Annotated in this window: 114 protein-coding genes, 1 tRNA gene, 1 other RNA gene and 1 pseudogene (1 of these 117 running past the window's edge); 47 read left to right on the top strand and 70 right to left on the bottom strand. The window is 40.7% G+C overall.

What is annotated here, in order from left to right; all coding sequences use genetic code 11:
* The 36 genes from FUA25_RS06340 to FUA25_RS06170 form a co-directional block, all read right to left on the bottom strand.
* Positions 1-803, bottom strand: partial view of a GNAT family N-acetyltransferase gene (locus tag FUA25_RS06340; RefSeq protein ID WP_147756059.1) — the 5' portion only. 268 nt of this gene lie to the left of the window's left edge; 803 of the gene's 1,071 nt are visible here — the first part of the coding sequence; the start codon lies at positions 801-803; its stop codon lies beyond the left edge, outside the window.
* Positions 796-1,707, bottom strand: coding sequence for a DegT/DnrJ/EryC1/StrS family aminotransferase (locus FUA25_RS06335; protein ID WP_147756058.1), 912 nt, complete (start codon positions 1,705-1,707; stop codon positions 796-798). Before FUA25_RS06335 ends, FUA25_RS06340 begins: the two co-directional genes overlap by 8 nt.
* Positions 1,670-2,458, bottom strand: coding sequence for a GNAT family N-acetyltransferase (locus tag FUA25_RS06330; protein ID WP_147756057.1), 789 nt, complete (start codon positions 2,456-2,458; stop codon positions 1,670-1,672). Before FUA25_RS06330 ends, FUA25_RS06335 begins: the two co-directional genes overlap by 38 nt.
* Entirely contained in the window at positions 2,436-3,053 is a 618-nt protein-coding gene (locus FUA25_RS06325) for a sugar transferase (RefSeq protein WP_147756056.1), read from the bottom strand. Before FUA25_RS06325 ends, FUA25_RS06330 begins: the two co-directional genes overlap by 23 nt.
* Entirely contained in the window at positions 3,046-4,254 is a 1,209-nt protein-coding gene (locus tag FUA25_RS06320) for a glycosyltransferase family 4 protein (protein ID WP_147756055.1), read from the bottom strand. Before FUA25_RS06320 ends, FUA25_RS06325 begins: the two co-directional genes overlap by 8 nt.
* Positions 4,255-4,262: 8 nt before the next feature.
* Positions 4,263-5,456 (bottom strand): non-hydrolyzing UDP-N-acetylglucosamine 2-epimerase, encoded by a 1,194-nt coding sequence (gene wecB, locus FUA25_RS06315; RefSeq protein ID WP_147756054.1) that lies wholly within the window; start codon positions 5,454-5,456, stop codon positions 4,263-4,265.
* A 19-nt stretch (positions 5,457-5,475) separates the two neighbouring features.
* The gene (locus FUA25_RS06310) at positions 5,476-5,808 is read right to left on the bottom strand and encodes a four helix bundle protein (protein WP_147756053.1); all 333 of its coding nucleotides are present in this window, start codon (positions 5,806-5,808) and stop codon (positions 5,476-5,478) included.
* 79 nt (positions 5,809-5,887) lie between these two features.
* On the bottom strand, positions 5,888-7,006 hold the full coding sequence (locus FUA25_RS06305; RefSeq protein WP_147756052.1) for an NAD-dependent epimerase/dehydratase family protein: 1,119 nt from the start codon (positions 7,004-7,006) through the stop codon (positions 5,888-5,890).
* Positions 7,007-7,302: 296 nt separating this feature from the next.
* The gene (locus tag FUA25_RS06300) at positions 7,303-8,337 is read right to left on the bottom strand and encodes a polysaccharide biosynthesis protein (RefSeq protein ID WP_147756051.1); all 1,035 of its coding nucleotides are present in this window, start codon (positions 8,335-8,337) and stop codon (positions 7,303-7,305) included.
* Entirely contained in the window at positions 8,328-9,473 is a 1,146-nt protein-coding gene (locus FUA25_RS06295; RefSeq protein WP_147756050.1) for a glycosyltransferase family 4 protein, read from the bottom strand. The genes FUA25_RS06300 and FUA25_RS06295 overlap by 10 nt, the downstream gene beginning before the upstream one ends.
* Positions 9,474-9,509: 36 nt before the next feature.
* Positions 9,510-10,733, bottom strand: a complete 1,224-nt coding sequence (locus tag FUA25_RS06290) for a hypothetical protein (protein WP_147756049.1) — start codon at positions 10,731-10,733, stop codon at positions 9,510-9,512.
* Complete coding sequence (locus FUA25_RS06285; RefSeq protein ID WP_147756048.1) at positions 10,726-11,520, bottom strand: glycosyltransferase family 2 protein; 795 nt, start codon at positions 11,518-11,520, stop codon at positions 10,726-10,728. Before FUA25_RS06285 ends, FUA25_RS06290 begins: the two co-directional genes overlap by 8 nt.
* A 5-nt stretch (positions 11,521-11,525) precedes the next feature.
* A complete protein-coding gene (locus FUA25_RS06280) occupies positions 11,526-12,482 on the bottom strand; it encodes an NAD-dependent epimerase/dehydratase family protein (protein WP_185146667.1) in 957 nt (318 codons plus the stop codon).
* Complete coding sequence (locus tag FUA25_RS06275) at positions 12,482-12,925, bottom strand: dTDP-4-dehydrorhamnose 3,5-epimerase (RefSeq protein ID WP_147756046.1); 444 nt, start codon at positions 12,923-12,925, stop codon at positions 12,482-12,484. The genes FUA25_RS06280 and FUA25_RS06275 overlap by 1 nt, the downstream gene beginning before the upstream one ends.
* Positions 12,913-14,028, bottom strand: coding sequence for a CDP-glucose 4,6-dehydratase (gene rfbG / locus FUA25_RS06270; protein WP_228411660.1), 1,116 nt, complete (start codon positions 14,026-14,028; stop codon positions 12,913-12,915). The genes FUA25_RS06275 and rfbG overlap by 13 nt, the downstream gene beginning before the upstream one ends.
* Positions 14,013-14,810, bottom strand: coding sequence for a glucose-1-phosphate cytidylyltransferase (gene rfbF / locus FUA25_RS06265; protein WP_147756045.1), 798 nt, complete (start codon positions 14,808-14,810; stop codon positions 14,013-14,015). Before rfbF ends, rfbG begins: the two co-directional genes overlap by 16 nt.
* Before the next feature lie 173 nt (positions 14,811-14,983).
* Positions 14,984-16,165, bottom strand: coding sequence for a glycosyltransferase family 4 protein (locus tag FUA25_RS06260; RefSeq protein WP_147756044.1), 1,182 nt, complete (start codon positions 16,163-16,165; stop codon positions 14,984-14,986).
* Between the two features lie 5 nt (positions 16,166-16,170).
* Positions 16,171-17,697 (bottom strand): lipopolysaccharide biosynthesis protein, encoded by a 1,527-nt coding sequence (locus FUA25_RS06255; protein WP_147756043.1) that lies wholly within the window; start codon positions 17,695-17,697, stop codon positions 16,171-16,173.
* Positions 17,694-18,251, bottom strand: coding sequence for an acyltransferase (locus FUA25_RS06250; protein ID WP_185146666.1), 558 nt, complete (start codon positions 18,249-18,251; stop codon positions 17,694-17,696). The genes FUA25_RS06255 and FUA25_RS06250 overlap by 4 nt, the downstream gene beginning before the upstream one ends.
* 8 nt (positions 18,252-18,259) lie before the next feature.
* Positions 18,260-19,555 (bottom strand): hypothetical protein, encoded by a 1,296-nt coding sequence (locus FUA25_RS06245; protein ID WP_147756041.1) that lies wholly within the window; start codon positions 19,553-19,555, stop codon positions 18,260-18,262.
* A 7-nt stretch (positions 19,556-19,562) separates the two neighbouring features.
* A complete protein-coding gene (pseI, locus tag FUA25_RS06240) occupies positions 19,563-20,600 on the bottom strand; it encodes a pseudaminic acid synthase (protein ID WP_147756040.1) in 1,038 nt (345 codons plus the stop codon).
* 7 nt (positions 20,601-20,607) lie between these two features.
* A complete protein-coding gene (locus FUA25_RS06235; protein WP_147756039.1) occupies positions 20,608-21,318 on the bottom strand; it encodes a PIG-L deacetylase family protein in 711 nt (236 codons plus the stop codon).
* Entirely contained in the window at positions 21,296-21,979 is a 684-nt protein-coding gene (locus tag FUA25_RS06230; protein WP_228411659.1) for a methionyl-tRNA formyltransferase, read from the bottom strand. The genes FUA25_RS06235 and FUA25_RS06230 overlap by 23 nt, the downstream gene beginning before the upstream one ends.
* Positions 21,980-21,991: 12 nt before the next feature.
* The gene (locus tag FUA25_RS06225) at positions 21,992-22,435 is read right to left on the bottom strand and encodes a GNAT family N-acetyltransferase (protein ID WP_185146665.1); all 444 of its coding nucleotides are present in this window, start codon (positions 22,433-22,435) and stop codon (positions 21,992-21,994) included.
* Positions 22,428-22,988, bottom strand: coding sequence for a GNAT family N-acetyltransferase (locus FUA25_RS06220; protein ID WP_147756036.1), 561 nt, complete (start codon positions 22,986-22,988; stop codon positions 22,428-22,430). The genes FUA25_RS06225 and FUA25_RS06220 overlap by 8 nt, the downstream gene beginning before the upstream one ends.
* 2 nt (positions 22,989-22,990) lie before the next feature.
* Positions 22,991-24,301: an aminotransferase class III-fold pyridoxal phosphate-dependent enzyme gene (locus tag FUA25_RS13345; RefSeq protein WP_228411658.1), complete on the bottom strand. Its 1,311-nt coding sequence runs from the start codon at positions 24,299-24,301 to the stop codon at positions 22,991-22,993.
* A complete protein-coding gene (locus FUA25_RS13340) occupies positions 24,301-25,062 on the bottom strand; it encodes a cytidylyltransferase domain-containing protein (RefSeq protein ID WP_228411657.1) in 762 nt (253 codons plus the stop codon). The genes FUA25_RS13345 and FUA25_RS13340 overlap by 1 nt, the downstream gene beginning before the upstream one ends.
* Entirely contained in the window at positions 25,053-25,919 is an 867-nt protein-coding gene (locus tag FUA25_RS06210) for an aldo/keto reductase (protein WP_147756035.1), read from the bottom strand. The genes FUA25_RS13340 and FUA25_RS06210 overlap by 10 nt, the downstream gene beginning before the upstream one ends.
* Complete coding sequence (gene pseC / locus FUA25_RS06205; RefSeq protein WP_147756034.1) at positions 25,916-27,121, bottom strand: UDP-4-amino-4,6-dideoxy-N-acetyl-beta-L-altrosamine transaminase; 1,206 nt, start codon at positions 27,119-27,121, stop codon at positions 25,916-25,918. The genes FUA25_RS06210 and pseC overlap by 4 nt, the downstream gene beginning before the upstream one ends.
* 96 nt (positions 27,122-27,217) lie before the next feature.
* Positions 27,218-28,582: a nucleotide sugar dehydrogenase gene (locus FUA25_RS06200; protein ID WP_147756033.1), complete on the bottom strand. Its 1,365-nt coding sequence runs from the start codon at positions 28,580-28,582 to the stop codon at positions 27,218-27,220.
* A 29-nt stretch (positions 28,583-28,611) separates the two neighbouring features.
* Positions 28,612-30,957 carry a tyrosine-protein kinase gene (locus FUA25_RS06195; protein ID WP_147756032.1) on the bottom strand — a complete coding sequence of 782 codons (2,346 nt, stop codon included), beginning with the start codon at positions 30,955-30,957 and terminating at the stop codon, positions 28,612-28,614.
* A 5-nt stretch (positions 30,958-30,962) separates the two neighbouring features.
* Positions 30,963-31,763: a polysaccharide biosynthesis/export family protein gene (locus tag FUA25_RS06190; RefSeq protein ID WP_147756031.1), complete on the bottom strand. Its 801-nt coding sequence runs from the start codon at positions 31,761-31,763 to the stop codon at positions 30,963-30,965.
* A gap of 404 nt (positions 31,764-32,167) precedes the next feature.
* Positions 32,168-32,416 carry a hypothetical protein gene (locus FUA25_RS06185; protein ID WP_147756030.1) on the bottom strand — a complete coding sequence of 83 codons (249 nt, stop codon included), beginning with the start codon at positions 32,414-32,416 and terminating at the stop codon, positions 32,168-32,170.
* Between the two features lie 14 nt (positions 32,417-32,430).
* On the bottom strand, positions 32,431-34,473 hold the full coding sequence (locus FUA25_RS06180) for a GEVED domain-containing protein (protein ID WP_147756029.1): 2,043 nt from the start codon (positions 34,471-34,473) through the stop codon (positions 32,431-32,433).
* A gap of 643 nt (positions 34,474-35,116) precedes the next feature.
* The gene (locus tag FUA25_RS06175; RefSeq protein ID WP_147756028.1) at positions 35,117-35,365 is read right to left on the bottom strand and encodes a hypothetical protein; all 249 of its coding nucleotides are present in this window, start codon (positions 35,363-35,365) and stop codon (positions 35,117-35,119) included.
* 7 nt (positions 35,366-35,372) lie between these two features.
* On the bottom strand, positions 35,373-37,622 hold the full coding sequence (locus FUA25_RS06170) for a T9SS type A sorting domain-containing protein (RefSeq protein WP_147756027.1): 2,250 nt from the start codon (positions 37,620-37,622) through the stop codon (positions 35,373-35,375).
* A gap of 450 nt (positions 37,623-38,072) precedes the next feature.
* On the opposite strand from FUA25_RS06170, the gene FUA25_RS06165 reads away from it, so the two are divergent.
* Complete coding sequence (locus FUA25_RS06165; RefSeq protein WP_147756026.1) at positions 38,073-39,056, top strand: lipoate--protein ligase; 984 nt, start codon at positions 38,073-38,075, stop codon at positions 39,054-39,056.
* Positions 39,057-39,682: 626 nt separating this feature from the next.
* Here FUA25_RS06165 and FUA25_RS06160 read toward each other — a convergent pair.
* The 3 genes from FUA25_RS06160 to FUA25_RS13235 form a co-directional block, all read right to left on the bottom strand.
* A complete protein-coding gene (locus FUA25_RS06160; RefSeq protein ID WP_147756333.1) occupies positions 39,683-40,105 on the bottom strand; it encodes a regulatory protein RecX in 423 nt (140 codons plus the stop codon).
* 312 nt (positions 40,106-40,417) lie between these two features.
* Positions 40,418-41,686: a serine hydroxymethyltransferase gene (gene glyA, locus FUA25_RS06155; RefSeq protein WP_147756025.1), complete on the bottom strand. Its 1,269-nt coding sequence runs from the start codon at positions 41,684-41,686 to the stop codon at positions 40,418-40,420.
* Positions 41,687-41,775: 89 nt separating this feature from the next.
* Complete coding sequence (locus FUA25_RS13235; RefSeq protein ID WP_185146664.1) at positions 41,776-41,925, bottom strand: hypothetical protein; 150 nt, start codon at positions 41,923-41,925, stop codon at positions 41,776-41,778.
* A gap of 37 nt (positions 41,926-41,962) precedes the next feature.
* Here FUA25_RS13235 and FUA25_RS06150 point away from each other — a divergent pair, with 37 nt between their 5' ends.
* Positions 41,963-42,259 carry a hypothetical protein gene (locus FUA25_RS06150; protein WP_147756024.1) on the top strand — a complete coding sequence of 99 codons (297 nt, stop codon included), beginning with the start codon at positions 41,963-41,965 and terminating at the stop codon, positions 42,257-42,259.
* Positions 42,260-42,604: 345 nt separating this feature from the next.
* Positions 42,605-43,831: an outer membrane beta-barrel protein gene (locus FUA25_RS06145; protein ID WP_147756023.1), complete on the top strand. Its 1,227-nt coding sequence runs from the start codon at positions 42,605-42,607 to the stop codon at positions 43,829-43,831.
* 511 nt (positions 43,832-44,342) lie between these two features.
* Here FUA25_RS06145 and FUA25_RS06140 read toward each other — a convergent pair.
* The 4 genes from FUA25_RS06140 to FUA25_RS06125 all read right to left on the bottom strand — a co-directional run bounded on the left by FUA25_RS06140 (position 44,343) and on the right by FUA25_RS06125 (position 48,658).
* Positions 44,343-45,227, bottom strand: a complete 885-nt coding sequence (locus tag FUA25_RS06140; RefSeq protein WP_147756022.1) for a DUF72 domain-containing protein — start codon at positions 45,225-45,227, stop codon at positions 44,343-44,345.
* A 284-nt stretch (positions 45,228-45,511) separates the two neighbouring features.
* The gene (locus FUA25_RS06135) at positions 45,512-47,167 is read right to left on the bottom strand and encodes a ribonucleoside-diphosphate reductase subunit alpha (protein ID WP_147756021.1); all 1,656 of its coding nucleotides are present in this window, start codon (positions 47,165-47,167) and stop codon (positions 45,512-45,514) included.
* A gap of 98 nt (positions 47,168-47,265) precedes the next feature.
* Complete coding sequence (locus tag FUA25_RS06130) at positions 47,266-47,604, bottom strand: hypothetical protein (RefSeq protein ID WP_147756020.1); 339 nt, start codon at positions 47,602-47,604, stop codon at positions 47,266-47,268.
* A 79-nt stretch (positions 47,605-47,683) separates the two neighbouring features.
* Positions 47,684-48,658, bottom strand: coding sequence for a ribonucleotide-diphosphate reductase subunit beta (locus FUA25_RS06125; protein WP_147756019.1), 975 nt, complete (start codon positions 48,656-48,658; stop codon positions 47,684-47,686).
* Positions 48,659-49,072: 414 nt separating this feature from the next.
* Between FUA25_RS06125 and FUA25_RS06120 the strand changes: the two genes are divergently transcribed.
* From FUA25_RS06120 to FUA25_RS06100, 5 genes are all read left to right on the top strand, one after another.
* The gene (locus tag FUA25_RS06120) at positions 49,073-49,765 is read left to right on the top strand and encodes an ABC transporter ATP-binding protein (RefSeq protein ID WP_147756018.1); all 693 of its coding nucleotides are present in this window, start codon (positions 49,073-49,075) and stop codon (positions 49,763-49,765) included.
* Between the two features lie 11 nt (positions 49,766-49,776).
* The gene (locus FUA25_RS06115; RefSeq protein WP_147756017.1) at positions 49,777-51,006 is read left to right on the top strand and encodes an ABC transporter permease; all 1,230 of its coding nucleotides are present in this window, start codon (positions 49,777-49,779) and stop codon (positions 51,004-51,006) included.
* Positions 51,007-51,062: 56 nt separating this feature from the next.
* Positions 51,063-51,431: a four helix bundle protein gene (locus tag FUA25_RS06110; protein ID WP_147756016.1), complete on the top strand. Its 369-nt coding sequence runs from the start codon at positions 51,063-51,065 to the stop codon at positions 51,429-51,431.
* A 63-nt stretch (positions 51,432-51,494) separates the two neighbouring features.
* Positions 51,495-52,763, top strand: coding sequence for an ABC transporter permease (locus tag FUA25_RS06105; protein ID WP_147756015.1), 1,269 nt, complete (start codon positions 51,495-51,497; stop codon positions 52,761-52,763).
* A gap of 59 nt (positions 52,764-52,822) precedes the next feature.
* Positions 52,823-54,028: an efflux RND transporter periplasmic adaptor subunit gene (locus FUA25_RS06100; RefSeq protein WP_147756014.1), complete on the top strand. Its 1,206-nt coding sequence runs from the start codon at positions 52,823-52,825 to the stop codon at positions 54,026-54,028.
* Positions 54,029-54,102: 74 nt separating this feature from the next.
* Here FUA25_RS06100 and FUA25_RS06095 read toward each other — a convergent pair whose 3' ends face one another.
* The 5 genes from FUA25_RS06095 to FUA25_RS06075 form a co-directional block, all read right to left on the bottom strand.
* Positions 54,103-54,693, bottom strand: a complete 591-nt coding sequence (locus tag FUA25_RS06095) for a hypothetical protein (protein WP_147756013.1) — start codon at positions 54,691-54,693, stop codon at positions 54,103-54,105.
* Between the two features lie 57 nt (positions 54,694-54,750).
* Positions 54,751-55,398, bottom strand: coding sequence for an HD domain-containing protein (locus FUA25_RS06090; RefSeq protein ID WP_147756012.1), 648 nt, complete (start codon positions 55,396-55,398; stop codon positions 54,751-54,753).
* Positions 55,399-55,402: 4 nt separating this feature from the next.
* Positions 55,403-56,245, bottom strand: a complete 843-nt coding sequence (locus FUA25_RS06085; RefSeq protein WP_147756011.1) for an alpha/beta fold hydrolase — start codon at positions 56,243-56,245, stop codon at positions 55,403-55,405.
* A gap of 136 nt (positions 56,246-56,381) precedes the next feature.
* A complete protein-coding gene (locus FUA25_RS06080) occupies positions 56,382-57,023 on the bottom strand; it encodes a DUF4241 domain-containing protein (RefSeq protein ID WP_147756010.1) in 642 nt (213 codons plus the stop codon).
* A 14-nt stretch (positions 57,024-57,037) separates the two neighbouring features.
* Entirely contained in the window at positions 57,038-59,653 is a 2,616-nt protein-coding gene (locus FUA25_RS06075; protein ID WP_147756009.1) for a valine--tRNA ligase, read from the bottom strand.
* Between the two features lie 128 nt (positions 59,654-59,781).
* On the opposite strand from FUA25_RS06075, the gene FUA25_RS06070 reads away from it, so the two are divergent.
* Together FUA25_RS06070 and FUA25_RS06065 are read left to right on the top strand one after the other, a co-directional pair.
* Positions 59,782-60,267: a DUF1573 domain-containing protein gene (locus FUA25_RS06070; protein ID WP_147756008.1), complete on the top strand. Its 486-nt coding sequence runs from the start codon at positions 59,782-59,784 to the stop codon at positions 60,265-60,267.
* Between the two features lie 82 nt (positions 60,268-60,349).
* Positions 60,350-61,219, top strand: a complete 870-nt coding sequence (locus FUA25_RS06065) for a PPK2 family polyphosphate kinase (RefSeq protein ID WP_147756007.1) — start codon at positions 60,350-60,352, stop codon at positions 61,217-61,219.
* Between the two features lie 66 nt (positions 61,220-61,285).
* Here the strand turns inward: FUA25_RS06065 and FUA25_RS06060 are convergent, their stop codons facing one another.
* Positions 61,286-62,404: a T9SS type A sorting domain-containing protein gene (locus tag FUA25_RS06060; protein ID WP_147756006.1), complete on the bottom strand. Its 1,119-nt coding sequence runs from the start codon at positions 62,402-62,404 to the stop codon at positions 61,286-61,288.
* A gap of 30 nt (positions 62,405-62,434) precedes the next feature.
* Positions 62,435-62,761: RNase P RNA component class A (gene rnpB, locus FUA25_RS06055), an RNA gene on the bottom strand.
* Between the two features lie 113 nt (positions 62,762-62,874).
* Between rnpB and FUA25_RS06050 the strand changes: the two genes are divergently transcribed.
* Both FUA25_RS06050 and FUA25_RS06045 read left to right on the top strand, forming a co-directional pair.
* On the top strand, positions 62,875-63,369 hold the full coding sequence (locus tag FUA25_RS06050) for an RNA polymerase sigma factor (RefSeq protein ID WP_147756005.1): 495 nt from the start codon (positions 62,875-62,877) through the stop codon (positions 63,367-63,369).
* On the top strand, positions 63,362-64,033 hold the full coding sequence (locus FUA25_RS06045; RefSeq protein WP_147756004.1) for a beta-carotene 15,15'-monooxygenase: 672 nt from the start codon (positions 63,362-63,364) through the stop codon (positions 64,031-64,033). The genes FUA25_RS06050 and FUA25_RS06045 overlap by 8 nt, the downstream gene beginning before the upstream one ends.
* Positions 64,034-64,068: 35 nt before the next feature.
* Here the strand turns inward: FUA25_RS06045 and rpoN are convergent, their stop codons facing one another.
* The 7 genes and pseudogenes from rpoN to FUA25_RS06010 form a co-directional block, all read right to left on the bottom strand.
* Positions 64,069-65,547, bottom strand: coding sequence for an RNA polymerase factor sigma-54 (rpoN, locus tag FUA25_RS06040; RefSeq protein WP_147756003.1), 1,479 nt, complete (start codon positions 65,545-65,547; stop codon positions 64,069-64,071).
* A gap of 97 nt (positions 65,548-65,644) precedes the next feature.
* Positions 65,645-67,090, bottom strand: coding sequence for an asparagine--tRNA ligase (gene asnS, locus FUA25_RS06035; protein WP_147756002.1), 1,446 nt, complete (start codon positions 67,088-67,090; stop codon positions 65,645-65,647).
* Positions 67,091-67,312: 222 nt separating this feature from the next.
* A complete protein-coding gene (rimM, locus tag FUA25_RS06030) occupies positions 67,313-67,855 on the bottom strand; it encodes a ribosome maturation factor RimM (protein ID WP_147756001.1) in 543 nt (180 codons plus the stop codon).
* Positions 67,856-68,190: 335 nt separating this feature from the next.
* Positions 68,191-68,778: pseudogene (locus tag FUA25_RS06025) on the bottom strand (30S ribosomal protein S16); the annotation flags it as partial.
* A 126-nt stretch (positions 68,779-68,904) separates the two neighbouring features.
* Complete coding sequence (locus tag FUA25_RS06020) at positions 68,905-69,426, bottom strand: nitroreductase (RefSeq protein WP_147755999.1); 522 nt, start codon at positions 69,424-69,426, stop codon at positions 68,905-68,907.
* Between the two features lie 109 nt (positions 69,427-69,535).
* Positions 69,536-69,985 (bottom strand): GreA/GreB family elongation factor, encoded by a 450-nt coding sequence (locus FUA25_RS06015; RefSeq protein ID WP_147755998.1) that lies wholly within the window; start codon positions 69,983-69,985, stop codon positions 69,536-69,538.
* Positions 69,986-70,238: 253 nt separating this feature from the next.
* On the bottom strand, positions 70,239-70,757 hold the full coding sequence (locus FUA25_RS06010) for an SRPBCC family protein (protein ID WP_147755997.1): 519 nt from the start codon (positions 70,755-70,757) through the stop codon (positions 70,239-70,241).
* 98 nt (positions 70,758-70,855) lie between these two features.
* Between FUA25_RS06010 and FUA25_RS06005 the strand changes: the two genes are divergently transcribed.
* The gene (locus tag FUA25_RS06005; protein WP_147755996.1) at positions 70,856-72,871 is read left to right on the top strand and encodes a M3 family metallopeptidase; all 2,016 of its coding nucleotides are present in this window, start codon (positions 70,856-70,858) and stop codon (positions 72,869-72,871) included.
* A gap of 82 nt (positions 72,872-72,953) precedes the next feature.
* Here FUA25_RS06005 and FUA25_RS06000 read toward each other — a convergent pair whose 3' ends face one another.
* Positions 72,954-74,003, bottom strand: a complete 1,050-nt coding sequence (locus FUA25_RS06000) for a lysylphosphatidylglycerol synthase transmembrane domain-containing protein (RefSeq protein WP_147755995.1) — start codon at positions 74,001-74,003, stop codon at positions 72,954-72,956.
* 17 nt (positions 74,004-74,020) lie between these two features.
* Positions 74,021-74,371, bottom strand: a complete 351-nt coding sequence (panD, locus tag FUA25_RS05995; RefSeq protein WP_147755994.1) for an aspartate 1-decarboxylase — start codon at positions 74,369-74,371, stop codon at positions 74,021-74,023.
* A gap of 392 nt (positions 74,372-74,763) precedes the next feature.
* On the opposite strand from panD, the gene FUA25_RS05990 reads away from it, so the two are divergent.
* On the top strand, positions 74,764-75,054 hold the full coding sequence (locus FUA25_RS05990; RefSeq protein WP_147755993.1) for an HU family DNA-binding protein: 291 nt from the start codon (positions 74,764-74,766) through the stop codon (positions 75,052-75,054).
* 51 nt (positions 75,055-75,105) lie between these two features.
* Here FUA25_RS05990 and pdxH read toward each other — a convergent pair whose 3' ends face one another.
* The gene (pdxH, locus tag FUA25_RS05985; RefSeq protein ID WP_147755992.1) at positions 75,106-75,750 is read right to left on the bottom strand and encodes a pyridoxamine 5'-phosphate oxidase; all 645 of its coding nucleotides are present in this window, start codon (positions 75,748-75,750) and stop codon (positions 75,106-75,108) included.
* 51 nt (positions 75,751-75,801) lie between these two features.
* On the opposite strand from pdxH, the gene FUA25_RS05980 reads away from it, so the two are divergent.
* On the top strand, positions 75,802-76,350 hold the full coding sequence (locus FUA25_RS05980) for a YqgE/AlgH family protein (protein WP_147755991.1): 549 nt from the start codon (positions 75,802-75,804) through the stop codon (positions 76,348-76,350).
* A gap of 122 nt (positions 76,351-76,472) precedes the next feature.
* Here FUA25_RS05980 and FUA25_RS05975 read toward each other — a convergent pair whose 3' ends face one another.
* The 3 genes from FUA25_RS05975 to FUA25_RS05965 form a co-directional block, all read right to left on the bottom strand.
* Positions 76,473-77,270 (bottom strand): aminotransferase class IV, encoded by a 798-nt coding sequence (locus FUA25_RS05975; RefSeq protein WP_147755990.1) that lies wholly within the window; start codon positions 77,268-77,270, stop codon positions 76,473-76,475.
* Between the two features lie 71 nt (positions 77,271-77,341).
* Positions 77,342-77,728: an START-like domain-containing protein gene (locus FUA25_RS05970; RefSeq protein WP_147755989.1), complete on the bottom strand. Its 387-nt coding sequence runs from the start codon at positions 77,726-77,728 to the stop codon at positions 77,342-77,344.
* A 237-nt stretch (positions 77,729-77,965) separates the two neighbouring features.
* Positions 77,966-79,141, bottom strand: a complete 1,176-nt coding sequence (locus FUA25_RS05965; RefSeq protein ID WP_147755988.1) for an aspartate aminotransferase family protein — start codon at positions 79,139-79,141, stop codon at positions 77,966-77,968.
* A gap of 358 nt (positions 79,142-79,499) precedes the next feature.
* Between FUA25_RS05965 and FUA25_RS05960 the strand changes: the two genes are divergently transcribed.
* On the top strand, positions 79,500-80,048 hold the full coding sequence (locus FUA25_RS05960) for a hypothetical protein (RefSeq protein WP_147755987.1): 549 nt from the start codon (positions 79,500-79,502) through the stop codon (positions 80,046-80,048).
* A gap of 422 nt (positions 80,049-80,470) precedes the next feature.
* Here the strand turns inward: FUA25_RS05960 and FUA25_RS05955 are convergent.
* A tRNA-Ile gene (locus FUA25_RS05955) sits at positions 80,471-80,544 on the bottom strand.
* Between the two features lie 75 nt (positions 80,545-80,619).
* Complete coding sequence (mce, locus tag FUA25_RS05950) at positions 80,620-81,018, bottom strand: methylmalonyl-CoA epimerase (RefSeq protein ID WP_147756332.1); 399 nt, start codon at positions 81,016-81,018, stop codon at positions 80,620-80,622.
* Between the two features lie 95 nt (positions 81,019-81,113).
* Between mce and rbfA the strand changes: the two genes are divergently transcribed.
* The 7 genes from rbfA to FUA25_RS05915 all read left to right on the top strand — a co-directional run bounded on the left by rbfA (position 81,114) and on the right by FUA25_RS05915 (position 89,276).
* Positions 81,114-81,473, top strand: coding sequence for a 30S ribosome-binding factor RbfA (gene rbfA / locus FUA25_RS05945; protein ID WP_147756331.1), 360 nt, complete (start codon positions 81,114-81,116; stop codon positions 81,471-81,473).
* A gap of 15 nt (positions 81,474-81,488) precedes the next feature.
* Complete coding sequence (locus FUA25_RS05940; RefSeq protein WP_147755986.1) at positions 81,489-82,694, top strand: ABC transporter permease; 1,206 nt, start codon at positions 81,489-81,491, stop codon at positions 82,692-82,694.
* A gap of 54 nt (positions 82,695-82,748) precedes the next feature.
* Positions 82,749-84,596, top strand: coding sequence for an endonuclease (locus FUA25_RS05935; protein WP_147755985.1), 1,848 nt, complete (start codon positions 82,749-82,751; stop codon positions 84,594-84,596).
* A gap of 63 nt (positions 84,597-84,659) precedes the next feature.
* A complete protein-coding gene (locus FUA25_RS05930; protein WP_147756330.1) occupies positions 84,660-85,388 on the top strand; it encodes a shikimate dehydrogenase family protein in 729 nt (242 codons plus the stop codon).
* Positions 85,389-85,772: 384 nt separating this feature from the next.
* A complete protein-coding gene (locus FUA25_RS05925) occupies positions 85,773-87,590 on the top strand; it encodes a DUF349 domain-containing protein (RefSeq protein ID WP_410493469.1) in 1,818 nt (605 codons plus the stop codon).
* Positions 87,591-87,645: 55 nt separating this feature from the next.
* Complete coding sequence (gene ribD / locus FUA25_RS05920) at positions 87,646-88,698, top strand: bifunctional diaminohydroxyphosphoribosylaminopyrimidine deaminase/5-amino-6-(5-phosphoribosylamino)uracil reductase RibD (protein WP_147755983.1); 1,053 nt, start codon at positions 87,646-87,648, stop codon at positions 88,696-88,698.
* Entirely contained in the window at positions 88,674-89,276 is a 603-nt protein-coding gene (locus tag FUA25_RS05915; protein WP_147755982.1) for an IMPACT family protein, read from the top strand. The genes ribD and FUA25_RS05915 overlap by 25 nt, the downstream gene beginning before the upstream one ends.
* Before the next feature lie 36 nt (positions 89,277-89,312).
* On the opposite strand, the gene FUA25_RS05910 is transcribed toward FUA25_RS05915, so the two are convergent.
* Entirely contained in the window at positions 89,313-90,020 is a 708-nt protein-coding gene (locus FUA25_RS05910; RefSeq protein WP_147755981.1) for a zinc metallopeptidase, read from the bottom strand.
* Between the two features lie 109 nt (positions 90,021-90,129).
* Between FUA25_RS05910 and FUA25_RS05905 the strand changes: the two genes are divergently transcribed.
* The 24 genes from FUA25_RS05905 (at position 90,130) to FUA25_RS05790 (ending at position 112,823) form a co-directional block, all read left to right on the top strand.
* Entirely contained in the window at positions 90,130-91,254 is a 1,125-nt protein-coding gene (locus FUA25_RS05905; RefSeq protein WP_147755980.1) for a GTP cyclohydrolase, read from the top strand.
* On the top strand, positions 91,255-91,443 hold the full coding sequence (locus FUA25_RS05900; protein ID WP_147755979.1) for a hypothetical protein: 189 nt from the start codon (positions 91,255-91,257) through the stop codon (positions 91,441-91,443). It begins immediately after the preceding gene.
* A gap of 173 nt (positions 91,444-91,616) precedes the next feature.
* Positions 91,617-91,988 (top strand): NADH-quinone oxidoreductase subunit A, encoded by a 372-nt coding sequence (locus tag FUA25_RS05895; RefSeq protein WP_147755978.1) that lies wholly within the window; start codon positions 91,617-91,619, stop codon positions 91,986-91,988.
* Positions 91,989-92,044: 56 nt separating this feature from the next.
* Positions 92,045-92,602: an NADH-quinone oxidoreductase subunit B gene (locus FUA25_RS05890; RefSeq protein ID WP_147755977.1), complete on the top strand. Its 558-nt coding sequence runs from the start codon at positions 92,045-92,047 to the stop codon at positions 92,600-92,602.
* Positions 92,603-92,605: 3 nt separating this feature from the next.
* Positions 92,606-93,106: an NADH-quinone oxidoreductase subunit C gene (locus FUA25_RS05885; RefSeq protein ID WP_147755976.1), complete on the top strand. Its 501-nt coding sequence runs from the start codon at positions 92,606-92,608 to the stop codon at positions 93,104-93,106.
* Positions 93,107-93,145: 39 nt separating this feature from the next.
* Positions 93,146-94,369: an NADH dehydrogenase (quinone) subunit D gene (nuoD, locus tag FUA25_RS05880; RefSeq protein WP_147755975.1), complete on the top strand. Its 1,224-nt coding sequence runs from the start codon at positions 93,146-93,148 to the stop codon at positions 94,367-94,369.
* A 71-nt stretch (positions 94,370-94,440) separates the two neighbouring features.
* Complete coding sequence (nuoE, locus tag FUA25_RS05875) at positions 94,441-94,950, top strand: complex I 24 kDa subunit family protein (RefSeq protein ID WP_147755974.1); 510 nt, start codon at positions 94,441-94,443, stop codon at positions 94,948-94,950.
* A 12-nt stretch (positions 94,951-94,962) separates the two neighbouring features.
* Positions 94,963-96,327 (top strand): NADH-quinone oxidoreductase subunit NuoF, encoded by a 1,365-nt coding sequence (nuoF, locus tag FUA25_RS05870; RefSeq protein ID WP_147755973.1) that lies wholly within the window; start codon positions 94,963-94,965, stop codon positions 96,325-96,327.
* 54 nt (positions 96,328-96,381) lie between these two features.
* Entirely contained in the window at positions 96,382-97,149 is a 768-nt protein-coding gene (locus FUA25_RS05865; RefSeq protein ID WP_228411655.1) for a hypothetical protein, read from the top strand.
* A 34-nt stretch (positions 97,150-97,183) separates the two neighbouring features.
* The gene (locus tag FUA25_RS05860) at positions 97,184-98,176 is read left to right on the top strand and encodes a 2Fe-2S iron-sulfur cluster-binding protein (protein ID WP_147755971.1); all 993 of its coding nucleotides are present in this window, start codon (positions 97,184-97,186) and stop codon (positions 98,174-98,176) included.
* 74 nt (positions 98,177-98,250) lie between these two features.
* Positions 98,251-99,324, top strand: coding sequence for an NADH-quinone oxidoreductase subunit NuoH (nuoH, locus tag FUA25_RS05855; protein ID WP_147755970.1), 1,074 nt, complete (start codon positions 98,251-98,253; stop codon positions 99,322-99,324).
* 271 nt (positions 99,325-99,595) lie between these two features.
* Positions 99,596-100,150 carry a NuoI/complex I 23 kDa subunit family protein gene (locus FUA25_RS05850; RefSeq protein WP_147755969.1) on the top strand — a complete coding sequence of 185 codons (555 nt, stop codon included), beginning with the start codon at positions 99,596-99,598 and terminating at the stop codon, positions 100,148-100,150.
* On the top strand, positions 100,150-100,644 hold the full coding sequence (locus tag FUA25_RS05845) for an NADH-quinone oxidoreductase subunit J (protein WP_147755968.1): 495 nt from the start codon (positions 100,150-100,152) through the stop codon (positions 100,642-100,644). The genes FUA25_RS05850 and FUA25_RS05845 overlap by 1 nt, the downstream gene beginning before the upstream one ends.
* Positions 100,645-100,647: 3 nt before the next feature.
* Positions 100,648-100,977 (top strand): NADH-quinone oxidoreductase subunit NuoK, encoded by a 330-nt coding sequence (nuoK, locus tag FUA25_RS05840; protein ID WP_147755967.1) that lies wholly within the window; start codon positions 100,648-100,650, stop codon positions 100,975-100,977.
* A 6-nt stretch (positions 100,978-100,983) separates the two neighbouring features.
* Positions 100,984-102,879, top strand: coding sequence for an NADH-quinone oxidoreductase subunit L (nuoL, locus tag FUA25_RS05835; protein ID WP_147755966.1), 1,896 nt, complete (start codon positions 100,984-100,986; stop codon positions 102,877-102,879).
* A gap of 2 nt (positions 102,880-102,881) precedes the next feature.
* A complete protein-coding gene (locus tag FUA25_RS05830; RefSeq protein WP_147755965.1) occupies positions 102,882-104,375 on the top strand; it encodes a NuoM family protein in 1,494 nt (497 codons plus the stop codon).
* A 63-nt stretch (positions 104,376-104,438) separates the two neighbouring features.
* Complete coding sequence (locus FUA25_RS05825; protein ID WP_147755964.1) at positions 104,439-105,818, top strand: NADH-quinone oxidoreductase subunit N; 1,380 nt, start codon at positions 104,439-104,441, stop codon at positions 105,816-105,818.
* 122 nt (positions 105,819-105,940) lie between these two features.
* Positions 105,941-106,540, top strand: a complete 600-nt coding sequence (locus tag FUA25_RS05820; protein WP_147755963.1) for a TetR/AcrR family transcriptional regulator — start codon at positions 105,941-105,943, stop codon at positions 106,538-106,540.
* Positions 106,541-106,575: 35 nt separating this feature from the next.
* Positions 106,576-107,835: a TolC family protein gene (locus tag FUA25_RS05815; RefSeq protein ID WP_147755962.1), complete on the top strand. Its 1,260-nt coding sequence runs from the start codon at positions 106,576-106,578 to the stop codon at positions 107,833-107,835.
* Between the two features lie 23 nt (positions 107,836-107,858).
* The gene (locus FUA25_RS05810; RefSeq protein ID WP_147755961.1) at positions 107,859-108,860 is read left to right on the top strand and encodes an HlyD family secretion protein; all 1,002 of its coding nucleotides are present in this window, start codon (positions 107,859-107,861) and stop codon (positions 108,858-108,860) included.
* 41 nt (positions 108,861-108,901) lie between these two features.
* Positions 108,902-109,825, top strand: coding sequence for an ABC transporter ATP-binding protein (locus FUA25_RS05805; protein ID WP_147755960.1), 924 nt, complete (start codon positions 108,902-108,904; stop codon positions 109,823-109,825).
* A gap of 1 nt (position 109,826) precedes the next feature.
* Positions 109,827-110,579: an ABC transporter ATP-binding protein gene (locus FUA25_RS05800; RefSeq protein WP_147755959.1), complete on the top strand. Its 753-nt coding sequence runs from the start codon at positions 109,827-109,829 to the stop codon at positions 110,577-110,579.
* A 10-nt stretch (positions 110,580-110,589) separates the two neighbouring features.
* Entirely contained in the window at positions 110,590-111,690 is a 1,101-nt protein-coding gene (locus tag FUA25_RS05795) for an ABC transporter permease (RefSeq protein ID WP_147755958.1), read from the top strand.
* Between the two features lie 8 nt (positions 111,691-111,698).
* Positions 111,699-112,823, top strand: a complete 1,125-nt coding sequence (locus FUA25_RS05790) for an ABC transporter permease (RefSeq protein WP_147755957.1) — start codon at positions 111,699-111,701, stop codon at positions 112,821-112,823.
* 6 nt (positions 112,824-112,829) lie between these two features.
* Here the strand turns inward: FUA25_RS05790 and mazG are convergent, their stop codons facing one another.
* From mazG to ruvX, 4 genes are all read right to left on the bottom strand, one after another.
* Complete coding sequence (gene mazG, locus FUA25_RS05785) at positions 112,830-113,600, bottom strand: nucleoside triphosphate pyrophosphohydrolase (RefSeq protein WP_147755956.1); 771 nt, start codon at positions 113,598-113,600, stop codon at positions 112,830-112,832.
* Between the two features lie 83 nt (positions 113,601-113,683).
* Positions 113,684-114,247 (bottom strand): DUF5606 domain-containing protein, encoded by a 564-nt coding sequence (locus FUA25_RS05780; RefSeq protein ID WP_147755955.1) that lies wholly within the window; start codon positions 114,245-114,247, stop codon positions 113,684-113,686.
* Positions 114,248-114,308: 61 nt separating this feature from the next.
* Positions 114,309-114,881, bottom strand: a complete 573-nt coding sequence (gene def / locus FUA25_RS05775; protein ID WP_147755954.1) for a peptide deformylase — start codon at positions 114,879-114,881, stop codon at positions 114,309-114,311.
* Positions 114,878-115,294 (bottom strand): Holliday junction resolvase RuvX, encoded by a 417-nt coding sequence (ruvX, locus tag FUA25_RS05770; protein ID WP_147755953.1) that lies wholly within the window; start codon positions 115,292-115,294, stop codon positions 114,878-114,880. The genes def and ruvX overlap by 4 nt, the downstream gene beginning before the upstream one ends.
* Positions 115,295-115,343: the final 49 nt, after the last annotated feature.

Genomic DNA, 115,343 nt, shown 5'->3' with positions numbered 1-115,343 from the left:
AGAAAATCATTAGGCCGTTTATCAAAATAAGTATCCACTGTACCGCCCAAAAATGAATAAATAGCATCTACTGAAACCAAAAGCAGCTCGGAAGATACTGGAATGTCATCAAAATAAACCGTACATAAGGCTGCAAAATCAGTATTGTCTTTTATAAACAGTTTGAACTGATCTAGTGTATAGAAAAAGTGCTTTGCGGCATTAGTTCTCTGCATTGTATCAATATAGATCTTGTAAAATTCAGATATCCTTTCCTCTGAGATATCGTGATAAAAGACCTGGCTTGTAAGTCCCTCACGAATTGCTTTTTTAACATTCTTCCTTACTTTATGATCAAAAGCTGTCCACTGAAGGTTCTCATCTACGATTTTACCTTTAATATTAAGCATGGTAGGAAAAACGGTACCTGAGTATGATTTTTCATTTCCGGAAAGATTGAATCTTATGAATTCTGTAATGACCTTATTACTTTTGTACCAGCTATCAACTGCCGTCCAAAATTCTGTAAGGTCTGAATCAGATATCTGCTCTGAAATAAAAGGGCCTGTATAACCATAAGGCGTAGAAAAATCAAAATACTCTGTTGTCTCATCATCAATAACCACAGGTTTCAAATATCCGGGCATTATCATTTTATTCCCCGCCTTTGTTGTAAAGCTAAAGCAAATCAAATCCTGTAAACCATTGGAAAAGGTATTTATATAATCCATTAAAAAATAAGGCTCAGCACAGCGGAATTCAGTTAAAATCTCACGATATAACTGTGTTCTCTCCGAGGTGTTGAGCTGATGAATTTTAAGCATTTAATATTTTATTTAGTTCCTGAGCCATATTAATCAATTGTCCTTCAGAGACATCCTGATGTATCGGAAAATTAATAATTCGTTTAGACAAGTCAGCTGCTGCGCCGAATGGCGAATCGGTTAGCTGCGTAATCATTGTGTGATACAAACTTACCATCCCGTAACCTTTTTCGTTCATCTCATGGTAGAGTTTTGATCTGTCATAATTTTCAACAATTACAGGCAATGTCTGAGGGCATATTCCATCCTGCAATTCCTTATAAACCACATCAATTCCCTTAATATTCTTCAATAGATTGCATAGGATAATATAGTTTGATCGTCTTATTGAGTAGATTTTGTACAAATCATAACCCAAATCAAAAAAAGGATTGACAGAACGGTCAACATCTGAATCTGGAAAATTATTTACCATAACACCCCCGCTCTCAACAGGAAGCAACTTATGCAAAGAATAAAATGCGTATGAGCCCCTTCGGCCGCAGGATCCGCCTACTAAATCTGTTAACCACGCATGTGCGCAATCTTCCACAAACGCTATATTGTTTTCAGCCAGCCATTCGCAGATTTCATTATATTTTGAATCTGTAAAGCCAAAGTAGTGAACCAATAAAACGAGTTGATTTGTATCTTTGGAAACCTGTTCCTTCAAATGACTGAAATTGATCTCAAGACGCGCATCTAGCTCATAAAACGCGAACTCAAGACCGGATTCCTTTACAGAATCGAAAATACCACTGCCTTCGTTTGCCGACCACCCAATGTAGGAGGGCAATAAGATCTTACCGGCAGGATGGTTAACCTTGTACTGTGCAATGATTTTACTCCAGGCTGCGCGTGCCGAATCAGTATATTGCCATGCCCTTCTATATAATCCCCTGTTCTCCGCTTTTTTTGTTATCATAATTTATTTTTAATTCCATTCTGTTTATTCTGTCAATAAATACAAAATCAGGGTGAATTTCCTTCCCTATAAAATATACTTTATCCAGCTGCAGACTGATTCTGATATGGGGCAAACCTCTACTCAAACGGTCTGAATACGACCCCCTAACTATTGCATCATTTCCAATTGTTCCTATCCGAAAAGATTCACCACCAACATTCATATCTAAAAAATAAAAACCATACTGTTCCTGCACAACACGATATTGAGGATAATTTTGAAGGCATATAGAACCATCTGGGTCTGCTATCTTTTCAGGGTTTACCTCGTAAAAGGGGGTGGTATCCGTTTTAATAAAACCAAAACCGTAATACCAGTTCAGGGCTATTGTATTGCTTTCATAGACGTCCAATGCAATCGCTCCGAAACCTTGCTTTTCAAAAAGGTTTTTGGTGTATAGGAATAGTTTTTTACCGATGCCCTGGTTTTTATACTGAGTGTTGACCGCTATAATATTCAAAAAAGCGGTAGATGTGTTCTCAAAAATCTTATATTCTGCATATCCCGCCAATACATCACCTTCATACAGCACAAAATACCGATACATCGAATACGGGTTTTGTAATTCTGCAGCTATAAAATGCGCGATACCATCGCCTCTGTAAATAGAGGGAATTAAATAAAGCGGCTCAAAGGAATTTTTTACAATCGAAACCACCGTGCCGACCTCATCGGGCTTAAGGGTTTCAATCCTGCAACTTTCTTTCATCGTCTAAATTTTTCATGATGGATTCAGGATCTACCACAATATTTTTTGCTCCAACAACCTTTAATATTGTTTCGTACAATATGAGAAGATCCTGTTTAAAACTTAAATGCTCTACATACGAAACATCCAGTGCCAGCCGCGCATCCCATCGGACGGTGTTTCGTCCATTCACCTGAGCTAGTCCTGTAATTCCCGGTCTTACCGTATGACGAAGTCTCTCTCTTTCAGTATAGTACGGCAAATACCTCAACAGTAAAGGCCGGGGACCAATAATACTCATATCTCCTATTAATACATTAATCAGCTGAGGGATTTCATCCATAGAGGTCTTTCTCACAAATGTTCCAACTGTTGTCAGCCGTTTCGCATCAGGGAGAAGTTTACCGTATTCATCAGTCTTCTCGTTCATTGTCCTGAACTTAATGATTTTAAATAGTTTTTCTCCTTTACCCGGGCGTAACTGAAAAAAGAACGGTTTGCCGCTGTTGGCAAAAAACAAACCTATCATAATTGCAATAAATAACGGACTTAGAATTAACAGTGCCATAAAAGCCATTAAAAAATCGATGAAACGCTTTCCGAAATTTTTATACATTCTGAATTTTTTCTTTTATAAGCCCATAGGACCGGTCCACATGAAATTCTGTAACCAGCAAATTCCACGCATTATCCTTCATCTCCTTATATACCGTGTCATCTGCACAGAATTTTGGTATTGCGTTCTGCATTGCGGTCTGGTCCCCCCATAAGATGCCATATCCGCACCTGGCTTTTTCTATAATAGTTCCGACATCTGTGCTGGTATCTGTTGCGGCAAGAACCGGCAGTTTTAAATCAAGATATGACAGCAGCCGCGACGGGAAGTTTGGTATTGTGAAGTCTTTATGGAGAAATATCATCCCAACATCACAAGCCCTCAGCAGGAATTCATAGTCATCTTTTGGAAGGCCTTTCATCAAAACTGCATTCTGAGGTTTCCGTTCCTCAAACCATTTTTTAATTCTGCTGTACTCGGTACCTGAACCAATGACGAGAAAAAAAACATCTTCCCTGGTTGTCGCTTCAATGGTTTCTAAAAGAAACTCTACGCCCTGTGGCTTTCCAAGGTTGCCACCATAAACAAAAATCTTTTTATCCTGCGGAAGTGCATATTTTCTTTTTATAGCATCCCTCTCTTCGACGGTCTGATGCAGCTCCAGTGGTTCAATGGTGTTAGGATTAACCTCCACCTTCTCCTTACTGATCTGTGGGTTATGGTTTAAAAGAAATGATTCGTTAGCAGCAGACATACAGCCGATAAAATCAGATATCTCATATAGTTTTCTCTCTTTTTTCTGAAAAAACCGGTGCAGAACACTTCCTTTTTTCAGCATTTTCATATCAACGGCATTCTGTGGGAAGATATCCTTAAGCATCAGGTATGCATAGGCATTGTCCCTCTTTTTTATGTAACTGATGACTTTTACGAAAGTTATAGGTGGTGTAGAATACAGGATCAGATCAAATTTTATACGGGGTAAATTCTTCTTTATGGCATTTAGAAACTGGGACTCAATCGCAAGGGTACCCAACCCCTTTTCAATGATATTGGTTTTTTGAATATTCAGTGTTCTGACGTTCAAGATTGTTCCGCTGGTTTCTTCAGTGATACCGGTTTTTTTATTTTCGCGCCTTTCTACGGGTGTTACTACATATACCTTATGTCCGTCATCAGAAAATTTCCGCATAAGATCAGTATACACTCCGCGGTCACTTAGTGATCCAATTCTGGCCATTGTTAAAAAAAGAACATTCATTATTTAATTTATTTGCTCCAGACTACACGGTTGATATAATCTGTATAGGAAATGATAATTCTTACCACTTTTTCCGAAACATTTGGCATGGAATAATCCGCCACAGGCCTAAAATTACGGTCGTTCCCGGTTTTTTGCTGCAGAACCTGGGTGAGTCCCTGTAGAATTCTTTCAGGTGAAAGGCCAACCATCATTACACTGGCCTCTTCCATTGCTTCAGGCCTTTCATGAGCCTGGCGGATGTTGAGTGCCCGGAAATTGAGAATTGAAGATTCCTCAGAAATGGTACCGGAATCCGACAGGACGGCGAAGGCTCTTTTCTGCAGCGCGTTGTAATCATGGAAACCGAGTGGCTTCAGGAATTGAATCAGGGGGTTCATCTCAAATTGCATCCTGTCAATCATATTTTGCGTCCGCGGGTGGGTCGAGACGATTACAGGATACCGGTATTGCGCTGCAATTGCATTTAAGGAATCCATCAGTCCTTTGAAGTTTTTCTCTGAATTGATGTTTTCTTCCCGGTGAGAACTCACCACAAAATACTTGCCTTCCTCCAGATTCAGTTTATCGAGTACACCGGATGCTTCAATCTCCGGTAAATAGTGATGAAGCACTTCAAACATCGGGGAGCCGGTCTTGATGATCCGGTCCGCAGGAAGTCCCTCTCTCAGTAAATATTCCCTTGCGATATCGCTGTACGTCAAATTGACATCTGCCGTATGGTCCACTATTTTTCGGTTCGTCTCTTCCGGCACCCTTTGATCAAAACACCGATTCCCGGCTTCCATATGAAAGATCGGGATTTGTCGCTTTTTAGCAGGGATTGCACACAGGCACGAATTGGTATCCCCCAAAACCAGGAATGCATCTGGCTTGACCTCCTCAAGCAAAGGATCGATTTTGATGAGGATATTTCCGATGGTTTCGGTCGCCGTCTTTCCGGCAGCTTCCAGGAAGAAATCAGGTTTGCGGAGACCCAGATCATCAAAAAAAATCTGGTTCAGTTCATAATCGTAATTCTGACCGGTATGAACGATAATGTGTTCAATTGCATCTGAACGGTCCAGCGCCATTAACACCCGCGAGAGCCTGATGATTTCCGGCCGGGTGCCAACAACTGTCATTACTTTGAGTTTGGTAAGCCGGTGATTGGTGATTGGTGATTGGTGATTGGTAGCGGTTGAGTCCGTAATATCGTTCATTTGTTTTTTAAATATTTTATTATCCGTTCAATTGTTTGCCTATTGTTTCTACTTGACTGTTCACTTTATCATACTGCTCGGAAGAGAGAAAGCTTAAGTTATTGGCAATGAGTAACTGGGTTTCAAGTTCCTGTTGACTACCTAGGGCAATATACAAAAAATGGATAAAAACCTTATCTGAATTTCTGGCAGCTCCTTCAGCAATATTACTGGGAATTGAAATACTTGCGCGTCTTATTTGATTTGTTAAACCAAATATTTCCTCTTTGGGAAATTCGCTGGTTATTCGATATACTGTGGTAACGAGTTCGATGCTTCTTTTCCAGACATCAAGGTCTTTATGTGTTCCCATGGCATTGGTTTTCGCAAATATACAAAACACCAGTCACTGATGACCAACCAATCACATCTACCGGTCACTAATCACCGTTTCAGACCTCCACAAAATACGTATCCGCATCCTCCGCATTGTACGGCTCACTGATCCAGAAAATGGTATATAATTCTTCTTCTCCTGTATTTTTAATATTATGCGTGTACCAGACCGGCATATCAACATAAGCGGGTTCACTGCCGTCAAGATAAAAATTCAGTATTTCATCGCTATCAATTTTTCTCAGCTGAATACGCGCTTTACCTTTTATGACGGCAAACCTTTCAATTTTTCGGGTATGGAAGTGATTGCCGCGGGTGATGCCGGGTTTCGAAGTGGAAAAGGAGCACTGCCCCCCGATCCCCAGCCTGATGATCTCTACAAAAGCGCCCCTGGAATCACTATGCTGCGTAAATTTTACCGGATAATGCTTTTTATGATCAATATAAGAACGGAACGTGTTAAACAAGTTATGTTCAAACAAATCACAAATTACAGGAATTTCCCCGGCATCAAAGTATTTTGTTTTGTAATCATTTAATAATGTTAAAACTTCTGAAACTTTTTTAGTTGCAGTTGCCTCAATCAAGAATTCCGGTTTGCTATTGCCTTCTCTAATTTCGTTAACAATTGTATCTACCAATTCCTGAACGTAAATTAATTTCACTTCACCATCATCGGCAATTGTTGGCGTTTCGCCATGCGTCAGCTGATGACAGAATGTAGCAATAAAAGAATTGTAAAAAGGCTTTCCAAAAGCCCCATAAACGTTTGGGATGATTAAACCTGTTATTTTTCCACCGTTTTCAGAAGCCCATTTTACAAGAGCTTCCCTGCCCTCTCTTTTAGATTTCCCGTACAGATTATTTTTTTCTTCCTGAGTAGATGATGATATCATCACATGAGCCTTTGATCCGGTTCTTTCCAGAGAAGCAATCAACCGTTTTACCAGTTCTATATTAGTACTGTATATGACTTCCGGGTCCGGATGGCGGTTCATCGCAGACAGATGCACGATTACATCACACTGAGCGACAAATTCATCCAGTTTTTCCGAATCTTCAAAATAATTTTTCTGAAAATCTATTCTTTCAAATTCTCCCGGCCGTAAACCCAATGTATTGTACAGATGACTTCCGACAAAACCTTTCTGGCCGGTGATTCCTATTTTCTTCATTTTTTAGCTTTGAGCGTTCAGTTTTCGGCAGTCAGCTTTCAGCTGGCGTACACCTTGATTCATCAATTATCAAACTGATCAGCAGTATGCAGTTCTCAACTGCTTTTTTTCCGCTTACTGTTTTCGGCCATCACCTGTCTGTATGCTTCAGTTGGTGTTCAGCTTCATTATTTTGCTGGTGCCTCTTTGGTTCAGTTTTAACGAACTGCCAGTATTTGATTAGTCTGTTTTCAGTAATTGCTTTATGGTATCCCTGCATCCCCAGCTGATGGCTAATGGCGGAGTGCAGAATACTTTTAATACGGATACTGCAAAACGTCTTCCCCAAAAATCTCCTTCCGGATCAGCGGAAGGGTAGAAATAAGTTTCTTCAGGCCTTCAACCCCCTGCTGTTCGGTATTGTGGGAATGATAATCTTCAATTTTTGAGATGTCACGTTCCCCTTCCGAGAAATATTTGGAATAGTTCAGGTCCCGGTTATCGGCCGGTATCCGGTAGAAATCGCCCATATCTTCAGCATGCAGCATTTCTTCCCGGGTACATAGGGTTTCATAGAGTTTCTCGCCGTGACGGGTGCCGATGATCTTTACAGGAACTTCTTTTCCCGCAAGATCCATAAGTGCTTTGGCAAGATCCCCGATTGTCCCTGCAGGTGCTTTGTTAACGAACAGATCACCCGGATTGGCATTTTCAAAGGCAAATAATACCAGATCCACCGCATCTTCCAAAGACATAAAGAATCTGGACATATTCGGGTCGGTAATCGTGATTTTCTCCCCTTTCCGGATCTGGTTCAGAAACAAAGGAATCACAGAGCCTCTGGACGCCATAACGTTTCCATATCTGGTAAGACAAACCACGGTTTCAGTAAGGCTGCGGGACTCCGCAACAGCCACTTTTTCCATCATCGCTTTGGAGATTCCCATCGCATTGATCGGATAAGCTGCCTTGTCCGTACTCAGACAGATGACTTTTTTTACTTTATTGAAGGCTGCGGCGCGTATCACATTTTGTGTACCTTCTACATTTGTTTTCACGGCCTGCATCGGGAAAAATTCACAGGAGGGTACCTGTTTAAGTGCTGCCGCATGAAAAACATAATCCACTCCGCGCGTTGCAGGTTCAACGCTCGCATAATCGCGAACATCACCGATATAATACTTGATTTTGTCGTTTTTATAGAGGACACGCATATCATCCTGCTTCTTTTCGTCGCGCGAAAAAATCCGTATTTCCTTAAAATGGTCGGTGTGTAAAAAGCGGTTAAGAACAGCGCTCCCGAAAGACCCGGTACCACCGGTGATGAGTAAAGTCTTATCTTTTATTTCCATGATTTTAAATCTTTATTTTTTATAGTATCCATCCAAAGTTTTTCATATAAGCCACTGATACTGGATATGGTGTAATTATTTAATATTTTTTTTCTCCCGTTATTTCCCATCGTTGTCGCTTTAACGGAATCGTTTAGAAGGGTTACAATAGCGTTTGAAAGTTCTGTAACATTTTTAGGAGACACACAAATACCTGAGGGATTGTCAGAATTAATATCAAGCATTTCGGGGATAGCTCCTACATTTGTGGCAATAACAGGACAACCCAATGCCATTGCTTCTAAGACTACATTAGGGAAACCCTCTGAAAAACTGGGTAATATTAGAACTGTTGCATTCTGTATCTGCCTGTACACTTCATTTTTATCCAGGGCTCCTGTAAATTCAATCCACCTGCTCTTCGTTTTTATTTCAGAGCGCTTTATCAATTCATCTTTTACGACCTGTTCATAGGGCCCAACAAATATTAACTCCTTTTTTCCAGGAATTGTGGCGCATGATTCCACAAGTTCAAAAACCCCTTTGGCAGCAACTACATGTCCAACAAATACGATTCTATTTTGATCTTGGACCCTTCTTTCCAATAATTTTTGTGATATTTCTTCAAGTTCAGCCGATATTGGATTCGGAATATTCACAATATTTTTAAAACCGCATACCGCAAGGGTATTATAGGAGCTTTCATCAATAACAATCACACTGGTGCTTTTTGTAATAACTTTTGATATTAAGTACCATTCCCAGTTTTTCTTCTTTGCCATATGAGGAATTCTTCCAAAATGAAAATGGATGATTATTCTTTTTTTTTTCCTTGCTGCTATCTGGATCAGTAAAAGATCTTTAAACAATGCAAAAGACGCGCTGCTCGTCAGGTGAATGATATCTGGGTTTACTGTGGCAATATTATGTTTTAGTTCCTTAACAGCCGTTAAAGTATCTTTAATCCCACCGAGGACCCTCTTGCTAAAACTTAAATCGGTAATCTTCCGGTATTTGATCGCTGAATTCTGATGGGTGATATGAAACTGACCCTGAGCGGATGAATAATAATCTAGCAGAATCGACGACCACGTGGCAATGCCCCCCAGAGGCGGCGGTAATGGAGAAATGAGTAAAATTTTTATCTTGTCGGTCATCTTATAATATTCTTTGCATTTTAGAAAATCTTCTGATTAGGTACGTAATGGATTCAGATCATTATTTGAATGTAAATGTTTCAGGTAAAAAAAACCAAATATGGCGTAGTACGACCACGCTGTCCACAAGATAGCATTATTTGAAAACAAAACAATGAAAACAATCATCATATAGATGTAAACAGTTTTTGGTATTTTGCTTCTGTGTTTGTCCCTGATCAGTACAAAAATAAAACCTATAAAAATACAGGTAAAGAAAAAGCCGAAATTTATCGGTAAAAGTGTAAAGGTGTTATCACTTATCGTTCTGGTCTCGTCAACATCCTGGAGTGCGGCTGGAACTCCTATAAAGTAGTACACAACATTCTCATTCATCACGTCCCAGAAATAGACTAATCTCTCTATCCGGCCGGTTGAGGTATCCAACCGGTCGAATAGAGATGCATACAGAAATTCGTACTTAGCCGGGTCGAAATTCACAACAGCCACAAAGCTTAAGATCAAAAAAATGGCAACTGTCCTTATCCTGTTCATAACGTTTTCACGGAATAATTTTAGATAGAAGTAATACAACAATGCGAGTATGATAATTAAAAGCCCTCCTCTGGAAACGGTAGGCGCACTGGCGAGAAATGCCAGTAAGGTGATTCCCGAGACATACAATACAGATCTTTTAAGGTTGCTGAACAATAAAATAACATAAACAATACCTGTAAATGAAGATTGCGTATTAGCTCCACCCATAATTCCAGCAAAGCGACTGTCCTCCACAAAGCCTTCAGCCAGCACATCAACATTATTGATTGAATAAAAGCCGAACATATATCCGACTGAATTTAAAGTATGAACGACCAAAATAAAAATAAGGATTTTCTGAATGATACTTTCCAAACCCTTGAATTGTATTTTATCGCACACCATAATAGCCGCAGGAACAAACACGACATACCTGTTTGCACCGATGATACTGATAATATCATTATTAAAGATAATCCCCCTGAAAAGCGAAATAATAATAAATAACAATACGATCAAAAAAAATGCGGCGGTATGTCCGTCATTAAAAATTTTAATATTTTTTAAAAAAATCAATAAAATAAAAGCGTACGGAACAACGGTTACAAAGAAGGAAAGATTGGCAACCCTGTAAGAAAAAAAATAGTCCAGAACCTGCGCAATTCCGATATATAACAAAAGGAATATAAGCTTTTTCTGTCCTGCCAGTAACGCAATATTTGATTTAGTATTTGTGTTAACCATTGGAGCCTACCTTTTCAGTTGATTTCTTTATTAAGAACTTTATAAGTTCCAGACAAATGGTATAAACATATCTGAAGAGATTAATATCTGATACGCCATAAGTCAATACAAGTCTCAATAGCACATACGAAACTTTTAGATGCATATTATACGTATGGGACCTTAAAACAGAATTGGCGCAGACTCTATATTCAATCTGAGGTTCAGAAAGATAGGTCAGCTTATAGCCGTTCTTTACCAGTTTTAACCAAAGGCCGTAATCTTCTGCCGCGGTCACTACAGGATCTTCATCAAATTCAATTAAATTGGAATGGGTGACCAATGTTGATGACAATGCAATTTTATTTGAGCGGATTAGGTCATTTAAATTTTCTGCTGCTCTGTTTTCTGAGGGCTTTTTAATAATATGCTCACCGAACAGGATCACTTCCGAATATACCAGGTGATTGGCATCTTTATCTGGAGAACCGGAGATTGCTTCCAGTTGTTTTTCGAGTTTATTGGGAAGCCAGATATCATCATCATCACAAAAAGCAATGTACTGTCCGGTGGCCTGCTTAATCCCGTAATTACGGTTTACAGCAATTACGCCGTTGTTTCCGTTCTGGAAAGGGCGGATTTTTGGGCTCTCAAAACTGTTGATATGGCTGATAAAATCGTAATTCGAATAATTATCAACCACAATGAGTTCAAAATCCTGAAATGACTGGTTGAGTATTGACTTTAACGTCTGAGCGAGAAGCTCTTTTCTGTTGAACGTTGTTACAACGACACTGACTAACGGCATTTCACTTAATTTATAATATTATTCTTCCTTTCAAAATAATCAAACAGATCATTTATCCCTGCTTCTAAATCCCAATCGGGCTCAAAACCAATACTCCTCACTTTGCTGTTATCGATTTTATATCTTGATGAAGATGGTGATGCATTTTTGCCGACAGGGGCGGTAATATTTATTACGTTCCCATAACGTTTAAAAAATATATTTTTAATGATCACAGCAATTTCCATAATAGAACGGGTGATTCCTGAGCTCAGATTATAGACCGCATGCTTCTCCTCTGTCTCCATGATGGTCTGGATCCCTTTACAGACGTCCCATCCGTGAATAAAATCCCGTAAAGGGGATCCGTCAGACTGCAGTACAATTTCATTTTGCGTATAAGCCATCCTGCACAGATCATTCACTACCAGCCACCAACAGTTGTTTTCCTCAAATATGGGTGCTCCGTAACTGTTGGACAGTCTCACTACACTGCAGTCAACAGCAGAGGTCCGGTTGTAGTAGTCACAGATTACTTCACCAATCTGGTGGGTGAGACCGTAAGCATTTTGAGTATTCAGCCTGCGCTCCTCTGTAACCGTTTCATCTTTTAAGACGCCGTAGGTCTGGGCAGTTGAGAAATAAATAAACTTACTTAATCCCTGTTTTGAGAAAATATCCAATATCGACCAGACCGGAGTGATGTTCACCGAACTGACCATCGCGGGATTCCCGTTTGACTGGTGATGATCCAATGAAACCAAATGAACTACAGTATCATACCGGTATTCTGCCAATTCCAATAAAACGGATTCATCTCTTACATCTCCATCTACAATCCGGTCCATTTTTGAAACCCAACTTTCGTCGGAAGGGATGTGGGAATGGCAGAGTGCTGTTACCGCATACCCTTCATTACTCAGATGTAAACAAAGCCGGGCTCCTATATATCCACTTCCTCCTGTAACCAGAACCTTTTTCATTACCATTCGTACATGATATCAGATAAATTTTCCTTTCGGTCCACCTCATCCGGACGGTGTTCCAAATCCGCCAGATTCAACAGCAGATTGGTACCGGCGCCAACACCGGAGAAAGCTACCCACACTCCGGGTGGGATTGTAAGCCGCTGGTAATTATTCTCCCCTAAAGTAACATCGGTGAAGCTGTTTGGGGTACTGCTGTTTTCCCGGTCATCAAAAATAACGAACCGGATTTCACCTATGGGCACTACAAAATTGAGGGTCATTTCAAAGTGCTTTTTCCAGGGTTTAATATCCCCACAATGAATGGTCGAAAAATACGCTTCACCGAAACCGGAAAAACCCTGATCTGATTTCTTCATTCCATGGAATACATCACCTTTCGGATGATGTATTCTCTTTAACGGAGTCAATAAAACCCCTTCTGTATTTATTTTGTCCATGCGATATTGCCAAGCGAAGCTAAATCCTCATACCCTTTGATCTGAGATAAGGTGTAAGCAAACATTTCGCCCTTATTTTTATAATATTCATAGTACCAGTCACTGGTGTATTCAATAAGCGTATGGTAATCTAGTGTCGGCTTCCATTGAAAATGAAACAGTGCCTTATCGCAGTTCAATTTCAGCAGACCGGCCTCATAGAATTTAATGTCACCTGTTATTTTATAGGCCTGTTTTGAATCTTCAAAATGCCAGCGGACACTCATATCTTCCAATATTTCCTGTACTGTGTGGTTGTATTCAGGTTTTGGACCAAAGTTAAAACTTTCCCCGTTCAGGGTATGGTCCTTATACAGCTTTTCTCCCAGCAGTAAATAGCCGCTCAGCGGTTCCAAAACATGTTGCCAGGGTCTTGTGGCCTTTGGACTTCTGATCTCCACTACCCGTCCTTCGCTCCATGAACGCATGCAGTCAGGAATAATCCGGTCCAGGGCCCAATCTCCGCCACCAATTACATTACCGGCCCGCGCTGAAGCTACCTGAACCAATCCTCCCTCCTTCTTAAAAAAAGAATGATAATAGGATTTGAAAATCAGTTCTGCTGCTCCCTTACTTCCACTGTAAATATCTTTCCCTCCTACTGCATCAGTTTCCTTATATCCATAAATCCATTCTACATTATCATAACACTTATCGCTGGTGATAATAACCGCTGTACAGGGTTTGGAGTAGGTGCGTAATGCCTCAAGGACATTTGTGGTTCCCATTACATTCGTAGATATGGTCTCTACAGGTTCAGTGTATGACAGTGAAACGATGGGCTGGGCTGCCAGATGAAATACAAAATGGGGTTCCACTTCGCTTATTATTTTTTTAACCGCATTTAAATCGCGGACATCCGCGTAGAAATGAGTCATTTTATTGGCCAGTCCTGTTTCTGAAAACATGGCAGGTGTTGTAGGGATCTCATTAGAAAACCCATACACATCGGCTCCGAGCGAAATAAGCCAGGTACAGAGCCATGATCCTTTAAAACCCGTATTTCCGGTCACCAAAACTTTTTTGTTCCGATAGATATCGCCAAACATTATTTTTTCTCCCATTTTACCCAAGGTGCATTATGATTATTGTAAAGTTCATTTAAAAGGGTGTACTCGCGTGAGGTATCCATCGGCTGCCAAAACCCATCATGTTCAAACACTTTTAGTTCGCCCATCTCCACTAATTTTCTCATGGGCTCCTGTTCCAGAACCAAATCCTCCTCATCACTCAATACATCGAGAAACTCCCGGTTGCAGACAAAGTAACCGCCATTAATACGGCCACCGCTGGCTTGAGGCTTTTCGTTAAAACCGGTGACGGTTGACCCGTCATCTGCGATTCCCAGTTCGCCGAATCGGCCGGGAGGTCTTACTCCTGTAAGCGTAACCATTTTTCCGTGCGATTTGTGAAAGGTGACCAGTGCATCAATATCAATATCACCTACGCCATCTCCATAAGTCAGCATAAAAATGGGATCGTCCCCGATGTATTTTTTTATCCGTCTTACCCTGGCTCCTGTCATGGCTTTGATTCCGGTTTCGGCGAGCGTAATGTTCCACCCATCTTCATCATGACTGGCATCTGAAACGATCTGCTCCGATTTCTTACCTAATTTTATGGTAATATCAGAGCTTCTGACTTCGTAATTAATAAAAAAATCTTTAATGACTTCGCTCTTATACCCTAAACACAAAACAAAATCGGTGTATCCAAAACCGGCATAGGTTTTCATGATATGCCAGATAATTGGTTTCCCACCAATTGGGATCATTGGTTTCGGAATGTCCTCAGCGACATCGCGGATTCTTGTTCCATATCCGCCACAAAGTATAACTGCTTTCATATTATTTTGCTTTTTAAACACAAACATCCGTGTTTTAACTTTAAAAGTTTGTGAAGTATTAAAATTTATTTTTTTAACTTGTTAATCCTAAACCTGATTTTTGAAATAAATGATTTTTTTAACAAAAATATGATAGATCAATAGTGTAAAGTCTCATTTGTCATTTTTTTAACTTACAGATTCAAAATTTCATTATAACTTTCAATCATTCTATTTTTGGTGAATTTATTGTTAAAGGACTTGTAAGCATTCTTGCTAATGTTTTCAAATACATTTGCGTCAAACAAAAGCTGAATTTTATCAGCTAACGAAGTATAATCATCACTATTAACAAGAAACCCATCACAACCATCTTCAATTTGTTCTGCTATTCCTCCTACATTAGTAGAAACTACAGGCATTCCAATTCTCATGGCTTCTAATATTACCATCGGAAAACTTTCAATTTTAGATGTACAAACTAATATATCATTATTTGAATAATAAAGCTCCATATTTTCTTTAAACCCTTCAAAAGAAACATAATCTTCTAAATGATTATTGATCAAAAAATCGTCTAATGTTTTTTTATAATTATCATCAGTAAAATCACCAACAAAAGTAATCTTTACTCTTCTGCTAAAATTATTAACCAAAATATTTAAAGTCTTTAGCAACATCAACTGATTTTTTGAATCAGATACATATCCGATATGAAGTATATTGATTTCTTTAGAGGCAGTATTGATTTTTTTTTCATTGGGATCAATTCCATTATGTATTACTTTAGGAAACTGAAATATTTTCCTGATTCTGAGCAACTCAATTGCCGATTTTTTTGAAACTGAAACAATGATGCAATATCTGTCAACTAGCCTGTCCCAAATATAATCAAAGCCAATATAAGCTTTGGAATATTTTCGAGGCATACTGTGAAAGACAAAGATTGATTTTCTTTTAATCACCAATGCTGAGGCAAAGGAAGCTGTCCCACAAAACAAAGCTGCGGGATATCCACCGTTATGAGTCATAAAACAATCATACTTTAATTTTCTAAAATAAAAGAAAAAGTATACAAAAGAAATCAGTAACAATGGATACCTTAGTAAATAGTCAACAAGCTTTAACAGCAAATATATAATTTTCTTTTTTTTGTGTTGAGTTGCAAAATTACTTAAATCAGCCGGTGTCAGCAATCGATATTTAAATATATGAATTCTGGAAGGTAATCTTTGAGTATTTAATATCCTTTCATCAATTTTTTTGTTAACTATTAAATATATTTTTTCAGCCTTCACATTTAATAAAATGTCTCTGCATACCTTATCTAAGCCACCTGCGACGTAATTTTCCATAAAAAAGATGATCGTACTCATAACTTTTATTTAGAAGAAAATAAACCTGTTAAAATCTTTCTTGTTGATTTTTCAAGCAAGTAATAAACTATCAACGGAACAATTGTGGTAATGAAAATAATAATTCCTAACTTAAAATAAACCTCTATATCACCCTTAAACAAAACTTGTATTGGCGGGATGTAATATACAATGACCAAAAGTATAAGTATGGGAATAATTATTTTTTTTATCAGTGAAAAATACAAATGCTTTATGCCACTTCCACCAATGGTAATAATAAATGCGATGTTGAACAGTGTATTTAAACTTATGGTTGTAAGGGTAGCCGTAGCCAGTGCCTTTTCTTCCAAGCCAATGTAATCAAACAAAATAATACTTGAATAGAACACAATCGGTAAAGTTAATGCCGTAAAACGCATAATTTTATTATAGGATTTGGCGATCATATAATAGGAAATGGGAATACTTAAGGCAGTAAGAGAAATGGTTAATATAAAATATCGACTAATCAAAATTGATTTTTCAAAAACGCGGCCCACCCACACAAAAATTATTGGTTCCATATATAATACTAATACCAGAGGAGGAATTATTATTAAAGGGAAAGTCCATTTTAATAATGATGAAAACGCATTGTTTAATCCCAGGTCATCATGAACCGCTGTAAACCGGTAAAAATAAGCCAGATAAGGACTGAATAACGTGTTATAAAGTGTTCTCATAAAATTTAAAAAAACAACCGCAACGGCATAAATGGCTACTACCTTTATTCCATAAAACTTACTTAAAATAATAGTATCCAATTCAAAATATAAAATCCATGCGATTGTTAATAACAGGGAACTAAAAGCCAGATCCTTAGTTTTAAGATATACCTCCTTTGAAAAACGAAATTGTTTAAGTAGAAATAAAATTTCGTATTTATAACGCCTTACTATAATATACACCGCTATTAAACTTGAAATTAATGACAATACTTGAATTGATAAATAATAGCCTATGATATCATAGGTCTTACTAGTTACAAACAAGCCAATTATTCCTATTTTAATAAGATTAAAAACTATTTCAATTCCTTGATAGATATAATCCTCAATACGTATAGAATATACCAGTACATTTAATTTCTGAATAATTATCGTTGGAGAAAACAATACTAAAATTAATATAAGCTGGCTGGCGATTTTCAAATCAACAGTTGATCCAGATTTAATCAGTAAGCTTGGTGAGTAGGCAATAATAAATAGAAAAATTACAATTACCCCAACAAAAAGAGATAGAATGAACAATGAAAATCCAATGACCTTCATTTCCTTCCGTAGGTTTTTTTGTACAAAATATTCAGCTGCATATTTTTGACAGGCAGCCAAAAACCCTAAATCAGCATACGAAAAAAACAGTCCGAGACTTGTACAAATTGTATAAATCCCATAAATGGTGGGGTTTGAAGTTAATTTTGGGATGACCAGCAGTACCGTCAAGAAGCCAGTAATAATTGCAAGGATTTTGGTGCCATAAATTAATGCGAGATTTTTTTTGAATGATTTCATTCTCTTTTTTTAATTAATCTAGCGGGATTCCCCCCAACTATTTCATGATTTCCAATACTTTTTGTAACTATTGAACCAGCTGCTATAACTGCACCATCCCCAATTGTTACACCTGGTAAAATGACGGATTTTGCACCAATCCATACATCATTGCCGATTATTATTGGTTTGGAAACCTCTCTTTGTTCTCTAATCAATTTCTCTTTAAGTACAGAATGATTAAAATTAATAATTAGGACATCGGGACCAATATATACGTCATTTCCAATTATAATATTGTCATATTTGGCACAAATGAAGAAATTATAATTGGCAAAAAAATTATCACCAATATTTATCTCTCCTCCTTCGAAAGACATAATTTTACAATCAGGGCATACCCTAAAAGATTTCCCAATAGATATATTTTTTAATCCTGAAAAAATAACATTTTCAGGGATAATGAAATTTTCATGTTTAAAATACTTTTTGTAAAAAATTCTTCTTAACCAATTGCCACCAACAAAAGAAGGCAAATTGGTAAGAATCCAAACAAACAGTGATTTAATGATCATAGTAAACATTATATGATTTTTTCCAAAAACAAGTTCGAATCAAAATTTGGATTAATATAATCTGTCAGGACAGATGAATCAACAAGATTCCTATTATTCAATATATCAAATAATTCTTCCATAGTTTGGGCAGATGGAACTTTAACGTTTTTACCGTCAAAGGGTGGTATAACAGGAAAGTTATCCAAACAGTTCCCATTCTCCTGACGGGGCTCAAATACTACGTAATTAACACCGGAAATAAGGCTTTCAAGAAAAACTGTTGAAGTGGGCCCGATAACTAAGGAGCTTTTACTCAGTGAAACCGCCAGTTCGTCTGTATCCGGAATAAAAAAATTAGAATCAATAAATTTTAAGTACCAATTTCTGTCTTCGCTCGGATGTGGCCTAAATCTGGCTTTGGTTACCCCTATTTTTTGCAACACTTTTTGAACCATATTCATATAATAAATACAATTCCCTCTTTCCCTTAAAGTGTACTCATCGCCAGAGGGACAGCCATTCATTGATTTTGGTAAAACCAATATGTTCTCAAAGCTGAACTTTAATGATACTTTATTGTCGATCCTATACTTTGGATGACCGCTTATTAAGATCTTATCAGGTGTAACTCCGGCATGAATATAATTTTGTTTTATCGCCTCCCCCCAAACAACCAGAAAATCAGTACGGTTATTATCAATTTTACCATAAATTCCTGGTAAACCATGAATAAACAAAAAAGTGGGCCTTTTAAGTTCTTTAAAAATCTGAATGGTTAATTTTTCAAAGAATCCAATATCATTGGCTAAAAAAACAGCTCTAATATTTTCTTTAATTACATACTCTTTTATGGCAGCCTTTAGATCATCTATCTCTTTAAAAAATTCCTCACTAATTAACTCGTTAAAATTACCATAAGTTAACTTATTATTTATTTTTTTTACCTTCTTATATAACTTAAAATCATACAGATTAAATGCTTTTAGGGAGTAATTCCAGGGCATTCTACCAACAAGAAATTTGCTATCGTTTATAGAGTTTGAAATGTTGAAATAAGAAGAATTCCAGATTTTTATCTTATTTGAAGGTTTTTTCCGGAGTAGATTTAACCAAATAAAAAAATCTATAACAACATCCTTTACCGCAAGTTTGAACGAGGAAATCTTTGTTATTGTTTTCTCTTCAGGATTTTTAAAATTATTTCCATAGTAATATATTTTTTTGTCAAAAATATATCTTAATAAGTCATAATAATTATGATGTTCTGGATCATAATTATTAAGGAAATTATATAGTGGAGGTAATGATCTATTTGTTTTCAATACAATCTTATTTAAAAATTTCGTTACAAACCCTATCACCCCGTTTAACATCAAGTAAGGCTAACTTCCCAATAATTTCATTGTAATATTTGGGGTGCAGCCCAAATCCGGGTCTTATAGAACGAACATTTTTTTCGGTGATCATCTCCCCTTCTTTTATATCTTCAACAACATATAATGATCTGGAAAAATCTTTGCCCTTTACCTGTTTTTCCGTCAGGGTATAATCTACCTTCCCAATTGCACTTTCTGCCTCCCTCACTGCTTTTACCATTGCAGTAAACTCTTCTTCATTCATGGAGAACGAGGCATCTGGCCCGCCAATGGAACGGTCTAATATAAAATGTTTCTCGATAATCTTTGCTCCAAAACAGGTCGCCACAATTGGCACCGTGCTTCCCATGGTGTGATCAGACAGACCGCTGATCACTTTATAGCGTTCGGCCAAATCGCGCACCATACACATATTGGCCTCGTTTATTGGGGCAGGATAACTGGAAGTGCATTTTAATAAGGCGATATCATTGTTTCCCATTCTTCTGCAGGCATCCAACGCCAATTCTATATCAGCCTCTTCAGCGATCCCTGTAGAGATAATGATTGGTTTTCCCTTCGAAGCTGTATATTCGATCAAAGGAATATCCGTAATTTCAAAAGAGGCAATCTTGTATGCCGGTACTTTAAGGGTTTCGAGGAAATCAACTGCAGTTTTATCAAACGGTGAAGAAAAACAGACCAAACCTTCTTCTTTGGCTACTCTCATTAATTCTTCGTGCCATTCCCATGGGGTGTATGCTTCCTGATACAATTTATGCAGATTTTGCCCTTCCCATATAGTCCCTTTGATAATAAAATCATCTTTATCACAATCAATCGTCATGGTATCAGCAGTGTAGGTTTGCAATTTAATACAGTCGGCACCTGCACGTTTTGCAGCACGAATTGTTTCAATAGCTGTTTCCAAACTACCATTATGATTGGCTGATAGTTCAGCAATAATAAATACAGGTGAACTACTGCTGATCTCTATATTTTCTATTTTCATTGTAAATTTAATTTATTGATCTTACCAGGCAAAAGGCCTCCGCAAAATTAGTTCCTATTACCACTCCCCACCTTTGAGCCTGAATCTTTAATGCTTCAGGCGAACGAGGGTGAGGATAGGCACGGCGTTCAAATTCATAACTCTCCATTCCCTTTATTTTAGCATCTAAATTGCTTTCTGATACACCGAAAAACAAGTTGGGTAAAAAGTGACGCGGATCTGTTGGTGATCTCCACTCAGTACCTGAAGGAGTTTCAAATGTTATAATCATTTTAACTTTCTCATCCTGCAAGGGTCTGCAAGCTGTAATTATTGCTTCAAAGGTTCTTTGATGATCAACATTTACATCGCCTCCATGATGGGTAAAAATAACTTCCGGATCAAATATTTTCTTTTCTTTTTCGATAACTTTAATAATATCCAGCAAAGCCACTGAATCAAATCGGTTGTCCGGAAAATCATAAATACTGGTACTGTGGTATCCAATAGCAAACTGCGCACTTTTAATATTGGCTCTGTGGGTAGCCAATTCATTTTCCCAAACGGCAGTATCTCTGACATCTGATCTTGATGTAATCCCTTCTCCAAGAATCACAACATGCGTTTTTACATTATATTCGTTGATTAATTTATGTAACGTTGCTCCTAACCCTAATAATTCATCATCAGGATGTGCAACTACAATCATTATTCTTTTATTTCTTAGAGATTCTAACATTTGCTGTAATTATTTCTTTGTTTTCGTCAAATTTCGAATTAATAAACTCAAATTTCAAATGATCTGTTTCTATAAAAGCATGCGGATAGCCCTCACAATCCAGCATCCGAATATAATCGTACACTTTTTCTAAATCAGATAATTCACAAATATTACTATCTTCTGGTTTTCGTCTTTTAAACTCTGTAATTTCACCAAACTGAGGTAACGGCTGAATATTTTCATTAATAATCTCACCGATCATTTCTTCAATAACAGATGATGATCGTTCAAATATTTCCGTGGCAGTCCCTTCCAGGCCAAGCGTTTTTTTCAGGTACACATCGCCTGTATCCAATCCCTGTTCAACCTTTATTGCAGTTATTTTTGTTGTTTTGTAATTCCTGCTGATTAAATTTTGTAAGGGACTCCCACCCCTTCCAAAAGGCAGGTCGGTCATATGAAATACAATACATTCAAAACTTTCAAAAATTTCTCGTGGAATGATATGCGACCAATGAGGAATAAAAATTTTAGTTGGGTTAAATTTTTTTATATTTTTTAAATTAAAATCACTTTTCGAATCAATGAGTAACCAACTATCATTACAGAAGGTCTTTTTCAGATCACTGAAAAGATTTTTATGCCAACTCTTTTCGGTTAGAAGAATATAATTGCTCACGATTAATTTATTTTAATACTCAAAATACTCAAAATCATCACTTTCAATTTGTATTTTTTTGAATCCCAAATTCACAAATACATTTATTGACGCTTTATTTTGTTTTTTAACAGTTGCTTTCAATTTGTAATTTTCCAATTTCTTTATAAGCAACCTCACAATTTCTTTCCCAAGACCTTTCCCTCTATATTGATAATCAACAGAATAATCAATTTCCCAATATAAATCCTTTTTATCAACTCTTATTTGACCCAGTGCTTCGTTTTCAGAACACAGTATGAAGAGTTTTGTTTCGGGACTGTTAAGCTTTTTGGCTAACCATTTGATATGGTTATCCCATGTAACCGGCTCCTGACGAATTGAATTTTTTCTAACATTCTCTTCATTTACCCAGCCAAATAATAACTCTGCATCATTTTCAGTTGCTTCTCTTAGAAACAGTGTTTGATTATACATTTTTATTAAATTTTGCATGGATAATTACATCTTTATAGGAACTTTCAAAAAAACAATGTTCCTTCAGGGTAGCTTCCTTATGAAAACCGCTAACTTCAAGAGATTTATACAAATGCGGTCTCAAATCAAAAGCATAAGTAAAAATCTTGTGAAAATGTAATTCTTTAAAAGCGACACGTTCTATTAAGTTCAAAAAAACACACCAGTGTTTATGGAAATCTTCTCCTTGCAGTTCACTATTTAAAACAAATGAGATTTCCGCATTCCTGTCGATCCAGTTGATATGGACTAATCCGCCATAGCCGATGCAAACTTCATTTTCAAGATATGAGAATAGAATTTGATTTGGTCGATCCTGTTCGAAAAGATTTTCAACTACTTTTTTAAAATAATTTTCCTGGTCCTCAACGGTAAGCGGTTTGTTTTGGCGTAAATGATAGATTTGCTCATTTCGCCACTTCATAATTGCAAAACGGTCTTCATAACGAATTGGAACAATTGCAAACGGCTCCTGTTCAAAAATCGAATTGGTTAAAAAATTATAACGTCTCATTTTTAATTCAATCTTTTAAAACCGCCATGGCAAACAGGGCCTTCTAACAGATCAGCGATCTGCAATTCTCCTTTTTCACAACGTGAAATCTGTTGATAAACCGTTTCTAAAGCATTAAAATACCAATCCAGATTTTCGTCATTGTGAGCGGTTGAAGCATAGAAATTGGTACTTGCCAAAAATCCTTTCTTTAACATTTCCTGTGCAATCAGCGTTTTATACGCTAAGGCATCAGGACTGTTGAAACTGTAGGTACTCAGCGATGGGATTCCGGAAATCGAAATTTCCAGATGATGGGCGTCCGCTAATTTTTGCCATCCTTTTCTCATCTTATTTCCGTTCTCCGTTATAATCTCCCAGGATTTTACGCGCTCCATGACCTTTAATGTAGCCAGCGCCGCAGTCGGACCAATTCTTTCGGTCCAGAAGGTACTGCTGATAAAGGTGGTCTGTGCTGCTTCCATTACTTCTCTCCTGCCTACTACTGCAGTTAAAGCATACCCGTTGCCAATGGTTTTTCCATACATGGCCATATCGGGCTCCACTCCATACTTTTTATAAATTCCTCCGAAAGTTTCTCTGAAACCGGATGTACATTCGTCAAAAATCAAAACAATGCCTTTTGCCGTTGCCAGATCCCGGACTTTCTGAAGAAAATTATCTTCGGGCCCGAAATTACGAACCACTTCCATTTTAATCACACCAATATCATTGTTTTCAACAATGGTCAGTAATTCTTCGTAATTATTATAATTGAAAGGGTAAACGGTATCTTTTAAATTCTTAGGCACCCCTTTTGGACTGAGCCCTGCGAGCAGATGGCCTGACAAATCATCACCCCCACCATTGTGATTGGCAGATAAATACCAGTCATGCCAGCCGTGATATCCACAGATCGCGACTTTATCTCTGCCAGATGCAGCACGGGCGATCCGAATCGCAATAGAATTGGCCTCACCGCCACTACGGGCCAAACGGACCATATCTGCCCAGGGATTAATTTCAATTAATTTTTCAGCCAAATAAACTTCTTCTGGACAGTTAAGTGTGGACATATTTCCATTTTTAACTGTTTCGATCACCGCCTGGTCCACTTCATCATTACCGTAGCCAAGCGTATTGGTACCAATACCCATTATCGACATATCCAGTAATTCTTTACCGTCCAAGTCCCAAACGCTTATTCCTTTGGCTTTTGAAAAATATGAAGGCCATTGGTCCGGCAAAAACATTTCCGGCCGTTTTGAAAGCAACATTGTGCCTCCCGGAATCAACGTTTTCGCTTTTTTATATAATTCCTGTCCTGTTCCCATTAGTTATCATTTTTTAAAGATTTTATCAACCCTTCATTTCTAATAATCTGACCGTTCACGGTACCCAGATTATTATCAATAATATAATTTGTATATTCTATCCAGGATTTTTCAACCCCTAATTGATCTATTAAAATTTTAATCAGGTCAAAATCCCTGCTTTCATCAACAGTCATTCTTATTTTAGAATAATCTGCCTGGCATGGGAAATTAGCGGCCTGAAATAAACTTCCTCCATTAAAATCCGAATGATTTCTGATATACGGAGTTACATGTTCACGTTCCGATAGCAATATTGCATTTTTCCAGGCACTCTCTAATGCTGCAAATTTAAAAACTTCTATGTCCTGCCCGTCAGGGAAATTTTCAACCAAGACATTTGACCCATAGTCTATGTCTTTTTCCTGACTGAACGCAATTACTTTATCTACTAATTCTGGATCTATAAGCGGACAATCAGAGGTAACCCTAACGATCCAATCGGCGTTTTTATCTTTTACCGCCTGATAAAAACGGTCCAACACATCTGACTCTGATCCTCTGAAGGCAGAGAATCCCCATTCGTTCGCTTTGTCGTAAATGACATGATCTTCTTGATTAACTGTAGTGGCAACAATAATTTCGGAAACATTTCTGCATTTTTTCAGTCTTTCCAAATGAATCTGAAGTAATGATTTTCCTGCAATCTCTTTCAGCACTTTGCCAGGTAATCTGGTGCTTCCGGATCTGGCCTGAGTAATTAATATCGTTTTTATTTCCATAATGATGGATTTAACAAATCTAAATCTTTAACTTTTAACGAATTTATTCTGGAGATGGTCCGCTGATCTATTTTATAATCCAATGCTTTTACATTTTCTTTCAACTGACTAACCGAATCCACCCCTATCAGCACTTGATCTATATTTTCCTGACTGAGGCAATAGCTTAATGCTAAATTGGAAATGTCCGTATTGGCCTCATAGGATATATCTTTAATTGCCGTTAACTCCTCCGATAATTTTTGAGATATGCTGTTGTTTTCGAATTGTGTCTTAAAGAATAATCCTTGCAGGAAAGCCGATCTGGTGTGGATCATTTTTCCTTTTTCTTTTAATTTTTTCATCAGATCGCCTCTAACGGTTTCATTGTCTAATAAATTAAAAGGCATTTGAACAACGGTAATATTGTCATCCAACAACAAAGACTCTATCTGACTATTTGTATAAACAGAAACACCAATATGTTTAATCAAACCCTGGTCTTTCAAATTATTCAAAACCTCCAGAGCTGATTTATTATCTTCATATGAATCAAAAGAATGAAACATTAAAACTTCTAAACAGTCAACATTTAAATCCTGTATGTACGATTGTATTTTTTGCTCTATTTCTCCCGCAACCAGGTCATGCGGAACCTTTGTAATAACTTTAAATTGACTTTCAGGATTGCCTGAATGAAAGTGACCAATTACTTCATGGGCATTCCCATAAGCTTCGGCGGTATCTAAAGTCTCTATACCCAACTCAAATGCTTTTGCCAGAATTAAACAGCTGTCCTCCAAAGATATTTTTCCCGAACTGTTGTTAATTCCATAATCCAAGCCCATCTGAACCGTTCCCAGGATAAGTTTATTCATACATTAAGATCCTTACTGTAAAATTCTTTAATTGTATTGATAACAAAGTCGAGTTCCTCTTTTAACAAAGTAGGATACATAGGCAGACTGATACAGTTCTTATAATAATTCTCGGCATGAGGCATATCTCCTTCCTTCCAGCCAAACTGTTTGTAATAAGGCATTAAATGGGCAGGAATATAATGGATTTGTGCCAATATATCTTTTGTTCTGAGATATTCATATAATTCCAGTCTGTTTTCCACCTCAATTACATACAGATGATAAGCGTGCCCTTCAATTACCCCAGACTGTCCTTTTATAAATGGCTGGTTCTGAAATGCCGCAAGGTAAGTTTGGGCAATTGCGCGCCTTTTAACAAGTCCCTCATCTGCTCTGTTTAATTGGCTCAGGCCCAAGGCTGCCTGAAAATCGGTCAACCGGTAATTATATCCTAAATTCTGCATTTCCATATACCAGCCTGGATACTGTGTTTCGCCACTGTTTCCTCCGTTTGCAAATTCTATAGAATTCAAATAAACATCATCAAATTTCGTAATTCCATGCGAACGTAGTCTGTTCAGTTCTTTGTACAGTTCTTCATCATTAGTGGTGATCATGCCCCCTTCACCACAGGCAATATGCTTTACAGGATGAAAAGAGAAAACAGCAAGATCTGCAAAATTTCCGTTACCACAGTTTTGATTTTTCCCATCGCTATCTACAAAAAATCCACCCGGTGAATGGCAGGAATCTTCAAGAATCCACATATCGTACTCATCGGCAAGTTTTCTGAATTCTTCCAGATCATTAGCACGTCCGGCAAAATCTACCGGTATAATTCCTTTATAAGTCCCCTTGGGCGAGCTTTCTACCAATTCTCTGACCTTGTTGATGTCCAAAAGATAAGTTTCAGGATCGATGTCCGCAAAAACAACATCTCCGCCGCAATATTTTACACAGTTTGCCGAGGCAACAAAAGTAATAGGAGTGGTAATCACTTTATCTCCCGGTTTTATACCGAGTGCCAATACGCTGATATGCAGCGCTGCAGTTCCGTTAGATACTGCAACTGCATACTTGGCACCAATATAATCTGCAAAATGATCTTCGAATTTTTTAATGGTTGGCCCCTGCGTCAGCATATCGGATTTTAATACTTCAACTACTGCCTGGATGTCCTCATCCGTTATGTTTTGACGTCCGTATGGAATTTTATTCATTCTGTTGGTTTCTTTGTTATCTTGATTCTGGCAAATCAATGAGTTACTAAATTTATATAAAAATTACCTAATTCTATTATTGTATCAATAAAAAATTTACAGTCTGCCATCGACTTCCTGTTTTATCAAACCTTTTACATCATATAGAACACCGTGTGGTTTCAGATATTTCCTAAAGTCCTGGTCTAAATATACTTCATGTGCGACAGCAAGGATGACGGCGTCATATTTCAGTGTTAAAGAATGAGATCGAGAGGATTTAATGTCTCCATCTGTAATCTCAGGGATTTCCGTTTGCACAATAATGCCAAAGTCCTTCTGCACTTCCGCAGCGTTTACCAAAGGATCGCAGGTCCTAACTTTTATCTCGTATTCTTCTAATGTCCTGATGATATCAATAACTTTTGTATTCCGGAAGTCGGCACAGTTTTCTTTATAGGCGAATCCCATGATAAGAACCTCAGCGCCTTTTATAATCATCCCCTTCCTGATCATTGCCTTTAAAACCTGATCTGCCACATATAATCCCATGGAATCATTAACACGTCGTGCTGCAAATATGAGCTCAGAATAATGTCCGACTTTAACTGCTTTATCAGCTAAAAAAAATGGGTCCACTCCTATACAATGACCACCAACTAGTCCAGGTTTAAATGGAAGGAAGTTCCATTTGGTACTTGCGGCACTCAGAATCTCTTGCGTATCGAGATTCATAAGGGAAAAAATCTTAGACAGTTCATTAACGAAAGCAATATTGATGTCGCGCTGGGCATTTTCAATGACTTTGCATGCTTCCGCAATTTTGATTGAGGACACGAGATGGGTGCCTGCAGTGATAACAGTCTTGTACAGAGCATCTACAATCGTAGCGCTTTCAGGCGTAGAGCCCGAAGTTACCTTGATAATTTTCTCAACTGTCTTTTCTTTATCTCCCGGATTAATTCTTTCCGGTGAATAACCGCAATAAAAATCCTCATTAAATTTCAGTCCGGAAATACGCTCCAGGATTGGGATGCATTCCTCCTCCGTCACTCCCGGATATACAGTGGATTCATAAATCACCAAATCGCCGTTTTTCAGCACCCTGCCCACAATTTCAGAAGCCTCATACAAATACGTAAGATCTGGAATATTATTTTTATCTACTGGTGTGGGAACAGTAACAATAAAGGTATTGGCTTCACGCAGCGTTTCAGGGTCTGCAGAACAGTACAAACCGATATCTGGCGATAAGACCGCAGACACTTTATCTTTTGAAAAGCACGAAAAAGGACCGTGTGAAAGCAGGACTTTGTTCAGAGCACCTTCTGAAATTTCGCCCGTCGAATCTCTTCCCTGCTTAAGCTCCTGAATCCGTCTCGGATCAATATCGAAACCTACTACACCGTAGCGCTCAGCAAAGAGCCGGGCCAAAGGCAATCCAACATATCCGAGACCGATGACGGCAATAGCGTGGTGCATGAAGTAAGGTTAATAGTTAAGAAGCCGGATTACGGTTTGAGAAACTCAAACCATTTTTTCTTTTTAGTTCCTTCTGTATAATAACCGTACCCGTATTTGTTCCCGTAACTTAAATGGATATTCCGAACATCATTCAATACAATGGCAAACTTGCCCTTCGCATTTTCTCTCATCATCTGATCTGCAAATTCCAGCATATCTTTATCGGTATGTTCCGCGCGCATTACATAGAGCAGAAGGTCCATATAGCCCAGAAGATTGAAGGTATCACTCACCATCAGCATTGGTGCTGAGTCAATAATGATATAGTCGTAGTGTGGTTTTAAATTATCAAGGACCTGTCCAAATTTAGGATCCGCCAGAAGTTCGGTCGGATTCGGGGCAATACTGCCGCTTGGGACCACATCAAGATTGGCATTTAAGCCCGAGGGCTCTATATAAGACTGTATCGATGTGTCGGAAGAGGCCAGAAAATCAGAAAGACCAATACTGGAAAGGTTCATAAATCTCTTAAACTGGGGGTTTCGGATGTCTGCTCCAATCAGGAGTACTTTCCGGTTCTGAGACAAGGATAAGGCAGTATTGACGGATATCGTCGTTTTTCCTTCACCCTTCACGGATGAAGATACGAGGATAACAGGTGCCAAACCGTCCAAAGGCTTCTTCAGTACAAATTTCATATTCGTCAGCATAATCCGGAAGGATTCGGCAAATGAAGAGAAATCATTTGTCTTAACAAGGTCTCCGTCAACTTCGCCTGCATTTGGTATTTCCCCAACAACGGGTACATCCGGCAATGCCTGAAGTATTTGACGGCGGCTGTGTACATAAGTATCTAATGCAAAACGGCCATAAAGAAACCCGGCAGGCAATAAAAGACCCAGAAGTGCTGCGGCAAGGTAAATGACATTTTTTTTAGGCGCTACCGGAGAACCAATCGTATAAGCCGGATTAACAATCTTGGCTTTCGGGGTTTTCACAGAGAGGCCAATGGAAGTTTCCTCTCTTTTCTGAAGCAAATAAAGGAATAAGGCCTCTTTAAGATTCTGTTGTCTCTCAATACTGCGGAACACCCTTTCCTGTTGCGGAAATTTACTGAGGTCTGCACCTGATTTTGAGATCTGGTCCTGAATCTGACCCATCGATACCTGTAGGCTCGTACGGGATTTTCGTAAATTATCACGAATGAGGTTACGCATGGAAGCAATATCGCGGTTAAACTGCTGTACAGCAGGATTCGATGGAGTTGCCTGTCTAAGCGTCCGGTTTCTCGTCAGTACAAGCTGGTTGTATTCATCAATCACGGTATCGAGACCCGAAGGCATGCCCACATTGGTCGGCAAAAGCTGGTCATTGGCAGAAGAATTGGCAATACGAAGGACTGAATCTACCATTTCCAATTGCGTGCCGATATCAAGCATCTTTTTGGTATTGTCGCTGGCGTTTTCCAGGCTCAGTTTGGCCTGAACCTCAAGGTCAGCAATTTTATTGGCATGTTTGAAATTTTCTTTCTGAGATTCGATACCACCCAGTTCCCGTGTAATAAGGTCGAGTCTTTCATCGATAAACTCTGCAGTAGCCAGGGCTTCGGCATTCTTATCCTTGATCGCATCCGCATTATACTGTCTGATGAGCTCGTTAAGGATATCCTCAGACCTAAGGGGATCTGTCTCCACCCGGGATAGTTCCATAATACTGGATTTTTTCTGGGGGATGATGACACTGATGGAGGCTTCAAGCTGATCAGCGACTATTTTTGGGTTGACTATATTAAGTTTTAGGGTTTGATTAAACTTAACCGCTGTGTTTCTCGTAAGGATGAATGATCCAAATTCGGTCAATACCGGCCGGCCGAAAGTCCCTGATATTTCCTTTTTAGCATCTTTCAGTTTAAAACCGTTAGCTCCGAGCGGAGATATGGTATAAGACTGAGAGGTAAAATTACGCGCAGATTTTAAGGTAAGAATCTGACCATGAAAAGGACTCAGCTGGTAAAGTTCACTTTCTTTTATATTGCCTTCACTTACTGCATTTATCTCCAAATTAAGACTCTTTACCACATTGTACAACAAGGGCTTCGATTTAATTACTGAAAGCTCATTATCCACTTCATTGCTGGTTAACCCTGAGGGCAAAGCCATATTCTGAAAGTCCTGAAGACCCATCATCCCACCCTGGGTGCCGGCAGCGGTTTTCACATAAAGAGAAGCTTTGCTCATATACTGAGGTGTCGTATAACGCAGGTATATCCAGGCCAACAGAAGAGCCAGCAATACAAAACCTAAGAACAGGGGCCAATAGAGCAGGTAGCGCTGGATCTGTCTTTTAATATCAGCACTGTCCCGCGTCTGCGAAAAATTTTCTGTCAATTCCATTCAGTTTATCTTAATAAGGTAATAAGTATAGAAGCCAGTCCCAAAACCACCCCTCCTATCTGGAAGGCAAGGTTACGGTTGGGATCCACATTGGCGGATTTTTTCTTGATATCATCAGGCTCCACATACAGTACATCATTCTGCTGCATATAATAATAGGGAGATGAGGTGATATTTCTGTCTGTAAAATCAATAATATGTGTTTGATCAGCACCGTTTTCAGTACGGATCAGCTTCACATGGGTACGGTCCCCATAATCGGTCATATCGCCCGCCATTCCCAAAGCCTGGAGCAGCGTTACTTTATCAGAGGCGCTTGTATACTGGCCCGGATTCTTGACTTCGCCCAGCACCGTTACATTGAAATTAAGCTGACGTATGGAAACCAGAGGATCGGAAAGGTAGGTCAGCAGGCGTTTCTCCAGATCTTCCCGGAGCTGTGCCATCGTCATTCCTTTTACAAAAATTCTCCCCAGAACCGGAAAAAAGAGATATCCTTCATTGTCGATAAGGTACCCCTGAGGAGCGGTCTGAGCCGCCTGAGCATTGGCCACTTCGTCCGGACTGCTCACCTGATTCATTGAATGGAGGTTAAAGGGTCTAACCGCATATTCATCGAAAGCGGTTACCTTGATGTCCAGAAGGTCTCCTGACTGAAGGCGGGAACCTTCAAATACGGCCTGCTTCACCTGCTCTTCGGCGACGGATCGGTCAGATTCCATATATACCATATTCTGTTTGGGCTTGCAGGAAAGCACTGCCATTAAAATAAAGAGAAGCCCCAGGAGGCTTGTGAATTTTTTCATTCTAAAATACTAGTTACTGCAAATATAAGCAAAAAAGTTATTTGTGTGAATGATTGGAAGAAGAATTCTGTCAGAATACACAGGATTTAAAGTGCGAACAAAAGGATATCCAACACAGGTGTAACTGCAGATTCCATTTCAAATTAACGCTTTGGAGACACACCTTCTAATCAATGTTTAACTCCTATGATGTTAAAAGCACATTAACTCATAAAATCTGTATTCCAAGAAAGTTATTAACTACCTGCAAAACCCTGGATAACCTACGGAAAACTCTGGAATATTCCCTTTTGTATATACCATTATTGTAAAGATGACTGGACCATAAGCATAATATCCTAGCAGGACATTAAAAAAGCAGCTTCTGCGGAGAGAAGCTGCTTTTTTATACTGCAAATCGATTCTTAGTTTTTGTCCGCTGATTCTATTGTGGAAGATTGGCATTTAGCATATCGGGCTGCCAGTGCCAGACCTGCGATCAGCAAGAGCGGAATATAACCGTCAATCGGGACAGGATCTCCAGGGTCACCGGGTGCCCTGCCGGCAGTTTCAGGCGCTGCCTCCTGCCCGTTGCCGAAAAAACGGTATTCTTTTTCCTGGCTGAAGGATACACTGGAGATAGATATGGCGGTGATCAACATTGTCTTTTTCATTGATGTTTACTGGTTTATTTGATGATTTTTTTGGTGGCAGTTGCCGAGTCGGTTTTAATCTTAAGGACATATACCCCTTCGGTAGTCAAGGTGACTGCAGCCTGAACTGCATCCAGCTTTAAGGCCTGAACAAGTCTGCCCGAAGCGTCGTACACTTCTACCGAACGAAGCATCTCCGGCGAATCGATGATGAAATCATTTCCGGAACGGTATACTTTCAGGTCATTTTTATCAGCTGCTGATGCTGTTCCGAGGAGACTCTGTTTGTACACGATTTCAAAACGGTTCGTGAAATCCCCCGCATTGGATGCAAAGGTATAGGAGCCATTTTGAAGATTGGTCTCGGTTCCCAGCAGTTTGTCTTTCAGGTACACCGCCTGTCCGTTCGCAAAAAGGCCTTCTTTCAGCGTCAGCGCAATCGTGAACGTTCCGGTTTCAAAATGCTTGTTGCCCAGCTGCACCACATCGTTCACATTGAAGCTTTCCCTCCCCTGAATAACCAGTTTTTCAGGCCCCGCCAGACTGTAAAAAGCATCGGAGCCGGTCGCGATCGATTCCGAATCATACGCATCATACGCATTGGAGGCTCCCTGCCCGTAGGTGACCGCCTGCGAGAAATGGGTACTGTAAGGAGTGGTGAGTTTCAGCCAGTATTTGCCGTCATCTGCCACTACATTTTTATTCACGCTGACCCCAGCATCAGCAACCCGCATGCTGTTGGTAAAGGACAATGTATTGGTAAGTGCCTCTACAATAAAGCCCTGCCCGATTTTTGCCGAATTTCCTGAAGGAGTCATGGAAGTGGGCGCTGATACCCAAGTAGATCCCGCTGCATTGTACGTGGCATACCCTACATTCACCGTTGTGCTTCCCGACTGCGTTGTGACACTGTTGCTGGTGTTGTCCCAGAACCAAAGGGTGGAGGCAATATTGGCCGTGTTTGCCGCATAGAATGCCGCCAGGTCAAGGTTTGAAGGATAGGGGTTGCCAACCAGATTATAATTGCCGCCCGCAAGGGTCAGGGTCTTGCTGATACTGCCGTTATTCGGTGTCCCGCTAAAAGTGAGGTTCGGAGCTGTTGCCGGAATCTTCACCGAATAGCCGAACCCGGCCGTCGTTGCAGTAGGGTTCGGCACCACCGTATAATAATCGGTTGCCGTGTTATACGTCATTGCATATTGCGGAGTGAAGCCCGGAAATACCGCATAAATATTGGCTGCGGCCACAGGCGAGGACCAGAATGCATATTTATTTGCCACACTGGCACTGTTTCGGTTGGCGGCAAAAGTGCCGGTTCCGGAGTACGTTCCCGAAGCGGTCTGGAGGAAGTTCCCGCCATCTTCCACAACGATGCTCCCGTTATTGGTGACACTCCCCACCGTTACACTGTTGCCATCTGTGATCGTAAGTGTACGCGCAGCGTTCAAGGTGATGCTGTAGGCCGCAAAGGATGCACCAGCGTAATCGGAAGTGATGACCACCGGCAATGCAGCATCTGGACCTGTTCCATTGGACCAGGCGGTACCGTTCCAGGTGACTGCCTGCACATTTAGGGTATAATCTTCCGCTTCACTGTAACCGTCAGAATCACAGGGCGTCGGTAATGCATCCCAACGTAAACGGACTCTCATTCTGTATTGTCCAGGGGGTGTATTAGAAGGTATCTGGATGCTTAACGGACTTAAACTGGTTGGTTCATCTACAACGTCGGTTGCGGAACCTAAATCATATGCTTCACCTGTCTCAAAAACATGATTGTTATTCCAGTCGATCCATGCGGTAACAAAATCAGTATAATAACCCAGTGTATTTGCATTTACAGAGAGTGCATAACTATTGCCGGCTGTAACATTGGCAATTAGACTTGTAAAATCAGTATAGGCTTCTGATGTGCCTCCCGCGTTGTTATTAAGATCAGCAAAAATAACCCGGGTAATTCCTGTATCATCATTGCCATCGGCTGTAGGAATACAATAGGTGACAACCTGAGCCCCCACCGAAAAGGAGCAGAGCGCCAGGCATACCAGCAATTGTTTAAAAATGTAGTTTTTCATCATGTTTAGGTGTTTTTAATGTTTTTATCTGATGGTAAATTCGCACTAAGCCGCCGGGACTTCCGGTCCACTTCTGGTTACTAACCCTGAAATACTGCCAGTTCAGTCATTCATCGCGCCGGAATTAAGTGCACTCAAAGAAATCTTTATTTTAACATGCATCAGTATTAATGTGAAAACAAAATATCCGTCAAGTAAGTTTAATTATGAATTGAAGCTCACTATTGCCCTTCGGTAACGAAGTTCTGGATTATTGTTCATCAATTTTCAGCGGCATCGGGTGAAAGAAAATGCACGAATGACACTGCCACAGCGGTGTGCCGACTTGATATCATCTGATGAGCCGGGACCGGTCAAGTGTTACGGGGAAAGGAATCCTGAAAAAGCGTATTGGGCAGATGAGCCGGAAGTAAAGTCCTGAACGTTGTGCGTCATGGTTGAGTTTGGACAAAGATAGAAAAAAACCTCCAAAAACGGATATATTTCGCATACTGGGCATGGAAATATGTGCTTGAGAGGCCTGACTGGCTGAAAGGTTAAGAAGCTAGAGGGTTATGCAGCGGGATAATGAGTGGAGACTTTATGCTTGGGAAAAAAAAGCAGCTTCTGCGGAGAGAAGCTGCTTTTTTATACTGCAAATTGATTGTTAGTTTTTGTCCGCTGATTCTATTGTGGAAGATTGGCGTTTAGCATATCGGGCTGCCAGTGCCAGACCTGCGATCAGCAAGAGCGGAATATAACTGTCAATCGGGACAGGATCTCCGGGGTCACCGGGTGCTCTTGCGGTGGAATAATCCGGTTGCTTATGGTCATTCTGGAAAAATTTATAGTCTTTTTTCTGACCAAATGCTGCGGTGGAAATTACAATTCCTATGATGAATAGTGTTTTTTTCATTTTTTTATTATTTAAGAACTTTTCTGGATACTTTGCCGGAATCGGTACTGATCTGGAAGAAATAAACCCCTTTGGTTAAATTGGTAACTGTCTGTTTGTTTAAACCGGAGATAATGGACTGCATCAGTCTTCCTGAAGCGTCATAGACCTCTATTGAACGGATCTTTACCGGCGAATCAATAACAAAATCATTTCCGGAACGGTAGACCTGCAGTTCTCCAGTATCTGTGGCAGACACGGTTCCGAGGAGACTCTGTTTGTACACGATCTCAAAACGGTTCGTAAAATCCCCTGCATTGGATGCAAAGGTATAGGAGCCATTCTGAAGATTGGTCTCGGTTCCCAACAGTTTGTCTTTCAGGTAAACCGCCTGTCCGTTTGCAAATAATCCTTCTTTTTGAGAAAGTGAAATCGTAAACTGTCCGTTTTCGAAATGTTTATTCCCTAACTGCACCACATCGTTAATATCAAATGCAGCGCGCCCCTGAATGATGAGTTTCTGCGTTCCGGTTAAGCTGTAGAAAGCATCAGAGCCAGTCGCTATCGCTTTTGAGTCATAGGGATCGTACCCATTTGATGCCCCCTGCTGGTAAGTCACGGCCTGTGAAATGTATGAACCGTAAGGAGTGGTGAGTTTCAGCCAGTATTTTCCTTCATCTACTACTACATTTTTATTCAGTGAAACTCCGGCTGTTGCCACCCTCATGCTGTTCGTAAACGCGAGCGTAGTGGTAAGAGCCTCTACAATGAAGCCCTGCCCGATTTTGGCAGCATTCTCTGAAGGTGCAGTTGAAGTTGGCGCTGCAACCCATGTAGAACCAGCGGCATTATACGTAGCATAACCTACGTTAACCGTTGTATTTCCGGACTGTGTGGTGACACTGTTGCTCGTATTGTCCCAGAACCAAAGTGTTGAACCAATATTGGCACTATTTGCCGTATAGAATGCAGGCAAATCGAGATTGGAAGGATACGGGTTGCCGACTAAATTATAGGTATTCCCCACAGTCGATAACGTGGTGTTAAAACTGCCGTTATTCGGAGTTCCGATAAAAGTAAGATTCGGAGCTGTTGCCGGAATTTTTACCGAATAGCCTATTCCTGCTGTTGTAGCAGTGGGGTTCGGCACTACATCGTAAAAATCGGTAGCAGTATTATACGTCATCACATATTGCGGTGTAAATCCAGGGAAAACCGCATAAATATTGGCCGCCGATACCGGTGAAGACCAAAAGGCATATTTATTTGCTGCACTTGCACTGTTTCTGTTAACCGTGAAAGTCCCTGATCCTGAATACGATCCTGAAGCGGTCTGGATGAAGTTCCCACCGTCATTTACAACCACTGCACCATTATTGGTCAGATTGTTGGAAGTAACAGTTGTTCCGGAATTAAGGGTAAGAGTTCGTGTAGCATTAACCGTTAAATTATTTGCCGTAAACGAGGCTCCCGTATAATCATTATCGATTACTGCATCAGTACTGGCGGATGGGTTACCACCACTCCATGTCGTACCATTCCAAGTTGTTGGAGGAGCAGGAATTTCACTAAGAGAAATATTATCAAATAAAGCTGTGCCTGTTTGTCCGAGAATAATTTTGAAATCAATCAGACCCACTGAAGAAGTAGTAGCAGATCTTGAAAATAATGTTTGAGTTGCACCAACCCAAATATCATATCTATCAGCTGCTAAAGAAACGGTAGTACCGTCCGGAGCCAAATAATCAATTGAAGTAGCACTGTTATTTATATACCACGAAATAGTTTGGTTCCCAGAAAAAGTGCCAGTTCCGTTTACAGAGGCAGAGATATCTCTAAATGAATAGCTCCCATTTGCAAGTGTATTAATTCCAAATTTAGAGTGGGTAGAAGCATTTGATGGAGCTGAATTTGCTGTGCCCAAGGCTGTGCCAACTGCAACCGTTATAGCGCTTGTAGTTGCTGTTGTAGAAGTTGAATTAAAATCAAACTTGAGTAGTAAGGTAGCAGCTGCAGTGCCATTAAAATTCGTTTTAGTAGCAGCACCAGCGTTACCTGTTCTTACAGCCTGTAATACATTACTTCCGTTTACTGACCAGGTTGTTCCTGCCCCGGAAGAAGAGATGGCAGTAAATTGATTTGAACCACTTCCAATGTAATCGCTTAAAGTAGTCGACGAATTGAAATTTTGGTTAAAATAATTTTGCCCCCAAAGACCAGCGGAAAAAGCCAATATCCACAAAAAGAGGATCCGTTTAAAAAATAAATGTGTTTTCATTAATTATGTGATTATGTTATGTGGCAAAAATAGAAACTTAAATGAAAATACTAAAACATTTTATGTTAAATTAACATGAACAAAACTTTGAAATTCAACACTTTAATTTCATCAGGTGGCGGAGTGCAATCCTCTGATTCATTTCGCCAAAAAAACAAAGGCGGAGCATAGCATTGGGTGCTGTATTTGGGTGATACCTTACCTTATCCTACAAGCGAAATCAGCAAAAGCCCCTACACAAGAGCATACTTCTAGACACCTAAAAATATGACATACAGCACTTTATAATTAATTCAAATATAAAATAAATTATCAAATACGCCAAAAAATGAGACAGAATGTGGAAAATGTCGGGTATTGGTTTTAAGCTTTAGGATGTAAGGTTTTGGTGATGAATGTTGGATTCATTCATATCCCTAAATCACGTATTTTTACACCAAACAAAAAGATATGCTCATCATTGATTCCCCAACCACAGATGCCTATTTCAATATTGCCGCAGAGGAATATTTGCTCACACGGTTCCCGGTGGAGGATCTTTTCCTGCTCTACGTGAACGCACCCTCGATTATCGTAGGAAAATTCCAGAATACCCTCGCTGAAATCAACCTCGACTATGTACAGGAGAAGAACATTAAAGTTGTCCGGAGAATGTCCGGAGGAGGGACCGTATATCACGATGAAGGCAATCTCAATTTTTCCTTCCATACCCCGCTCGGGCAGCATGATTTTATGGATTTCTCGGTTTTCACACAGCCGGTCATCAAACTGCTCAACCGTCGCGGAGTTCCTGCAGTTCTGGAAGGACGAAATGATTTGCTGGTGGAGGGCCGCAAATTCAGCGGCAATGCCAAACTCGCCCGCCACGGGAAAATGATCCAGCACGGAACCCTTCTTCTGGACTCCGAAATGGAAGTCCTTGGGGAGGCTTTGAAAGCAAATCCGCTGAAATTCACGGACAAGGCCACAAAAAGCAACCGCTCGCGGGTGACCAATCTTCTTCCCTATCTTCCGGCCGATACCACCACAGCCGACCTCAGGCAGTGGCTTACTGACGAGATCATGCAAAACAACCCCACCGCACAGCGTTATGAACTTACCCCCGACGATCATGAAGGAATTGAAAAACTCGTGGAAGAAAAATATTCGACCTGGGACTGGAATTTCGGATTTTCGCCCAAATACAACTTTCAGAAAGCTGCCAAAGTTCCGGCCGGATTCATTGAGGTGCATCTGGACGTTGTGCACGGCATTATTGGGAAAGCAAAAATATTCGGCGATTTTTTTGCCTCAAGACCCATTGAAGATTTCGAAGCGCAGCTTATCGGCGTCAGGCACGAAACCGGCGACCTGAAGCAGGCGCTCTCCGCCCTGAACCTTACGGAATTTTTCGGGAAGGTAACATTGGAAGAGATTTTGGGCGTGTTTAAGTAGCGCTTCGGGGTCGCAAGAGTGAGGCGTTGAGTTGTGGAGGCGTTGAGTTGTTCGGTGATTTTGGATTGTGGATTTGGGATTTTGGATTGATGGGTGAAGTGTTGGATAGAGAAATTCCGGATTGTAAAATGAGGCGCGCTTCGGCTCTCCTAGTCACGGCCATTAGTCGCTCAGTGAACGCGTACCGGAAACGGCTTAAATGATTACCCGCTCAAAAGCTTCAACGCTCGACCTTCGTACGCTATGACTTTTCTAACCTTCTGACTTCTTACCCTTAATCGTCCTCTACTCCCTATCGACGGGCTTCTGTAAACTGTAGCTTTGCCTTTTTACCCGACTCCCGCAATTCTTGAACACAAAGGACACAAATATTTACACAAGGGACACAAATTAACAGCAATCCGAATAAAGCATCAGAGTCCGAGATGATATTGCGTCGTTGTCGTTCCCTTCGACTTCGCTCAGGGATCACCTCCTCCTCGCAAAAACGCTGTCGAATGTTACACAGGACCACCTCGTATATTGTACATTTCACATGATACTTTTTACGCACGTTTTCACAATTCGTCCTTCTTTACTTGGCTCTTTTTACTTGGCTCTTTTTACTTTTGCCTTGGCTCTTTAACTTACTCCCCTTCCATCACCCTCAGTATTTCCTCGTACTCAAACCCTCTTCCAATAAGGTAGGTGATGGTTTTGGATTTTTTCTGGTATTCCTTCAGGCCTTTCTGCTTAAGATAATGATTTTGGTAGATTTTTTCTAAAGTCCTGTCATAATCCTGCTCATCAATTTCATCAAAACAGCGGTTGATAAGCTTTTCGGAGATGCCTTTGAATTTCAGATGGTTTCTGATCTTGTTCCGGCCCCATGATTTCATGTAGAATTTGCCGCGTATGTAGCTGCGCGTAAAACGTTCTTCGTTGAGGAAGTTTTCCTTCAGCAGATAGAGCAGGATTTCCTCTTTCGCTTCGGGAATAAGGAGAAAATCGCGCATCTTCTGCTCCACTTCCTGATGGCAGCGGTCCTGATAAACACAGTAGTTCACCATTTTCTGTTTGATCTCAGGGAAAGTGTAGGATTTGTGTTCCACGAATGTTAGATGTTAGATGTTAGATGTTAGATGTTAGATGTTAGATACAAAATTAAACGGAAACCTGGAAATTACGCTATCCTTTAGAATAAAAAATCCAGCCAAAATTATTGACTGAATTTGATTTATTTTTTGAACATCTGCTTCTAACCTGCCTCAAAGATTGCATCGTTGCCGCTTCTCCTACTCGCAAAGACGTTGTCGGATTTCAGGGCAGGAATACTTTTACATTTTACTTTTGCCTTGGTTCTTGATTCTTGATTCTTGCCTCTAATACTGAAACAGCGGCCGCGAATCCATCAGTTCATTCACTTTTTTCCGGACGCCGGAAATAACGCTTTCGTCTTTGAGGTTCATCACGACATCGTTGATGAGACCGGCAATGATTTCCATGTCATTTTCTTTCATTCCGCGGGTGGTAATGGCGGCAGTTCCGAGACGGATTCCCGAAGTGGTGAAGGCGGATTTGTCATCAAACGGCACCATGTTTTTGTTACACGTAATATCGGCTTTAACCAGGGCTTTTTCGGTTTCCTTACCGTTCACATTTTTATTTCTCAGGTCGATGAGCATGAGATGGTTATCGGTACCGCCGCTCACGATATCGAAACCGCAGTCCACCATTGCTTTCGAAAGTGCCTGCGAATTCGCAATCACCTGTTTGGTATAGATTTCAAATTTTTCATCAATGGCTTCCGCAAAAGCCACGGCTTTCGCGCCAATGACATGCTCGAGCGGACCGCCCTGAATTCCGGGGAATACAGCACTATCCAGAACCGCGCTCATCATTTTTGTTTCGCCTTTCGGGGTTTTATGGCCGTACGGATTTTCAAAATCCTTGCCCATCATGATCATGCCGCCTCTCGGTCCGCGCAGGGTTTTGTGCGTAGTGGTGGTTACGACATGGCAGTGTTCAAATGGATTATTGAGCAATCCTTTGGCAATTAAACCGGCCGGATGCGCGATATCGGCCCATAAAGTTGCCCCCACCTCATCGGCTACTTCTCTGTATTTTTGATAGTCAAGATCCCTGGAATAGGCAGAAAATCCTGCGATGATCATTTTCGGTTTCACTTCGAGGGCTTTCTGGCGCATCGCGTCATAGTCGATAAGTCTGCTTTCACGGTCAACACCGTAAAAATTGGCCTGATACTGAATTCCTGAAAAATTTACGAAACTTCCGTGGGTCAAATGGCCTCCCATCGACAGATCCAGTCCGAGGATCGCATCGCCAGGTTTCAGACAGGCCAGATAAATGGCTGCGTTCGCCTGGGAACCGGAATGCGGTTGTACATTCACATAATTCACACCGAAAAGTTCTTTTGCGCGGGAAATGGCGAGGTTTTCCACTTCGTCCACGACTTCGCAGCCGCCGTAATATCTTTTTCCGGGATACCCTTCGGCATATTTATTCGTAAGGACGCTGCCCATGGCTTTCATCACATTGTCGGAAACGAAATTCTCTGAAGCGATGAGTTCAATTCCGTGGGTCTGTCTCTGTCTTTCCTTTTCAATAAGGTCAAAAATCGGGTCCTGCATTTAAATGTTGGGTGTTAGGTGTTGGGTGTTTACTTCCAAATATTGAGTGGCGAAGTTAAAAATCCGCCGTCGGATTTGGCGTTTCAAATTTAAGTAAAAAATTCATTGGTGGGAAATGGTGATGTGGTTTTGTTTTCCCCGATTTGCTTTTTAGTTTCCCCTGTTTTTTGCGTAATTGACAATTTCTTACATTTCACTTTTGTCTTGGCTCTTGGCTCTTGAATTTTGCCTCCTTCCATATTTTTGAATACCTTTACCGACTCAAATATTGAAGAAATGAAAAACAAAAAGAAATATAAAAAAGAGGTCCTGAAATCCCTTCAAAGTCTGGCTTTTTTGGAACATGAACTGCTCGAAACCATGACCAATCTGATGCTTTTGAAAGAACTGAAGAAAAACGATATCAGTTTTTCAGAAGGCGACACATTCTCTTTCGATGACAGCATCTTCGATTACAGCGCCGACAAAAACATCCGCAAAATTGCCAAACTGCGCAAAAAAATGCTGAAAACCATGAACAAACTCGTGGAGAAAAATAACTTTAAAGACAAACAGATCGAGTTTTTGGCTTAAATTATTCTTACATGATATCCAATTGATATAATATTGTTTATCAGCATCTTACAATAAATCCCTTTCACGATATATAATTAAATGCCGGTCCTCCGGCATTTATTGATGCTGGCTAAAGGGTTAACTGCCTTATGCATAAATCGCTGTTTCCTGATAACAACATGCATAAAATATATGCTGAAAAAAATATTAAACTCCTTTTCGGCCCTTTTGCTTTTCGGCTCCCATTTTTTTTCTATTTTAGCATCAGATGATGGGACGGTTCTTATCGCCCGATTTCACAGGTATGTTAGGATACCGATTACCATTTTAAAATAAATAAAACCAATTCTGAAACTTATTTTTATGAAAAAACATTTCTTATTATTCACTGTGCTGTTTTCCACTTTATTCTTTGGTCAGATAAAGTTTGAAAAAGCTTATTTTATTGATAATTCGGACCGTAAAATTGAGTGTTTAATAAAAAATATGGATTGGAGAAATAATCCGGTATCATTTGAGTATAAAGCTGACGAGAATTCTGTTGTAAAGGAAGCATCTATTAAAGATGTTAAATCATTCGAAATCTATAATCATGCAAGATATATAAGAAGCACTGTAAAAATTGACAGATCAAGCAACAATCTAACGAATGTAAGCCGTGTGAAAAATCCAGAATTTAAGGAGGAGCAGCTTTTTTTAAAGGTTTTGATCAGTGGTGATGCAAACTTGTACAAATATGCAGATGGAAGTTTGTACCGATATTTTTATAAAACGCAAAACGGGGAAATAGAGCAATTGGTGTATAAACCTTACAAATCCAATGAAGTTACCGTGAGCTATAATTCCACTTATAGGACTCAGCTGAAAGACGAATTAAGCTGCTCTGCCATAAAGATTAGTGATATCAACAGAACAGACTACCAAGAAAGGGATCTGATCACCTTGTTTTTAAGATATAATAAGTGTAAAAATCCTGATTTTGTATATTCGGATGCTAAACCAACTAAAGGAAATATTAATCTCCATATTCGCCCAAGAGTCAATTCTTCGTCACTAGAGTTTGCAAATTATTACGCTGAAGACGAGCATTATAAAATGGAGGATAAAATCAGTTTTGGAATTGGGCTTGAAGCAGAATATATTCTTCCCTTTAATAAAAACAAGTGGTCAGTGATCATTGAACCCACCTATCAGTCTTACAAATCAGAAAAAACTACTGATGTAAGGGGATCGGTTGTTTCAGAGGGAAAACTTACAACAACCGTCGATTACCATTCTGTTGAAATACCAATAGGGATTCGGCATTATATGTATCTGAATGGAAAATCAAAATTGTTTCTTAATGCGCAGTATGTACCTGATATAGCAGTCAATTCTTCCATTAAATTTAACGTTGCAGAAAATTCTATATTCAATAATTTGGAAATAAAATCAAGGTCAAATGTGGCTTTGGGAATTGGATATTGTTATGAGGAGAGGTTTGGGCTGGAGGTACGTTATTTTACAGGTAGAGAAGTATTAAGTAGCTATTCCAAGTTTAGCTCAAATTACAAGGCAATATCGTTTATCTTAAGCTACAAGTTGTTCTAAAAACCTCCCATCTCACGCCAATCTTTTTTTCGTATAGTGAATAATGCGGTATTGAAGTTGGCTGAATCATCAAAGAGAAGCACTGAATAAAACTTTCTATCCGTTTCCGGAAGACTTAATGATGGGAAATAATTTTTCCGATTGAAGAAAGGCGCTCTTATGTTAGACAAGTGAGCTTTAACTTCAAGCTTTCCGGAACAGTTAGAGGTAGTGGAATTAGCCGTTATGTTGAAGTATATCATACATGGTACATTTGTACTTTGTACAATTTTTTGCTTTCCCTAAAGCAATTTCCACCTGATCAATTCCATATGACCCTTTCCAGAACGAGCATTCCCGAGGTTGAGCCATAGCTGAACCATAACTGAACCCATCTAAAGCCTGCCAAAGGAATAGATTACTTTACCTTTACCTTGGGTCTAACTTCATCCTTGGCAAAATCTCTTTCACCACTCTTTACTTTTTACATTGTACAACTGTACATTCACTTTTGCCTTTGCTCTTGATTCTATCAAAACAACGTTTTCGGCTCCGCCATCTGCGGAACATGAATCTCCACGCCGAATTCCGTATTCACTTTTTCAATAAAATAAGCAGAAAGCAAAGGGGAAGCTTTTTCAATATTCTGGTGAACGAAGAAATACAGTTTTTCAAGACCTTCTGATTTCCATTCTGCAATCCTCTCGAGCCAGTCGTCGAGTCTCGTGTAATCGCTTTCTGCATTGGCACCGACATACCGCACAAACGCTACCGGTGTCGTGAGCCTCATGTGAAGCATATCCCTTCTTCCGGCGGTGTCGACAATAATATTGGTAATCCGGTGCTTCTCAAAAAGTGCCATCGTTTTCTCGAACACTTCCTCGTCTGAAAACCATTCATTGTTGCGCAGTTCCACCGCCGAAGGAACCTCTTTCGGCCAATCCTCAATAAATTTTTCGAGTCTTTCGAAATCTTTCGGTTTAAAATTATCGTGCAGCTGCAGGAAAACCATCCCCAGTTTTTCATCAAAATTCAGGACGGAAGTGGCAAACTGCGTCACCACATCTGTAATATTCAGCAGCCTGCGGAAATGCGAAACCGTATTCGTGATCTTCGGGAAAAACCTGAAATCGGCCGGAGTTTTTTCCTTCCATGTCTGCACCTGTTCGGGCGAAGGCATGCCGTAAAATGTCGCATTCAGCTCAATGGAATTGAACTGCGTCGCGTAATAGGTCAGTTCGTCTTTCGTGCCTTTCGGATAGAATCCTTTGAGGTCGGTTTTGTTCCATTTCGCGCAGCCGATACGGATTTCCAGGTCTTTGGCTTTGGATTTCTTCAGGATTTCTGCGGTTTTCGGATGGTCTTCCGGAAGGGTAAAATCAATTTTTGACGGGTCTTCTACTTGTCCGAATTTCATTTTTGAAGGTTTTAGATGGCTGGTTACAGTATTTCAAAGATAAAATATTTTTCTGACCGGATTTGCATGGAAAAGAAAGAGTAATGAAGTTTGGATTATATGATTTTTAGAATGCTGATCTTTTAAAACGCAAATAAGCCGATATTCTCCACGAATTCCACAAAAAAACCGCAGAAATTTCTGCGGTCATTGTCTTGTCTTTTGTTCGTTACTCTTTGTTCTTCCCCAACCTTTGCCTCGGCTCTTTTTACTTTTGCCCTGGCTCTTGATTCTTGGCTCTTTAACTACGCTTCACACGAAGAGCAAGTCACAAAATTCACCATCATTTCCTTGGAAACCGATGAACTTCTCTGGTAATACAACGTTTTCACGCCTTTCTTCCAGGCTTCGATGTAGAGGTAGTTCACGTCTTTTACTGGCATGGTTGACGGGATCTGTAAATTCAGCGACTGGGCCTGATCGATATACTGCTGTCTTTGCGCCGCCTGGGAAATAATTTCCATCGGCGAAATTTCCCTGAAGGTTTTGAAAACCGCTTTCTCTTCATCCGTAAGTTCCTTCAGCTGCTGCACCGAACCGTGGTTCAGCATAATGGTTCTCCACGTTTCCTCATTGTCGAGTCCTTTTTCTTCCAGGAGTTTCGCGAGGTATTTGTTCTTACGCATGAAATTCCCTTTCGCAAGACCGGCTTTGTAATAATTCGAGGCAAAAGGCTCAATTCCCGGGGAAGTCTGGCCCAAAATTGCAGAACTCGAAGTGGTTGGAGCAATCGCCATTGTGGTCGTGTTCCGCATTCCGTAGCCTTTCAGCAATTCCGGCTCACCGTAAATATTGGCGAGTTCCTGCGATGCCTGAATCGACTGTTCCTTGATCTGACGGAAAGCTCTCGCATTGAACTGCGTTGCCTCAAAACTTTCAAACGGAATCATGTTTTTCTGCAGATACGAATGATATCCCAAAACGCCCAGACCAAGCGCACGGTGACGCAGCGCAAAGTTTCTGGCTCCGGTTAAGTAGTAATTTCCTTCGGTTTTCTCAATGAATTCAGATAAAACAGCGTCGAGGAAATAAATTGCCAGTTTCACAGCGTCCGTGTCTTTCCATTCGTCGTACAGTTCAAGGTTCATCGACGAAAGACAGCAGATAAAGGATTCTTCAGCACTTGAAGGAAGCATGATTTCCGAACACAGGTTGCTCGCATTCACCATCATTCCGTGGTCTTTGTACACCTGAGGCTTATTTCTGTTCACATTATCGGTAAAGAAAATGTAAGGCAATCCTTTCTGCTGACGGCTTTCGAGCACGCGCGCCCAGATTTTACGCTTGTCCATATCGCCGTCGATCATGTCCTGCATCCAGTAATCCGGCACGCAGATTCCGGTAAACAGGTTTTGAATTGGGCTTCCAATATCCTTGATCGATAAGAATTCTTCAATATCGCCGTGGTCAACGTCCAGATAAGCAGCAAAAGCGCCACGACGGACACCACCCTGCGAAACCACATCCATTGCGGTATCGTAAAGCTTCATAAAAGATACTGCGCCGGACGATTTTCCGTTGTCGGTTACGGCCGTTCCACGGTTTCTGAGCTCGCCGAAATATCCGGAAGTTCCACCACCGATTTTCGTCTGCATAATCACTTCGCCCAGCTTATGGGTAATTCCTTCGATATTGTCGGGAACATGCACGTTGAAACACGAGATCGGCAAACCGCGCTCGGTTCCCATATTGGCCCAAACGGGAGATGAAAAACTGATCCAGCCTTTTCTGATCATTTCCTCGAAAGCGGGCTGCAGTTCCGGTTTGTATAATCTTTTTGCGGCAGCAGAGGTAATTCTCAGGATCGCGCCGTCAACGGTTTCCCCTTTCAGTAAATATCCGCGGTTCAGCATTTGTTCGGACTCTTCGTTCAGCCACCAGATTTTTGATTGTTCTTCCATGTTGTATGCTTTTTGCAGTTGGCATCATGCTTTCTGCGTATTAATTTTTATTTTATTTTGGAGCAGAAGGTTTTCGTTTCCTGTTCCTGTTCACACCGCTAAATTTCCGGTGCGTCAAAATTCCCGAAGATATTATCGAAACTTCCGGCGGAACCCTGGAATTTTAAGGCTTTAATTTCCGGTTTATCCTCCAGGTTTTCATCACGCTGGCTCTGGAACTCCAAAAATCGCGGCATTGCTAGAAGCTGTTTTTGAATTTCCTCATTCGCATAGGCCGAATGGTGGTAAAACGTGAGTCCGTCTTCCTCCACAAAAACCTGATACCTGAATTTCGTATAATCGAGTTCGCGGAAAGATTCCAGAAAAAGTTCAATATTTTTTCTGTTGGTTTCAGAGAAATCAGGTTTTACGGTGTATTTTACTGCTACATTAATCATAATTGTTACTCAGTCGGATGTATAATATTCAGGAAGTGAATGCTGTATCAGTAAGCATTAAACTTAAAACGTATTGCTTTTAAAACAAATCATTCTCCGTAATACTCTTGTCGTGTTTCGTATAATCCACTGGCCGTTTCGCGAAGAAATCATCCATGGAATTGGCAAAAACCTCTTCCTCGAACCAGATCATCGGTCGGTACTGTTCCGGCGTGATGTTGTAGCGGGTTTTCATGTTGATCTTTTTCAGACTGTCATCAACACGGTATTTCATAAAGTTCAGCAAATCCTCTTTCGTAAAATTGTCGATTTCGCCGAGTTCAAAAATCCAGTCGATGATCTCTTCTTCCAGTAAAATCGAATGGTCCACCAAAGTGTATATATCTTCAAGATCAGAATCGGTGAGAAGGTCTGGCTGCTCTTCGCGGATCTTGTTGATCAGGTAGATTCCGGCGTTGGCGTGGATCTGCTCATCAACGGAAGTCCAGGCGATGATGTTGGATACATTTTTCATATAGCCCTTGAACCGCGTGAACGAAAGAATAATCGCAAACTGGGAAAAAAGGGAAACATTTTCGATCAGAATACTGAAAAGCAACAAAGACGAAACATATTCTTTCGGTGTTGTAGAATTCGCGTGTTTCAGCACATTGGTCAGGAAGTCGATCCTTTTTTTAATCGCAGGAATTTCCACGACATGGGAAAACGCATCGTTATAACCCAAAACTTCCAGCAATCTGGAGTAGGCTTCGGAATGGCGGAATTCGCACTCCGCAAAGGTAGCTCCAAGACCGTTGAGTTCCGGCTTGGGCATGTGGTTGTACAGATTTCCCCAAAAAGTCTTTACCGAAACCTCGATCTGGGCAATGGCAAGAAGGGCGTTTTTGATGGCATTTTTTTCGTGCGGTTCCAGCTGTGACTGAAAATCCTGCACATCGGCCGTAAAATCCACTTCGGAATGTACCCAAAATGATTTGTTGATGGCCTCTACGAACTGCATGATCTCCGGATATTCAAACGGCTTGTAACTGATTCTCTTTTCAAAAATTCCCATCCTGTATTTTTCTGTTTTCTGGTTAATGATTTTCGCTGATAAAAAAGAAATACTCTTAACGTGCTGACTGAATGGACATTAATCCAATTACCGTCCCGCAAAACTGTTAAAAATATTCCTGAAGCGTGAATCACAAATGTAGAAAATCCACATCACTTCCGAAAGGTGTAAATATTAAATAACTGACTTTAAGCCGCAAAAGTTTTCCACAATTACACAGACGGGGCTTTATCACCCCTTTTAAAATCGGGCTTTGCCAATTAGCTGTACTTTGTGCCTAAAAACATTAAACAGCAACCCCGAAAATACTGTAAAACCGAATAAATTTTATTAAACATCTAAATGGCAATTAAAAGCATCTGTTCTGTAACATTTTTTTTCTTTTGAATACTTATTCATAAAACCAATCCGCCCATGTTAGTTATTGAGAATCTCCACAAATCCTATGACACCGGAAAGAGCAAACTGCATGTGCTGAAAGGCATCAATCTGAACATTGAGGAAGGCGAATTTGTTTCCATTATGGGAAGTTCCGGATCAGGTAAATCCACTTTACTGAACATCATTGGGATCCTGGACGAAAAAGATTCTGGCGTCTACAAGCTGGACGGAATTCCTATTGAAGATCTGTCGGAAATTAAATCAGCCGAATACCGGAGCCAGTTTTTAGGATTTATCTTTCAGTCCTTCAACCTCATCGGATACAAAACCGCCCTTGAGAATGTCGCTTTACCACTCTACTACCAGAATGTACCGCGAAAAGAGCGCAACCAAAGGGCTATGGAATATCTTGAAAAAGTGGGACTCGCGGAATGGGCAACTCACCTGCCGAATGAACTTTCAGGGGGCCAGAAACAAAGGGTTGCCATTGCAAGAGCCCTGATCACCAATCCGAAAATTATTCTTGCCGATGAACCGACCGGCGCTCTGGATTCTAAAACTACCTACGACATTATGAAACTTCTGCAGGAAATCAACCGCGGAGGAAAAACCATCATTGTAGTAACCCATGAACCGGATGTGGCCGCCGAAACGAAGAGAAATGTCATCCTGAAAGACGGAATTATTGAGAGTGATCAATTTATTACCCAACGGGTACTGGCTTAAGAATAATAAATATGTTTGATATAGACCGCTGGAGAGAAATTTTTGAATCCATTCGCAGCAATATACTGCGGACGGTACTGTCGGGTTTTACCGTAGCACTCGGACTGTATATTTTCATTGTCCTGTTCGGAATCGGAACCGGACTTAAAAATGCGTTTACCGAAGGGTTTGCGAGAGACGCGACCAATCTCATCACCATTTTCAGCGGGAAAACAACCATCGCATACGGCGGACTGCAGGCCGACCGGAAAGTCGTCCTCAAAAACGATGATTATGAGCAGGCCATCAGTTCAGATCCGGATAAGGTAGAAAATTCAACCGCGAGATATTCCGCCAACCTGACCGTAAAATACGGCAAAGAAAGCGGAAGTTACCAGATCAGCGGCGCCAATCCCGAAGAAAAGATCATCGAAAACCGTAAACTTACAGAAGGACGATATCTGAACAGTCTTGACATGAACCGCAAACAGAATGTAGCGGTCATTGGCAGAATGGTGCAGCGCGACCTCATCAAGAATGGAAGCCCTGTCGGCAAAGACCTTGAAATCAACGGAACGATGTTTAAAGTGGTGGGTGTTTTTTCTGATGACGGCGGCGACTGGGACGAAAGGATGATCACCGTTCCCATCACCACCCTGCAACAGATGAAAAAAGGCTCCGATACAGTGAGCAATATTTTCATCACGTATAACACCGCTCTTTCGCCCGATGAAGCTATTAAATATGGTGACAAGCTTCAAAAGGATCTCAAAGCAAAGAATAAAATTTCTCCGGATGATGAAAATGCAATTGTCGTGCGGAACAACGCGAAAAATATGGGCGAAACCTTCCAGTTTTTATTTATTATTACGCTGATTGTAGGTTTTATCGGAATGGGAACTTTGCTGGCCGGAATCATCGGCATCAGCAATATCATGGTGTATATCGTAAAGGAAAGAACCCAGGAAATCGGCGTACGGAAAGCCATCGGTGCCAAACCGGGCGCAATTGTAGGTCTAATTATGCAGGAAAGTGTTGTGATTACGGTAATTTCAGGATTTATAGGAGTAGGACTTGGCGTCTTGTCTTTAGAACTGATTGGCGACAGCCTTGAAAAATATTTTATTAAAGATCCGTCCGTTGGATGGGGACTGATTATTGCGGCTTTCATTAGCCTGGTAATTTCGGGAGTTGTGGCGGGCTTTGTACCGGCATTCCGGGCAAGCAGAATAAAACCGATTGAAGCGCTGCGTGCAGAATAGCGAATTAAGTGAATTTGCTTCGCAGTGAATGGTGAATTTTTAGATTATAGACAAGAATGTTTTTAGAATTAAACCACTATAATCTGGATGTTTATAAAGAAGCAAAGAAACTGCGGAAAGAATGTTACCTGTTAATTATTAAACTTCCAACGGCAGAGAAATACAATTTAATTGATCAAATCAGACGGGCTTCAACATCTGTTGTTTTGAATATTTCCGAAGGCTCATCTAGAAAATCCGTTACAGAACGGGCTAGATATTATGAAATGTCACGAGGCTCCATTGTTGAACTGGATTCGTGTTTGGAAATTATTTTAGAAGAAAATTATGCAACCAAGGATGAATTAAGTAAGGTAGGAAAACCATTAAAAACAACATTCATACTATTGTCAAAACTAATTCATGCAACGAAATCATCTGTTTAAAAATTCACTAAAAAAAATTCACTGCAATGCAGACTCACTTTGCAAAGCAAAAATTGATCTTAAATGAACATTATTTTCAAAATAGATACCTGGCAGGAGATTTATCATTCGCTACGGAATAATAAACTTCGGACTTTCCTCACCATGATCGGTGTCGGTTGGGGGATGTTCCTGTTTGTGACGCTTCTGGGAGCTGCAAAAGGCATGGAAAACGGTTTCGACAAAATATTTTCGGGCTTCGCTACCAATTCTATCTTTTTGTGGGCGCAGAACACCACCATTCCTTACGACGGTTTTCCGAAAGGAAGACAGATGAACCTCCATTTAAGCGACCTCGACATGCTGCCGAATAAAATTTCGGACATCGATTATATTTCTCCGCAGAATTCCCGCGGGAATTTCGGCAGTCCCGGCGAATCATTTTCGCGGAACGGAAAGAATGCAACCTATACCCTGAACGGCGATTACCCGATCGGAAACAAGATTTCCCAGAAAAAACTGATCTTCGGAAGGTACCTGAACGACGCCGACATCAATGAGAATAAAAATGTGATCGTGATTGGAGAAGAAATCTATAAAAACTTCTTCGATGCGAAGAAAAATGAAAACCCAATCGGGAAATCCGTCACTGTGAAAGGCATTTTCTTTAATGTCATCGGCGTATTCCGCGTGAAAAAAGGCGGCGGAATGGAAAATGACCAGTCGTCTTATATCCCGCTTTCCACTTTTACCAAAATGTACAATGACGGCGACAAAGTCGGTTTTTTTGCCATTGTGAGCAAACCCAATGCTGATCTTGCTGTTGTTGAGGAAAGAGTGAAAACTGAACTGAAGAAAAAATACAACGTCTCGCCTGAAGATACGAATGCTTTCGGAAGCTTCAACCTCGGAAAAGAATTCGGTAAACTCACAGGATTTCTGACCGGCATGCAGCTTTTGACTATTATTGTAGGAACGCTGACTATTTTAGCAGGTGTCATCGCCATTTCAAATATCCTGCTCATTACCGTAAAGGAGAGAACGAAGGAAATCGGAATCCGACGGGCTTTGGGTGCCAAACCTGCGGAAGTAAGGAACCAGATTCTGCTGGAAAGCGTTGTCATTACTTTAAGTTCCGGAATTCTAGGCTTCATCTGCGGAATTTTCGTGCTCATGATTGTTGATAAATTCACGCGGAATCAGGACGAATTTCCTTTTTATAACCCAACGGTAAATTATGGCGAGGTTTTCGGTGCGATGGCGGTTATGGTCATTCTCGGGCTCATCATCGGGATGATTCCGGCACAGCGGGCCGTGAAAATCCGACCGATAGAAGCGCTGAGAAGCGAATAAAGAGGTGAATGATCTCAAAAAAAAATAAAATTAATAACAGTAAAAAATAAACTAATCATATGAAAAAGAAATTCACCTGGAAAAAAGCCCTGTATATTTTCCTGGGACTCATCTTTGCTGCGGCGCTGATCTCCGGAATTATGTATCTGGTCAAATCCAACACCACCGAAAGCGAAAGTTTCCTGACCAAAAAACCTACCGTTCAGAATCTGGATGATAAAGTGATGGCCACCGGAAAAATTGTACCGCGCGAAGAAATTGAAATCAAACCCAATATATCCGGAATTATTGATAAAATTCTAGTTTCCGAAGGCGATCAGGTTACCGCAGGTCAACTGGTGGCGACTTTAAGAATTGTACCGAGTGTACAGAACGTAAATGCATCACAACAGGAGATCAACAACGCCAACTTACAGATCAGCAACGCGAAAATCAATATCGATAATCAGCAGCAGCAGTTTGCGATGCAGCAGCGGCTGTATACACAGGGCGTCATCTCCAAACAGGAATACATCAACGCTCAGCAGCAACTGCAGTCGACACAACAGGTTTACAGAAATGCACAGCAGCAGCTTCAGACCGCACAAAAAAACCTGCAGATCGCCAGAACAGGTACCACTCCTGAACTTGCAAGTCTTGCAACCACGCAAATCCGGTCAAAAGCCAACGGAACCGTGCTTGAAGTTCCTGTAAAAGTAGGAAGCCAGGTGATTGAAGCCAATTCCTTCAACGCCGGAACCACCATCTGCTCCATCGCTGATCTTAATTCCCTTATTTTTCAGGGAACCATCGATGAAGCACAGGCTGGAAAACTGAAAGAAGGTATGAATATGAATATCGTAATCGGAGCACTGCAGAACAAATCATTTCCAGGCCGCGTAACGATGCTGGCACCAAAAGGCAAAGATGAAAATGGAACGATTAAATTCCCGATCGAAGGGGATGTTTTCAACAAAACAAATGAATACATCAGGGCAGGATTTTCCGCAAACGGAGAAATCATTCTGAGTTCACAGAAAAATGCGCTCCTTCTGGATGAATCTTTGATCCAGTACGAAAAAGTAAACGGTAAAGACCAGCCTTTTGTGGAAGTGAAACAACCGGACGGGAAATTCAAGAAAAGGAATGTAAAACTCGGTGCTTCAGACGGTATCAATGTTCAGATCCTTCCAGGTTCAAACATCACAAAAGATTCCGAAATTAAAGTATGGAATCCGTCGGATAAGGACAAAGAAGCTTTAAAAGAGAAGAAAGATAAAAAATAACGCTCGGCTTATTGTCAGAAGCCCATGGTTTTATACAAAAAGAACGTCAATAAGTTGACGTTCTTTTTTTTGAATTATCTTTTCCTGATGAGCAGTACGATGTTCAGAAAAAGCAGGAGCAAATCAAGGCAAATCCAAATGGAGGTTCGGGTAATCTCGGCCCTGTAATTAGAAATTTCATCCACAGCCATTCTGGAAAGTTGCAGGTTCTGATTGATGTAATTTTTCACTTCAACAATCTGGTCCATGTTTTTATTCGGAACCAGGTGTCGGGAAAAATATACGAGATTTTTTTTACCTAAATATCCTGCGATCCAGTACTCACTGGAGTTTTTCATATTCAGGTAGTCGATGCGGTAATGTTCCGGACGTATTTTTCCGGTATGATTCAGTGTAAACTGCAGATTTTCATCAGCTGAATTCTTCTTAATGATGTAAAAATCTATGGGTTGGGGCAGTTTGTTGATGACCTGAATAACCATCGCATCTTCCTGAAACTGTGTCATGCTGCTTCGGATAAACCAAAACGCAAAAACAGTGAGGGCAACAACTACAATAAAAAACCTTACCAGTTTTGCAGCCAAGACAAATCGTCCTCTTCTGATAAATACGAGTGCCAGTGCAAAAAACAGCGCGATACAAAGAATAAAAGCTATATAACCCATAATAGCAAAGATAAGATTTTTGGTTTTGAATCTGCTTTAAAACAGGTGAAGGGTTTTCTACACTTCCACATTCCATTCCGCTTGAAACTCTGCGAGGAATTCCAGCATAAAACGGTGTCTTTTTTCAGCAAGTTCTTTTCCTTTGCTGGTATTCATCAGATCCTTCAGCAGCAGGAGTTTTTCGTAAAAATGATTGATTGTGGTGCCTTCATTTTTTTTATATTCCGCTTTGGTCATATTAAGTTTAGGCGGAATATCTGGGTGAAACATCAGGTTATTCTTAAATCCGCCGAAATTAAAAGTCCGCGCAATTCCGATGGCTCCGATCGCATCCAGCCGGTCTGCATCCTGTACGATTTTTAATTCCACCGGAAGATTTCCGGTTATTTCGCCGCGGTTTTTAAAGGAAATATTTTGAATGATGAAAAGCACCTGACCGATGATTTCTTCAGAAATGCCCTGACTTTCCAGAAATTTGCGGGAAATCTTCAAAGCCAGAGTTTCGTCGCCGCCGTGAAATTTAGGATCGGCAATATCGTGCAGAAGTGCCGAGAGTTCCACAACCAAAAGGTCACAATCTTCAGTTGCCGCGATATTTTTTGAGAGTTTCCAGACTCTTTCGATATGAAACCAGTCGTGGCCGGCTTCGGCGCCTTCCAGCTTTTGCTTTACGAATGAAACGGTTTGGGTCAATACATTTTCCATTGGATTAATTTAACTGATCCAACACTATTTTCCAAAGGTTTTTATTAAAACTTCTGAAAAAATTGATATGTCCGATCTCGCCTTTTTCCGATTCCGATACCTTAATTTCACGATAGGTCTTCCTTAAATTCGGATAACCGGTATTCATCAGGCTTTCCATGCCTTTCACCGTCACCCATGGATCGTCTTCGGCATGAATCACAAAACTTTCCTGCGTTAAAATTTTAGAATAGTCATTTTCGGTTTTTTCAAAAAGCCGGCTTGTTGATTTTTTATTTAGAATTAAAGTCCGCCAGTCCAGTGCGGCACCTTTCGGCAAAGTTTCGCCCAAACCAAACCAGTGTGCCGGGAAATATCCCAAAAGATGCGAAGCCACCGGCAGGGCAATTCCAAAGCCCAAAGCTGCGTTTACGGCCACTTTAAAATCCAGATGACCGATGTAGGCATCCTGCGTTCCCACAAAAATAAATTTTTCAAAAATCGCGGAGTCTTCGTTCATTCCCAAAATCAGTGCTCCAACCGAATGTCCGAGGCAAAATTTCCGGTAAGCGGGAAATTCCTTCTGGAGATAGTCAGTCATTGCTTTATAATCAAGCGTTCCCCAAATCCGCATGGATGCGTTGAAACCTTTCAATTTGTTCGGTTTCGATAATCCGATTCCGCGATAGTCATAAGTAAGAACGGTAAAACCATTTTCTGCCAAAAAAGCGGCAAAAGCATAGTAAACCTGCTGTTTCACACCGGTAGCGGAATTAATGAGCAGCACTCTTCCGTCAGCAATTTCAGGTTCAAATAGTGTTGCGGTAATTTCAAAATTGTCGTCCGTTTGAAGGGTGAAAGTATTCATACGTGTTAAAAGGTCAAATGTATTTAAAAATAAAAGAGAATCTCAAAAATTTGAAATTCTCTGCATAAGTTTAAACTGTTCCCCTGATCGAATTTAAATAAGCATCTTTACTGAAACTTCACAGTCCGATCAGTTTTTAATCAATACCGATTTCTATAAATTCAGTAATGATTTTAATGGGATTATTTGCTTCATCAAAACCGATATAACTCGCGTAAAAACCTTCGCCGTAGCCTGTTTCGAAGGCAAAAAGGTTTCCCTGCTTTTCATCATCGGGTTTCAGGAATGCATACTGATCGATCGCCCCATTTTCATCGAAAAAATGTTCATGAAAAAACTCTTCGTAAATTCCCATGAAATCGGCTCCCTTACGGTGAAACAGCCTGTTTTCGAGGTGGTTGAGACAGTCCTGGGTTTCAAAATCCATAAAACAGCCCATTCCGCTTTCCACAGGATAGCCGAAAATCTCCCCATCCTTCAACTCTTCAAGGTGCTGACCTTCGGTCGTAGCCATTTTCCACTCTGCAATCGCGGAATCTGCGAAAATAATTTCCACATAAGCAATGCAGTTTGATTCTCTCTCTTTATGGACCAAAACCGGAAATTCACCCTGTGGGAAATGAATTGTAAATTCCGCCATATCATTTGTTATCAAAGGATCACACGCAATCAGCCTTCCGGTAGGCAGATTTATTTTGCCGGCTTCGAATGTTTCCAGCAGCGGACTTTCGATGAAGTTTTTACTGAAAAGCTTAAAAATGTTTTCGATGTGGGTCATTTTTGGATGTGATATTAAAGGGTTTTCGCTTTCTCTTCCAGTAGGGCAATTTTGTCTTCGGCGTCTTTTTTCTTTTTAAGTTCGTTATCAACCACCTGCTGAGGTGCGCCTGCCATGAATTTTTCGTTGGAGAGTTTCTTCTCTACCGAAATCAGGAAGCCTTTCAGATATTTAATCTCCTCTTCGGTTTTTACTTTTTCCTCAGCCAAATCCAGATTTTCGCTCAGTGGAATTGAAATTTCACTGGAACCTACCAGAAAAGTAAAACTCGGCTTGTCGGTTTTCTTGCAAAAATTAATTTCCTCAATATGTGCCAGTTTCTTTACGAGTTCGGTATTTTTAAATGAATCGGCATTTGTAAAGATTTCCACCTTTTCACGCGGAGAAATTCCTTTGCTCTGACGGTAATTTCTTACTCCGGAAATCAGTTCCTTTGAGATTTCAAAGTTTTTCACAAGATCTTTATCAAAAGTTCCAGCTTTTCTCTGCTGTGTGATGACCAAAGCGGTTTCCGGAGTTCTTTCCGAAATATTCTGCCACAGTTCCTCGGATAAAAACGGCATGAACGGATGAAGCAGTTTCATTAATTCCTCAAAATAAGCGATGGTTTTTCTGTACACTTCTGCAGAAATCGGCTCTCCGAAGGCGGGTTTTACCGCTTCAAGATACCACGAACAGAAATCATCCCAAATCAGTTTATATACTAGGTGTAAAGCATCTGAAATCCTGAATTTTTCAAACTGATCTGCAATTTCCGCAACCGTTTTGTCCATCTGGTTTCCAAACCATGCGATGGCCTGGTTATCGGAATCGTTGGCTTTAATTGTTTCATCACGGTTCCAGCCTTGAATTAACCGGTAGGCATTCCAGATTTTGGTGGCGAAATTCCGTCCCTGCAGCATCAGTTCTTCATCGAAAAGCAAATCGTTTCCGGCAGCGGAACTCAATAAAATCCCGACACGGACGCCATCTGCACCATATTTGTCCATCAGTTCAATCGGATCCGGCGAATTCCCCAGCGATTTGGACATTTTCCTGCGCTGTTTATCACGGACAATTCCCGTGAAATAAACATTTTTAAAAGGAACTTCCTTGCGATATTCGAGACCTGCCATGATCATCCGGGCTACCCAGAAGAAAATGATATCGGGGCCTGTGACCAAATCGGAAGTCGGATAGTAATAATTGATTTCCTCGTTTTCGGGATCCAACATTCCGTCGAAAACCGAAATTGGCCACAACCACGATGAAAACCAGGTATCGAGGGCATCTTCATCCTGTTTAAGGTCAGAGATTTCCAGATTTTTCCCGGATTTTTCCCTGGCCAACTGTAACGCTTCCTCCACGCCTTCTGCCACAACAAAGTCATGCTCACCGTCTCCATAAAAATATGCCGGAATCTGCTGTCCCCACCAAAGCTGGCGTGAGATATTCCAGTCGCGGATGTTTTCCATCCAGTGCTTATAGGTGTTTTTGAACTTTTCAGGATGGAATTTCACTTCATCGTTCATCACAACGTCCAAAGCAGGTTTCCCCAGTTCAGACATCTTCAGAAACCACTGTACCGAGACTTTAGGTTCGATGACCGCTCCTGTTCTTTCTGAAGTCCCCACTTTATTCAGATAATCCTCAGACTTTAACAGCAGACCTTTTTCTTCGAGTTCTTTTGCGATTAATTTCCGTACTTCGAATCTGTTTTTTCCGGCGTAATGCTGTCCGTACTCATTCAGGCTCGCATTGTCATCCAATGAATCGATCATCGGTAAACCATGGCGTTTCCCGATTTCGTAGTCATTGGTATCGTGAGCCGGTGTTATTTTCAGCGCGCCAGTCCCGAATTCAATATCCACATAATCGTCCTCAATAATAGGAATCGGACGGTTTGCAATTGGAACAATTACTTTTCTACCTCTTAAATGTGCATATCGTTCATCATTTGGATTGATGCACACCGCGGTGTCGCCGAAAATGGTTTCGGGACGGGTTGTGGCTACGGAAATAAATTCTTCCGTTCCTTCTATTTTATATTTGAGGTAATAAAGTTTCCCGTTCTGCTCTTTAAAAATCACTTCTTCATCCGAAATATTGGTTTTCGCTTCCGGATCCCAGTTCACCATGCGGTAACCTCTGTAAATTAAACCTTTGTTGTATAAATCAACGAAAGATTTGATCACCTGCTGCGACAGTTTCGGTTCCATTGTAAAGCGCGTTCTGTCCCAATCACATGAACAGCCGAGTTTTTTGAGCTGTTCCAAAATGGTACCTCCATATTTATCGGTCCATTCCCAGGCATGTTTCAGAAATTCTTCTCTCGTTATATCAGATTTATTGATTCCATCTTCTTTCAGTTTGGCTACGACTTTTGCTTCGGTTGCAATGGAAGCATGATCGGTTCCAGGTACCCAACATGCATTAAAACCCTGCATTCTGGCACGTCTTACCAATACATCCTGAATCGTATTGTTCAGCATGTGACCCATGTGCAGAATTCCGGTCACATTAGGTGGTGGAATTACAACGGTATACGGAGGTTTTTCGTTGGGTTCTGAATGAAAATACTTATTTTCGAGCCAGTAACTGTACCATTTCTGTTCAGTTTCCTGTGGACTGTATTTTTCTGAAATCTGCATAAAATCTTTTCTTTAACACTAATGATGTGCAAAAATAATGTAAATAAAAATTTTTATACTGCATATTAAAATTATTTTTAACTTTGTCACTTAAATTTTATCAAAACAGATATAAAACATTTAGAAATATGAAAAAATTATTTGCAGGTTTTGCGTTAATGGGTGTGTTTGCTTTGGCATCTGCACAAACAATTACATTCGATCAAACAACCTGGGATTACGGTACCGTAAAAACCAATTCCGACGGACACAGAATGTTTAAGGTGAAAAACACCGGAGACAAGCCACTTATTATTTCAAGCGTTAAGGCTTCTTGCGGATGTACCACTCCTGAATGGAGCCAGGATCCAATCATGCCGGGAAAAACGGCCCAGATTAAAGTAGGTTACAACACCGCGATTAACGGACCCTTCGTTAAAACAATCGAAGTATTCTCCAATGATCCTGTAAACGGAAGAAGTGCTCTTAACATCAAAGGAACTGTAGATCCGAATGCTAAAGAAAGAGTACTGACGGCAGCAGAACAAAAAGCTGCTGACAAAGAAAAGCATGTTGCAGAAAAAGCTGCTAAAAAAGCCGCCAAAAAAGCTAAAAAAATGGCTGTTAAAAAATAATCAGGATTTTAATCCTGTAAAAAAAACCATTTCACGATTTGTGGAATGGTTTTTTGTTATATTTATCTACTAAAATAAAAAAATGAGCGACAACTTCAGCGATGACTTTCTGATCAAAGGAAACGTTTCTATTAAAAATTCTGAAACAAAATATAAAGGACAGCTTACTGAGCAAGATGGGGAGAAAATTCTTGCACAGGAAAAAGTGCAGCTCCGGAAACTGCAGGAAAAACTTTACGCAGACGGAAGCAAGTCTCTGCTCATCATTCTGCAGGCGATGGACGCAGCAGGTAAAGATTCCCTTATTGAGCACGTTTTCGGGGGTGTAAATCCGCAGGGATGTGAAGTAACCAGTTTCAAGACGCCAAACTCCAGTGAATATGCCCATGATTTTTTATGGAGACAGGCTGTAGCGCTTCCTGAAAAAGGTAAAATCGGAATCTTCAACAGAAGCCATTATGAAAGCGTTCTGGTCTGCAAAGTCCACCCTGAATATAATCTCAGCGAAAAGGTATGGAAGAATACAGAAGAATTTGATGAGCAATTCTGGAAAAAACGTTACAAAAGCATCAGGAATTTCGAAAAACATCTGTCGCAAAACGGAACAACCATCATTAAAATCTTCCTGAATATTTCTCCGAAAGAACAGAAAAAGCGACTCCTGGACCGCATCAACGAGGAAGATAAAAACTGGAAATTCTCTCTGGGCGATATGCCGGAACGGGCACTTTGGGACCAGTATATGAAGGTGTATGAAGAAGCCATCAATAAAACGTCGAAGGATCACGCACCCTGGTTTGCCATTCCTGCGGATGACAAATGGTTTGCCCGTGTTGCCGCGATACAAATCATTATTGATGCGCTGGAAAAAATGAACCTTCAGTATCCTGAAATGTCTGAAGAAGAATTAAAAGGTTTGCAGGGAGCAAAGAAACAACTGGAAAGTGAATGATAATTGACAAAAAGAAAGGATGATCTGGCTGGATCATCCTTTTTACTTATTTAATGTTTTATCATTCTATTTTTTAATGAATCTGAAAGTTTCGGCTGATTTATCAGACATTATTTTGATATAATACAATCCTACAGGCAATGAAGATACATTTATATTAAATCTGTCTGTATTATCCTGAATTGTTTTTATCAACTTACCCTCAGTAGAGAATATCTCCAACTGTTGCATTTTAGTTTTGGACTCAACAAAAAGAGTTTCAGACACCGGATTCGGATATATTTTAAATGATTTATAAGAGGCCTCAGAAACTGCCATCGCATTTTCATCAATTTTAGTAAAATACTGAAATCCGCCGGTCTCGATTGTCGTTGAAACTCCAGTTGACGCATTCAGCAGGTATAAACCGCTTCCGCTGGAATATAAATAATTTCCATTGTTCAACTGTATAATTCCATTGTTGCCGGTAGTTCCCAGAGAGGGCCAATAATTCAGGATGGCTCCGGTTATACGCGAAACTTCATATAGACCTCTGTTATTTCCGGTGGATGTAGTATTGCTAAACACCGCAACAATTAAATTGCCGGCGGAATTTAAATTAATCTGCTCAATGTTTGATAACACAGGAGTTGGAAATACATTTCCTACCACTGTACCGTCATAACCAAGAATCTGTATATTGGCATTATTGGTAAATGAAGAAACATAGGCATTAGTACCAGTATGCAAAACATCAAAAGGGGAAACCACAGTAGGATAATTGCCAATAGGAACACCAGCAGTGGTAAATCTTCTGATGGAATTCGCTACCGCTCCATTTGCACTGCCCGCATTTGTAACCCAAACCTCATTGTTTACGACATCAAGTCCACGAATATTGTCTAATCCTACAACATCTCCAAATAATGTTGAGGAAGCAGTCCCGTCGAGATTATAAATCAAAATATCATCATTGGTCTGATCTGCAATCCAGATCTTGTCATTTACCTGCGTGACTCCCTTCGGTGTTCCTGTTCCTGTAGGTAAAACAATAAAACTGGAATTGATGATGGTGCCGTCATTTGCATTCAGCTTATAAACAATGTCTGTAGTTGAATTCAGCACCAGAATACTTTGCTGTGAAAAAAGATTACAAAATGTAAACAGAACAGCAGAAATTGCAAAAAAAGTAGATTTTGTTTTCATTTTTTTTTTAAAATTACAAAAAAAATAAAAACCACAAGAAAAACTGTAAGCCGGATTCTGTACCTGAAAAAAATAAAACAGGCGCCTGTTATTTATCTGTGCTTTACATTGCTGCAAAGCTTTAGCTGCTTACCCCTCGGTTTTTGGAACGGGCCATTCCTATTTTCATTGCTGAAAAAATCCGATATACTTAACATTGCACCGCAAAGAGTTTACCTGGTTTCACTATAAATGAATATACATACTTTCTGTTGCACTTGTCCTGATCTCGCGACCGGCGGATGTTATCCGCTTTGCTGCCCTGTGGTGTCCGGACTTTCCTACCCCGTTTCCGGGATCAACAGGCCGTTCTTCTTGTGGACGGCAAAGATACTGAATTTCTGGATGAACCGCCAACGTAAAAATTTCTGCATTAATTAAAATCTAATGCAAAAAAAAATTATCTTCGTGCAACTAATTTTCAGAAAACGTTGGACGGCAAAGAGAAAATATTCGCACAGCTCGTGAAGGATAATCAGGGATTGATTATTAAGATCTCACGGCTCTACACCAATTCCCTGGAGGATGAAGAAGATCTTTTTCAGGAAATTGTGTTACAACTCTGGCGTTCCTACGACTCATTCAAAGGGCAGTCGAAAATCTCAACATGGATGTACCGTGTGGCCCTGAATACAGCAATTACCCTTTTCAGAAAAAAAACAAAATCGCCCCAAACCGATGAACTGATGGATTTTCACCACAGCGATTTTGTGGAAGATAATGATGAAAAACAACAGCAGATTACCCTGCTCTATAAAGTGGTGAAAATGCTGCCAAAAGTGGAACGGGCAATTGTAATGATGTATCTGGACGACCTCCCTTACCGCGACATCGCCGAGAATTTAGGGATTACTGAAGTAAACGCGCGGGTAAAAATGAACCGACTCAAAAAGACGTTAAAAGAATTAATGGAAAAGCATGCCTGAATTTGATTTAGATACTTTTAAGAAAACATGGCAAGAGCAGGAAGTTCAGCCAAAATATGACAGCGCAGAAATCCGGGCGATGCTCAACAAATCGTCGCGCAATTATGTGAAATATATTTTCTGGATCAGCGCTGCTGAGTTTCTCGTAATTCTTAGCCTTACCGTTTACTATACTTTTCTCGGGAATGACTCCAAGAGTCTCCTGAGTATTCTGAGCAAACTCGGTGTAAAAAACTCTTCGGCTCTGGAATATGATGTATCCCACTTTTATATTATTCTGAAATCCATCAGTATTGTTATGACCGCATTTTTCGTGGTTAAGTTCTACCGCAATTATGCGAAAATAAAGGTAGAATCAAATCTGAAAAAATTCATCCTTCAAATCATTGATTTCAAAAAAACCGTCAATCTTTTCATTCTGGCCAATATTGCTCTGCTGGTAATATTTACCGGTGTGCTGACCGGATTTATTTTCTATGTGCTTTCAGAGCAGCAGATTCATCTCAGCAACTCAGCTTTAGCAGGTTTTTTCATCGGACTGGCGTTCATAACGGGATTAAGCATTTTACTCATTTGGCTATACTACCGGATTGTGTACGGCATCATTGTGCGAAGACTCGGGAAAAACCTCGAGGAACTGAAGAAAATAGATTCAGTCGAATAATAAATATAAAAAGGTCAGTTTTCACTGACCTTTTTTTATAATTCCTTCCTGAGCCTCGCTACCGGAATATTGAGCTGTTCACGATATTTTGCGATGGTTCTCCGGGCGATATTGTAACCCCTTTCCTTCAACAGACCCACCAAAGCGTCATCAGTTAAGGGTTTTCGCTTGTTTTCTTTGCTGATGACTTCCTGCAGATGATTCTTGATTTCTTTTGTCGAAACTTCTTCCCCGTCATCATTGGTCAGTGAGTCTGAAAACAGATTTTTCAGGTAAATAATTCCGTTCGGAGTATCAGCATATTTGCTTTTCACCACTCTGGAAATCGTGGAAATATCAAACCCGGTAATATCGGCTACATCCTTCAGGATCATGGGTTTCAGCGATTTTTCATCACTGGTAATGAAATAGTTGCGCTGCAGTTTTACAATGGCAGAAATCGTCTGAAGCAGCGTGTTCTGTCTCTGATTAATGGCATCGATATACCATTTTGCTGCGTCGAGTTTCTGTTTGATGAAAAGCGCCGCCTGCTTGTGATCCGCAGATTTTTTATCGTGCGAATAGGTTGTCAGAATATCCTTATATTCTTCAGAAACACGTAATGACGGGGCATTTTTACTGTTGAGTAAAGGAATCACATCGATCTCCCCGTTTTTATTCTCTTTGATCTGGATGACAAAATCCGGGATGATTTCCTGATTGATCGTGATGGTCTGGGTATCGAAATTCCCACCAACTTTCGGCGAAAGTTTAGAAATCACTTCCAGGGCATCTTTCAGATCCTCTTCATCAATATCATATTTCTGGATGATTTTATTGTAGTGCTTGTTCGTAAGCGCATCAAACTGACTTCTCAGAATATTTCCTGCTAAAATAACGGCTTTATCGGCACTTACCTTTTTCTCAATCTGAAGCAGCAGGCACTCTTGCAAACCTCGCGCTCCAACACCAGGCGGATCGAGTTTCTGCACATAATTTTCAAGAATATCGGTGATTTTTTCTTTATCGGTGATGATTCCCTGCGAAAAAGCCAGATCATCTACAATCTGTTTGATTTCTCGTCTCAGGTATCCGTCGTTATCAAGGTTCCCAATAATGTATTCGGCAATTTTCAGATCATCTTCATCAATTGTGCTCAGGTTAATCTGCTCCAAAAGATAGTCATAAAGCGACTGTCCTTCGGTTAAAAGCGATTCATTGTCGAATTCCTCATCGTCAGCGGAATAGTTGCTTGAGGCGGTTTTGTATGCCGGTTCGTCATCAAAAATATACTCATTGACGTCGAAATCGGTACTGATGGTGTCGGTTCCTTCGGTTTCAAAACCTTCATCCACCGAAGAAAATTCCTCTTCATTGGATTCTTCCTGAACCTTTTCCAGTGCAGGATTTTCTTCAAGCTCGCGCTCGAGTTCTTCCTCGAACTCCAGGGTATGCAGCTGAATAAGCTTCATGAGCTGGATTTGCTGTGGCGCAAGTTTTTGTCCGAGTCTAAGTTGTAGGTTCTGTTTCAGCATTCTTGATCTGTCTTACTAAAATTGGTTTTTAGTTTTATTTTTAAGAACTGTTATATAATAGGTTATTACGATTTAATGCTAAAAGTACGATTATTTTTTAGAACTCCGCATTTTTAGGCGCTCTGGGGAAAGGAATCACATCCCGGATGTTCGACATTCCCGTTACAAAAAGTACAAGTCGCTCTAAACCAAGTCCGAAACCGGCGTGTGGTACGGAACCGAATTTTCGGGTATCGAGATACCACCATAACTCGTGTTCATCCACATTCATGGCTTTCATTTTTTCTTTTAAAACATCGAATCTTTCTTCTCTTTGTGATCCGCCGATGATTTCGCCGATGCCGGGGAAAAGAACATCCATTGCCGCCACTGTTTTTCCGTCCTCATTCAGTTTCATGTAAAAAGCTTTGATGTCTTTCGGATAATCAAAAAGCACCACCGGACTTTCAAAATGTTTTTCAACGAGGAACCTTTCGTGCTCGCTCTGCAGATCGGCACCCCATTCCTCAATCGGGAACTGGAATTTGCCTTTTTTATTTTCTTTTGAGTTTTTCAGAATATCGATCGCTTCGGTATATGAAACCCTTTTGAAACGTTTTTTGATAACGTTCTCCAGTTTTTCGATGAGGCCTTCAGAAGCCCTGTCTTTTTCGGGTTTCTGTTTCTGTTCCTCCGCAAATCTTTTGTCCAGAAACTCCAGATCATCTTTGCAGTTTTCCAGAACATAGCCAATGACATATTTCAGGAAATCTTCCGCGAGATCAATATTGTTTTCGAGGTTGTTGAATGCCACTTCGGGCTCCACCATCCAGAATTCAGCGAGGTGACGTGTGGTATTGGAGTTTTCGGCCCGAAAAGTCGGCCCGAAAGTGTAAACCCTTCCGAGTCCCATCATCGCGGTTTCCACGTTGAGCTGCCCGGAAACGGTGAGGTTTGTCTTTTTCCCGAAAAAATCCTGTTCGAAATCTATATCGCCGTTTTCATCTCTCGGAATTTCATTTAAATTGAAATTGGTCACGCCAAACATCTCTCCGGCTCCTTCTGCATCGGCTCCGGTTATAATCGGAGTGTTCATGTAGAAGAACTGGTTCTGGTTGAAAAATTGGTGAATGGCAAAACTCACCGAACTTCTGACTCTGAAGACAGCGCCGAAAAGGTTGGTTCTGAAACGCAAATGCGCCTGTTCCCGCAACACTTCAAGGGAATGTTTTTTAGGCTGAAGGATGGTTTTGTCTCTTTCTTCCGTGAAATTATCTCCTAAAATTTCAATTTTTTTCGCAATAATTTCAATGGACTGGCCGGCGCCTTCACTTTCAATCAGTTCGCCGACAATCTTCAGGGATGAAGCAGTACTGATATTCTTAATTAAATTTTCATCAAAATTCTGGAAATCAACCACTACCTGCAGGTTGTTGATCGTTGAACCGTCGTTCAGTGCAATAAAACGGTTGGAGCGGAATGCCCGTACCCAACCCTGCACGGTAATGTCGTGATGCAACTGTTTTTTATAGTCTCCCAGTAATTCTTTAATCGTCGTTCTCATGCTGCCTTCTTTTTTTATTTTGTAAAGCTCTGCCTTTGTTTCAGGCTGCTTTAATCAATAGATGCAAATGTAAAAAAAATTGGCGTAATTTTTGATGTAAGCGGAAAATTTTTAGAAAAGAATTTCAGCGATTAGGGCAGACAAAAGCCCGATCCATAAGGCTCAGGCATTGACATAAATAAAAATAGTATGTCGCGAATATCATTTATTCAATCCTTAATTTTATTCATCTTTCTTCGACGGCACGAGGAAAACATCCATCAACCCTTCGGGCAGAGACATTTTTAAAAATTTTTCTTCGCGGTTGAGTTCGAGAATCCAGTCTCTGATAATGGGAATAACGATCTGCTTGCCCGCGAGATCAAGCACAAAATAATGTTGGCCGGTCTGATCATTTATGGAGACAATATTTCCGCAGGATTTACCGTCTTCTTCGCGGATTTCGAAGCCTACGACTTCGTGGTAATAGAATTTGTTGCCGGTGAGCACCGGAAGTGTTGAAAGCGGCAGATACACGTCTTTGCCGAGAGACTGGTCAACCAATGCTTCTGTAGAATTTTTAAAAGAGATGATGAGCGTTTCGCCTTTGCTCCACGCCTGTTTTGCAATAAAGAAAGGAACGAGCATTCCGTTGATGTCCACGAATACAGAGTCCAGTTTGGTATACATTTCCGGCTGGTCGGTATCCAGTTTCAGGAATACATTTCCGTGAAGGCCGTGTCGGCGTGTAATTTTTCCTAAAAAGTAACAATCTTCTTTTTTCATCAGTCTTTATTTTAATAATAAGCCGGAGTGTCAAACAATCAAATATTCATTATTATACCGGCGTTCAGGCGTTTCATCCTGCAAATATAAACGGTTTTAAAATAACAGAGACGCCAATTTTGGCGTCTCTGTATAATATTTTGCGAATTTTACAGCACTGATTAAGCTTTAGCTTCGTCAGAACCTTCAGTTTCTGCATCTGTTTTAGGGGCAACAACTTCTGCAATTTTCTCAGTAACGTTGGTTACTGTTTCTTTTACAGCGTCTACAGCACCTGCAACTGCTGCCGCAGCACCGCCTAATGTTTCAGCAACATTTTCAGCAACTGTTTTTTCAGCTTCAGGAGTTTCTTCTGCTTCAGCAACCGGAGCGTTTGCAGCTTCTTCAGCCGCTTTTTCTTCAGCTAATTTCGCATCTGCCGCTGCTTTTTCTTCAGCAACTTTAGCGTCAGCTTTCGCTTTCGCATCAGCTTCAATTTTCGCCGCAGCATCAATTCTCGCCTGGTTTACTTTTGTTTCAGCATCGAAAGCTGCTTTTTTAGCATCTTTCTGAGCTTTGGTCAAAGAATCTTTTTTGTTTTCAACCGCTTTTTCTTTCTCTTCTACCCAAGCTGCAAATTTAGCATCTGCATCTTCGCTGGAGAAAGCACCTTTAGCAACACCACCTTGAAGGTGTTTTTTGTACAAAACTCCTTTGTAAGAAAGAATTGCTCTTGCAGTATCGGTAGGCTGAGCACCGTCGTTCAACCATTTTACTGCAGCATCCACATCCAGTTCAATAACTGCGGGATTTGTTACAGGGTTGTAGGTTCCGATTTTTTCGATAAATCTACCATCTCTTCTTGCTCTGGCATCGGCTACTACAATGTGAAAGAAAGGTTTCCCCTTTTTTCCGTGTCTTTGTAATCTAATTTTTACTGACATATAATTTTTGTTTTGTGGGAACTCGTCCCGTTAATTATTAAGGGTGCAAAGATAGGAAAATAATTCAACCGCAGATACTGCAATGTGATAATTTTTCTTCGATGTTTATTTCTAAAACGCTAATGATCAATCTTCATTCTTTTTCATTCCAAGATAAAACAGGCCGTAGCATTTCTGGTTCTCTTCCAGTCCTAAAAATCGGTCCAGATGCTTCATCATACCTGGGGTGCTCCAATAACAGCCAACATTGTTTGCGGTGCAGGTCAGGTACATATTCTGCACTGCCATTGCAGTGGCAGCGACTTCTTCCCATTCTGGAAGAAGACCGCTGAAATTCACAGAAATGGTGATAACAGCATTTGCTTTTGAAATCTTGGCGGCAATATCAAAATATTTTTTTTCCAGAAAAACTTCCGGGGGTGTTGTTTCTTTGTAAATCTGAGCCAACTGTTCACCCAGTTCTGTTTTTTCCAATCCTTTAAAAACTCGTAAACGCCATGGTTTTGTCTTTTTGTGATTGGGAGCAAAATGGGCGGAGCTTGTGATTTCTTCCAGAACTGGCTGCGGAATCTCGTCGCTGGTATAATCTTTCGGGAAAGTGCTTTTCCGGCTTTGGATGATGTGTTTTAAAATTTCTGCCTGATTCATCCTGCAAAAGTAAGAAGTTTTGGCCAAGGATTTTGATTTTGAAAGAAGGAAACCGACTGATTATAAACTTCTACAAAAATTCTTTTCGGCGCTCGCTTCGCTCGCGCCATCAAAAAACAGCCTCAATTTTCTGATGAATGTTGTTGAGTGTAAACTCATCACCCACCCTTTTGCCTCTCATGGTTTTGGCCATCGGACTTTCCTCGGAGATCGCGTAAAAACGGTCTCCTTCGTAAAAAAACTCGCCTAATGAAACTGAAATATAAAATCTGGCTTTATTTGTAATAACTACCGATCCCAGCTTCACCGTTTCCGAACTTGAGTTCAGCACTTTCTGCATCTGACGCTGCATATTTTTCAAAGAAAACATCTGTTTATCGAGATGATAGATTTCACTCTGAATTTCCTCGCGGATGGAGTCGTATTTGGTCGTTTTTTTGATATCCCTGCTTGCTTCAAGGGTGAAGTTCAGGTAAAATTCCAGGGTTTTTACTTTACCGGAAATCATTTCCTTTACGAAATTACGCAAGTCATTTTTATTGTAAAGTGCCTTCTGCATGAGCATTCTGAGTATGTTCGAGGTTTTCTTGAATGTAAGGTTCAGGTTTTTTGCCGTTCAAATAGCATAGACCTGATTCATCTAAACAAAAAACGTGCACATTTATTTTAAAGGCCTAAACGTCCGTAACGGAAAAACTTCCCAGAACAAGCATCAGTACAGCAATTTGCCGTAAAACGATTCACCAGCAATCATTTACCGGAATTTCAGCAAAAAAACCGGGCTGAAGCCCGGCGCAGATGATTATAATATCTTATTTTTCAGAAATTTCCTTCAGTTTATTTAAACCGTCGCCATAGGATTTATCCATTTGACCGGTCATAAAAAATCCCATTAGATTCATCGGATAATCCAGTTCGCAATCCATGTCCCACGTCACTTTTGTAGTGTTTCCCTGCGGAGTCAGGATCAGGTCTGAAGTGGCATCACTTTCAAAAGGTTCCTTAAAGAGCATTTTGGCGGACTGTTTTTGGTTTGGGATCAAAGCCGTAATAATGTGGCAGCCTTTTCCTACTTCATCATTTCCTTCCCAGCAGTACTGGTCGCCGACTTGTCCTGAAGTTCCCGAATATTCCAGTTTCATGTTCGGGTCCATTTTCATCCATGGATTCCACTGATTGAATCCTCTCATTGAATTTACATTTTGCCATACTTTTTCAACCGGGGCATTAATTACAATTGATTTTTCGAAATGGTAGGCTTTACCGATTGCAAACATGGCAATGACAAGGACTAACACTACCGCAAGCAGAATTTTTAAAAAGGTTTTCATAATCGTTTTTTTTGTTAATAGTTCACGTAAAGATAAAATTTATTTTTGACTAAATTTGCGGGGATCAACATAAAAAATTACCGAAAATCAACTCAGATATGCAAAATCCGTTATTACAGTCTTTCGATACTCCGCATCACTCCGCACCATTCAATGAAATTAAAGAAGAACATTTTTTACCCGCTTTTCAGGAACTGGTGAAAATTTCCGAAAAAGAAATCGATGAAATTGCAACAAACCCCGCCGCACCGACTTTTGAAAACGTTATTGAAGCCCTTGCCTATTCCGGCGAAAAGCTGGATGTGGTTTCGGGAATTTTCTTCAATCTGAATTCCGCTGAAACCAATGATGAGATCCAGAAAATTGCCCAGGAAGTTTCCCCGCTTTTAACCGAATTTTCTGCAAAAATTTCTCAGAATACAAAACTATTTGAAAAGATCAAAAAAGTATATGACGAGCAGGATAAATATGAACTCAGCGGCGAACAGCAAATGCTCCTTACGGAAATTTACAAGGGTTTTGTGAGAAGCGGTGCCCTCCTCAATGATTCCGAGAAAGAAAAATTCATGCACATCAGCATTGAACTTTCAAAAAAATCGCTGCAGTTTGGCGAAAATGTACTGGCAGAAACGAACAGTTATTTCAAACATATCACCGATGAAAAGGATCTGGCCGGAATCCCGGAACCTATCCTTCAGCAATACCGCGAAGAAGCAAAAGAACGGAATTTGGACGGTTTTGTCGTGACTTTACAGTACCCGAGTTTCATTCCCTTCATGACATATGCCGAAAACCGGGACATGAGGAAAGAACTCGCGTTAGCCAACGGAAAAAAATCCTTCAACAATAATGAATTCGACAATCAGAATCTGATTAAGGAAATCATCATGTTGAAACAGGAAAAAGCACAGCTTCTGGGCTATAAAAACTTTGCCGATTATGTTCTTGAGGAAAGAATGGCGAAATCTCCGGAGCAGGTAACCGCTTTTCTCAACGAAATGCTTGAAAAAGCAAAACCTTTTGCAGAGAAAGAAATCGAGGAACTGAAAAGCCTCGCAAAAGCCGACGGCATTGAAGAAATGCACAGTTACGACCATACATTTTATGCCGAAAAACTCCGCAAACAGAAATTTGATATTGATGATGAAGAACTGAAACCTTATTTCCAGCTCGAGAAAGTTCAGGAAGCGGTTTTCGGGCTCGCCAAAAAACTTTTCGGACTGGATTTTGTGGAAACTTCAGAAATTCAGAAATATCACGAAGAAGTAAAAACCTATGAAATTTTTGAAAACGGCACCTTTAAAGCGCTTCTTTATGCCGATTATTTCCCGAGAAAAGGCAAAAGAGCCGGCGCATGGATGACGAGTTTTAAAAATCAGTACAAAAAGAACGGCGAAAATTTCCGTCCGCATATTTCTGTGGTCTGTAATTTCTCAAAACCCACTTCTGATGCACCAAGTCTGCTGACTTTTCAGGAAGTCACGACACTTTTTCATGAATTTGGACACGCATTACACGGTGTTCTGGCCGACACTACTTATCCGAATCTTTCCGGAACTTCCGTGAAATGGGATTTTGTGGAACTTCCATCCCAGTTCCTGGAAAATTTCTGCTACGAAACGGAATTCCTGAAAACGTTTGCACGACACTACAAAACCGGCGAGATCCTTCCGGACGAAAAAATTCAGAAAATATCCGATTCTAAGAATTTTATGGAAGGTTACCAGACTTTAAGACAGCTCGGTTTCGGAAAACTGGATATGGCCTATCACACCAATTCCGACAAAGTGGGCGACATCAAAACCTTCGAGGCCGAAGAGACAAAGGCAACAAACCTTTACCCTTCCAATCCTGAAACAGCAATGAGCACAAGTTTTTCTCATATTTTCCAAGGCGGATATTCGGCTGGATATTATTCCTATAAATGGGCGGAAGTTCTGGATGCGGATGCTTTTCAGTATTTCAAGGAAAACGGAATTTTCAATCCTGAAATCGCTGCGAAATATAAAATTCTGCTTTCATCCGGCGGAACAAAAGATCCGATGGAACTGTACAAAGATTTCAGAGGAAGTGAGCCGAAAGTGGAAAGTTTATTGAAACGGGCTTTCGGATAAAATTACAAAAGCTTACAGATTAATCTGCGTCAGTTGCAAATTTGATGGAAATTTTCACAGATATGCAGTTGACGCAGATTTTTTATTTGAATATCTGTTTTTTTACGAGTTCAGCTCGTGCCTTTGCCAGCATTGGAATGGAAATCATTCCCATCACAATCATGATTACCAACTGCATGGTGTGGGAAATAAAAGCATAGGAAAGACCAACTTCCCCACCTTCTTCAGGATTTTTTCCCATGGAGAGAAATAAGGCCATAATGCCCAATTTCAGTGCAAAATGAAACGCACCGATTCCGCCGGAAGCAGGAACCATCATGCCCAAAGTTCCGACGACGATGATGAAAAAACCGTCCGCAAAAGTGAATGCGGAAGTTTCCGGAAGTGCAAAACAAACGAGGTAAGCCGCCAGATAATAGGAAATCCAGATGCCTAAAGACAATAAGATGAATTTTACTTTCTGTTTCAGTTTAAAAATAGAAGTCAGTCCATGGAAAATGCCTTTTGCAAAACCCAATGCTTTTTGATAAAGCGGAAATTTCTTCAGTCTTTTTCTCATCACTAAAAACAAAACCCCGAGTAAAACAAAAGCACCCAAGATGAAATATAAATTATTGTTCGGTTGTGGCGCTGCATTTCGCTCTTTCTCTTTTGTAACATAGTCATAAAAAGCAAGAATCGCGTCATATTTAAAGATCAGCGTCAGGATTAAAAAACCGCCCATACACACCAAATCAACAACTCTTTCGAGAATAATGGTTCCAAAAGATTTCTCGACCGGAACATTTTCTACGCCGAAAAGTGCGGTAGATCGCGCCAGTTCACCGCTTCTGGGAATGGTGAGATTCATCAGATAACCAAAAGAAATCGTCCAGAAAGCATTTGAAGTTGAAATTTTATAGCCCATAGGCTCAAGCAGAAGATTCCAGCGCAATGCCCGGAACCAGTACGCCAGAATTCCAAAAACTGAGGCGGCAAAAACCCAAAAATAATTGGCTTTCGCAAAATATCCTGCAATTTTGCTGAATTCCATGCCTTTCAACGCAAACCACATGAAAAGGGCTGCCACTGCAAGAGAAAGCGCTACGGTTATAAATGCCTTGAAAGGATTTTTTTTTGTGTTCTCTTCCAAACCGGAAATTTGTGGAATTAAGTAAGCAGGTTCGTTTTTTCGTCGGGAAAAATGATTTTGGGCTGGAATGTTGCCGCTTCCTCCGGCGTCATCTGCGCATAGGAAATAACGATGATGATGTCGCCTTTCTGCACACGCCTTGCAGCCGGTCCGTTGAGACAGATTTCTCCGGATTTCCGCTTCCCTTTTATCGCATACGTGTCAAAACGTTCACCGTTATTGACATTTACAATATATACCCTTTCGCCAACGATAATTCCCGAAGCTTCAAGAAGATCCTCATCAATGGTAATGCTGCCGATATAATTAAGATCAGACTGAGTTACCCTGACCCTGTGAATTTTAGATTTAAAAACTTCAATTAACATGAAGCAAATTTATTAATAATTATTTGATTAAAAGAACAAAAATGGGTTTCGGTCAACTGCGTCAAATCTTTTGGAATAAATTCAATACAACTATATTTTTGCTGAAGATTCTATAATTCATCCGCATGATGTATTAAAAAATCCAATAAAATTTAGGATTTGATAATTTACAAAAACAGGATAAGATTTTACATAAAAACCAATATTAATGCACAATTGGCACAATTCTAGTTTGCGCTAAGGCTAATGAATTGGGCAAAATGCTATTGTCAAATTTTGATGTTAATAGAAGGAAAAATACTTTTTTTATTAAATTTTTCAAAAAAATTTGCACAATATGAAAAAAGTTTTATATTTGCTTTAATTACAAAACTAACCTTAATATCAATATTATGAACAAGTCAGAATTAATCGACGCAATCGCTAAAGATGCAAGTATCACAAAAGTTGCTGCAAAAGCCGCTCTTGAATCATTTATGTCTAACGTAATGGAAACTTTGAAACAAAAAGACGGAAAAGTTTCTTTGGTTGGATTCGGAACTTTCTCGGTTGCTGAAAGAGCTGCAAGACAAGGAATTAACCCTGCAACTAAAAAGCCGATCAAAATTGCCGCTAAAAAAGTTGCGAAGTTCAAGGCAGGTGCTGATTTATCAGGAGCTGTAATGGGCGGAAAGAAAAAATAATCTGTTAACCACACAGAATACAGATCCCGGAAGTAAATTTCCGGGATTTTTTTATGGGGCCAGGCGGGAAATTTTCCAGTCAAAGTCTTCCTTCAGTTCATAAATGATGCGGTCATGAAGTCTGTTGGGCCTTCCCTGCCAGAATTCTATTTCATAAGGGCGCGCTATATAACCACCCCAGTTTTTGGGTCTCGGTACTTCCCTGTTTTCAAATTCCTTTTCAAGATTTTTCAGCTTTTCTTCCAGAAAATTCCGGTCAGGGATTACCTGGCTCTGTGGAGAAACCGCTGCCCCGAGTTGGCTTCCTTTAGGACGGGAATAAAAATAACCGTCGCTTAAATTTTCAGGAATTTTTTCCAGCACCGCTTTAATGATGATCTGCCTTTCCAAAACAGGCCAAAAGAAATGGAGACAGGCTTTTGGGTTTTTCATAAGCGCTTTACCTTTTCTGCTGTCGTAATTGGTATAAAAGATAAAACCTTCGAAAGTGAAACTTTTCAGAAGTACCATTCTTGTGCGGGGGCAGCCGTCGTCTTCCAGCGTTGAGACCGCCATAGCATTGGCTTCAGACACAGAAGGGTCTTCCTGAGCCTCCAGAAACCAGTTGCGGAACTGCTCAAGTGGATTTTCTTTTATTTGATTTTCAAGAAGTTGTGATTTATCATAGATTTTTCGATTTTCGTGCAGGTTTTCCATGATTTTTTTTATTACTTTTGATTAAAGGTTTTATTTGACCTGACCATTCAGATGACTCATTCTTACAAAGGTAAAATATTAATTTCCACTCCGGATATTGCTGGCGATATTTTTTCACGTTCGGTGGTGTTGGTGGTAAATCATGATGAGAACGGTGCTTTCGGACTGATCCTGAACAAAAAGAACGAAGCAATGAGCGAGGATCTTCTTGAAGTCTTCGGTTTCAATGTTGATGTTTATGACGGCGGCCCCGTGGAAAATGAGAAGATTTTCTTCATCAACAAAGGAGAGAAAATAACAGAAGATTATTCAGAGATAACTGATGAGTTCTACCTGACGGAAGATCTCCAAAATGTGGTTACAGCCATCATCGAAAAGAGAAAAGATGTGAGTGAAATCAAGGTGTTTTACGGATATACCGGTTGGTCGCCAATGCAGCTCGACAATGAAGTAAGCAGAAAACTCTGGACTGTTGTAGATGTCTACAACCTTGATTATACGTCAGCGACTGACGAGCGTTTGTGGAAGAGCATTATGCAGAATCTGGGCGGCGAGTACCTGTTGTGGGCGAATGCGCCGGATGATATTTCGATGAATTAAAACTTTAACAAAACTTTAGCACAATACGGTATATGGAAGACCAACAAACTCCGTTATTGTCCTAGTATTAAGAACTAAAACCCGGTCAATGACTATAAAAAAATGGTTGTTTATCGGGTTTGTCAATTCCCGTCGAAACTTTCCTGCCATAAATTAAGAATTTTGGTAAACCGGATCTTCCCAAAGGTTTTATTTCGGATTTTAGAAACTGATTTGATTCCTTTCATATCCGAGACCATTAAAATTTCTTCCGCTTTTTGGGACTCAAACGCAATGATTTCAGCTTCCACGATTTCAGCCAGACCTTTTTTATGGATAAAAGTCACGAGGTTCTCCATTAAAGGGGAAATATAGGCCCCTTCTGTCTGTTTCGGAATTTTAATTATGTTGCCTTCCAGAAAGAGCAGGTTGCCGTCAATCGACCTGGCGATTCTTTTGTTAGGATTCAGAAAAATCACATCATCCAGATCATTTTCCGCAGCATAAATCCCCGCATAAATATTTTCAGGTGAGTGGACATACAGGCTGCTCAACAGATTAGTGTTGACACTGATTTCCTTAATCAGATCGATTTCAATATCTTCCGATACAGAAAGAATATCATTCACCGCCTCACTTTCAAAATGATATAAGACATCAGACTGTGAAAGGATCCGACCGTCGTTTTGGCGGTACACCATCATTCGTATAATGACATTTTGCAATCCGTTTCTTTCTGTTTCCACGTTCAGAAGGTTCTGGAAAAACTCCAAAGTATAAGTTAAGGGAATGTTCATCCTCATCTTGCGCATGGAAGCCATGAGGAAGAAATAACATTCTTCCGCAAGGATGAGTTGTCCGTTTCTCACAAAAAAAGAAACCCAGACCGCATCGCCGTAAAGAAATGCGCGGTTTCGGAAATCGATGCTGTCGGTATTCATTTTCAGATTTTTTCAAAAAAAAATAATGAACGGAAAATCCGTTCATCATGATATTTTTCGGGTGGGGATCTTTATGTCGCCCCTAATTTTATTCTCAGATTCTCAATCAGATTCTCCCAGTAGAGTTGGTTTTCGTCTTCATCGCCCTCTTCACAGAAATCGGTAACATTCAGAGACAGATCATCGGTAATATCATCAATCACGATCGTCATTTCAAAGAAATTTTTGGTTCCTTCATCCTCTTCCCAGCGGAAACGCACAAAACTTTCCGGCTTATACCGGATTAAAGTAGCCTTTTCTTCCGGCCCTCCGTTCCAACTGAAGAAAAAATCGTCTCCTTTTTCCAGCACCTCATCGGCGAACCATTCCGAAAGTCCTTCCGCACTCGCCATATATTCATATAAAATCTCTGACTGACAGTGCATTGCAAATTCATACTGCACTTTCTTTTTCGCCATATTGCTCCCTTTTAATGTGTCGCAATATATAAATTAATTTCTTAAGTATGCAAAAGATTTGGGTGAAAAAAAGCTGCTAAATATCAGGAGCATAGTGTTTTGTTTCTGTTACTTGCGAAGACCCGCTCTCACTGCTCGCTTGCGGGAGTCGGCCCCCTGCGGGGGCCGACTCCCGCAAGCTCAGACAGGCCGTTCGATCGGGGCTAAAATTACGTGCTTCTTCCCTTCAGAACTTTTTTATTCCCCGTTCAGAACATTCAGAATAATGGCACATCCTTCGCGGATTTCTGCTTTGCTCAAAGTCAGGGGCGGCGAAATTCTCATATATTCATTGCGGTACAGCTGCCAAAAAACAATGAGGCCCTTTTCCATACATCTCTTAGCAACATTTAAAGTATATTCAGGAGTTCCAAGGTTCACGGCCAGCATCAAACCTTTACCGTTGATGTTTTTAATCTTCGGATGCACCAAAAGTTCGCGGAAAAGTTTTTCCTTTTCCTCAATTTCATCCATCAATGAGCTGTCCAGAACTTCTTTCAGTGTGGCATGACTGGCCGCTGCAATCAATGGATTTCCTCCAAAGGTTGTAATATGTCCGAGTTTCGGGGAATGCGAAAGTGTTTCCATAATTTTACGCGAACTCATAAATGCTCCCACAGGAACGCCGCCGCCCATACCTTTTCCCATAACAAGAATATCAGGGACAATGCCAAAGTGCTCGAAGGCAAAAAGTTTTCCGGTACGTCCGAAACCGGGCTGTATCTCATCAAGAATAAGAAGAGCGCCAACTTCTTCGCACCGTTTTTTAAGTCTTTTCAGATAATCATGTTCCGGCATCAGAAAACCTGCGGCTCCCTGAATGGTTTCCAGAATGACACAGGCGGTTTTCTCCGTAATCCTTTGCAGATCTTTTTCTTCATTAAAACCAATGAATGTTATTAATGGAAGCAAAGGCCTAAATTCGCGTTTGTGGTATTCATTCCCGGAAACGGATAGTGCACCATGCGTGTTTCCGTGATAGGAATTTTTAAATGACACGATCTCTTCCCTTCCCGTATATCTTTTTGCCAGCTTCAGGCTGCCGTCAATGGCCTCCGCACCAGAATTCACGAGATAGGTAACTTCCAGCGGATCAGGCGTCGCTTCTGCAAGAAGGCGACAGAGTTTCACAGGCATTTCCTGGGCATATTCGCCATACACCATTACATGCAGGTATTTTTCGGCCTGGGTTTTAATCGCTTCTACAATTCTCGGATGGGAATGCCCTAAAGTATTGGCGGAAACGCCTGCAACAAAATCCAGATATTTTCTGCCGTCGGTTCCGTAAATATAGCTTCCTTCTGCTTTTTCCACTTCAAATCCCGCAGCGAACTGTGTGGTCTGCGCCTGGTAGGTAAAGAAATCATTTTGCATGGTGCAAAAATAAGATTTTCTCTTCGCAAATAACGCAAAATACGGTTAGTTCCATCCGGCTCCCTCCTTTTTGGGAACTTTTTATAAAGAAAATAACCTGTTATTAAGCTGATGCTGCTGCATTCAGGATTTCCAACAAGCAGATCTGAATTTTTTTTAACCGCGTAAGATATTTACGGTCAGTATATTGTAACGTCGATTATGACTCATTAGTTCAATAAAAACAGTGTCAGAAAAAAAAATACATTTTTTTGTGATTATTAAGGATTTTTAATTAGCTTTACTAAAGACTCAAATATTTCTGTAATCAACTGCCGAATATTTAATGTAAAAGAGATTTAGCTATAAATTAATGAAGATGAATATGAAGAAGGGAACCTTATTCTTAAATCTTGCGTTTGCATTTTTTTCAGCCATGGCGGCTGGACAGAATTCCGGGGAAGTATCACTTAAAATTAATCTCTACCCTATTCAAACAATTGTAGTGAATGCCGGGACAAATACTGCCGACCTAGATTACAAAACCCTGGATGACTATAAAAACGGGGTGAGCATAACAAAAGAAGATCATTTAAAAATATTCAGCACCGGTGGCTTCACCGTGAGGGTCAAAACGATTTCTCCTACACTTACCAATACCCTGAACGGCAGTTCAATTGATGCGGGTGACATTACGGTCACTGTTTCAAAAGGAACGACAAACGGCATCGAAGGTCTTACTTACAGCTCCATCCCGCTCTCTAATACTGACACCGAATTGATCTCGAGCCCTTTTGGTGGCAACAACAAAACCTTCAATATCAATTACGCTGCAAAAGGCGAAGATAAATACGTTAATAAATACATGAAGGCCCAAACCCCCACGGTGTACACGACACAGGTGGTTTACAGTATTGTGGTAAATTGATTAAGCAATGTAATTTCAGGGCGTATCCGGTAAAGTTCGCGCAGAAAACATCTTATTCCATTGCCGAAACTGGTTGCCTTGTCTCAAATTGGGAAAAGCCTCAACTAAAATTGTTTTGCTCTGTCCCAAGTTGGGAAACTCTAAACTAAAACTGGTTTGCTCCGTCCCAGTTTGGGAAATCCTAAACCAAAAATGGTTTGCTCCGATCCAAATTGGGAAACCCTCAACCAAAACTGATTTGCTCCGTCCCAAGTTGGGAAACTCTAAACTAAAACTGGTTTGCCCCGTCCCAACTTGGGAAATCCTAAACCAAAACTGGTTTGCCTCATCCAATTTAGTCTGCCATATTGGAAACGTTCACCCTATGATGCAGTGAGAAATAAAAAAAGCACCTACATTTCTGTAAGTGCTTCATTTTCAAGTGGCCCAGCTTGGGCTCGAACCAAGGACTTGCTGATTATGAGTCAGCTACTCTAACCAGCTGAGTTACAAGGCCAGAAACGAAGGTTTTTAAATTCCTTTGTTTTCATGAGGTGCAAAAATAATCTTTTTTCGATACAATCAAAAATTTTCAGGGCTTTTCTTGGCAAAGTTCTACCAAAACACCGTTTGTGGATTTCGGATGAAGGAAAACCACCAGTTTATTGTCGGCGCCATCCTTAGGTTCTTCTGAAATGAAAATAAATCCTTCCTTCTTAAGTCTTTCTATTTCATCAAAAATATTATCAACACCAAAGGCAATGTGATGGATGCCTTCGCCCTTTTTGTCCAGGAATTTTGCAATCGGACTTTCAGGGTTCGAAGCTTCCACCAGTTCAATCTTGCTTTCGCCTACCTGGTAAAAAGAAGTTGTAACGCCTTCCCTTTCCACCGATTCCTTTTTGTAGTTCTGCGTTCCGAGGAGTCTTTCGAATAAACCATCCGAGGTTTCTAAAGATTTTACCGCAATTCCGAGGTGTTCTATTTTCATCATTTATTCAGTTCAGTTTTTTATGGTTGAAATCTTTGACCATCCGTCGGCGATCTTCCAGCTATTTCAAACAAAAATAGTAAATTTGCGGCATGATTGAAAGTAACCGACAAAGAAAAGTAGCACAGATTATACAGGAAGACTTCGCAGAACTTTTCCGCAAGCAGGCATCAGAAAGCAAACAGACTTTTCTGGTAACGGTTTCGGATGTGAAAGTGACGGCGGATTTAAGCATTGCCAAAATCTATCTCAGTATCTTTCCTCAGGAATTCCGCAAAACAATTATGGCTGAAATTCAGTCCAGCAAAGCAGCTTACCGAAATTTCATCGGCCAGAAGATGGGGAAACAGGTGCGGATCATTCCGGAAATTCAATTTTATCTGGACACTACCCTGGATGATGTGGAAAGAATTGAAAGAGAACTGAAAGGCGAAGGCGACAATCCGGTTTTATAAATATTCGGAAATTTCTTGAAAAACACTGCTTTTTATATCGCAAAACGGTACCTGATTGCCAAAAAAGGCAGTACAGCGGTAACCTTTATTACCTGGCTTGCTGCAATTGCCATGATGGTGGCGGTGGCTTCGATGTTTGTGATTGTATCGGTGTTTTCGGGTCTCGAGATTCTTAACAAGGACCTTATTTCCAATCTGCACGCCGATCTAACGATCAAAAGCACGTCGGGTAAAACGCTGCAAAACATGGACAAAATTCAGTCTGTGCTTCAGAAAAACAAGGAAATTTCACATTTTTCAAAAATCATTGAAGAAAAAGTTTATTTAAGATACAACGGCAAAGGCGACATTGCCTATATTAGAGGTGTAGATTCCGCTTATACTTTAGTGAATCCGATTCACAAATCCATTTTTTACGGGACATATCCGAGCTTCAAATATACCAATGAAGTGCTGATGGAAAACTCCCTGAATAACCGTTTATCTGTTCCGGTAGGTTCAGATAAGGACATCGCGGTAGTGGTAATGCCCAAACCCGGAAAAGGACTCATCAGCAAGGAAGAAGATATTTTCAATAAAAAAGAGGTGTATGTGACCGGTGTTTTCCCAGGAAAAGACCAGCTCGACAACTATATTATTTCTCCGCTCGAACTTACCCAGCAACTGCTGGATCTTCCGAAGCATTCCGCCTATAATATTGTGATTAAACTGAAGAAACCGGAAAACGCTGATGCGGTTCGGGATGATTTGCAGAAAACCCTCGGAAATTCTGTGAGTATCAAGACCAAACAGGAAGAAAATGCTGCATTCTGGAAAATGATCAATATTGAAAAACTCTTTATTTACTTTATTTTTGCCCTAGTTATTTTCATCACCACATTTAACCTGGCGGGTGCCATTATTATTCTTCAGCTCGACAAAAAAGATCAGGCAAAATCGTTGATTTCGCTTGGTTTCCCTTTATCACATCTCAGAAAAACGTATTTTTTTACCGGAATCCTTATTGTAACAGCAGGAATTATATCAGGATTTATTCTTGGAACCTTATTATGTTTGTTCCAGCTGTACACCGGCTTCTTCAAAGCCAGTGAAACCCTTCCATTTCCTGTTAAGATCACCCTTCAAAACTACCTCGTTGTAGCACTTACTGCTGCAATTTTTGGATTTGCAGTTTCGTGGATTTTCTCTAAAATCAACAGACAGAATATTATCAACAGTTAACATAACACTTGTTATATTTTTTGTAATTTTGCAGCCAGATTTTTATTATACAACATGAAAAAAATTTTTACTTTTTTATTGGTAAACCTGTTGTTTGCCAGTACGTTTGCCCAAATTCCGACGGGATATTACAGCGGAACCACCGGATTAACCGGTTATCCATTGAAAACGAAATTAAGTCAAATCATTACGGCAGGTCATCAGGATATGGGTTACGGCGGATTATGGATTGGATACCAAACTACCGACCGCGATTATTATTATGAGAATAACGGTAAAGTGCTGGACATGTATTCTGAGAATCCGACAGGCGCTGACCCGTATGAATATAACATCACTTCAGATCAGTGCGGAAATTATTCAGCTGAAGGCGCATGCTACAACAGGGAACATACTGTTCCGCAAAGTCTTTTCAATTCCGCAAATCCAATGCATAACGACATTCATTTCATCCCTCCGACCGATGGAAAAGTGAACGGCGTGCGAAGCAATTATCCTTATGGGGTGGTTACTACTCCAACCTGGACTTCCCTGAACGGGTCTAAACTGGGTCCCAATACAACTACAGGCTATTCGGGCGTTGTTTTTGAGCCTATCAATGCTTTTAAGGGAGATATCGCCAGAATGATTTTTTATTTTGTGACCCGTTACCAAAATCAGATTCCTTCTTTCAGCAGCGGAAATATGCTCGACGGTACCACTACACGAAGCCTTACCCAATGGGAACTTGAAGTTCTTCTTGCCTGGAATGATGCAGATCCTGTTTCTCCAAGAGAAATCGACCGTAACAATGCAGCTTATGCTTTTCAGGGGAACAGAAACCCGTACATTGATAATCCCAACTGGGTTCATGAAGTCTGGGGCTTTGTAAACACCACTCCGGATACGGTTGCACCATCAACACCAACAAATTTAGCGGTAAACAATATAACAGGAAATTCAGCGACCGCAACGTGGACCGCCTCTACCGATAATATTGCAGTTGCTGGCTATAATGTATATCTGAACGGTGTCCTCTTCGGAAGTTCAGGTTCTACGACCTTCAATATCACTGGACTGAATCCGAATACTTTATATTCAGTAACGGTGACCGCGTTTGATGCTGCCGGAAATAATTCCCCAGCTTCAGCTCCGGTAAACTTTACCACTCTGAATGTTGTGGTGCCTCCGGGAAATTCAAATGAACTGTATATTTCCGAATATGTGGAAGGAACTTCAAACAACAGAGCCATAGAACTCACCAATGCTACACCGGATCCTATTGATCTGAGTAATTACAGCATCCAGAAACAGGTTAACGGTGCCGGGGCGTGGGGAGGTAATTTTCCGCTGACCGGAACACTTGCTCCCAATACTGCGTTTGTTGTCAAAAATTTCAACGCAACGTTTACCTGCACTTTTACAGCTGATATGACTGCGACCGGTACTCCCCTTGATTTTAACGGGAACGATCCTGTTGGTCTTTTCAAAAACGGTGTCTTAATTGATATTGTAGGAACTTTCAACGGCGGATCAGCAGATTTTGCTGCAGATACTACTTTAAGAAGAAATGTAAATAATCCGTCCACAACCTATTCTGCTACGCAGTGGGACAGTTTTCCTGTGAATACATGCGATAATCTGGGGATTGCAAATCCAGCTTCAGTTTTAGCAACAGTTGAAAACGATCTGTCTCAAAGCTGGTCGGTTTATCCGAATCCGGTGAAGAACGGCATACTTTACATTCTGGGTGAAGACCTGAACCAGGTGAACAGAGCTGAAATCTATGACATGAACGGCGCGTTGATTCAGGTGATTGATAAGCCTTTCCGTAGCTCCAATAAAATTATTCTTAGAAATAGCACAAAAGGAAACTACATCCTGAAAGCAGGAAGTTACAGCACCAAATTCATTGTGAATTAATTTACTCAATTATAAATGAACTGAATGGCTGAATTATCTTCAGCCTTTTTTTATTTTTGGGGAATGGAAGCAACGAAAAGATTTGGTCTAATCGGGAGAAACATCTCCTATTCATTTTCAAAGAACTTTTTTGAAGAGAAATTCATGCAATTAAGTCTGGAAAATCATTCCTACGGTTTATTTGATATGGAAGAAATTGATGAGGTTGAAAACCTACTGAACGATCCCGAGATGGTGGGTCTCAATGTAACCATTCCATACAAAGAAAAAATCATCGCTTTTCTGGATGAATTAAGTGAGGAAGCAGAAAAAATAGGCGCGGTAAACTGCATTCACATAAAATACGGTAAAAAAACAGGCTACAATACTGATGCATTCGGGTTTGAAAGAACAATGCTTCTTCACAAAGAAAATTTTCACCATAATGCCTTGGTCCTGGGAAACGGCGGAGCTGCTAAAGCGATCAGATATGTGCTGGAGAAAAACGGAATTCCCTACCAAACTGTTGCCCGGAATACCAACTTGAGTTTCGAAAATTTAACAGAAAGAATGGTTGCCGAAAATCAGATCATTATTCAGTGTACACCGGTTGGGACCTTTCCGGACGTGGAAAAATGCCTTACTTTTCCTTTCGGCGGTTTGTCGGAAAAACATCTCGTAATCGACCTTATTTACAATCCTTCCACGACTCTTTTTCTGAAAAAAGCAGGAGAAAAAGGATCAAAAACAGTCAATGGTTATTATATGCTTGAACAACAGGCAGAAAAGGCCTGGGAAATTTGGAATTTCTAAAAAAAATAAGTTAATTTAGTGCAATATTTCGGTCATAAAACCAAATCGGTGTCCTGACCCTCCATTTAATAAAAAAAGACTGCCATGATTACAGAAGATTTACTTTCTGACAACGAACCCAAAAAAAACGACGCAGCAGTAACTGCGGAGGAGATAAAGACCGATAATCCCTTGGGTACGGAAGCTGAAAAAGCAGTAGAAATCCGGGAAGAAACCGAGTCTACTGACCTGGTTTCATCTGCAACTGAAGCCTCGGCTGAAGATTTTTCTGCGGAAAAAACTGAAGAAACTCCCACCCAAAAGCCTTCCGAAGAGCCTATCCAACCGGAAGAAACAACTTCTGTTGAACCGGTCTCGGAAGAAGCTGAAACGCCGGCTGAAGAAATTTCTGAGGAAAAAACCGCTGAGATTCCTGCAGAAGAATCCGTTGAAAAGCCTACAGAAGAACCCGCTCAGAAGGATGTGGTTAATTCTACTTCTGTTCCCGAAGAAAAAATAAAATCTGCCGCAACTCCCCATCAAAATGAAGAAACGGCTGTCGCCCAGCTGACGCTGTCTCAGACTTTAAAGGAGATGGAAAATATCGTTAATAAAGACAATGCAGGAACTTTTTTTAAACAGTTCAATCTTTTGAAAGATCATGCTCATCATCTGATTCACGAAGAAGAAGCTAAAGAAAAACAGGAAAATCCCGGAAACGAAACTGCTGAAGTTGCTACTGAATATGTTCACCGCGATTCTTCAAAACTTTCAGGGCTCATCCACATCTTCAAAGAAAAGCAGGACGAATATCATAAAAAACAGGATGCGGAACATCAGGTAAATCTTGCCACGCGCCAAAGCATTATCGACAGGCTTAAAAACCTCTATACCAATTCAGAACCGGGCGTAAATTTCTTCAAGGAAATGCGTTCCATCAAAGAAGCATGGCAAAATGCCGGACAGGTAGCAAAATCGGAATTTAAACTCCTCAACAACAATTATTTTCATCATCTGAACCAGTTTTATGCCATGCTGGAGATGAATAAGGAATACCGCGAACAGGAATTCGCGCACAACCTGGAAAAAAGACTTCATATTATTGAAAGAGCCAAAGAACTCGAGAATGAACCGATGGTTCAGAAAGCTCTAAATGAACTTCAGTACCTCCACAAACTCTGGAAAGAAGAAGCAGAGCCCGTTGCGGAAGAATTCCGGGAAAAAACCTGGGAAATTTTCAAGGAAATTTCCGACAAGATCCATGAGCGAAAATCAGAACTTTCGTCTCAGATGGAAGCAGAACAGACTGCCAATCTGGAGAAGAAGAATAAGATTATTGAAGAGATCAAACAGCTTGCCGATCACGGAAAAGACGTAAGCCACAGCTACTGGCAGAACGCGATTAAAAAGATAGAAGAACTGCGGAGCGAATTCCTGAAAACAGGAAGCGTACCACGGAAAGTATCCAACCAGAATTGGGATGCTTTCAAGCAGAATCTGCGTGAATTCAACAGCAAAAAGAATGATTTTTATAAAAATCTGAAAGGTTCGCAGCAGAAAAATTTTGAGGAAAAGATGAAACTCATTGAGCTGGCCAAGGAAAACATGCATTCTGAAGACTGGGAAACCACTGTTCCTTTATTTAAAAAACTTCAGGAAGACTGGAAAAAGATCGGACATGTACCGCGAAGCCAGACCAATAAAATTTGGGAGGACTTCCGCGAAGCCTGCAATACCTTCTTCAACAATTTCCGGGAGAAAAACAATGCCACAACCGACAACTGGAAAGACAATTTTATCCGTAAAAATGCCCTTCTGGAAGAATTAAAAACCATAACTGATGAAGATGGAAGTGTGGAAAAGATTGAGCAGATTAAAACTGCGTGGAATGCCATCGGGAAAGTACCGAAAGAGAAACTCAGCATCAATACCGACTTTAACAAAACACTGAGAGAAAAATTAAAACTCAACAAAATCAATGAGTTTGATCTGAAGGAAGAGGGCCTTTCGGATACGCAGATTACCGATAAAGCCAGAAAAATAAAGAACCAGATCGCCGATCTGGAGGCTGAAATCGCCAAACTCGAAAACAACCTCGGTTTCTTCAGCAACTCGTCAAAAGACAATCCTTTGCTGAAAGATACTTTTCAGAATATCGAAGACAAAAAAGCATTGCTCGAGAGTCTGAAGCAGAACCTTCACCACATGATTGTAGGCGAATAATAAATCACAAATTATACTGGCGAAGCAAAGCAATTTGTCTTCGCTTTTTTTTGGAATGAAAACAGATGAATTTTACATGAACCGCTGTATTCAGCTGGCGGAGCAGGCTCTGGGAAACACGTACCCCAATCCACTGGTAGGAAGTGTTATTGTACATCAGGATGAAATTATCGGGGAAGGTTTTCACCATACAGCGGGCGAAAACCACGCGGAAATCAATGCCATCAGTTCTGTAAAAGATCCCGGACTGCTGAAAGAATCTACCATTTATGTTTCGCTGGAGCCGTGTTCCCATTTCGGGAAAACACCGCCCTGTGCCGATAAGATCGTAGAAACCGGTTTTAGAAAAGTGGTCATCGGAACATTAGACCCTCATAAAAAAGTAAACGGAAAAGGAAAAGCAATCATTGAAAAGGCCGGAATTGAAGTAGTTTCAGGAATATTAGAAGAGAACTGCCGCCAACTCAACCGCAGATTCTTTACTTTTCAAAAGAAAAAACGGCCTTATATCATTCTGAAATGGGCAGAATCCGGAGACGGATTTATCAACAAGGATTTTAAACCTACACAAATTAGCAATGCGCTCACCAAACAGTTTGTTCACCAACTGAGGAGCGAAGAACACGCTATTTTAATAGGCACCAAAACCGCTTTGACCGACAATCCCGATTTAACTACCCGCGAAATTTCCGGCAGAAATCCGGTGCGGATTTTAATTGATCTTGATTTAAAAGTTCCGCGGGATTTTAAGATTTTTAACACTGAAGCTGAGACGCTTGTTTTTAATTTATTCAAAGATTCTGTGGAAGGAAATCTAAAATTCATCAGAATTGAAAAAGAGAATTTTCTGGAAAATTTAATGCAGAAACTGTATGAAAAACAGATTCAGTCGGTTTTGGTGGAGGGCGGCCGTTTTACTTTGGAACAGTTCATCAGCACAGGACTTTGGGATGAGGCCATCGTCATTAAAAATGAAAATTTAAGGCTCGGAAACGGTACCGAAGCGCCGGATTTTGATTTTGATCTCGCCGATTCAAAGCAATTCCGTGACAACAGCATTGAGTTCTATAAAAACATTCAACCTTGGAATTCTCCTACAGCACTCTAAAATCTCCTGTTGAGGAAATCCTGCTGAAGGAAAAAGGAAGCAAATTTATCGGTTTTGCCTTTCCTCTGGCTGAAGAAACAGATCTGAAAATCTGTTTGGGAAAAGTTAGAGAACTCCATCCGAAAGCGACGCATCACTGTTATGCATTCCGATTGGGTTTGAATGGCGAAAATTACCGCGCGAATGATGACGGGGAACCTTCAGGAAGTGCAGGTCTGCCTATTTACAACCAGCTTTTGGCAAACGGCTTAACCAATGTTCTTTTGATTGTCGTACGGTATTACGGTGGAACGAAACTCGGCGTTTCTGGTCTCGTGAAAGCCTATAAAGAATCGGCAAAACTCACTTTGGATGCCGCCGAAATCATTATCAAAGAACTGGAATCAGAACTCGAAATACATTTCAGTTTCAGTCAGCAGAACCTCATTTTTACGCTTCTCAATAAATTTGACGGAAAAATTCTGGACTTTGTGTCCGATGAAAACTGCCGAATTTCAGCAAAAGTAAAAACCTCCCAAAAAGAAAGCATCTCGGAACAACTGTCCGAGATGCAGAATATTAATTTTAAATGGCTTTGAAATAATTGAGGCCCTTAAAAAATATTTAAATGTCTTTTAATCTCTTCGTCCCATTAACATCGATCCCCAATACAGGAGTTGTGCTAATGAGCCTAAAGCCGCCACGAGATATGTTCTTGCGGCCCATGTTAAAGAATCTTTAACTCCAACATATTCTTCCGAAGTTACGGTTCCGGTGTCTTTTAACCATTTCATCGCGCGGTTACTCGCGTCGTATTCTACCGGTAATGTGATAAATGTAAAAAGTGTTGTCACTGCAAACATTGCAACGCCGATCGCGAGAACAGTCGTGTTACCGTTTGGATTTTCAATTGATCTTGTGGCAAACATCAAGGCAATACCGGCAATTAGCACAAACTGCATTAAATTTGAACTGATGTTTACAACCGGAACCAGTTTGGAACGGAGCTGCAACATCGAATAACCCACTTTGTGCTGTACAGCATGTCCGCACTCGTGAGCCGCAACAGCGGCTGCGGCGGCATTTCGCTGCATATATACCCCTTCTGATAAATTTACGGTCTTATTCACCGGATTGTAATGATCGGTGAGTTGTCCGGGAACCGAGATGACCTGAACATCTGAAATCCCGTTATCTCTGAGCATTTTTTCTGCGATTTCTTTTCCGGACATCCCATTGCGCAAATGCACTTTGGAATAATGTTCGAACTTCGATTTCAGCCTGGATGAAACCAGCCAGCTGATGAGCATCGAAATCCCTATAATGATGTAATAACCTGTCATTTTTTCTCCTTTTTTTTTAAGATTTATTAAGTGATTTAAGCTGTAAAAAACGTGCCAAAGTTTTGTGATATGTTTTAATGATTTATATTTGTTCTTCAAATAAAACCACATGTCTGATATTTCTGTAATTGAGGTGAAAACTGATGATGATTTAAAAAATTTCATCCGTTTTCCGATGGATCTTTACAAAAAGAACGAAAATTATGTTCCGCCTTTGATCAATGATGAAAAAAACATTTGGGATCCGAAAGAAAACCCTGCACTGGCTACTTCTGATACCCGACAGTTTTTAGCCTACAAAGACGGCTCTGTTGCGGGTCGGATAGCCGTAATCGTCAATCATAATGAAACAGATGAGAACGGCACGAGCAAAGCCCGCTTTGGCTGGCTGGATTTTATTGATGATTATGAAGTTTCTGAAGCACTCCTTAACAACGCAGTAAGATTTGCTAAAGAAAGAAACATCAAAAAAATTGAAGGACCCATGGGTTTTACAAATCTCGACAAGGCAGGAATGCTCACGATGGGATTTGACAAGCTCGCCACGATGATCGGCCTTTACAATTTCGAGTACTATCCCAAACATCTGGAGAAACTTGGATTTGCGATGGAAAAAGAATGGGTGGAATTTGAAATGAATTTCCCCGAAATACTGCCGCCGAAAGTTGAGAAATTCAGCACCCTTATTGCAGAAAAATACAAACTTAAGGTCCTGAATTTTAAAAACAAGAAGGAAATCCTACCCTATGTGGAGCCAATGTTCAAACTTCTGGACCAAACCTATAACACGCTTTCCACCTACACGCCAATAACCGACGAACAGATCAAGACCTACAAAGAAAAATATTTTCCCTTCATTGATAAAAATTACGTGATTTGCGTGGAAGATGAAAATCATGAACTGATTTCTTTTGCGATAACAATGCCCTCCTATTCAAAAGCGCTTCAGAAATCAAAAGGCAAACTCTTCCCTTTCGGATGGTGGCATTTTCTGCAGGCAGGTAAGAAAAACGACCGCGCCAATTTCTATTTGATCGGCATACAACCCAAATACCAACGAAGAGGGGTGACGGCAATTATTCTGAAGGAAGTTTTTATACGGTTCAATAAAATGGGCATTAAATTTGCCGAAACCAATCCGGAACTGGCTGAAAATAAAAGTGTTCAGGTACTTTGGCAGGATTACAATCCGGTGAATCACAAAAGAAGATGTACCTTTTCCAAAGAAATTTAAATGAAAAAACAGCTGTATTTTTATGTTCTGATGATTGTGGCTTTTGTTGTTTACAATCAGTTTTTTCAGGTTGAAGATGAGAAGATCAACAATCTCATCAATATCCTTTTTGCAAGCTTTCTTTTTCTGTACATCGGTTACATTGCTTATCTCGTTTTGAAGAGACTGAAAAATACAGGGAAAAAGTAATGGGTTCACTTCTTTAATTAATGTTTTTAGAGATAATTTCATGGCTTAAATTTCCTCCTTACAGCTTTATTCATTAAATTTGCAGATTGAGAAAACACTACGGCATTAAAAGTGCACGTGTTGCTCAATAAACAGTTACGAAAGATAAAAGGCAAGGTTAATAAATAGCACACATGAATTTACCCGAAAATTATATTCCAATCATCATTCAGGCTTTAGTAGCCATTGGTTTTGTCGCAGTATCCCTTTTAGGTGCCCATTTTTTAGGCCCGAAACCTACTACCACCACAGTTGATAAAAACAAGAGTTTTGAGTGCGGAATTGAAAGTCAGGGCGACGCCAGAAGTCCGTTTTCCGTTAAATATTTTCTAACCGCGATTCTTTTTGTCCTTTTTGATATCGAAATTGTATTTTTTTACCCTTATGCTGTCAATTTCCGTGAATTTGGAATCGACGGTTTCATTGCAGTCCTCACTTTTGTTGCCATTTTCTTTTTAGGATTTTTATATGTTCTTAAAAGAGGTGCTTTGGACTGGGACAAGTAAAATATTTTTTCTAGTTAACCACGGTCTTGAAATTTAAGATCAAAAAAATTAAAAAAATGTCAGAAAATACACCACAAATAAATACAAACGCTCCCGCTCCTGCAGGTTTCGAAGGCGAAGGATTTTTCGCTACGCAACTCAGCAGTCTGATCGGTATGGCGCGTTCACTTTCCTTATGGCCGCTTCCTTTCGCAACTTCATGCTGCGGAATTGAATTTATGGCAACGATGGGTCCTAACTACGATCTTGCCCGTTTCGGCGGCGAGAGAATGAGTTTCTCTCCAAGACAGGCCGATGTTTTAATGGTTTGCGGAACGATTTCCAAAAAACTGGGACCAATTCTTAAAGAAGTTTACACCCAAATGGCTGAACCAAAATGGGTCATTTCCGTTGGAGCTTGCGCATGCAGCGGCGGAATTTTTGATACGTATTCGGTTCTTCAGGGAATCGATAAGGTAATTCCTGTAGACGTGTACGTTCCGGGTTGCCCGCCAAGACCGGAGCAGATTCTGGAAGGTTTCATGCAGGTTCAGGCCCTTTCGAAAAGTGAAAGTTTAAGAAGAAGAGATCTTCCTCAATATAAAGAATTACTGGACTCTTATAAAATAAACTAAAGGATGGAATTTACGAATGATTTTGTCTCAGAAGCTCTTGTAAGAGAATTTCCGGAATCGGTCATCACGCAGTCAGAATCTTATGGGATGCTAACGCTCGAAATAAAAAAGGAAGATCTGAAAAAAGTGGTGCACCATATGAAAGACAGTAGCTTGGGTTACACCTTTCTTACGGATATCTGCGGGGTCCATTTTCCTGAAAATCCTGAAAAAGAAATTGGCGTGGTTTACCACCTTCATAATCTGGTTGAAAACCACAGGATCCGTCTCAAAACCTTTATGACAAGAGATTTTGCCGAAGTGGATTCGTTAACGGAACTTTTTGCAGCTGCCAACTGGATGGAAAGGGAAACATTCGATTTTTACGGCATTAAATTTAAAGGCCATCCTGATTTACGGGTGATCCTGAATGATCCGGAACTCGGTTATCATCCGATGCTGAAGGAATACAGGCTCGAAGACGGAACCAGAACCGATAAAGACGACGCCATGTTCGGAAGATAACAGCCTAAGCTTTTGCTTAATGCCTAAATCCAAAAAAATATGAAAGACAACGCACTCTCCAATATATTAAATCAGTACGACAGCAAGGAACAGATCGACGGGCAGTTATATACCCTCAATCTCGGACCGACCCACCCTGCAACACACGGAATTTTTCAGAATATTCTGACGATGGACGGAGAAAAAATCCTTCACTCGGAGCAGACTGTGGGATATATTCACCGCGCTTTTGAGAAAATCTCGGAAAGAAGGAATTTCACCCAGATCACGACGCTTACCGACCGGATGAATTACTGTTCAGCGCCCATCAACAATTTAGGATGGCACATGACAGTTGAAAAACTCATCGGCGTAGAAGTGCCCAAAAGGGTTGATTATATGCGCGTGATCATGATGGAACTGGCGAGAATTGCCGATCATTTGGTGTGCAACGCGGTAATTGGAGTCGATACCGGTGCATTAACCGGATTTACCTATATGTTTCAGGAGCGCGAAAGGATCTACGATATTTATGAACAGATTTGTGGCGCCAGAATGACCACAAATATGGGTCGTATCGGAGGTTTCGAAAGAGATTTCACCCCTAAATTCCACGAACTTCTGAACGATTTCCTGAAGACTTTCCCGAAAAGGTTCCAGGAGTTCAACAACTTACTCGAAAGAAACAGGATTTTTATGGACCGTACCATTGGTGCAGGACCCATTTCGGGAGAACGTGCACTGAATTATGGGTTTACGGGTCCGAATCTGCGTGCAGCAGGTGTAGATTATGATGTGAGGGTTGCAACGCCTTATTCTTCTTACGAAGATTTTGATTTCAACATCCCGATCGGAACCGGCGGCGATACCTACGACCGTTTTATGGTGAGACAGCAGGAAATCTGGGAAAGTCTGAAAATCATCGAACAGGCACTTAAAAATCTTCCTGAAGGCCCTTTCCATGCAGATGTTCCTGATTTTTATCTGCCTGAAAAAGCGGATGTTTACACCAAAATGGAAGCCCTGATTTACCATTTCAAAATAGTAATGGGAGAAACCGATGTTCCGAAAGGAGAAGTATACCATGCTGTAGAAGGCGGAAACGGTGAGCTTGGTTTCTATCTGATAAGCGACGGAGGGAGAACTCCATACCGACTGCATTTCAGAAGACCGTGTTTTATCTATTATCAGGCTTATCCTGAAATGATTACAGGTTCCGTTATCTCTGATGCAGTGGTGACTTTAAGCAGTTTAAATGTAATTGCAGGAGAACTGGACGCCTGATTTTAAAATAAAATGAAAATTGAACAGAAGCTGAGATAAATGCTCCTTCCGGTTCTTTAATCTATACAATAATGAGCGAAACTATTGCTTTTAAGCCTGAGACTTTAGATCAGGTTCATCAAATCATCGCAAGATATCCCGAAGGAAAGCACAAATCAGCTTTGATTCCGATCCTGCATGTAGCACAGAAGGAATTCGGCGGCTGGCTGGCTGTTCCGGTAATGGATTATGTGGCAGAAGTCCTGAATATTAAACCAATTGAAGTGTATGAAGTGGCTACTTTTTACTCCATGTTCAATATGAAACCGGTTGGTAAATACGTGCTGGAAGTCTGCAGAACCGGACCTTGTATGCTGAACGGAAGCGAAAAAATCCTTGATCATCTCCGTTCAAGTCTCAACATAAAAGACGGTGAAACAACACCAGACGGACTGTTTACGCTGAAACCGGCAGAATGCCTCGGCGCCTGCGGTTATGCACCCATGATGCAGCTCGGCAAATTTTATCACGAAAATTTAACAAAAGAAAAAGTAGACGAAATCCTTGAACTTTGCAGACAGGGACAGGTTGCTTTAGACTAATTTAAATAAAAAATGAGTAAAAAACTTTTACTTAAAGACGCCCATATTGAGGGGATCCGCTATTTCGACGTTTACCGCAAACAGGGCGGTTACGACTCGGTGGATAAAGCCCTGAAGATGACGCCTGAAGAAATTCTGGAAGAAGTAAAAGCTTCCGGTCTTCGCGGTCGAGGCGGCGCAGGTTTCCCTACCGGACTGAAGTGGAGTTTTCTGGCAAAACCGGAAGGCGTACCGAGATATTTGGTTGTGAATGCCGATGAATCCGAACCGGGAACTTTCAAGGACCGTTATTTAATGGAATTTATTCCGCATCTTTTGATTGAAGGGATGATTGTTTCATCATTTGCGCTTGGTGCCCATCTTTCCTACATCTACATCAGAGGTGAGTATGCGTGGATTACAGAAATTCTGGAAGAAGCCATTGAAGAAGCAAAAAAGAACGGATTTTTAGGCAAAAATATTTTAGGGACAGGTTACGATCTGGAAATTTATGTTCAGAGAGGAGCCGGAGCTTATATTTGCGGTGAAGAAACCGCACTTTTGGAATCCCTTGAAGGAAAAAGAGGAAATCCGCGTCTTAAACCGCCATTCCCGGCTGTGAAAGGACTTTGGGAATCTCCAACGGTGGTCAACAATGTAGAGACCATCGCTGCCGTAGTTCCAATTATCAATATCACCGGTGCAGAATATGCGAAAATCGGTGTTGGGAAATCTACCGGAACAAAACTGATTTCAGCCTGCGGAAACATCAACAAACCGGGCGTTTACGAAATCGACATGACGATCAGCGTTGAAGAATTCATCTATTCTGATGAATACTGCGGCGGAATTCCGAACGGTAAAAAACTCAAAGCCTGTATTCCGGGTGGAAGTTCCGTTCCTATTGTTCCCGCGAATTTACTGCTGAAAACCATCAACGGCGAACCGCGACTTATGAATTACGAATCTCTTGCAGACGGCGGTTTTGCCACAGGAACCATGATGGGTTCCGGAGGTTTTATTGTCCTGGATGAAGACCAGTGCGTCGTAGAACACACGCTGACTTTGGCAAGATTTTACGCCCACGAAAGCTGTGGTCAGTGTACGCCTTGTCGTGAAGGAACGCCGTGGATGTATAAAATTCTTAAAAAAATCGATTCCGGAAACGGAACGATGTCAGATATTGATCTACTCTGGGATGTACAGAGAAAAATTGAAGGAAATACCATTTGTCCTCTCGGCGATGCCGCGGCCTGGCCGGTTGCAGCTGCAATCCGTCATTTCCGTGATGAGTTCGAGTGGCATGTGAACAATCCTGAATTATGTTTAACCCAGAATTACGGACTGGCCAATTATGCAGATCCGATTCCTGTTGCAGCAGCAAATGCGCAAATATAAATTTTGAAAAATAAAATCCTTTTCATTTTCATGGTAATGTTGGCAGCTACAAATATGAAAGCACAAAACGAACCCTTCCGCAAAGGAGCCGTCATGGTTTTTTGGGGATGGAACAATGCTGCCTATACCCATACCGACATTCATTTTAAAGGTGCTGATTACAATTTTCAGTTGAATGATGTGGTGGCACACGACCGCCAGTCGCCTTTCAGATTCAATTTATACTTCAATCCGTCAAAAATTACGGTGCCGCAGGTGAATTACCGAATTTCTTATTTCATTAAGGATGATATGGCAATTTCAATTGGGATGGATCATATGAAATATGTGATGGATCAGGAACAAACTGTTGATTTTAAGGGAAACATCAGCGATCCGAAATATGCTGCAATGGTACACAACGGCAAAGTTGATCTCACAGATGGAGAATTTTTACAGTTTGAACATACCGACGGATTAAATTATATCAATACAGGGGTCCAGAAATACAGACATCTGCTTAACCACACCAATTTTGATGTTTATTGGGGCTACGGCGCCGGGTTAGGAGTATTGCTGCCAAAATCAAATGTGAGCTTAATGGGATTTGAAAGAAGTGACCGTTTTCACGTTGCAGGTTTTGGTCTGGACGCAAGAACCAGTCTGAATGTTATTGTATGGAAACATATCGTTGCCCAGATCGAAGGAAAAGCGGGTTACATTAATCTGCCCGATATTAAAACGACTTTAAACAACAAACCCGACAAAGCTTCACAGGATTTTGCTTTTGCTCAGGTAAATTTAGGGATCGGTTATACCTTTAATACGAAGAAAAATAATTAAAAAAGCCCAGTGCTTGAAGCTTAATGCTAAAGATATGAGCGAAGAAATTAAAAAATTTAAAATAACCATCGACGGACAGACTGCCGAAGTGTTGCCCGGAACTTCCATTCTCGAAGCTGCAAGGCAAATCGGAGGAAAATCGGTGCCACCGGCAATGTGCTACTATAAACCGCTCGAAACAAGCGGCGGACGATGTAGAACCTGTTTGGTGGAAGTTTCGAAAGGTTCAGAAGCCGATCCTAGACCGATGCCGAAACTTGTGGCAAGCTGCAGGACCGGTGTTATGGACGGAATGGAAGTGAAAAACCTTACCTCCGAAAAAACCCAGGAAGGAAGAAAGGCCGTAACGGAATTTCTTTTGCTGAACCATCCTTTGGACTGCCCGATTTGTGATCAGGCCGGCGAATGCCATCTGCAGGATCTCGGCTACGAACACGGAGTTGAAAATACCAGAACAGAATTTGAAAGACGGACTTTTGAGCCGGAAGATATTGGCCCGTACATTAAACTGAACATGAACCGCTGCATTCTGTGCGCGCGTTGTGTTTTGGCAGCCAATCAGCTTACCGAAAAAAGAGAACACGGAATCCTTTTCAGAGGTGACCATGCTGAGATTTCCACCTATCTGAATAAAGCACTGGATAACGATTTCATCGGAAATGTTATTGATGTGTGTCCGGTAGGAGCCTTAACCGACAAAACTGCCCGTTTTGCAAGCAGGGTTTGGTTTACCAATCCGGTGAATGCGACCTGCGAATGCTCAAAATGTTCAGGAAAAGCCGTACTTTGGATGAAAGGCGACGAAATCATAAGAGTCACCGCGCGCAAAGACCAGTACGATGAAGTTGAGGAATGGATCTGTAACGAGTGTCGTTTCGAACGCAAAGACATCAGCAAATGGACAGTTGAAGGACCAAGACATATCGACCGACATTCTGTAATATCCCTTAACCATTACGAAAAACCGGAAAACATGATCAGTCTTCTGGAAAATCCCGATGCGAAGGAACTGAGTTCAAAAGATTAAGCGAAGTCTGAAAATAATTTAATTTAATTCTGCATTTCCGAATCGATGCAGAGAGACAAATGTTATAAATAAAAATGGAGTTACTAACTTTTAAAATCATATTGGTGCTGTCACTGTTCCTACTGGCACTTACGGTGGCCGCCTACTCTACCTGGGCGGAAAGAAAAGTGGCCGCGATCATGCAGGACAGAATCGGACCTAACCGATCCGGGCCTTTCGGGCTGCTGCAGCCGCTTGCTGATGGTGGAAAATTTTTCTTCAAGGAGGATTTTACACCCGACGGAGCAGAAAGGTTCCTATTCGTTGTAGGACCGTCGCTGGTGATGTTCATTTCCCTGATTACAGGAGCCGTTATTCCGTGGGGGAAAACCCTGAATATCGGCGGAACTTCATTTGACCTGCAGGTTGCCAATATTGATGTAGGCGTTCTGTACCTCGTGGGAATGGTTTCCATCGGCGTGTACGGAATCATGCTCGGAGGCTGGGCTTCCAATAACAAATTTTCCCTGATCGGAGCCATCCGTGCAAGTTCGCAGATGATTTCCTATGAACTCGCAATGGGACTTTCCCTGCTCGCGATTATTATGATGGCGGGATCGCTTGACCTGAAAGTGATCGTTGAACAGCAGACACATGGTAAAATCTGGGGAATTATTCCTGAGGTTTCAGGCCTGAACTGGAATATTTTTTATCAGCCTATCGCATTTATCATCTTTTTTGTAGCAGCTTTGGCTGAAACCAACCGTTCGCCTTTCGATTTGCCTGAATGTGAATCTGAGCTTGTAAACGGTTATCATACAGAATATTCATCGATGAAACTCGGGCTTTATATGTTCGGGGAATATGTGAACATGTTTATTTCGAATGCGCTGATCACTGTTTTATTCTTCGGCGGTTACAATTATCCGGGAATCGACTGGGTAACCCAGAACTGGGGCGAAAATGCGGCAGGAATCATCTCCATCCTCGCATTTTTAGGGAAAACGTTCTTCGGAATTTTTGTATTTATGTGGATCCGCTGGACTTTACCAAGATTCAGATATGACCAATTGATGCATTTGGGATGGAAAAAACTGATACCGTTTGCGCTGATCAACCTGATGGTGACCGCTGCATTGATTTTGCTGTATCAACATTATATGAAATAAAAGGCAGAATTAATTAAGCAAATAAAACCTCTTATAACCCCGATTGACGCGGCATCCTTTTGCGGAACCTTCCGACGGACAAAGCCAGGCCAAGGTGAAGCAAAAGATAGAGCAAAAAGCGGGACAGAACGAGATAGAAGCAATTTAGGTGTTGCTTCTTAAAATAAAAATATTTTTCTGAAAATGAAACATCTTTGCTCAAAGCAAACTAAACAAAAAGGGTTGAGAATAGATGTTCCATCTGTCCAATGAAAAAAGATAAATAAAGCAGATGAAATTAACGAACAGATCAAAAGTGGTCTCGAACAAAAAAATGACTTTCGGTGAAAGTGTTTATATTCCTGCCATTCTCGGCGGGATGGGTATTACCATGAAGCACGCTCTGAAAACACTTTTTAAAGGTTCCAGCACCATTTCATATCCGGAAGAAGTGAGGCCCAGAGCGAAAGTCTGGAGAGGACAGCACGTGTTGAAGCGCGATGAAGAAGGCAGAGAACGCTGCACTGCATGCGGACTTTGTGCAGTTGCCTGCCCGGCTGAAGCCATTGTTATGACCTCCGCTGAACGGACTAAAGATGAAAAAGACCTTTACCGCGAAGAAAAATATGCATCGATGTATGAAATCAACATGCTGAGATGTATTTTCTGCGGAATGTGTGAAGAAGCCTGCCCGAAATCGGCCATTTATCTTACCGACCGCCTTGTGAATGTGGAAGAGAACCGCGGAAGCTTTGTGTACGGAAAAGATAGACTGGTTGAAAAAATCAATGCGAGAATTGATATTTCGGACAGACAGAGTGAACTGCAAAAAAAATCGGTGAAATAATGGAACAGGTATTATTCTTTTTCGTGGCGTTCTGCGCTGTGGCAAGTGCCGTGAATTTTGTATTTGCCAGAAACCCGATGTACTCCATCCTTTCTTTGATCGTTACGATGTTTTCGATTGCGGGACTATACATTCTGCTGAACGCTCAGTTTTTGGGAATTGTGCAAATCATTGTTTATGCAGGTGCCATTATGGTCCTCTTTCTTTACATTTTGATGATGCTGAATTTGGACAAAGCCGACGAAAGCAAAAAACAGAACCTCATGAAATTCATCGGGGTATTTTCTGCCGGTTTGCTTTTAATCGGAATACTTGGCGCTTTCAGAGGTTTGAGTTTTGAGCCGGTATCTGCTGATGTTGATTCTTCGGTAGGTTTGACCAAAAACCTCGGAAGATTATTGTTTAACGAATATGTTTTGCCTTTCGAACTGGCTTCCCTTCTCATTCTTGCGGGAATAGTAGGCGCAGTGCTGATTGGTAAAAAAGATCTATAGATTATGGGAGAAGTAAATTCATTGATACAGGCAGTTCCGCTCGAGTATTTTGTTATTCTGAGTTCGGTATTGTTCTGTCTGGGAGTTATGGGAGTTTTGATCCGAAAAAATGCCATCATTATTTTGGGATGTGTAGAATTGATGCTGAATTCCGTAAATCTTCTGCTGGCTGCATTTTCAAGCTATAAAGGCGACGGAAACGGACAGATTCTGGTGTTCTTCATTATGGTTGTTGCCGCTGCTGAAGTTGCGGTGGGATTGGCCATCATCGCGATGATGTACCGAAATACAAAATCGGTAGACATCAGTATTTTTAATAAATTAAGAGGATAATAAAGGATGGAAAATTTAGTTTACGCGATTATACTTTTGCCCCTTCTCGGATTTCTGATCAACGGTCTTTTCGGTAAAAATCTTCCGAAAATGGTTGTAGGAAGCCTTGCAACTGCGGTGGTTTTTGCCTCTTTCTGCATAGCTTTGAGCATATTTTTAAAAACCGACTCCAACAGTGCTCCTGTTCTGGTAAAAGCCTTCGAATGGTTTACCGTGAACGGAATACAGGTTAATTTCAGTTTCCAGATCGATCAGCTTTCGCTTATGATGATTATGATCATCACCGGGATCGGTTCCCTTATTCACCTCTACTCCATCGGCTATATGAGTCATGACAAAGGTTTCTATAAATTCTTCACTTACCTGAATTTATTCATCTTTTCCATGCTTCTGCTTGTGATGGGTGGCAATTACCTCATCCTTTTCATTGGCTGGGAAGGCGTTGGATTATGTTCCTATCTGCTCATCGGTTTCTGGTACGAAAACAAAGAATACGGCGCCGCTGCACGAAAAGCCTTCATCATGAACCGGATCGGTGATCTGGGAATGCTGATCGGGATTTTTATGATCGCCTATGAAACCAATGCGCTTGATTATATTTCTGTCGCGCAGAATTCCGGAAAATTTGAACTCGACAGTACAGTCATTATATTCATTACAGCGAGTTTATTTATCGGAGCTGTAGGAAAATCGGCGCAGGTTCCGCTTTTCACCTGGCTGCCGGATGCGATGGCTGGACCGACTCCTGTTTCTGCATTAATTCACGCTGCAACCATGGTTACCGCCGGAATTTATTTGGTAGTCCGTTCCAATTTCCTCTTCTCTCTTGCGCCAACCACGATGAACGGAATTCTTTTCATCGGGCTTTTAACCGCTTTGGTAGCTGCATTTATTGGATTACGGCAGAATGATATTAAAAAAGTTCTCGCATACTCTACCGTTTCACAGTTAGGATTTATGTTTGTGGCGCTTGGAGTCGGCGCTTATACCACTGCGATGTTCCACTTGATGACGCACGCGTTTTTCAAAGCGTTGCTGTTCCTCGGTTCCGGCTCTGTTATTCATGCAATGAGCGGCGAACAGGATATGAGATTCATGGGTGGATTAAAGAAAAAGATTCCGATTACCCACATCACCTTCTTTATCGGAACACTGGCTATTTCAGGATTTCCATTCCTTTCCGGAATGATCTCGAAAGATGAAATCCTCACCAATGTTTACGGAAACAATCCTTTGCTGTGGATTCTACTCTTTATAATAGCAGCAATGACGGCAATTTATATGTTCCGTGCCTATTATCTGACTTTCCACGGTGAATTCAGAGGTACCGAAGAACAGAAAAAGCATCTTCATGAAAGTCCGCTGAACATGACTTTACCTTTGATGGTTCTTGCAGTTCTTTCTATTGTTGGCGGTTTCATTAATCTTCCACATTTCATCGGTCACGGAAACTATGCAAAACTCGACCACTGGCTGCACACGCTTTTTGCAACCGATATTCAGTTGGCGGAAGTGCCTTTCAATACCGAAATGATTCTTTTAGCCGCGACCGTTGTTATGTTTTTTGCGGTGTGGTTCATTGTTAAAAATATATATGTCAACAAGAAAAAACTTCCGTTGGCAGATGAAGAATATGAAGGTTGGGAACGGCTTTCGAACAAAAAACTATTTATTGATGAACTTTACGATGCTACTTTTGTGAAACTTACAGAGGGCTTCGGCGTGGGCGGAAACATGTTTGATAAGAACATCCTGGACCGCTTTGTAAACTTCATCGGAATCGGTGCAGAAGACTCGGGAAGAGCAGCAAAGAGATTACAGAACGGAAATGTAGAAAACTACGTTCTTATCATGTCTTTGGCTATCGGAATTATCTTAATCGTTAACTTTATATTACAATAATAATGTCGTATCTGTTATTAACATTATTACTACTGCCACTCGTTGGTTCGGGACTGGTTTTTGCATGGAAAAATCCTGCAAGCAAATATCTGGCTTTGGGAATCGCGTTTGTGGAAATGTTGCTTACATTCTACATCCTGGCCAATTTCAACAATATTCCAACGGTAGATTCTCCTCTGGATTATGAAATTATCCGTCCTTGGTCCAATTTCATCAAAAGTACCATCCATTTTGGGATTGACGGGATGAGTTTACTGATGCTGCTTTTGACGAACATTCTAACAATGCTCATCATTCTGTCTTCTTTCAACGAAAAACCGGGTTACCGAAACACTTTTTACGGCTTGATTCTGCTCATGCAGTTCGGACTAATCGGAGTGTTTACCGCTCTTGACGGAATTTTATTCTATGCATTCTGGGAAATCACTTTAATTCCGATCTGGCTTATTGCCGGAATCTGGGGTCAGGAAGATAAAAGAATCCGTTTTACAACGAAATTTTTTGTCTACACTTTCGTGGGATCATTGTTTATGCTGATCGGACTGATCTACGTGTATAACTATTCCGCTTCATTTGCATTAACAGATCTTTACAATGCGAACTTAAACCTTACGCAACAAACCGTTGTCTTCTGGTTTATTTTCTTTGCCTTCGCGGTGAAACTGCCGATATTCCCCTTCCATACCTGGCAACCTGATACGTATACGTATTCGCCGACCCAGGGATCCATGCTTCTTTCAGGAATTATGCTGAAGATGGCGGTTTTCGGAATTTTACGCTATTTACTGCCGATTACACCGGATGCTGTTCTCGGGATTTCCGGGCAGATCGTGATGGTTTTGGCAATTATCGGAATCGTTCATGGGGCTTTAATTGCAATTGTCATTAACGATGTGAAAAGAATTCTTGCATATTCATCGTTTTCGCACATCGGGTTGATTGTGGCGGGAATTTTCGCTTCTGCAATACTGACGGTGAACGGAACCTTCACGTTTGAAGGCGGACAGGGTGCGATGGTTCAGTCTTTTGCACACGGAATCAATATTGCCGGACTTTTTTACTGCGCCGATATTTTAATTAAAAGATTTAACACGCGCGACATCAGAAAAATGGGTGGACTGGCGAAAGTGGCTCCGAAATTTGCCATTCTTTTCATGATTATTCTTCTGGGCTCTATCGCGCTTCCGTTAACCAACGGTTTTGTCGGGGAATTTATCCTGCTGAAATCTGTTTTCGATTATAACAAACTGGCTGCCGTGATCGCGTGTTTAACCATTATTTTGTGTGCGGCTTACCTCTTCAGATTATACGGAAAAGCCATGTTTGGCAAAGGCGATGAAAGAATACTATCCGGAATGAAAGATGTGTCTCCGGTAGAGTTTACGGTTTTAGCGAGTTTTGCGGTGTACGTGATTTTCTTCGGTATTTTCCCGCAGGTGATCCTTGATCTGGTAAACTCTTCGCTGAAATTCATCTATTCCTCAATGATGCAATAATCAATTAAAAATAAATAGAGCAAACGGAATCAGATCCGGGATCTTTAAACAAATAAAAACTAAATGAGCGTTCTAATTATCATCTTCCTTACTGCAGTTGCCGCCTTATTTTCGGGTGTGTTCGAACAGGGGAAATTTGCAAGATACATCGGGATTGTGGGTTTAATCATTGCGTTTTACGTGAGCTTTATGCCGGAACATTCCTTTTTCAATCAATACAAAAGCATGGTGGATTTCGGCACCAATGCTGCACTTTTCACGAAAATTTCTCTTGTGATTACGCTGCTGATTTTCTTTTTAGGCGGATTTGCCTTCAGCAACCACCGGAGCCATCAGTCTGAGCTGTATGCGCTTATGCTTTTTGCGCTTTGCGGCGGAATTGTACTCTTCAGTTACCAAAACCTTGTGACACTGTTTTTAGGTATTGAAATCCTCTCCATTCCGCTTTACGTGATGGCGGGAAGCAATAAAACAGATTTACGCTCCAATGAAGCTTCGCTAAAGTATTTCCTGATGGGCGCTTTTGCCACAGGGTTCCTGTTGTTCGGGATAGCTTTGGTATACGGAAGTTCAGGAAGTTTTGACCTTTATACCATACATGAATTCGGCGTAAAAAATCCAAAAGATCTGATGCTGATCATGGGAGCGGTTTTGATGATCGCTGCAATGGCCTTTAAAGTGGCTTTGGCTCCTTTCCATATGTGGAGTCCGGATGTTTATCAGGGTTCGCCTTCGATAATCACCACGTTTATGATGTCGGTAGTGAAAATTGCGGGTTTTGCGGCGTTTTTTAAACTTATGACGATCGGATTCGGCGGCATTACCAATGAATGGATGAATATCATCGGCGTCTTCATTATTATTACGCTTTTCCTAGCCAATGCAATGGGACTTGCGCAGAGCAATGCGAAAAGGATGCTGGCGTACTCTTCCGTATCACATGCCGGTTATATTGCGCTTATTTTCTTCGGAATGAACAGTCTGTCGACTTATAATCTGGCTTTTTATCTTTTTGCCTATTCACTGGCTTCAGTTGGAGTGATGATGACGCTGATCTGGGTAGAAAAACTGAAAAAAGAGACTTCTTACAATGCCTTCAAAGGATTGGCGAGAACAGAACCTTTACTGGCAACCGTTGCCACAATTTCCTTACTTTCAATGGCGGGAATTCCGCTGACAGCGGGTTTCATCGGGAAATTCTCGATTTTTGCACAGGCCATGAACGGCGGCGCATTTCTGGTTCTTGTAGCGGTTCTAGGATCGGCTATTTCAATTGCTTATTATCTGAGGCTTATCATTGTGATGTTTTTCCCGAAAGAAAGCAGTTTCAACACTTCGGAAAGAGCGAGCATTACATACAATATTGTGGCCTTCTTCCTGATCATTGCCATTATTACCATTGGCGTATATCCCGATTTATTTGCAATGCAGTTTGGACTTTAACAATTTATAAAAATAAAAAAACGCAGCTCCTTTAAGGGTTGCGTTTTTTTTATGCTGAAAATAAGGTTAATCATTTGATTAAATCAAAATAATAATATTAACTTTGCTTAAATATTTTTAAAATGGGCAAAGACACCGATGTTTCCACAGAAGAAAAAATCCTGATCTCAGCTTCTAAAATTTTTACCGAAAAAGGCTTTTCTGGAACACGAACCCGCGATATTGCAGAAGAAGCAGGAATTAATCTTGCGCTGCTCAATTACTATTTCCGCAGCAAGGAAAAACTTTTTGAACAGGTGATGAAAGTAAAAATTGTTTTGCTCTTCGGGAAAATAATCCCGATTGTAACCAACGAAAAAACCACTCTGGAAGAAAAAATAGATTTGGCGAGCGAAAAATATTTTGAAATTTTATCCAAAAACCCAAATCTTCCCCTTTTTATCCTGAGCGAAATTCAGAAAAAACCTTCCAACATCACTTCCCTTATTCCTGTAGATAAACTACTGAAGACCTCTGTATTGATCAGACAGATTCAGGAGAAAAAACCGGAGCTCAATCCCTTCCACTTTATTATTAATTTTCTGAGCATGACGGTATTTCCGTTTGTCGGAAAACCGATTTTGAAGAATTTGAACATCATGATTGATGAAGAGTTTCAGCAGTTTGTGGAAGAACGGAAAACTTTAATTCCCATCTGGATCAAAATGATTTTAAACAGCTAAAAAATATGCGTCTTCAATTTAAAAATTAAAGAAAAATGAAATTTTTAAAATACGTGATAAGTTGCGCTCTCCTGCTGAATGTTTCTTTGAGTGCGCAGAAAATATTGACTTTGGAAGAGTGCTACCGACTCGCCAAAGAGAACTATCCGCTCATCAAAAGAAACGCGCTGATTGAAAAAACTAGAGATTATACCGTGGAGAATGCCTCAAAAGGCTGGCTTCCACAAATCAATGTGATTGGTCAGGCGACTTACCAGAATGAAGTCACCCAACTGCCGTTCAACCTGCCAAATTTGTCGGTGGAGCCATTGAGCAAAGACCAGTATAAGATTTATGCAGACCTTCAGCAAACTCTGTATGACGGCGGAATGATTACAAATCAAAAAAAACTCGCCAAAATTCAGTCTGAAACCGAGGTTCAGAAAAATATAGTGGAAATTAACAAACTGGAAGAAAGAATCAACCAGATTTATTTCGGAATTCTCCAAACGCAGGAACAGCTTCAGCAGACTGACGTGACCAAAAACGACCTCGTAAACGGTTTGGAAAAAGCCGAAGCCCAACTGAAATACGGCACCATTCTAAGAAGTCAGGTGGATGTTTTGAAGGCACAGTTGGTGAGTCTGGAGCAAAGACAGATTGAATTACAGTCGCTTCAGAAAAATTTCATCAACATGTTGGCCGTCTTTATTAAAAAAGACATCACTGAAAACACAGATTTCCAAAAACCTGAAAAATTGTTGCTTACGACCAAAAACAACCGGGCTGAACTGAAACTGTTCGCTCTGCAGCACCAGCTGCTGGAAACGCAAAAATCTTTAATTGAGTCTAAAAATCTACCGAAACTTGGAGCATTTCTACAGGGTGGTTATGGCAAACCCGGCTTTAATATGCTGAGAAACGAATTCGACATCTTCTATATTGGAGGAGTACGGCTTCAGATTCCGATTACCGGATTTTATACAAAAAAAAACGACCGCGCATTAATTGAAACACAGCAACAGGATCTTGAAATTCAAAAAGAAAACTTCCTGTTCAATCAGAATTTCTACACCATTCAGAACAACGGCGACTTAGAAAAGCTCCAGGAACTTATTGATAAAGACAACGAACTGATTGCGCTGCGTAAAAGCATTAAAAAAGCCAGTCTTGCCCAACTCGAAAACGGTGTAATCAACACCAGTGACTATCTGCGCGAAGTAAATGCCGAAGAACAGGCACGGATTCAAAAAATATTGCACGAAACGCAGTATCTCTTGACGCAGTACAATTTAAAAGCGCAGCTGAGCCAATAAAATCAAAAAAGAAACCTCATCCGATGAAAAAATATATTTTATTCGCAGCCGTTCTTTCACTTTATTCCTGCAAAAATTCAGATCAAAATTACGATGCCTCCGGAACTTTCGAAGCCGATGAAATCCTGGTCACCGCCAAAGCCAGCGGAGCCATTCTTCGACTCGATTTAGAAGAAGGTCAACAACTGGCACTCCATGAAGTAGTAGGAGAAATTGATCCCAAAAATGTAGAACTACAAAAGGAACAGATCATCGCCAGCATCGATGCCATTGATCAGAAAACAAATTCGGCACTTCCGCAGATTCAGGTGCTTCAGACGCAGGTTACCGCACAGTCTGCAAATATTTCAGTGTTGCAGGAACAGCTTCAGAATGCTGTGAGAGAAAGAAACCGAACCGCAAATTTGGTAGCAAAAGATGCGGCCACAAAAAAACAGCTCGATGATGCAAACGGGCAGATTAAAGTCCTTCAAAAACAAATTTCGGCAGCGAAAAGTCAGCTGAACGTCCTTCAGCAGCAAATCGCAACCGCAAAAGACAATGTTTCGATACAGAACCGCGGCATTTTAAGTGAAAGAAAACCCACCCAGAAAAAAGTGGAACAGATTGATGAACTGCTGAAAAACAATACGATTGAAAGCCCAATTTCAGGGATAGTTCTGACAAAATATATGAATGAAGGCGAATTTGCCATGACAGGAAAACCAATTTTTAAAATGGCGAGTCTGGACACGATGATTTTAAAAATATTTATCACCGGAGATCAGTTGCCTAACGTGAAAACAGGCCAGAAGGTGACAATATACACCGATTTGGGAGACGGAAAAACCAAAGAACTTCCGGGAACCATTTATTTGATCAGTTCAAAAGCTGAGTTCACGCCAAAAACCATACAGACCAAAAACGAAAGGGCAAATCTGGTTTACGCGACAAAAATTCATGTTAAAAATGACGGTTTTCTGAAAATCGGCATGTACGGCGATGTGAAGTTTCAAGAGTCAGGTAAAAAGAATCTAGAGAAATAGTGTTGATCAATTTCCGTGCATTGCAGGTTAAAACAAAACCAATGAAATCTATAATCGTCAGCAATCTTACCAAAACCTACGGCAAAGGAAAAGCAAAAATCCTGGCGGTGGAAGATGTAAGTTTTGATGTAAGTCAAGGTGAAATTTTCGGTTTGATTGGTCCCGACGGTGCCGGAAAAACATCCATTTTCAGGATGCTGACAACCGTGCTTCTCCCCGACTCCGGTTCAGCTTCGGTTGAAGGACTCGACATCGTGATAGATTATAAAAAAATCAGACAGGTTCTGGGATACATGCCCGGAAAGTTCTCACTTTATCCGGATTTGACCGTAAAAGAAAATTTAGGATTTTTTGCGAGCGTTTTCAATACTACTATTGAAGAAAATTACGATTTAATCAAAGACATTTACATTCAGATCGAACCTTTCAAAGACCGGGCAGCAGGTAAATTATCAGGAGGAATGAAACAGAAGTTGGCCCTGTGCTGTGCCCTTATTCACAAGCCGAAGGTTTTATTTCTGGATGAACCCACCACCGGAGTAGATCCTGTTTCCCGGAAGGAATTCTGGGAGATGTTGCAACGTCTGAAAAAACAGGGAATCACGATGGTCGTGGCAACCCCATATATGGACGAAGCCGCTCTCTGCGACAGGATCGCCTTAATCCACCACGGAAAAATCCTGTCCATCGAAACTCCCGACAATATCAGCAATACTTTTCCTGATTTACTTTTCGAAGTGAAAGCCGGGAAAACTTCTGCGGTTTTAAGTGCTCTGGGAAGTTTTGAACAAAAGAAAAATGTGTATGCCTACGGAGAATTTGTGCACCTTACCATTGACAGAGATGAAGATTTTAACACCCCATCAGTTCAGGAATATTTAAAACATCAAGGCTTTAACAATATTGAAATCAATCCTGTAAAAGCCAGCATTGAAGACAGTTTCATCCGCTTATTATCAAATTAAAATGAATTCTGAATATCAAAATACCGCCATTAAAGCGGAAAACATCACGAAGGTTTTCGGAGAATTCACTGCGGTGGATCACATCACTTTTGAGGTGAGAAAAGGAGAAATATTTGGCTTTCTGGGCGCCAACGGTGCCGGAAAAACAACGGCAATGCGAATGTTCTGCGGATTATCGGCTCCCACTTCAGGCACAGCAACAGTGGCGGGTTTTAATGTCTATAGGGAAACCGAAAAAATTAAGAAAAGTATTGGTTATATGAGTCAGAAATTTTCCCTGTACGGCAATTTAACCGTGAAAGAAAATTTGGAATTCTTCGGTGGTATCTATGGAATCCCACGAAAAACACTGAAGGAAAAAAGCTCAGAACTTCTCCACAAACTCAATTTGGAAAAAGAAAAAAACAAACTGGTTTCTGAACTGCCGTTAGGGTGGAAACAGAAACTCGCCTTCTCAGTCGCCGTTTTTCATGATCCGCAGATTGTGTTTCTGGACGAACCCACCGGCGGCGTGGATCCTGTAACGCGGCGACAATTCTGGGACATGATTTATGAAGCGGCGGACCGCGGCATCACGGTTTTTGTGACGACGCATTATATGGATGAAGCAGAGTACTGCGACCGCGTTTCGATTATGGTGGACGGAAAAATTGCGGCTCTGGATACGCCCGCAAATCTGAAAAAACAATTCAGCTCAAAAAATATGGATGAAGTTTTTTATGAACTGGCACGAGGCGCGAAACGTTCTGAATAAGCACTGAAAAATGAAACAGCTCATCACTTTTGTACGAAAAGAATTTTTACACGTACTGCGCGACAAAAGAACCTTGCTCATTCTTTTCGGAATGCCGGTGGTGCAGATCATGCTTTTCGGTTTCGCCTTAAGTACCGAAGTTAAAAACACGAAAATCGGGATTTTGGATCAGGATAAATCCCAAACATCCATCGATTTGGTTGCGAAAATAGATGCAAATCAGTATTTTGATCTCGATCAGGAGCTGAAATCCATTCACGAAGCAGAAGATGCCTTCAAAGGCGGAAAAATAAAGATGATTGTCGTAATTCCTGAACAGTTTTCCCAAAATTTGAACAGTGGAAGAAAAGCTCAATTACAAATGATCACCGATGCAACCGACATCAATTTGGCCAATCAGATCAATAATTTCTTGTCGAATATCATTCTGGATTTTTATGGACAGCAAACCGTGCAGCAGCGTTCCGGAATCCTGCCGGAAATCCGGATGCTTTACAACCCTCAACTGAAAGGCGCACCCAATTTCGTTCCCGGAGTGATGGCATTTATCCTTCTCATCATCTGTGTGTTAATGACCGCCATCGCTATTGTGAGGGAAAAAGAAACCGGAACCATGGAAGTATTGCTTGTTTCACCCATGAAACCTTACGTTATAATTTTGGCAAAAGCAATTCCTTATTTTATCTTATCAATGATCATTCTAACTTCTATCCTGATACTAAGTGTTACCGTACTCGATTTACCAATCAAAGGAAATCTTTTTCTACTGTTTGGAATCAGTATTATTTTCATCACCACCAATCTTTTAATCGGGATTGTTATTTCAATTCTGGCCGGAACCCAACAAACCGCCATGCTGATTTCACTTATTGGCACTTTGCTTCCAACGCTCATGCTGAGCGGATTCATGTTCCCAGTTGAGGATATGCCAATTCCGCTTCAGATAGTGAGCAATGTAATTCCTGCCAAATGGTATTATGAAATCGTAAAAAATATCATGATCAAAGGAACTGGCTTCGAGGTCATCTGGAAACACGTTTTGATTCTGGTAGGAATGATGACGGCCTTGTTTGTCATCGCGGTGAAAAAATTTAAAATACGGCTGCAATAATTCAAAAAATGTTTAGAACACTGCGCATATTAATTAAAAAAGAATTCCTGCAAATTTTCAGGAACAAGGCGATTTTGGCCGTTATATTCGTGATGCCGGTAGTGCAGTTGATCATTTTACCTTTAGCCGCGAATTACGAAATAAAGGATATAAAAATTGCAGTGGTAGACCATGACAAATCCGGTTTATCCCGCGAACTCATCCGGAAAATCACAGCGTCCGGATATTTTAAAATCGTGTCCTACAGCGAAAATTACCGCAAGGCCTATGAGAATGTGGAAAAAGACCGGGCCGATTTGGTTATTGAAATTCCCAATAATTTTGAAAAAGATCTGGTGAGGGAAAACAGTCAGAAAGTGCTGATCGCCATCAATGCCATCAACGGTACCAAAGCCGGACTTTCCGCAGCTTATCTTGCTCAGATTCTGCAGGATTATAATGAAGAGGTTCAGGTTAAAATGACTCCTGAACTGGAAAGTATAGAGAAAACCTCCGGTCTTGAATTGGTGCCGAAATTCTGGTTTAATGAGGGTTACAACTACAGGCTTTCTTTGGTTCCCGGAATTCTGGCGTTTTTGGTGACTTTAATTGGCGGTTATTTAACTGCTTTAAATATCGTAGCAGAAAAAGAAACAGGAACCATCGAACAGATTAATGTATCGCCAATCAGGAAACGGGATTTCATCCTGGGTAAACTCATTCCGTTTTGGCTATTGGCCATGTTTGCGTTCAGCATTGGACTAGTGGTCACCATTTTCGTGTATAAAATTCAGATGCAGGGAAGTTTTATGCTGCTCTACGCATTTATTTCACTGTACCTTATCACCATTTTGGGAATGGGACTTTTGGTTTCGGTTTACAGTGAAACGCAACAGCAATCAATGTTTGTAGTGTTTTTCTTTATGATGATTTTCATTCTTATGAGTGGGCTTTTCACCCCGATAGAAAGCATGACGGAGTGGGCTAAATATATCGCTTACGTGAATCCGGTAACTTATGGTGTTGACGGAATCCGATTAATTATGCTGAAAAACAGCAGCTTCATGGATTTGCTGCCCCACTTTATATTTATTACAGCGTTGGGTATTGTCGTAATCAGCTGGGCTATTGCGCGCTACCGGAAAACGAATTAACAGCTATTAACGGGTCATAAGTTTCACTTCTTCCCAGAGGACATCCATTTCGTCAAGAGACATATCCTGAAGTTTTAAATCTCTGCTTAAAGCAAGTTCTTCCATTTTCTGAAAACGCGAAATAAACTTGATATTCGTTCTTTCGAGCGCAGAATCAGGATTTATGCCCGAAATCCGCGCGTAATTGATGAGCGAGAAAAACACATCACCCAGTTCCTGTTCTTTTTTATCAAGGTCGGTTTCCGCATGGAATTCTGCCAACTCTTCATCTACTTTTTTCCAGGCATCTTCCGCGTCGTGAAATTCAAAACCAATGCCTTTTACTTTATCCTGAATCCGGTACGCTTTTACCATGCTTGGAATCCCCTTTGAAACGCCCGAAAGGACCGATCTGTTGCCTTCTTTAAGTTTCAGTTTTTCCCAGTTCTGTTTCACTTCTTCTTCATCTTTTACCTCAACATCTCCGTAAATATGTGGATGCCGGAAAATGAGTTTTTCATTCAGGGAGTTGATGACATCGGCAATGTCGAAACTGTTCTTCTCTGCACCTATTTTTGCATAAAAAACCAGATGAAGCAATACGTCGCCGAGTTCCTTTTTAATTTCCGGCAGATCTTCCTGCAATAGTGCATCAGAAAGTTCGTACACTTCTTCCAGGGTCAGATGACGGAGGCTCTGAAGGTCCTGCTTCTGGTCCCACGGACATTTTTCGCGCAGGTCATCCATAATATCTAAAAGCCGGGAAAAAGCATCGAGTTTTTCTTGTTTCGTGTTCATATCTGGCAATAATAAGGTTCGTGTAAAAATACAAAAAACCTTGCCGGTAAAGACAAGGTTTGTTTATTGAGTTGGATCAAAAATTATCCCATTTTCCGGTGCGTGCTTTTCGGAGCTGCTTTTGCCGAAGAGGTAGAGATTTTCGCTTTTGGCGTAGTGGTTTTCTCTGTTTTCGGAGCTGCTTTTTTTGCAGTTTTTTTATCTCCCAGTTCCGGTTGATCTTCAGATTTTTCTTCTGCAGTTTCTTCTGATTTTACAAAACTTTCCGGAGTGATGTAACCTGCTTTATTTAAGATGTTGTACCACTGCGCCAGCTTTTTAATGTCGGAAACATACACTCTTTCAGTATCATAATTGGGCAAAGATACCGACATGAACTCTCTGAGTTCTGCATCAGATGATTTGTGTGAAATAGTTTCCTTATAATCATAGTTCTTAGCCACGTTTTCGAAAACTTCGAATAAAGGAACTTCCTTTTCGAACGTAAACATCGCGATATTATCAAGTAAACTTACCTGTGAAGTATTTCCGATGCTCACCTTCTTTTTGGTTACAACATCCTCGATAATAAAACCGCTTTTCAACTGGGAGATCAGTTTGTAAAGTCCGGGTTTACCGGAGATTGAAATAATTTTTTCTAACTGCATACTGTTAATTTTTTTGTTTGGCTGCTGCGTTCTGCATCAGTCGTTATAATTTGTTTATTTTTTACTTTGGAAACCTCATTTTGTAGGTTACGGATACATCACCCTGAGAAATTTTCGTAAGCTTGCCTTTCACGAGCTTTTTTTTCAGCGAACTCAAATGATCGGTGAACAGGATGCCTTCAATATGATCATATTCATGTTGGATGACTCTTGCACGCATATCGGAGAACGTCTCGGTGTGCTTCACAAAATTTTCATCAAAATATTCGATAACGATTGTTTCTTTTCTTTTAACATCTTCCCGCACATCGGGGATGGAAAGACAGCCTTCATTGAATTTCCACTCGGCTCCGGATTCCTCCAGAATCTTTGCATTGATTAGCACTTTTTTAAAAATTTTAAGTTCCCCGGCAATGTCAGCATAATCTTCATCATCCGCCAAAGGCGAAAGATCCACAATAAAAAGGCGGATGTCCAGACCAATCTGTGGTGCTGCCAGTCCAATGCCATGCGCAGAATTCATTGTTTCAAACATATTGTCGATCAATTCCTTCAGGCCCGGATAATTTTTATCGATTTCCTGACAGTGCTTTCGTAAAACGGAGTCGCCAAAGGCGCGTATCGGTAATATCATTTTTGTTGCTGTTCTAAAAAATTCTGCAGAATCAGGGTGGCACTCACTTTATCGATCAGTCCTTTTTCTTCCCGCTTTTTTTTGCTTTTTCCGCTCTGCGAAATGAAATAAGATGCCATTTTCGAGGTAAAACGTTCATCAAAACGGTGAACTTCAACAGCAGGGAAAGCAATTTTAAATTTCTCAATAAACTTTAAAATTTCCTGTTCAATCTCCGACATGTTACCCTTCAAGTCCGTCGGAAGTCCTATGACGATAGCTTCTACATTGTTTTCGTTAAAATATGAGGTGCAGAACGGAAACATATTTTGCGTTTCTACGGTTTCCAATCCACTGGCAATTATCTTCATATCGTCAGTTACGGCGATACCGCAGCGTCTTTTGCCAAAATCTACTGCCATTATTTTCCCCATAGTCTGCAAATTTACAAATATTTCTTTCTTCACAAAATTTAAAAAATAA

This window comes from Chryseobacterium sp. (genome assembly GCF_008014695.1).
In the GTDB taxonomy this organism is placed as follows: Bacteria; Bacteroidota; Bacteroidia; order Flavobacteriales; family Weeksellaceae; genus Kaistella.
Note: the sequence above shows the minus strand (reverse complement) of the source record. Positions and strands in the feature narration are given on the sequence as shown.

Bases quoted from the DNA above. Each gene is read 5' to 3' on its own strand.
- FUA25_RS06335 (WP_147756058.1), bottom strand. From the start codon at position 1,707: ATGATAACAAAAAAAGCGGAGAACAGGGGATTATATAGAAGGGCATGG.
- rpoN (WP_147756003.1), bottom strand. From the start codon at position 65,547: ATGCTGAAACAGAACCTACAACTTAGACTCGGACAAAAACTTGCGCCA.
- nuoH (WP_147755970.1), top strand. From the start codon at position 98,251: ATGGAGTTACTAACTTTTAAAATCATATTGGTGCTGTCACTGTTCCTA.
- FUA25_RS06290 (WP_147756049.1), bottom strand. From the start codon at position 10,733: ATGGTTAACACAAATACTAAATCAAATATTGCGTTACTGGCAGGACAG.
- FUA25_RS06190 (WP_147756031.1), bottom strand. From the start codon at position 31,763: ATGAAAAAATTCACAAGCCTCCTGGGGCTTCTCTTTATTTTAATGGCA.
- nuoK (WP_147755967.1), top strand. From the start codon at position 100,648: ATGGGAGAAGTAAATTCATTGATACAGGCAGTTCCGCTCGAGTATTTT.
- FUA25_RS06175 (WP_147756028.1), bottom strand. From the start codon at position 35,365: ATGAAAAAAACACTATTCATCATAGGAATTGTAATTTCCACCGCAGCA.
- FUA25_RS05970 (WP_147755989.1), bottom strand. From the start codon at position 77,728: ATGGCGAAAAAGAAAGTGCAGTATGAATTTGCAATGCACTGTCAGTCA.
- FUA25_RS06210 (WP_147756035.1), bottom strand. From the start codon at position 25,919: ATGAATAAACTTATCCTGGGAACGGTTCAGATGGGCTTGGATTATGGA.
- FUA25_RS05905 (WP_147755980.1), top strand. From the start codon at position 90,130: ATGTCTGATATTTCTGTAATTGAGGTGAAAACTGATGATGATTTAAAA.
- FUA25_RS06135 (WP_147756021.1), bottom strand. From the start codon at position 47,167: ATGGAAGAACAATCAAAAATCTGGTGGCTGAACGAAGAGTCCGAACAA.
- FUA25_RS06045 (WP_147756004.1), top strand. From the start codon at position 63,362: ATGCCTGAATTTGATTTAGATACTTTTAAGAAAACATGGCAAGAGCAG.
- FUA25_RS06300 (WP_147756051.1), bottom strand. From the start codon at position 8,337: ATGGAAATAAAAGATAAGACTTTACTCATCACCGGTGGTACCGGGTCT.
- nuoL (WP_147755966.1), top strand. From the start codon at position 100,984: ATGGAAAATTTAGTTTACGCGATTATACTTTTGCCCCTTCTCGGATTT.
- FUA25_RS06165 (WP_147756026.1), top strand. From the start codon at position 38,073: ATGCTCATCATTGATTCCCCAACCACAGATGCCTATTTCAATATTGCC.
- FUA25_RS06195 (WP_147756032.1), bottom strand. From the start codon at position 30,957: ATGGAATTGACAGAAAATTTTTCGCAGACGCGGGACAGTGCTGATATT.
- FUA25_RS05845 (WP_147755968.1), top strand. From the start codon at position 100,150: ATGGAACAGGTATTATTCTTTTTCGTGGCGTTCTGCGCTGTGGCAAGT.
- ribD (WP_147755983.1), top strand. From the start codon at position 87,646: ATGAAAACAGATGAATTTTACATGAACCGCTGTATTCAGCTGGCGGAG.
- FUA25_RS05810 (WP_147755961.1), top strand. From the start codon at position 107,859: ATGAAAAAATATATTTTATTCGCAGCCGTTCTTTCACTTTATTCCTGC.
- FUA25_RS06200 (WP_147756033.1), bottom strand. From the start codon at position 28,582: ATGCACCACGCTATTGCCGTCATCGGTCTCGGATATGTTGGATTGCCT.
- asnS (WP_147756002.1), bottom strand. From the start codon at position 67,090: ATGAGAACGACGATTAAAGAATTACTGGGAGACTATAAAAAACAGTTG.
- FUA25_RS13345 (WP_228411658.1), bottom strand. From the start codon at position 24,301: ATGGGAACAGGACAGGAATTATATAAAAAAGCGAAAACGTTGATTCCG.
- FUA25_RS06065 (WP_147756007.1), top strand. From the start codon at position 60,350: ATGAGCGACAACTTCAGCGATGACTTTCTGATCAAAGGAAACGTTTCT.
- FUA25_RS06105 (WP_147756015.1), top strand. From the start codon at position 51,495: ATGAACATTATTTTCAAAATAGATACCTGGCAGGAGATTTATCATTCG.
- FUA25_RS06075 (WP_147756009.1), bottom strand. From the start codon at position 59,653: ATGCAGATTTCAGAAAAATACAGTCCACAGGAAACTGAACAGAAATGG.
- FUA25_RS06145 (WP_147756023.1), top strand. From the start codon at position 42,605: ATGAAAAAACATTTCTTATTATTCACTGTGCTGTTTTCCACTTTATTC.
- FUA25_RS05885 (WP_147755976.1), top strand. From the start codon at position 92,606: ATGGAATTTACGAATGATTTTGTCTCAGAAGCTCTTGTAAGAGAATTT.
- mce (WP_147756332.1), bottom strand. From the start codon at position 81,018: ATGAAAATAGAACACCTCGGAATTGCGGTAAAATCTTTAGAAACCTCG.
- FUA25_RS06170 (WP_147756027.1), bottom strand. From the start codon at position 37,622: ATGAAAACACATTTATTTTTTAAACGGATCCTCTTTTTGTGGATATTG.
- FUA25_RS06305 (WP_147756052.1), bottom strand. From the start codon at position 7,006: ATGAAGAAAATAGGAATCACCGGCCAGAAAGGTTTTGTCGGAAGTCAT.
- FUA25_RS06080 (WP_147756010.1), bottom strand. From the start codon at position 57,023: ATGACCCACATCGAAAACATTTTTAAGCTTTTCAGTAAAAACTTCATC.
- FUA25_RS06250 (WP_185146666.1), bottom strand. From the start codon at position 18,251: ATGATCATTAAATCACTGTTTGTTTGGATTCTTACCAATTTGCCTTCT.
- FUA25_RS06140 (WP_147756022.1), bottom strand. From the start codon at position 45,227: ATGAAATTCGGACAAGTAGAAGACCCGTCAAAAATTGATTTTACCCTT.
- FUA25_RS06310 (WP_147756053.1), bottom strand. From the start codon at position 5,808: ATGGGAACACATAAAGACCTTGATGTCTGGAAAAGAAGCATCGAACTC.
- FUA25_RS05930 (WP_147756330.1), top strand. From the start codon at position 84,660: ATGGAAGCAACGAAAAGATTTGGTCTAATCGGGAGAAACATCTCCTAT.
- FUA25_RS06090 (WP_147756012.1), bottom strand. From the start codon at position 55,398: ATGGAAAATGTATTGACCCAAACCGTTTCATTCGTAAAGCAAAAGCTG.
- FUA25_RS05805 (WP_147755960.1), top strand. From the start codon at position 108,902: ATGAAATCTATAATCGTCAGCAATCTTACCAAAACCTACGGCAAAGGA.
- FUA25_RS13235 (WP_185146664.1), bottom strand. From the start codon at position 41,925: ATGGAAGGAGGCAAAATTCAAGAGCCAAGAGCCAAGACAAAAGTGAAA.
- pseC (WP_147756034.1), bottom strand. From the start codon at position 27,121: ATGAATAAAATTCCATACGGACGTCAAAACATAACGGATGAGGACATC.
- FUA25_RS06180 (WP_147756029.1), bottom strand. From the start codon at position 34,473: ATGATGAAAAACTACATTTTTAAACAATTGCTGGTATGCCTGGCGCTC.
- FUA25_RS06005 (WP_147755996.1), top strand. From the start codon at position 70,856: ATGCAAAATCCGTTATTACAGTCTTTCGATACTCCGCATCACTCCGCA.
- nuoD (WP_147755975.1), top strand. From the start codon at position 93,146: ATGAAAGACAACGCACTCTCCAATATATTAAATCAGTACGACAGCAAG.
- FUA25_RS05900 (WP_147755979.1), top strand. From the start codon at position 91,255: ATGAAAAAACAGCTGTATTTTTATGTTCTGATGATTGTGGCTTTTGTT.
- nuoF (WP_147755973.1), top strand. From the start codon at position 94,963: ATGAGTAAAAAACTTTTACTTAAAGACGCCCATATTGAGGGGATCCGC.
- FUA25_RS06160 (WP_147756333.1), bottom strand. From the start codon at position 40,105: ATGGTGAACTACTGTGTTTATCAGGACCGCTGCCATCAGGAAGTGGAG.
- FUA25_RS06295 (WP_147756050.1), bottom strand. From the start codon at position 9,473: ATGACCGACAAGATAAAAATTTTACTCATTTCTCCATTACCGCCGCCT.
- FUA25_RS05910 (WP_147755981.1), bottom strand. From the start codon at position 90,020: ATGACAGGTTATTACATCATTATAGGGATTTCGATGCTCATCAGCTGG.
- rfbG (WP_228411660.1), bottom strand. From the start codon at position 14,028: ATGGGAGAAAAAATAATGTTTGGCGATATCTATCGGAACAAAAAAGTT.
- def (WP_147755954.1), bottom strand. From the start codon at position 114,881: ATGATATTACCGATACGCGCCTTTGGCGACTCCGTTTTACGAAAGCAC.
- FUA25_RS05865 (WP_228411655.1), top strand. From the start codon at position 96,382: ATGAAAGCACAAAACGAACCCTTCCGCAAAGGAGCCGTCATGGTTTTT.
- wecB (WP_147756054.1), bottom strand. From the start codon at position 5,456: ATGAACGATATTACGGACTCAACCGCTACCAATCACCAATCACCAATC.
- FUA25_RS05780 (WP_147755955.1), bottom strand. From the start codon at position 114,247: ATGCAGTTAGAAAAAATTATTTCAATCTCCGGTAAACCCGGACTTTAC.
- FUA25_RS06070 (WP_147756008.1), top strand. From the start codon at position 59,782: ATGAAAAAATTATTTGCAGGTTTTGCGTTAATGGGTGTGTTTGCTTTG.
- FUA25_RS05820 (WP_147755963.1), top strand. From the start codon at position 105,941: ATGGGCAAAGACACCGATGTTTCCACAGAAGAAAAAATCCTGATCTCA.
- rimM (WP_147756001.1), bottom strand. From the start codon at position 67,855: ATGAAAAAAGAAGATTGTTACTTTTTAGGAAAAATTACACGCCGACAC.
- FUA25_RS05850 (WP_147755969.1), top strand. From the start codon at position 99,596: ATGAAATTAACGAACAGATCAAAAGTGGTCTCGAACAAAAAAATGACT.
- FUA25_RS06125 (WP_147756019.1), bottom strand. From the start codon at position 48,658: ATGGGAATTTTTGAAAAGAGAATCAGTTACAAGCCGTTTGAATATCCG.
- FUA25_RS06320 (WP_147756055.1), bottom strand. From the start codon at position 4,254: ATGAATGTTCTTTTTTTAACAATGGCCAGAATTGGATCACTAAGTGAC.
- FUA25_RS05825 (WP_147755964.1), top strand. From the start codon at position 104,439: ATGAGCGTTCTAATTATCATCTTCCTTACTGCAGTTGCCGCCTTATTT.
- FUA25_RS06130 (WP_147756020.1), bottom strand. From the start codon at position 47,604: ATGATTAATGTAGCAGTAAAATACACCGTAAAACCTGATTTCTCTGAA.
- FUA25_RS06185 (WP_147756030.1), bottom strand. From the start codon at position 32,416: ATGAAAAAGACAATGTTGATCACCGCCATATCTATCTCCAGTGTATCC.
- FUA25_RS06060 (WP_147756006.1), bottom strand. From the start codon at position 62,404: ATGAAAACAAAATCTACTTTTTTTGCAATTTCTGCTGTTCTGTTTACA.
- glyA (WP_147756025.1), bottom strand. From the start codon at position 41,686: ATGCAGGACCCGATTTTTGACCTTATTGAAAAGGAAAGACAGAGACAG.
- FUA25_RS05960 (WP_147755987.1), top strand. From the start codon at position 79,500: ATGAATATGAAGAAGGGAACCTTATTCTTAAATCTTGCGTTTGCATTT.
- FUA25_RS06275 (WP_147756046.1), bottom strand. From the start codon at position 12,925: ATGGACAAAATAAATACAGAAGGGGTTTTATTGACTCCGTTAAAGAGA.
- nuoE (WP_147755974.1), top strand. From the start codon at position 94,441: ATGAGCGAAACTATTGCTTTTAAGCCTGAGACTTTAGATCAGGTTCAT.
- FUA25_RS05980 (WP_147755991.1), top strand. From the start codon at position 75,802: ATGACTCATTCTTACAAAGGTAAAATATTAATTTCCACTCCGGATATT.
- FUA25_RS06015 (WP_147755998.1), bottom strand. From the start codon at position 69,985: ATGCAGAAGGCACTTTACAATAAAAATGACTTGCGTAATTTCGTAAAG.
- FUA25_RS06085 (WP_147756011.1), bottom strand. From the start codon at position 56,245: ATGAATACTTTCACCCTTCAAACGGACGACAATTTTGAAATTACCGCA.
- FUA25_RS06100 (WP_147756014.1), top strand. From the start codon at position 52,823: ATGAAAAAGAAATTCACCTGGAAAAAAGCCCTGTATATTTTCCTGGGA.
- FUA25_RS05935 (WP_147755985.1), top strand. From the start codon at position 82,749: ATGAAAAAAATTTTTACTTTTTTATTGGTAAACCTGTTGTTTGCCAGT.
- FUA25_RS06020 (WP_147755999.1), bottom strand. From the start codon at position 69,426: ATGAATCAGGCAGAAATTTTAAAACACATCATCCAAAGCCGGAAAAGC.
- FUA25_RS05830 (WP_147755965.1), top strand. From the start codon at position 102,882: ATGTCGTATCTGTTATTAACATTATTACTACTGCCACTCGTTGGTTCG.
- FUA25_RS06150 (WP_147756024.1), top strand. From the start codon at position 41,963: ATGAAAAACAAAAAGAAATATAAAAAAGAGGTCCTGAAATCCCTTCAA.
- FUA25_RS06095 (WP_147756013.1), bottom strand. From the start codon at position 54,693: ATGGGTTATATAGCTTTTATTCTTTGTATCGCGCTGTTTTTTGCACTG.
- FUA25_RS06110 (WP_147756016.1), top strand. From the start codon at position 51,063: ATGTTTTTAGAATTAAACCACTATAATCTGGATGTTTATAAAGAAGCA.
- FUA25_RS06330 (WP_147756057.1), bottom strand. From the start codon at position 2,458: ATGAAAGAAAGTTGCAGGATTGAAACCCTTAAGCCCGATGAGGTCGGC.
- FUA25_RS06255 (WP_147756043.1), bottom strand. From the start codon at position 17,697: ATGAAATCATTCAAAAAAAATCTCGCATTAATTTATGGCACCAAAATC.
- FUA25_RS05895 (WP_147755978.1), top strand. From the start codon at position 91,617: ATGAATTTACCCGAAAATTATATTCCAATCATCATTCAGGCTTTAGTA.
- FUA25_RS05990 (WP_147755993.1), top strand. From the start codon at position 74,764: ATGAACAAGTCAGAATTAATCGACGCAATCGCTAAAGATGCAAGTATC.
- FUA25_RS05790 (WP_147755957.1), top strand. From the start codon at position 111,699: ATGTTTAGAACACTGCGCATATTAATTAAAAAAGAATTCCTGCAAATT.
- pseI (WP_147756040.1), bottom strand. From the start codon at position 20,600: ATGAAAATAGAAAATATAGAGATCAGCAGTAGTTCACCTGTATTTATT.
- rfbF (WP_147756045.1), bottom strand. From the start codon at position 14,810: ATGAAAGCAGTTATACTTTGTGGCGGATATGGAACAAGAATCCGCGAT.
- FUA25_RS06235 (WP_147756039.1), bottom strand. From the start codon at position 21,318: ATGTTAGAATCTCTAAGAAATAAAAGAATAATGATTGTAGTTGCACAT.
- FUA25_RS05890 (WP_147755977.1), top strand. From the start codon at position 92,045: ATGTCAGAAAATACACCACAAATAAATACAAACGCTCCCGCTCCTGCA.
- pdxH (WP_147755992.1), bottom strand. From the start codon at position 75,750: ATGGAAAACCTGCACGAAAATCGAAAAATCTATGATAAATCACAACTT.
- mazG (WP_147755956.1), bottom strand. From the start codon at position 113,600: ATGAACACGAAACAAGAAAAACTCGATGCTTTTTCCCGGCTTTTAGAT.
- FUA25_RS06285 (WP_147756048.1), bottom strand. From the start codon at position 11,520: ATGCCGTTAGTCAGTGTCGTTGTAACAACGTTCAACAGAAAAGAGCTT.
- FUA25_RS06115 (WP_147756017.1), top strand. From the start codon at position 49,777: ATGTTTGATATAGACCGCTGGAGAGAAATTTTTGAATCCATTCGCAGC.
- FUA25_RS05815 (WP_147755962.1), top strand. From the start codon at position 106,576: ATGAAATTTTTAAAATACGTGATAAGTTGCGCTCTCCTGCTGAATGTT.
- FUA25_RS06225 (WP_185146665.1), bottom strand. From the start codon at position 22,435: ATGTATAATCAAACACTGTTTCTAAGAGAAGCAACTGAAAATGATGCA.
- FUA25_RS05860 (WP_147755971.1), top strand. From the start codon at position 97,184: ATGAGCGAAGAAATTAAAAAATTTAAAATAACCATCGACGGACAGACT.
- FUA25_RS05800 (WP_147755959.1), top strand. From the start codon at position 109,827: ATGAATTCTGAATATCAAAATACCGCCATTAAAGCGGAAAACATCACG.
- FUA25_RS06260 (WP_147756044.1), bottom strand. From the start codon at position 16,165: ATGAGTACGATCATCTTTTTTATGGAAAATTACGTCGCAGGTGGCTTA.
- FUA25_RS06010 (WP_147755997.1), bottom strand. From the start codon at position 70,757: ATGAAAACCTTTTTAAAAATTCTGCTTGCGGTAGTGTTAGTCCTTGTC.
- ruvX (WP_147755953.1), bottom strand. From the start codon at position 115,294: ATGGGGAAAATAATGGCAGTAGATTTTGGCAAAAGACGCTGCGGTATC.
- panD (WP_147755994.1), bottom strand. From the start codon at position 74,371: ATGTTAATTGAAGTTTTTAAATCTAAAATTCACAGGGTCAGGGTAACT.
- FUA25_RS06220 (WP_147756036.1), bottom strand. From the start codon at position 22,988: ATGAGACGTTATAATTTTTTAACCAATTCGATTTTTGAACAGGAGCCG.
- FUA25_RS05795 (WP_147755958.1), top strand. From the start codon at position 110,590: ATGAAACAGCTCATCACTTTTGTACGAAAAGAATTTTTACACGTACTG.
- FUA25_RS06325 (WP_147756056.1), bottom strand. From the start codon at position 3,053: ATGTATAAAAATTTCGGAAAGCGTTTCATCGATTTTTTAATGGCTTTT.
- FUA25_RS06280 (WP_185146667.1), bottom strand. From the start codon at position 12,482: ATGAAAAAGGTTCTGGTTACAGGAGGAAGTGGATATATAGGAGCCCGG.
- FUA25_RS05965 (WP_147755988.1), bottom strand. From the start codon at position 79,141: ATGCAAAATGATTTCTTTACCTACCAGGCGCAGACCACACAGTTCGCT.
- FUA25_RS05975 (WP_147755990.1), bottom strand. From the start codon at position 77,270: ATGAATACCGACAGCATCGATTTCCGAAACCGCGCATTTCTTTACGGC.
- FUA25_RS06120 (WP_147756018.1), top strand. From the start codon at position 49,073: ATGTTAGTTATTGAGAATCTCCACAAATCCTATGACACCGGAAAGAGC.
- FUA25_RS13340 (WP_228411657.1), bottom strand. From the start codon at position 25,062: ATGGAAATAAAAACGATATTAATTACTCAGGCCAGATCCGGAAGCACC.